Source organism: Cohnella rhizosphaerae, from assembly GCF_029525575.1.
In the GTDB taxonomy this organism is placed as follows: Bacteria; Bacillota; Bacilli; order Paenibacillales; family Paenibacillaceae; genus Cohnella; species Cohnella rhizosphaerae.
Genome location: NZ_JAPDIA010000008.1, coordinates 2,189,731 through 2,277,727, shown reverse-complemented (window position 1 = coordinate 2,277,727; position 87,997 = coordinate 2,189,731). Strand labels below are relative to the sequence as shown.

Sequence of the window (87,997 nt, the reverse complement as noted above, 5' to 3'; positions counted from 1 at the left end):
CAGAACTGGTCATGCTGATCGCGGCTTGTCTTTTTCTGGTCCCTTTCTTCTGAACGTGCTTCTTGCCAGCTTCAAGCCTTCAAGCGAAGTGTTCGACGCGCTCCATTTCCCTTCAAGCTGGGAGTTTCGCGCATTACGGGGCGATTTTGGGCGAGGGCCGATTTGCGCAGTCGTTGTTCAATACCGTCGTCATCACTTCATTAAGCCTGGGGCTCGTCGTACTCTTCACTCTCATGGCCGGATATGTCTATCGGGCGTTCAGGCAAGGGCTTCTCCAGATCGTGTTTTTGATTCCGATCTCGGGCATGATCATTCCGCTGCAATCCACGATCATCCCGATTTTAAGCTCGCGACCCGCGATTTCCTTAATCAATACGCGCACGCTCATGATTTTGCTGTATACGGCCGGCGCGATTCCGTTTGCCACCATCATCTACACGGGCTTCGTCAAAGGCATCCCTTCCGAGATGGAGGAGGCCGCCGCCATGGAAGGCTGCGGAAGACGCGAACCTTTTTTACGATTATTTTCCCGCTCCTGCTGCCTGCCACCGGCACCGTCATCGTGACGAACGTCTTTACGATCTGGAACGATTTTTCGGGACCGCTCATTTACTTGTACAGCCCCGGCAAACAAACGCTGATGACGCTCATTTATCAGTTCAAGCAGGAGCGGACGACCGATTGGGGACCGATTTTCGCCTTGAGCGTCATAGCTACGATTCCGCTGATTCTATTGTTTTTCTTCGTGCAGGATAAGTTCCTCAAAGGTCTGACGGCCGGCGCGGTCAAGGGTTGAGACAAGTGTACGGCATGCTGGGACAGAGACGATAAGCTGACGACAAGCTAAGGAGAAATGAAACGATGATCATCGAGCGCTCGGCCTATACGATCGAACTGGATTCGGCGAACGGATCTTTGCTGGCATTTACGGATAAGCGATCCGGGAAAAACATGATTCACGGCGGGAGCGCGGCCAGGCCGATCTTTACGCTCCGGCTGCGGGACGACGCCGGACAGGCGCTGGACGTTACGGCGCTGCAAGCGGCGTCCGTCACGCTGGAGCAGGCCTCGATATCGGCGGACGACGGCACGCAGCTCCGATTTAAATATACGAAGCTGAATAACCTGGATCTGGATGCCGTCGTCGAGGTCGACCTCCCGCAAGATTCCAAATTGACCGACTGGCGCATTTCCTTCGACAATCGGACGTCATACCTCGTGGAATGGGTCGACTTCCCGGACGTCGTCGTGCCGAACGATCTCGTCGCCGCGGGCGGGACTGCCCGGATTCTGTGGCCGGCCCATGAGGGCGTGCTGATCGAGGACATCGGCAGACGAGAGAACACTTGGCTGAAATACCAGGAAACCGGCTATCCCAGCAAAGGCTGGGACGGAACCTATCCCGGCCCCGCGCCGACGCAGTTCATGGCTTATTACGATGACGACTGCGGCCTCTACGTAGGCGCGCACGATGCGAGGCACCACGTCAAATCGATCGAATTTCTTCCGTTCGACGGGGCGTGAGGCTCCAGTATCGGATTTTCGTCGAGGGGGCCGGTCAAGGTTCCTATCGAATGAACTTTAATATGGTGCTGGGCGTCTTCCACGGCGATTGGCATCAGGCTGCCGAGCTGTACCGACGTTGGTTCGAACAGGGAAGCACGCCGCCGCGCATCGCGGACAATCCGGAGCTCCCCGCCTGGTACCGGGAATCGCCCGTCGTCGTGACGTATCCCGTGCGCGGCGTCAAGGATACGGGCAGCATGGACCCGAACGAATATTTTCCTTACGTCAATGCGATTCCGCATCTGGAGCGGCTGTCCGAGCGCTTCGATAGCAAGGTGATGGCGCTGCTTATGCACTGGGAAGGGTCGGCCCCCTGGGCGCCGCCTTACATCTGGCCCCCTTACGGGGAGAAGAAGGCATGCGGCAGTTCGCCGACGAGCTGCACGCGCGCGGCCATCTGCTCGGTCTGTACGCGAGCGGCATCGCCTGGACGCAGAGGAGTCTGCTCGACCCCGATTACAACCGGGAAGCGGACTTCGAACGTCTGGAGCTAGAGAAGGTCATGTGCGTGTCGCCGGAGGGCGAGCTGCCGTACTCCTTGATCTGCAACGGCGTGCAGCGCTGGGGATACGACATGTGTCCGTCAGAGCCATTTGTGACGGAGACGGTGCTCGAGGAGATCCGAGGCGTCGCGAACAGCGGCTGCGATTACATGCAGTATTTCGACCAGAATCTGGGCGGACTGTCGTACCTGTGCTACAGCAAGGAGCACGATCATCCGCCGGGGCCCGGGCGCTGGCAGACGGAAGCGATGAAGACGTTGTTCCGCAAGATTCGGCAGGAGTGGAAGGCGATGGGCAAAGACATCGTGCTCGGCTGCGAAGCGGCAGCCGCAGAGCCCTTCCTGGGCGAGCTTCCTTTTAACGACCTGCGCTTCAACATCGGCTTGTTCACCGGCGAGCCGGTGCCTGTCTATCAGTATGTATACCACGAATATATCAACAACTTCATGGGCAACCAGAACTCCAGCGGCCAGAGCATCGACCTGCTCAAGTCGCCGGACAATCTGCTCTGGCGGACCGCCTATTCCTTCGTGGCGGGAGATATGCTCACGGTCGTGCTCGGACGCGGCGGGGCGATCAACTGGGATTGGGGGACGGAATGGGATTACCCGGCGCCGGATCAACAGGCGATCGGCACCCTGATCCGCAATCTTAACGCCTGGCGCATTGGCGCGGGCAAGCCGTATCTCGCGACGGGCAGGATGCTCGCGCCGGAGCGGCTGACCGGCGTGTCCGCGCAAACGATTCACATGCGGGACGGCAGCGTGCTGAAGCAGCCTTCCATTCTTACGACGAAGTGGCAATCTTCGGAGGGGCGGGTCGCGCAGTTCCTGGTGAATTACACGACGGAGCCGCAAGCGTATGATTGGCAGCAGCCGTATGGCGGGGCAATCGGCGCTTTGCTGGCTTACAAGCAGCCGGATGGCGAGGGGCTCGAGCTCGCCTCGCAAACAGAAAGAGGGATGCACCGGGGAACGATCGAACCGTTATCCTGCATCATGCTGGCTTGGACGCCGCCGACGCAGGCGGCGGAGTGAGCAATCGGAAATGCGGCGGGAGAAGGCGTCAATCGTCTCCCGCCTGCCTTAGACCGCTTTAATCCAAAATCCTAAACAAGGGGGAAATGATCATGAAATGGATGGTTCGCAGCGCAGTCCTGTTCTTGCTTATGATCGCGTATGTCATGCTGTTAACGCCGGGCCGGCAAGCCGCCGCTTCCGACGGGGTACCCTATGGAACGCATACCGTGCCGGGAACCATCCAAGCGGAGGATTTTAATTCCGGCAGCATCCGCGACGCTTACTTCGCGCATGCTTCTTCTCAGGTCATTCGCGAAACCGCTTACAGAGACGTCGCGAACGTCGACCTGTATTCCGATGGAACGAATCGTTATGTCGTGAGCTCGAACGATCAGGCGGCAGGTTCGTCGACTGCCGGCTATATTAGCGAGTATTTGAAATACACGTTCACGGTCGGCGCGTCCGACGCGGGCTGGTACGACATCGTTTACAGCGCGAAGTCCGGGACCTCCGGGAAAAAAGGCAGCATAACGACCTTGATCGACAACGTGCAAAAAGGCGCGACGAACAAGATCGATTCGACCGCGCTCCAGACGTATTCGCTGCCCATGCCGGTTTATCTGGAAGCCGGAACCCACGTGCTGACGACGGAGTACAGCGGACCGGACCCGGGCACGTACGTAGACTGGATCCGCTTCGACAAGCGCGCATCCGCTCCGAGTTTTCCGGCTCCCCAGCGAATCGCGGACCTGATCGACAATAGCGAGACGGTCATTGCGAATGTCGTCGTGACGGCGGATACGACGGGCGTATCGGATGCGGCTGGCGCCATACAGTCCGCCTTGAATCTGGCGCGTCAAATGGGCGGAGGCGTCGTGTATTTGCCAAGCGGAACGTATCGCCTGGATTCGGGCCTGACCGTTCCCGCAAACGTCGTGCTTCGCGGCAATTGGGGCAATCCACTGCAGGAGACGCCGCAAAACGGCACGATTCTTGCTGTATATTCTACAACGGAAAGCGCCGTAACGTTGTCCGGCGCGAACGCGACCGTACGCGACCTGAGCTTCTGGTATCCGAACCAAGGCGCTTATTCGGCAGGCGGCTTCGCGCCGACGAGCTATCCGTACACCGTCTATTCCGAGGCCTCCTCGGTCAATGCCTACAGGCTTACGTTCTACAATTCGTTCCAAGGCATTTACTTCGACAAGGGCAGCGCGGTGAACATTCAGGACATCTACGGAACCTTCCTGTTCCAGGGGATTACGCTGGACGGCAATTATGAGTACTCCTACCTCACCAATCTGTTCATGGACAGCGAGATCTGGGCGAATGCGCCTTCCGCGGTTATCAATAAACCAAGCGCCGCCCAGCGCGAACAGATCGCCGGCTACACGAACAGCTACCTCTTCGGCATCAAGCTGTGGAAAAACGACGGCTTGACGATGTACGGCATCAGTATCAACGAGGCCAATAACGGCATCCTGATCGAGCAGGGACCGCCTTCCTCCAACGGCTCCTACGGCGCGATGGCCAAGATCAACGCGAATGTCCGGACGGATTTCGTGCGGGCGGAGGTCGGCGAGTTCATCAACACGGACAAAGTATGGCAGGCGCGTCCGTTGTTCTATGCCTTTGCGCCCGTGCGCAAACCGGCGAATGAAAGCAATCTGATCAATGTGAAAGACGCGCCTTACAACGCCAAGGGGAATGGCGTCGCGGACGACGGTCCGGCGATCCAGAGCGCCTTGACGGCAGCGGGAATTGCGGGAGGCGGTACGGTGTTCCTGCCGCCAGGCTCGTATAAAGTATCCGGATCGCTCCAGGTGCCGACGGGCGTGGAGTTGACGGGCAGCCACGGTTACGTTCACGCCCACAACAATTTGGATACGACCGTGCTGCTCGCCTACAGCGGCAAAGATACGACGGCGCCGGATTCCGCGACGGCCTTCCTGACGCTCAGCCAGGGCGCCGGAATCAAGGGCTTCAGCGTGTATTATCCGGAGCAAGGCTTCGCCGACGGCGCCGATCCGGGCGTCCCGGCCGACATCCGCTCGCGCTATCCGGTCAAGAAGTATCCGTATACCGTACGCGCCGCCGGAACGGATACCTGGGTCAAATACGTAGAGATCGAGAACGGCTACAACGGCATCGATTACGGGACGACGGCGGCGGACCGGTTCGTCGTGTCCGGAACGTGGATCAATGCCGCCAACGTGGCGGTCAACGTGGGCGCGAATACGAACGGAGGCTGGGTCGAACAAGTCGTCGTCACCTACGGAACCTTCTTTCAGTCGAAGCATGCCAACAGTCCGCATACCTACGGCTTCGACGCGGCGAAAAATTACACGCTCGCCCATACGGACGCTTTCGTCTTCGGCAACAGTACGAATGTCGCTTCGTTTGCCGCAGATGCGTTTGCCGTGAAAACGGGTCTCCATACCATAGCGCAATCGGGCGGGACGGGGCCTCAGAATCTGACGCTGTTCCTGCCTTCCGTCGATACGTCGTCCGGTCCCAACGTATTGATCGAAAAGGGCGGCAGCATCCACATGGTCGGCCTTCAGGCGGGGGTAATGCCGGGACAGCCTTACACAAAGACGGGCGCAGGCTTTACGGGAACGATGAACATATACGATTCGCTGCGCTGGGGAGATACGACGACGACCGTCCAGCAGCTTGGCGGAACCGTTAACGTCTATGACAAGGACGAGGGCGTGTATGCTGCCGTTCCGATCACGCAGGGGCGTACGGCTACGGCCAGCGCTTCCGCGGGAAGCAACGGACCCGAACGCGCGGTCGACGGCATGCGCACGTCCAAATGGGTGTCCACGACCGGAACGACCCATTGGCTGGCCGTCGATCTCGGCTCGGTGCAGAGCCTCACCCGCTGGGTGGTGAAGCATGCGTCTTACAATGGGGAGAGTCCGGCATACAATACCCGCGACTTCAAGCTGCAGAAGAGCGTGGACGGCGTGAACTGGACGGATCTGGAGAGCATCGCCGGAAATACGGCCGGCTTGACCGACCGCTCGATCTCTGCGGACGCCCGGTATGTGCGTCTGTATATTACCCAGGGCACGCAGATTGGCTCGGACGGGTATGCGCGCATTTACGATTTCGAAGTTTACGGCAGCACGAACATCAGCCTCAATCGCTGGGCTTCCGCCAATGCCTACAACCTGGCGAGCGAGACGCCGCAAAAGGCATTGGACGGCGATTTGGCGTCGAAATGGGTCGCGATCGCGAAGACGACGAACAACGATTATTGGCTGCAGGCGGATTTGTTCGCGCCGGTTACCGTCAAGCGCTGGGTCGTCATTCATCCGGGCGCCGTCTCGTCGAGCTATGACATTTACAATGCGCGGGCATACAAGCTTCAGGCGAGCGCGGACGGGACGACCTGGACCGACATCGACAGCGTCAGCGGCAATGCGAGCGCCATGACCGACCGCACGATCCCTGCCGTGACGGCCAGATATTTCAGACTTGTGATTACCGAAGGAACCCAGAGCGGATACGACGGCTATGCGCGTATTCAGGAATTTCAGCTTTACAATTAGAAGATTACGACGAAAAAGCGATCGCCCCGACGAGGGAGCGATCGCTTTCTCGATTTGGTAAAGATATTGCTAGAAAGGAAAGGTTATTTCTCTATTCGCATGCTCGCCCCCGAATCTAAAATGAGTTTGCAAGCGCATTCTTACTATAGGGGAGAGCGAGTTGAACGTGATGAAATTTCGACATTTGGCAGTTGCGCTATGTCTGGCCGTGCTTTTCGAAGGGATGACAGGCTTGTGGGCGGTCCGCGCCGCATCCGCCGATCCGCTTCCTTCGTCACCTACGGGCACGACGTATTATGTGAGCCAAACGAACGGAAACGACGGCTACGACGGATTGGCTCCCGAATGGGACGGCGTGCACGGACCCTGGAAGACGCTGGACAAAGCATCGGATCGGACGTATACGGAAGGAGACGCTATCAAGCTCAAAAGCGGCGACGCGTGGAACGAACAGTTGACGCTTCGCGGCAGCGGCAGCGCCGCCAATCCGATAACGATAACTTCCTACGGTACGGGCAATCGGCCTTACATCTACCGGAACGACGGCGTGGATGAAGAAGCGATCCGGATCGATAACGGCGACGGCTACCGGATCGCGGGTCTGGAGATCGGGCACGCGAGACGGGGATTGCGGATTATCGCCGACGGCAATACGAAGCCGAGATTCGAGTTTTACCGGATCGAAGACAATTATTTTCACGATATCGCGAATGCCGGCGGAAGCTTGCCCGGCGAGGAAGGTACGGCGATCGATCTGGTGACTGTGCCGGGCGTCAAGCCGACGTTCGCGAATATCGCGATTAAAAACAACATTTTCAGAAAAACGGAAATCAGCTACATCATGTGGAGCGACGGCGTCGGCCCAAGACAGGAAGACGTAACGATCGAGGGCTCCACTTTTATCGAAAACGGAAGAAATCAGGTGTTCCAGTGGAGCGGCAAAAACGTCGACGTGCTGAACAATCTGTTTTACTACAATTATCCCCGCAAATACTTCGGCGTCGGACTTACCTCGGTGTTGACCGAACATTTGTCCGGCGAGAGCGGCGTTTATAACGAAGTGGACGGCAATGAGTTCGGGTGGGCCGGCACTTACCCCGGCGATCATGACGGCACGGCCTACGATTTTGAGAAGTCCGGGGATTACATTCATTTTACCAATAACTTTATCCATGACGCCTACCGTTACGGCGCGATGTTCATGGGCGGACAGGTTTTCAACGAGCTGCTGTTCGCGGACAATACCTTCAAGGATAATGCGCTCGGTACCCAGGACTCGCCTTTCCATATTTGGCTGCGCGCCGACAATACCGGCTCCGGCGCCTTCGAAGGCAACCGGTTTTACGGTCCGGCAGGCATAGCCGGGTTCGATCAAAAACCGTCCAGCTTTACGTATGCCAACAATGCGGATCCTGCCGTTTCTCCCGGTTTTGCGGCGATGCCGCTCGTGACGGACATTCAGGCCAGCGCGCCCGACTCGCGAACGTATACGTTCCAAAGCGCGACCTGGGGCGCGCAGCTGCGGTACACGCTGGACGGCAGCGTGCCGACCGCGGGCAGCATGCTCTACGCCGAGCCGATTACGGTGACGGACAGGTCGACGGTCGTAAACGTCAAAGCTTTCGCGACTGGCATGAACCCCAGCAAAACGAACATGGTCCTCGCGGACTTTCGCGACGGGGCAGAAGGCGAGGGGCCGGCTCACTGGTGGAAGCTCGACGAAGCCGCAGGCGCTTCGGCTGCCGATGCTGCGGGCGGCGCCGACGGTACCGTGACGGCAGGGACATGGGGTCCGGGAATAATCGACGGCGCGCTGGACTTCGACGGCACGGGCGGAGGCGTCGACGTGAACGATGCTTCGCTCGCGGACATTTCGGACAACTTCACCCTGTCGTTCTGGGTCAAGCCCCGCGCCGAGATCGTATTGAAGCCTGAAGCCGAGGGCGGCATTACCGGCGATAACGGCCAGCATTATGCGATCGCTCCCGCCTACAGGGGCGGCGGCGCGGCTGCGAACCATGCGGGCGTCGGCGTCTCCGTCGGCACGAACGGCATTGCCGTCTTCGAGCATTCGGACGGCTACTTGCCCGCGCTGCTCGTGGACGGCGGCGCGAAGCCGGATCCGGACCAATGGACGCATATCGCCATCGTTTACAAGGACAAGCAGCCTTGGCTTTATGTCAACGGCATCTTCCGCAAAGCCGGCGCGACGAGCGCCAAAACGGTTCATCCCAGCGCGGACATCGGAGGCTCCGGTCTCGGGCGCCTGGACGGGTCGATCGACGATGTGCGCATCTACGATCGCCCGCTTGCCATTCAGGAGCTGCAGGTGCTGAGCCGTAGGGCGCATGCGCCGGAGCTGCCGGAATTCGCTTCGCAATGGAAGCTGTTCGACAGCCCCTTGACGCAAGCGACGCATCCGACGATCCCCGAGTCCGGCAGCGATGCCATCCTGTTCTCGGGAGACGGCTACTATACGATTACGGAGGGCGAAGTCGAGAGCGCCAACGGCGCCGTGCTCGATCGGGCCGTCGATGCCGGGCGGTTCTCCGTCGTACTCACGCCCAAGGCCATCGCCGGCGATTTGGCGCAAGGGGACGACTCATGGTTGGCCGTCGGTCTGCTGGACAGTCAGCGTTACTTTAACGTCTTGAAGCCCGAGCAGGCCCGCGGCATCGTGGTGCTGCTGCGGAGGTCGGGCGGCTTGCTGACGCTTGAGCCCTACAAGCTGGACGATACGGGCTTCCATGCCCAGACGCCGTCAACGCTTGGGACGGCCGCGATCGACCGCACCTACGAGCTGAAATTGGCAGAGACGTCCGGCGTATGGAGACTCATGGTGGACGACACGCAGCTTACGGGCGATTATACGGACATGGTGACCAGCGTATTGAACGAACACGCCTACGCGATGATCGGACTATCGGACAAAGCCGGCGGAACGAACCGCGTCGCGGTCCATTCGGTCAACGGCGAGGCGGCTTACGGCGTGCCGAGCAGGCCCGAATGGCAGGACGGATACTTGACGGTATCGGATGTCGAAGCGAACCGGGTCTTGCTGCACTGGGGCGGGGCGACCGACCGGGAAGGCGTTGCGTCTTATAAAATCTATCGGGATGGCACGGAGCTGGCAGCGGTAGACGGCAGCGTCGACAGCTACGCGGTCACCGGGTTGACGCCCGCCACGCGCTACAGCTTCAAGGTCGAGGCCGGCAATGCCGCCGGCCGCTGGAGCGACCGGGGACCGGCGGCGGAGACGACGACAGACTATGAAATTCCTGAAAATATGGACTTCGCCGCGGACTGGCAGCTGTATACCGGCAGGATCGGATCGGCGGAGGCGCCTACGGAAGCGCGTCTCGGCTCGAATGGAATCGTGTTCATGGGCTCCGCCTACTACACGGTCGCGAATGGCGCCGTAATCCCTGCGAATGGCGCCGTATTCAAAGAACCGGTAGACGTCGAACGATTTTTTGTCCGGTTTACGCCGGAACAGCTGTCGGGCAGCTTGTCCGGCGGCGACGATTCCTGGCTGGCGGTCAGTCTGCTCAGCAGCTCCGATTATTTTGACGTGCTGCGGCCCGAAGCCGGTCAGGGCATCGTCGTTCTGCTCCGCGATACGGCAGGTAAGCTCACCGTACAGCCGCACAAGCTGACGACCGCCGCCGGCTTCCAGCCGATGCCGAGCTTGACGCTGGATGCGGCCACGCTGCAGCAGCATGAACTGAAGCTGACGCAATCCGGCGGCGTATGGCGGCCTGCCATGGACGGGGTGCTGCTGGAAGGGGATTACTCGGATATCGTGAACGGCGTGCTTGAAGAGAAGGCCTACGTGCAGATCGGCTTGTCGGACAAGCAAAATAAACAGAACAGAATCCGCGTGCATACGGTGAACGACGCGGCGGCCTATATGCCGGATTGGGAAACGAGGGCGATGCAGCCGATCTGGCAGGGCAGCGTCGTCTACGACGAGCCGCTGCTGATGGTTTCCGCGAATCAAGCGCTGCCGGAAGCCGCGCTGCTGTTCGAGCCGACCCGGATCGTGTCCGTTCGAAACGCGCAAATGAACAAAACGTATGCGGAAGGCGTCGATTGGGCGTATAGCGACGGCAAAATCCGGCTGCTGCCCGGCTCCGCGATTCCTTTTATGACGGAAGAAGAGCTTTACCCCGCGACGGTTGTGCCGAACGAGAGCGTAGACCGGCGAGGGGGAGGCGGCGTCTTGTTGCGCGAAGGCTCTTTTTTTCATGACCGGCAAATCGTCGTCACTTACGAACACGCGGGCGGAGGCTGGGAGGGGCCGGTGCCGGCGCTGGAATCGGCTGCGCTGTCCCGGACGCTCGCCAAGCTGCAGGCGGGCGATCCGCTGAAGCTGCTCGTGTTGGGCGACAGCATCGCAGCCGGCGCCAATGCGAGCGGCGTTACGAACGCGCCTCCGTATTTGCCGGACTGGGCCACTTTGTTGAAGCGGCGGCTGGAGGCGCAGTACGATTCCGAGATTACGCTGATCAATCGCTCCGTGCCGGGCCAAACGGCCGTGTGGGGCATGGAGGAGGCGGAGCGGGCGGCGGATTTGCACCCGGATCTGGTCGTCGTCGCTTTTGGCATGAACGACGGCGTCGGCAGCGACGATCTGCATTCGCCCGCAATGTTCCGCGACCATATCGAGACGATCATGGACCATTTTCGGGACGCGAACAGCGATGCGGAGTTTATTCTGGTCGGTACCACGCTGGCCAATCCGGAAACGTATTTTGACGGCAAGCAGCCGCTTTATATCGCGGAGCTAAAAGCGTTGGCCGATGCGCAGACGGGCGTGGCGACAGCCGATCTGACCGGCGTCCATGCGGAGCTGCTGACGCACAAGGCGTTTGCCGATATGACCGGCAACAACGTGAATCACCCGAACGATTACCTGGTCCGCTGGTATGCCCAGACGCTTGCCGGCATGTTGATTCCCGGCGAGGCGGCGCCCGGCGGCGGCGAGGTTGAGCCCCCCTCAGGAGCCACAGCCGCAGGAGCCGCAATCGCCGCCCGATACGAATTCGCCGCCCCAGGTGCATGGGACTGCGGCCGAAGGGCTGAAGATCAGCCCGCTCGGCGAGGAGGCAGCCGCAAGTCTGATCGCGCGAAGAAGCGCCTATCCGGCTTCGGTCAGCGTGACCCTTGCCGGCGCCCTCGCGCAGGTGGAATTGCCGAACGCGAACGCAGAAGCGCGATCGGCCATATTGGAACTGGCGTACGACGCTGCTCAGGACGTCTCGGGTTTGGCTGGCCTCTATTACTGGAACGAACAACGGTCGCGCTGGGAATATGTCAGAAGCGCCAAGTCGGCTTCCGACGGCAAGCTTCGCGCCGTTATCCAAAGGAGCGGCATATACGGGGTGCTCGTCTACGATCGTTCCTATGTCGACGTGCCGGAGACGCATTGGGCCCGTCAAGCCATTCGATCGCTGTCCGCCGCACAGCTTGCGCAAGGCATGGAAGACACGCGGTACGGCCCGGATCGACAGCTGACGCGCGCCGAATTCACGGCCTTGTTGACCAGGACGCTCGGCCTCGGTCTCAAGGGGACCGGAACCGACGCTCCATTCTCAGATGTCACTGCGGACGCCTGGTACGCGCAAGCCGCAGCAGCAGGATATGAAGCGGGTCTGGTCGAAGGCAACGGGCGTCGGCAATTCGAGGCGGACAAGCCGGTAACGAGGCAGGAAATGGCGGTGATGCTGATGCGCGCTTGCGCGCTGGCGGATTGCGTCTCCATGCCCGGGCTTGGCGAGCGTTCGGAACCCTACTTGGATGAACGCGACATTGCGGCCTGGGCCAAGCAAGCTGTCGACCGATCGGCGGGACTCGGCCTGATGCAGGGATTGGCAGACGGGGGGATTCGCGCCGAACGCAACCGCGACGCGGGCGCAGGCCGCGACGGTGATCTGGCGGCTGTCCGGCCTTATCCCGCTGCCGTCCGAGCTCGCGGCGGCGTCGAAATAACAGAATTGGCGAACCTGTAAATATTGTTGCCCGAAGGTAAAGATCTTTGTCTTATGCCCCAAAACGTCCTGAATTAAGATAAAAAAAGAAGAAGCGGATGAAGCACAAAACATGGGGGGAACACAATGTCAAGCAGAAGAAAAGGCAAAGCGTGGCTGCTGTCCGCGTCTGCGGCCATGCTGATCACGACCGTCGCATGTTCGTCGAACGACGGTCCGAACGCCGCGACATCGACGGCCGCGCCGTCGTCCGGCGCCTCCGCCGTCGCACCCGAGGGCACCAAAGATACGCAAGCGGAGATCAATCTCAAGGCCTACCCGGAGCCGGTGACGGTGACGATCGGGGCGACCGTCGGAGCCGGCATCAACTATCCGGAAGGCGAAAGCGTCGACGACAACATTCATACCCGATTGAACAAGGAAATGCTGAATATCGAATACAAAAACAAGTTTGTCGTGGAAGCTTCGAAATTATCGGAAAAAATCAATCTCGCCATCGCGAGCGACGATCTGCCCGACGTACTGCTGGTCGGGACGGAGCAAATGCAAAAAATGGTCAAAAACGACCAACTCGCCGATTTGTCGCAAGTGTACGACCAGTATGCGTCCGCTGAATTAAAGCGCAACCTGGAATATCAGAACAAAGTCTCGTTCGTGCCGGCCGAGACGGACGGCAAGCTATACGGCATTCCGGCGCCCAAGGACTACGGCAATTCGATACCGGTCATGTACGTTCGCCAGGATTGGCTGGACGCGCTCGGACTTGAGCCTCCGAAAACGATGGATGAGCTGACCGCCGTAGCCAAAGCCTTCGTCGAGAAGGACCCGGACAAAAACGGTCAGAAGGACACGTTTGCGATCTCGCTGGAAAGCGGTATGAACACGCTTGCCATGGATGCGATCGCTTCGGCGTTCGGCGCGTATCCCAGCATCATGGTGAAGGATGCGAGCGGTCGGATCGTCTATGGCAGCACGCAGCCCGAGATGAAGGAAGCGCTCAAAAAAATGCAGGAGCTCTACAAGCTTGGCGCATTCGATCCGGAGTTCGGCATCAAGGATTATGCCGTTACGGTCGAGAAGATCATGGCCGGCAAGGTGGGCATTCTGTTCGGCGCCTTCTGGAACCCGCTGTATCCGCTCAAGCAAAATCTGGAGAACGATCCGAACGCCAAATGGAACGCCTACCCGATTCCGACGCTCGACGGCGGAACGCCCGTTCCCAAGGCGCTCCCGTTCACCAACGAATGGATCGTCGTTCGCAAGGCCTTCGCGCATCCCGAAGCGATCGTCAAGTCGATGAATCTGTGGACGGACATGTTCATCAGCTCGAAGCCGGAGCTGTTCCCCGAAGCCCAGAAGCGTTGGTACGAGGCGATCGGCAGTACGCACAAAGGCCTCGAAGCGCATAACTATGCCAGACCGTTTTTCTTCGACTCGCCGTTCGGCAATCTCGAGGTGGGCAGGGAACTGAGGGAGTATCATGCGAGCAACGACGAATCCAAGCTCGTATCGGCCAAAGCGAAGGACGTCTTCACGAACCAGATCAAGCCGGGCGGCCTGCAGGCCTGGGCGATGGAGAAAATGTATTACGAAGCGGAAGCGGTGCTCGACGGCTACAAGGAGCTCGTGTACCCGGCCTATGTCGGCGCCTCCACCCCGACGATGCTGTCCAAGGGGCCGACGCTCGGCAAGCTGGAGTCCGAAACGTTCGTCAACATCATTATGGGCGCGTCCCTCGACACCTTCGACGCCTTTGTCGAGAAGTACCATAAGCTTGGCGGAGACGACATTTTAAAGGAAATCAACGCGCAGAAATAGAGCGGAATACGGGGCTGTGCGCTTGCCGCTCAGCCTCGTGCCATTCCGGCGGTAGGAAGGAGAGCATGCTGTGTTTGGTTTCAGATTAAAGCCGATCAATTGGAAACGCCATTGGCCGCTGCATATGATGCTGCTGCCCGGAATGGCTTTGCTTGTTATCTTTCAGTACGTACCGATGGCGGGAATTGTCATCGCGTTCCAGGATTTTGTGCCGACCAAAGGTTTTTTCGGCTCCGAATGGGTGGGCTTGCAGCATTTCGCGTTTATGTTGAACCTGCCGGATACCGCAACCATTGTGACCAACACGTTGGTCATTGCGGTGATGAAAATCGTGCTAGGACTCCTCGTCCCGGTGCTGTTCGCCCTGCTGCTGAACGAAATCAGGCAGCATGGCGTGAAACGCACCGTGCAAACGATGGTTTATTTTCCCCACTTTCTGTCGTGGGTCATTCTGGGAGGCATCCTGGTGGACGTGCTGTCCATGAACGGCGGCGCGGTAAACCGAATACTGGGCTGGTTCGGAATCGGGCCATACTTTTTCTTGGGAGATCCCGGTTTGTTCAGAGGCGTCATCGTGGTCACCGACGTCTGGAAGGAGTTCGGCTTCTCCACCATCATTTATTTGGCCGCGCTCAGCGGGATTAATCCCGTGCTGTACGAGGCGGCGGTGATGGACGGCGCCAACCGCTGGAAGCAGGTGCGGCATGTGACGCTGCCGGGCATTGCCCCAATCGCGATCCTGATGGCCACGCTTAGCATCGGGGGCATCTTGAACGCGGGCTTCGACCAAATCTTCAATCTGTATAGTCCGCTCGTCTATCAAACCGGGGACATCATCGATACATGGGTATACCGTGCCGGTCTGCTGGATATGCAATACGGTCTGGCAACGGCCGTAGGGCTTTTCAAGTCCGTCGTCGGTCTGGTGCTCATCTCCGTATCCTATTGGGCAGCCTCCCGCTTCGCCAATTATCGCATATTCTCAGGAGGCTCGCCATGGATCGATACCATTCCAACGCCTACCGGCTCTTTTACCTGTTGAATATCGCCTTCGTCATCGGCGTCGCGGTCGTATGCGTGCTGCCGCTCGTACACCTGATGGCCGTATCGCTCAGCGAAAAAGGAGCCGCCAACGCCAATCTCGTCGGGTTATGGCCCGTCGGCTTCAACTTTTCCGCGTATCGCGAGGCGCTCGCCAACGAGAAGTTTTACGATGCCTTCGTGGTCACGATCAAGCGGCTGCTGCTGGGTACCTCGGTGAATATGCTGCTTACGTTTCTGATGGCCTATCCGCTGTCGAAGGAGGAACGGGCGTTTCCTTACCGCAATGTATACGTATGGCTGATCGTTTTCACCATGCTGTTCAGCGGCGGGCTCATTCCGGGTTATATGCTCGTATCTCAGCTGCATCTGATCGATTCGATCTGGGCGCTCGTGCTGCCGGCGGCCGTGCAGACGTTTCACATCATTTTGCTGCTCAACTTCTTCCGCCAGCTGCCCAAAGAGATGGAGGAGGCCTGCTATATCGATGGCGGCGGACATTTCACGGCCTTGTTCAAAATTTATCTCCCGCTGTCGATGCCGGCCGTGGCGACATTGATTTTGTTCAGCATGGTCATGCACTGGAACGAATGGTTCTCCGGACTGATCTATATGAACAAGGTCGATCTGTATCCGCTGCAGACGTATTTGCAGGCGCTGCTGGATCAGACGAAAAAAGCGATCACGATCGACGACGCCCGCAATGCGGCGGAAGCCTCGCGGCGCTCGCTCTATTCCGCGCAAATTTTTATGGCCATGGCACCGATTCTGGTCGTGTATCCTTTATTGCAAAAGCACTTCACAAAAGGTATCGTCATGGGATCCGTCAAAGAATAAGGCGAGGGTGAGACGAATTGAGCGCGCAGGCCGTTAACATCATTTTAGATACCGACATCGGACCCGATTGCGACGACGCAGGCGCCGTAGCCGTGCTCCATACGCTGGCCGACCTTGGAGAAGCCAGGATCGCGGGCATGATGCACTGCACTTCCAGCAGGTGGGGAGCCGGCTGTCTCGATGCGATCAACGCGTATTACGGACGCCCGGAGATTCCGATCGGCACCTTGCAGGAGCCCGGATTTCTGGACCACGACCGTTACGAGACGTACAACAAAGCGCTTGCGCTGCAATACGACAACCGATACCGCGGCGTTCAAGCCGCGCCGGATGCCATACAACTCTACCGCCGGCTGCTCGCCGAAGCGGCGGACGCTTCGATCGTCATTGCCGCAATCGGCCCTTTGCGCAATCTCGCCGGATTGCTGCAGTCGGAGCCGGATGCGATCAGTCCGCTATCGGGTATTGAGCTCGTCGAGCGCAAAGTAAAAGAAACGGTCGCGATGGGGGGACATTTCCCGTTCGGCCGGGAGTGGAATTTCGAGATGGCGCCTGACGCCGCCCGTCTTGTCGCGGCCGCGTGGCCTACGCCGATTATTTTCGCAGGCTACGAGATCGGGAGCGCGGTGCTGACAGGCCGAAGCCTGCTTGCGGATACGCCGTCGCAGCATCCCGTACGGCAAGCTTACGAGAGATTCGGCCTGGCGGACGGCGTTCGCCCAAGCTGGGATCTGATCGCGGTCATGGTCGCGGTACGGGGGCTGCGGGACGGCTGGCGATTGTCGGAATCGGGATGCGTCCTCATCGAGCCCGACGGCGCCAACCGTTGGATGCCGGGAGAGGGAAGCCATCGTTATTTGATTTTCGATACGGACCCTGCGCATATCGAGCATTTACTGGAGCGATGGCTGGTTGGTAAGATAAAGTCGAGGTGAAGTCAGCATGCGGATCAACCGGACGCGGCGCCCCGGCGTATTCATCAAGATCGTTATCGGCTTTCTCATTATGACGCTTCCGCTGCTTCTGTTCAGCATCATGACGATTCGAGCCGGCATGAACGCCGCGGTCGACCGTGCCGAGGTTTCGTCGCAGTCGCAAATGAACCTGTTTATGAAAACGATGGACGACGAGCTGCACAACATCGCACAAATGCTGATCGCGCTGAACAACGATCCCGACTTGCCGGCCTATTATTTGCAGCAGAACGAAGATTTCACCTTCAAGAATGTATCGCTGTACCAGAACCTGAAAACGAAGATGGGTCTCATCAGCTACTCCAACAATTATATCGCCGACGTTTTTTTGATTTACCCCGACCTGAACAAGACGATTTCGTTTCGCAACGGCGTCAGGCCGATCGATGCCAGAAAAGCTAAACTGATTGAAGAAGTGTCGCGGAGCGATACGACGTACAACCGTTATCTCGATCATGACTTTTTGACGTATACGACCGAATTTTCCGGACTCGGCGCGGATCCGCTGGCCGTATCCTATTACCTCGGCGTCGATATCTACAAGGAGCGCATCGTAGACGCCCTCAAATCGCTCGAGGAAGCCAACGTTTTTAAGGTGTTCCTGATCGAAACGCAGAGCAGCCGGCTTGTCGAGGGTTCCACGCCGAGGGAGCTTGACCGCGACATCTTTGCGGGAATGGGAAACGCGGTGCAAGCGAAGCCGGACCAATATCGTGTAAAATTGCAAAACGGCAGCTACGTGGTGCATACGCGAACGTCTACGGACCGGCTGTTCAGCATCGTTGCTTACGCGGACGAGCATGAATTGCTGAAGCCTATGCATGAGCTGCGGCGGTGGTCGGCGTTCCTCTGGATCATCACGGGCATCGTCGTGATGCTGTTCGCCTTTTTTTATTTATAAGCAAATTCATTCTCCGTTGCGGAAGCTTGTCGGATCGATGAGATCGGTCGAAAAGGGAGACTACGGCTCCCGCATCCTGCTCGAGCAAGGCGACGAATTCGGCTACGTCTATCGGCAATTCAACAGTATGGCCGAGCAATTGCAAATTCTCGTGCAAGAAGTGCTGCACAAAAAAATACAGCTGCAGGAGGCGCAGCTGAAAATGCTTCAGTCCCAGATCAACCCGCATTTCTTGTTTAACAGCCTGTATCAAGGCTACCGAATGGCTGTTTCCGGCGAAAACGAAAACGTCGCCCGGCTGTGCAAATATTTGGGGGACTATTTTCGCTTCGTTACCCGTCAAGGGCTGACGGAGCACGCGAGGCTCGCCGATGAAGTCAAATTTACGCGGACTTATCTTGAAATCCAAATGCTGAGATTTTCGAACAGGCTCGCTTATGAGCTCGAAGTCGAAGCGGGGCTTGAAGAGATGCTCGTTCCCGTGCTTATGCTTCAGCCGTTGGTCGAAAACGCCATTATTCACGGATTCGAATCCTTGGAGGGCGAGGGCCGCATTCGAATTGCGATAACCGGTACAAGCGGGGGGAGCGCTCGTGAGCGTATCGGATAACGGAGGCGGCATGAGCGAGGCGCGGAAGACCGAAGTTCTTCACTCCCTCCGGGATCCCGTCCATGACAAGGAGCATTGCGGTCTGTGGAACGTGCATCAGCGGCTTGCTGCGCAGCTTCGAAGGATCGGAAGGCTTGTGGATAGCAAGCGGCGCGCGCGGGACCAACGTTACTTTCGTAATTTCCAAGTCGATCCAAGCCGCTCCGGCCTCATACAACGAAGACAGGAAGATGGCGTGATATGTACAAACTGTTGATCGTGGATGACGAGCCTTCAATCGTAGAAGGACTCGCGCAGATGATCGCATCCAGCGAGCTGCCGCTTAAGGAGATCCGCTTCGCATACTCGGCCGTCGAGGCGCAGCAGCTGATGGTCCGCTCCTCGTACGACATCGTTCTGGCGGATATTCGCATGCCCCGGATTAGCGGGCTGGACTGGATCGAATCGGTGATCCAAGCGGGTTGGATGTGCAAGGTCATTTTTTTTGACGGGCTATTCGGATTTCGAATATACGAAACGAGCGCTTCGGCTGGGCGTCAGCGATTATTTGCTCAAGCCGGCGGACGACGAGGAAGTAATCGCCAGCTTGCGCAAGGCGATCGAAGAGCTCGATCGGCGATTGGAAGAAATGATGTCCATCGAAAAAGCCAGACAGAAGCTGCGGCAGTCCAACAGCGAATTAAAAAAATCAGATTATGCTGGACTATCTCAATCATCCCAGAGGGCAGGCCGGCGAAGCGCTGCAAGCGACCATCCGGCTGCTGGACGTGCCCTTCGACAGCGATCGTCCCGTGGACTTATTCATGATGCGTATCGACGATTGGGGGCGCAGGTTCACCGTGAACGACGGATCGTTGATCCGGTTTGCGGTCATGAACATGGCGGAGGAGTTGGTGAACCACGCCTACGCGGCGGCATCGTTCCGGATGGACCAGCGGATGTCCGGCATGCTGATGCAATCGGTGGCAACGATCGAAGGGGATCGTTCGCGCATCGCTTATGTGACGGAAAGCATACAAAATACGATTTTTCGGCTGCTGGGCGTGTCCATTTCGATTATATTTCGATCCAATGCCTTCCGCTGGGGCGACCTTGGGGCTTATTTCCGTTTGATGCGGGACGATCTGGAGAGGCGGCCGGGCCGAGGCTTGTTGATCGACATCGGGGACGGCCAAAAAAGGCGGCCATGCGGGCGAACCCGAAACGGGGGGCTCCGTACTGGTCGAACAGCTGAAAATGTACATTTCCAACCATTTAAGCGAGGACCTGTCGCTCGATCAGCTTTCTCGCCATTTCTATGTCAATCCGACGTATTTGTCCAGGTTGTTCAAGAAGCGAACGAACGAGGTCCTGAGCGTGTATATCGCCAAGGAAAAAATGAACGCCGCGCGTCTTCTCTTGCTGCAGGACGGGATGAAGATCAGCGAAGCCGCGAGGCAGGTGGGCTACAACAATTCGAATTATTTCGCCAAAGTATTCCGCAATACGTTCGGCGTGTCTCCGCAGGAATACAAGGCGCGCATGTTTCTGGAATGAGTCTGCTGGCGGCGCATATCCGTGCTTGGTCCGCGCGCAACGAACAAGCGATCGCCCTTCCGACCGGGCGATCGCTTGCTCCTTTTCACACGACGGCTTCCCGCTTCTTGAAAAACGTCTTCAGCGCGTTGTACACTTCGGCTTTCTCACGGATGACGTAATAAAGGAACTGCTGATGATCCAGATGCTTGTAAGCCGACATCAGCGTGCTCGAGCGGTTGTACTGGTTCACTTCGCCGTAGCCGAAAATGTTGGCGCGACCGAGCAGCTCCTTGATCAGGCGCACGCAGCGTTCGTTGTCGCTCGTCAGATTGTCGCCGTCCGAAAAGTGGAACGGGTAGATGTTGTAGCTCGACGACGGATATCGGCTGTCGAGAATTTCGAGCGCTTTGATATAGGCGGACGAGCAGATCGTGCCGCCGCTTTCCCCGCGCGTGAAGAACTCCTCCTCGGTCACTTCCTTCGCTTCGGTATGGTGCGCGATGAAGACGATCTCCACCTTCTCGTACTGCCGCCGCAGGAAGCGGGTCATCCAGAAGAAGAAGGAGCGCGCGCAGTATTTTTCGAAGGTGCCCATCGAGCCGGACGTATCCATCATGGCGATGATGACGGCGTTGTTCTGCGGTTTTACGATCTCCTCCCACGTCTTGAACCGGAGGTCGTCCGGCGAGATGCCGGCGATCTCGGCCCGCCCGTCGCGGGAATTGCGCCGCAGGTTCTCGAGGATCGTCCGCTTCTTGTCGATGTTGGACATGATGCCCTTGCGCCGCACGTCCGTGAACCGGATCTCGGTCGATTCGATGATCTCCTTGTCCTTGCGCTTCAGGTAGGGCAGCTCCAGCTCCTCGAACAGCATGTTCTCGAGCTCCGCGATCGAGATCTCGGCTTCGACGACGTCCTCGCCCGGCTCGCTTCCCGCGCCTTCGCCTTTGCCGCCTTTCGGCGCGGGATCGGTGCCGAGCACGTCGCCCACCTGGCTGTCGCCGTCCCCTTGGCCGACGTGTTTCTTCTTATTATGGTTGTAAACGATATGGTATTCGTCCATGCTGCGAATCGGAATTTTAATGATCTGCTTGCCGTTCGACATGACGATATTTTCTTCGGACAGCAGGTCGGGCAGATTTTGCTTGAGCGCCTCGCGCACTTTTTTCTGATGGCGCGACTGATCCTGGTAGCCTTTGCGGTGAAGCGACCAATCTTCTCGAGACAAAATAAAGGACGGCTTGTTCACGATTTTTCGCACCCCTTTTCGGCCTTTTGCTCCGGTATGCAATTAATATATTCGGCTTCGGCCATACGATGTGTGCGAATTGGAGCGGCGTCCGCGCGAGCGGTTTGATTTTTCGATTCTGGCGTGCATACAATGGGGTAATGGGATGAAAAAGAACATTTTGAATCATCATGAAAATGATGACAAGCGAAAAGGAGCGATGAGACCGGTGAAGGATACAATCGATAAAATGATCGCGCTGGGGTTGGGCGTCGTCGTCGCCAGCAAGGAACAGATCGAGAAGACGGTAGACGAGCTGGTGCGAAAAGGAGAGGTCGGCCGCGAGGAATCCAAAGGGCTGGTCGACGAGCTGATGCGCAAGGGCGCGGAGGCGCGGAGCAAGATCGAATCGATGGCGCAGGAGAAGGCAAGCGCCTTCCGCGGCGACGACCGGTTCGTCACCCGCGAGGAATTCGCGGCGATTCAGCTGAGGCTGGAGGCGCTGGAAGAGAAGATGCGCCAGGCCGAGACCCGCCCGTCAGAGATGTGAGCGCGGTATCCCTATGAGCGCGGGAAAAAGAATACGGCAGCTTCGGCGTTACCGGACGATCGCGGCGGCGCTCGCGCGCAACGGATTCGGCTACGTGTCCGACGAGCTCGGACTCGTCGACAAGCTGGCGATCTTCCGCGTGGCGGAGCGCAAGGATATCAAGGCGAAAAGCATCGGCGTCCGGCTTCGCCATATGCTCGAGGAGCTTGGCCCGACCTTCGTGAAGCTCGGGCAGCTCGCCAGTACGCGTCCCGACCTGATCCCCGTGCCGATCCTGAAGGAGCTTGAGCAGCTGCAGGATCAAGTGCCGCCTTTTGCATTCGCGGAGGCGGGCCGCATTATCGAGCGGGAGCTGGGCGCCCCCGTCGGCGCCCTGTTCGCGGAATTCGACGAGACGCCGATCGCGGCCGCTTCGATCGGACAAGTGTATCGCGCGGCTCTGCCCGACGGGACGCAGGTCGCGGTGAAGGTGCAGCGGCCGGGCATCGCGGCGCAGATGGAGACGGATCTCGAGATTTTGTCGGATCTGACCCGGCTTGCGGAGCATCGTCTCGATTGGGCGCGGCAGTACCGGCTGCGGGACATGGTCGAGGAGCTGGCGAGGGCGCTGCGGACCGAGCTGGACTACGGCGCCGAAGCGCGCAACGGAGAGCGGTTCGCCCGCATGAGCGAGAAGTGGGCCCATGTCGAAGTGCCGGATATTCATTGGGACTTCTGCTCGAAGCGCGTCCTGACGATGGATTACATAGAAGGGATCAAGCTGTCCGACCGGGCGCAGCTGGACGCGGCGGGGCTGCCTCGCCGCCTGCTCGCCGAACGCTATGCCGCGTCCATTTTCGAGCAGGCGCTCGTGGAGGGCTTTTTTTCACGGCGATCCCCACCCGGGCAACGTGCTCGCGCTCCCGGACGGCCGTCTCGCGCTGCTCGACTTCGGTATGGTCGGACGGCTGACGCCGACCGCCAAGCGCAACTTCGCAGCCTTCGTGATCGCGCTCAAAAACCAGAGCACGAAAGGCGTCGTCCGGGCGATCGGCAATATGGGCGTCATTCCCGAGTCCGCGGACGAGGAGCTTCTTTATGCCGACATCGACGAGATGAGAGAGAAATATTACAAGGTTCCGTTCGATCAAATCTCGATGGGCGAGGCCGTGCAGGATCTGTTCGCCGTCGCGTTCCGTCACCAGATTCGCGTGCCGACCGAGCTCACGCTGCTCGGCAAGTCGCTGCTCACGATGGAGGGCGTCGTATCCGCGCTCGAACCCGGCTTCAGCGTCTTCGACGTCGCCGAGCCGTTCGGCAAAAGGCTGCTTCGCGAGCAGTTGAATCCATCGCGCATCGCCAAAGCCTGGATCGAAGAAGCGCCGGAGTTCGTGGAGCTGATTCGCGACGTACCGGCGGGCCTTCGGCAATGGTCGTCGCTCGTCCACAAAGGCCGGGTGCGCGCGGAGGTCGAGATCGGGAACCTCGACGCGATGACGCGCAAGCTGAACAGGATCAGCAACAGGCTGTCGTTCAGCATCGTGCTGCTGGCGCTCAGCATCATCATGGCCGGACTTATCATCGGTGCCGCGCTCGGTCATGCGGAGACGTCGATCTGGCGATTCCCCATCATCGAGACGGGGTTCGTCATCGCCGCCCTCATGTTCGGCTGGCTCATCTATGCGATTATTCGCTCGGGGAGATTTTAGATTCGTTTAATACGATCGCGACGGCCGTGATGCCGATCGCGATTTTGTTTTGAGCGGCAAATCGGTTTTTCGAAAAATCTCCTGTTCAAAATCTTTCGTTATGGATATAATTCCATATCATACCATTCTATCAAGCGAGGAAAGCAGGAAGTCGACGATGTCCTTTGTGCCCGCAGATTATCGGGAGCCCGCCCATTCACCCTTGAAGCCGGAACTCTCCGGTCTGGGAGGCTGGCTGATCCTGATCCAGATCGGCCTTTATTTGACGCTGATTCAGCTCGTCATTCAAATCGTGCAGTTTACGATCCCATCGTTCGACAGCGAGATGTGGGACGCCCTCACGTCCAAAGAGGCCGATTTTTATCACGCGCTCTGGAAGCCCACGATCCTTTTGGAAGCCGTCTTCAATTTGGGCATGTTCGCCTTCACCGTCATCTGCCTGGCCATGATGTATATGCGCAATCGCCTGTTTCCCAAGCTTATGATCGTCTATTACAGCGTCAGCTTGCTGATCGGCATCGTCGATTACGCGCTGGTGCAGGCGATCTCGACGGATATGGAACTGGACCTTGACAATTCGCTTCGAGACACGTTCAGAGGCGTAGTGACCTGCGCGATCTGGATCCCTTACTTCCTGCGTTCGAAGCGCGTAGCCCATACGTTCGTGCGCTAGCGATCGCGGCTTTGTTTGATCCCGCGAGGCCCGGCTGTGGCGCAATCCGTCGCCTTCATGTTATCATTTGGATAGTAGCGCGAACGCGGCGAAGCACGCCCCCGGACGACGGTCCTCTGTCAGCCGGGGGTTCGTTTTGCGCATCGACAATCGCCATACGGGAGGGAGAGCGCCGTTGAAGACGCTGGTCATCGCCGAGAAGCCGGACATGGGCCGCAATATCGCCGCCGTCATCGAGCCGAAGGCCCAGAACAGACGCTCCTACCTGGAGGGAGAGCATTATATCATCACTTGGGCGATCGGGCATTTGATCGGTCTCGCCGAGCCGGATCTGTACGACGAAAAGTACAAGAAGTGGCGGCTCGGCGATCTGCCGATCATCCCCGAGCGGTTCAAGCTGCTGCCCAACCCGCGGACCAAGGACCAGCTCGAGACGATCCGCGAAGTGGCGAAGCGCTGCGACCGGCTGGTCAACGCGTGCGACGCCGGACGGGAGGGCCAGCATATTTTTTCGCTGATCCAGCGCCATCTCGGGCTGTCGCAGCCGGTCAAGCGACTGTGGATCTCGGACCTCACGGCCGAGACGATCCGCAGGGGCTTCGCCGAGCTGAAGGACGGCGCCGAATACGAGAACCTTACGCGAGCTGCCAGAGCCCGCAGCGAAGCGGACTGGCTCATCGGGATGAACGGCTCGCGCGCGTTTACGACGCGCCACAACGAGCTGCTGTCCGTCGGCAGGGTACAGACACCGGTGCTGGCGCTTATTTACGATCGCCAGATCCAGATCGAATCGTTCGATTCCCTCAAGTTCTTCGAGGTGTCGGCGCAGTTCGCGCAGGGCGAGACCGAATACCGCGGCTTGTGGCAGGGCGAGCGGATCTCGGACGGCGACAAGGCCAAAGCGATCGCGGACAAGGTGCGGGGCAAGGAGGGGCGGATCGCGAGCTATGAAGTCAAGGATACGAAGGAGTATCCCTGGCGGCTATACGATTTGACGCTTCTGCAGCGCGAGGCGAACGGCAAGCTCGGCTTTTCCGCCAAGAAGACGTTGGACGTCGCGCAGGCGCTGTACGAGAAACATAAAGTCATCACGTATCCGCGGACCAACTCCAACTACGTGAACAACGAAAACATTCCGGAGATGCACAAGGCGCTGGACGCGCTGCGCGGGACCGAGTTCGAAGCGATCGCGGCCGGCGGCAACAAGCGGCTTGTCCACACGGGGAACCGCGGCGTTTGCAACCCTTCCAAGGTCGAGGACCACCATGCGATCATGCCGACGGCGAAGAAGGCAGGCGCACTGTCGCCGGACGAGCGCAAGCTGTACGACATGATCGTGCGCCGGTTCGTCTCGCACTTTTATCCGCCTGCGGAGTTCAAGGTGCATACGGTGCTGACCGAGGTGTCCGGCGAGACGTTCAAGACGACGGTCAAGCAGATGATCGCCAAAGGCTGGAAGGTCGTCTACGAGGACGCGGGCGGTTCCGCGACGTCCGGCGGAGGCGCGAAGAAGGGGAAGTCGGATTCGGCCTCTTCCGGCAAGGACGACGACGCGGAGTCCGAGCGCGGCGAAGAGGTGGAAACGAGCGGGGACTTCTCGCTTCAGGCGGAGTCGCCGGTGCGATGCGTCGAAGCCGAAGCCAAGGAGAAGGAGACGCAGCCGCCGAAGCCGTACACCGAGGGGACGCTGCTCAAGGCGATGGAGAGCGCGGGCAAGCAGATCGAGGACGAAGAGCTGCGCGACGCGATGAAGGACTCGGGACTCGGCACGCCGGCGACGCGCGCGGCGACGATCGAGCGGCTGAAGCAGGTCGGCTACGTGGACATGCAGGGCAAGCGCATCGTCATCACGCCGAAGGGAAGGTCGGCGATCCGGCTGATCCGGGGCGCGGGCGTCGAGCTGCTCGCCTCGCCGGAGATGACCGGGCAGTGGGAGCGGCGTCTCGCCGAGATCTCGCGCGGACAAGCCTCGGCCGACGTCTTCATGGCCAACGTGCAGAAGTTCACGCGGCTTATCGTCGACAAGGTGCGCGTTCAGCCGCCGGCGACGAAGGAAGCGTTCGCGAAGCCGGAGCCGGCAGGGGGACGCGGTCGGGGCAAGGCCGCCGGCGAAGGCGAGGCGACTTCGCGCGCGCGCGGGCGCGGCAAGAGCGGCGAAGCCGGAGGCGGCGAGAGCGCAGGCGGCGGCACGTCGCGCGGCCGGGCCACGGGCGCGGGAAGCAAGCGCGCCGACGGAGGCGCGGTCGCGGCGGCGGTCGGCCGGGCCAATAGCGCGGGAAGCAAGCGCGACGACGGAGGCGCAGGTGCGGCGACGGCCGGCCGGGTCAATAGCGCGGGAAGCAAGCGCGACGACGGAGGCGCAGGTGCGGCGGCGGGCGGCCGGGTCAATAGCGCGGGAAGCAAGCGCGATGACGGAGGCGCAGGTGCGGCGGCGGCCGGCCGGGCCAATAGCGCGGGAAGCAAGCGCGACGACGGAGGCGCAGGTGCGGCGGCGGGCGGCCGGGTCAATAGCGCGGGAAGCAAGCACGACGACGGAGGGGCAGGTGCGGCGGCGGCCGGGCGTTCGACGCGCGCGAAGAGCGGAGCGGGAACGACCGCGACGAGCGCCATATCGCGCGATCCCGCTTCCGGCGTGGCATCGACTACAATCGACGCAGCTCCGGCCGCTAAAGGCGCGGTGTCGAACGCTTTGGCGACGCCAGGTCGAGCGGCCGAAACGTCGGCTCCGGCGGCTATCCGACCCGCCGTCATCGCCAAATGCCCCAGACCGGGCTGCGACGGCTCCATTTTCATGGGCCGCAAAGGCTACGGCTGCAGCGCGTACAAGTCCGGCTGCGGCTTCGTCGTCTGGCGCGACAGCTTCGGACTGACGCTGGACGACCGGCTCGCCGCCGAGCTGATCCGTAGCGGCCGCACGTCGTCCACGCTGCACGTCCGGGACGATGCCGGCTCGATGCGCGAAGCGCGAATCGTGCTGGCCGATCCGGCCACCGGAAGGCTCGAGCTCGAAGATTAATGCGAGCACGCAGAGAGATATGCGGAAAAATCGTGTATCTCCGTAGTCCCAGTCCCGCTTTGCTCAGCGATAGAGCCAAAAAGCGCTTATCGGCACCGTTCAGAGCGTTATGGAGTCGACGATAGTGCCCAAAAGCGCTTATCGGCACCGTTTCAAGCGTCACAGAGTCGGCGATAGTGTCCAAAAGCGCTTATCGGCACCGTTCAGAGCGTTACGGAGTCGGCGATAGTGTCCAAAAGCGCTTATCGGCACCGTTCAGAGCGTTATGGAGTCGACGATAGTGCCCAAAAGCGCTTATCGGCACCGTTCAGAGCGTTACGGAGTCGGCGATAGTGTCCAAAAGCGCTTATCGGCACCGTTCAGGAGCGTTACGGAGTCGGCGATAGTGTCCAAAAGCGCTTATCGGCACCGTTTCAAGCGTCACAGAGTCGGCGATAGTGTCCAAAAGCGCTTATCGGCACCGTTTCGAGCGTCACAGAGTCGGCGATAGTGTCCAAAAGCGCTTATCGGCACCGTTCAGAGCGTTATGGAGTCGACGATAGTGTCCAAAAGCGCTTATCGGCACCGCTCAGAGCGTCACAGAGTCGACGATAGTGCCCAAAAGCGCTTATCGGCACCGCTCAGAGCGTTACGGAGTCGGCGATAGTGTCCAAAAGCGCTTATCGACAGAGAGTTATAAGGTTTTCGCGTGTAACTCCGCACCGGTCGAGAGGTCCGGCTTGGCCGCGAGTTACACGGATGCTCCACGGTCTGCCAACTACTTTTCCAGCTAATCAATGGAGGTAAGAGCATGTTACTCAAAAAATATGCCGGCATCGGCGCCGTTGTCGCCGGCCTGGCGGTGGCGTTCGGCGCATTCGGCGCCCATTCGCTCAAGGAGACGCTTACGGAGCATGACCTGGAGGTGTTCGAGACGGGCGTGCGCTATCAAATGTACCACGGACTCGGACTGTTGATCGTGGCATTGCTGTCCGAGCGTTTTCCGTCGGCGGCGAAGCTGACGCGGTGGTCCGCGCGACTGCTGCTGATCGGTACCGTATTGTTTTCCGGCAGCCTGTACTTCTTGGCGCTCAGCGGCATCGATTGGCTCGGCGCGATTACGCCGCTCGGCGGCGTCGCTTTTCTGGCCGGATGGGCATGTCTGGCGGTCGCTGCGTTCAGAGGAGGACGGAGCGCGGGCTGAATCGCCGTAAATTCGCCTCTTTTCTGATAAAACGCACCTTTCCTCTATGGAATAATGCTGTACGATTGGTAAGTTTGCACTATAATGAAACCTATAGCTAGCTGCAAGCGGACGATCTTCCATAGGAAAAGAGGGGGGCGCATCATGGATCATTGGAGGGCAGTCGCGCTCGCTGCGGCCGTCATTGCGGCATTGCTGCTCGGCACAGTCGCCTTCTTGCTCGTGCGCCTTCGCAAGGAGCGGCTGCGCTCGCGAAAGATCGCAAGCGTCGTCGATTCCGAGTGGATCAATCTGCTGAAGGACAGTCCGATCTCGCTCACGATCATTAACAGCAAGGGCGTCGTCGAAAATATCAGCAGGCGGCTCCTTCCGATGCTGGGCACCTCCTCCGATCGCGTGTTCGGTCTTCATTTCCGGGATCTCATCCATAAGGATTCGGCCGGCCAAGCCGCCTCGATCTTCGCCCGCACGCTGCGCGGGGAGAAATGCGTCGAGGATGTCAAGCTGCTGCGTACGGACGGGGCTGCGATCGAGGCGCACGTTGAGACGAGCCCGTATATGCGCGAAGGCGAGATCGCGGGCATCGTTGTTTTCACCCAGGATCAAAGCGACCAAAAGCGTTCGATGGAACGGATTCGATACATGGCGTACTACGACGATATGACCGGTTTGCCGAATCGCCGTTTTTTCATGAACAGACTGACCGAGCGGCTGCACGCGGCAGTCCAGTCGGGCAGCCGCGTCGCCGTCTGGTATATGGACATCGACCGTTTCAAGCTGGTCAACGCTTCCTACGGACGGGATTACGGCGATATGCTGCTGCTTCAAGTCGCGGAGAGACTGACGCGCTGGTTTCCGGATTCGTCCAATATCGCACGGGTCGAGGGCGACGAGTTCGTCGGCATGTTCGCCGACTTCGAGCACGACGAGCAGGCGATGCGTCAGATCGAAGGGGTAATGAAGCAATTCGAAGCGCCCTTCGAGCTTGGCGGCGTCACGATTCACGTGACCGTGAGCGTAGGACTGGCAACCTGCAATACCGATTATCCGGATGCGAACGGACTTCTCAAGCGGGCCGACACGGCCCTGCACCGACTGAAGGAAAACGGACGCAACGGCTGCATGCTCTACGATCCGGCTTTCGAGCATACGGCAATCAACAAGCTGACGCTTCAGCACGAGCTGATGGAGGGGATGAGCCGCCGTCAATTCCAGCTGTACTATCAGCCTCAATACGATCTTCGAAGCGGGCGGCTCGTCGGCTTCGAAGCATTGATTCGATGGCGGCATCCCGAGCGGGGCATGGTCGCGCCGTCTCACTTCATACCCGCGGCCGAAGAGAGCGGGATCATCATGGCGCTCGGCGACTGGGTGCTTCTTGAGGCATGCAGGCAGAATCGCGCCTGGCAGCGCGCCGGCCTCCCTTCGTATCCGATCTCCGTCAATTTGTCGATCCGGCAATTCGCGCAGCCGAACCTGGTCGAGCGCATCGCCGAGATTTTGAATGAGACGGGACTGGCGGCTCCGTATTTAAAGCTCGAGATTACGGAGAGCATCGCCATGGACGTCGAGCGGGCGACCGCGATTCTAGAGTCGCTCAGCGATCTTGGCGTCGGCATCAGCGTAGACGATTTTGGAACGGGCTACAGCTCGTTCAGCTATCTCAAACGGCTGCCGATCGACTGCCTTAAGATCGATCGCTCGTTCGTACGCGATATTCATCAGGACCCGAACGACAGAGCGATCGTCGCGGCGATCATCGCCATGGCGCACAATCTGCAGATCGGCGTCATCGCCGAAGGCGTGGAGACAGAGGAGCAAGTGCTCTTCCTGCAGCAGCATGCGTGCGACGAGATGCAGGGGTATTATGGAAGTCCCCCCGCTTCCTGCCGAAGAAGCAGGCGCTATGCTCAATCGCGATCATGGCTTGTCGATCTCGGATCCGGAAAACAACAACGCCGCGGCCCTTTAAGGGTCGCGGCGTTTGTTCATGGTACGCGTAAAACGAATTTATTCGGCGAAGTCGTCGATCTCGTTCAAGTGGAAGGAGTAGACGCTTTTCTCATCGACATGGTATACCGTCAACAGCTCGTTGTCGGGATCGAAGTTCACGACCCTGCATGGGACGCTCAGTTTTTCGCCCTTGGCCCGGTTCACCGTGATCCGGATCAAGCGGGAAGTTTTAATGTAGTCGCGAATCCGCGCATCGAGCGAATCGGTCAGAACCTGATGCTTCGTCTTCGCCGCTTTGATTTCGCGTTGTATCGTCTCGCCGAGCACGATGCCTGTCTGAATGCGAAAGTCGGCGAAACCGCCCGCGTTCAAAGATCTAAGCAGCGTCTCCAGCGCTTCCCCGTTCGTTCCCGCCTTTACCAAGATATCTACCGAAAATAGATAGGAACGTTCTGGGTTGTCTGTAGCTTTAGTCATGCTTTGCCCCCTATCTAACAAACGGTATATATCTAAAGGATCAGGTATGCTAGGAATAATATATCATGAATGATGGACTCGACAAAGTATTATTTTGGGTACCGGCCTATAGCTGGATGGGTCTTAGGAAGCATATGCTGAGATGAGATTCGCCGCGTATTTTAACGTATCCGTTGGAGGTGAACGAATTTGATCAAACTCGTTCCGATCGTCATCGACGGCTATACCGCGCTCGGCGTCGAGGTGCTGCTCCCCAAAACGACGCTGCTCGCAATAACCGCCGGAAACGGTTACATTATGTGCGGCGCGCTTGACGTCGCCCTGCTCAACGACAAGCTGAGGGATAGAGGCATCCTCGCGGGCCGTGCGGTCGGCGTAAAGACGCTGGATCAATTGCTGGACGCGCCGCTGGAATCCGTCACCCATGAAGCCGAGCTCGCCGGCATCGTGCCCGGCATGCAAGGCCGGGAGGCGGTTGCCCGCATGGCTTCGATGTCCGTATGAACGGAACGGCCAAACGGATCGCAGGCAAATGCGGTTACTCGCCTAGTAACCGCATTTGGTCTTCCGCCTTTTGCTTTTATTGTTCGAAAAGCTTGCGGAGGCCCGCCTCGTAAGGGGCGGTGACGATGCCCTTTTCGGTGATGATCGCCGTCACCAACTCGCTTGGCGTAATGTCGAAGGCGGGGTTGTAAACTTTGACGCCTTCGGGCGCCGTCCGCTTGCCGAAGCCGAGGGTCACTTCGTCCGCGTGCCGCTCCTCGATCGGGATGCTCTCGCCCGTCGGCGTCGACAGGTCGATCGTCGACATCGGACAAGCGACGTAGAACGGAATGTTGTGCGCCTTGGCGAGCACCGCTACGCCGTACGTGCCGATCTTGTTGGCGACGTCGCCGTTCGCCGCCACCCGGTCGGTGCCGACGATGACCGCCTGCACCCAGCCTTTGGACATGACGTGCGCGGCCATATTGTCGGTGATCAGAGTCACGTCGACGCCCGCCTGCTGCAGCTCGAACGCCGTGAGGCGTGCGCCCTGCAATACCGGACGCGTTTCGTCCGCGTATACTTTAAGCGCGATGCCTTGCTCGAGCGCCAAGTAGAACGGAGCCAGCGCCGTGCCGTACTTGGACGTCGCCAGTCCGCCCGCGTTGCAGTGGGTGAGCACGCCCATGCCGTCCTTGAACAAATTGAGCGCATGTTCTCCGATCCGCCGGTTCGTCTCGATATCCTCCGCTTGAATCTGCTTCGCTTCGGCGAGCAGCGCGAGGACCGCCTCGTGCGTCGAGCCGACGGACGAGGCGAGCGCCTTCGCGCGCTCCTTCATGCGATCGAGCGCCCAGAACAGGTTGACGGCCGTCGGCCTGGACGTCGCGAGATGCGCCGCGTGGCGAAGCGCCTCGTCGGCCAGCGCCGTCGGAGGTCCCGGGAAGCGCTGCACGCCGAGCACGACGCCGAAAGCGGCGGCGATGCCGATCGCAGGCGCGCCCCGCACCGCCAGATTGCGAATGGCGTCCCAAACCTCCTGGACGGTATTCAGGTTCAAATCGACCGTTTGCTCCGGCAGCAGCCGCTGATCGAGCAATTCAAGCGTGCCTTCGTTCCAACGGATCGGCTCCAGCACGCCTTTGATCGGGGCAGCCTCGTGTTGATTGTCGCTCATCGATCGATCTCCTTACGCTAAGTTAGTCTTGTCGGTCTAGCTTCGGCTTCCGGCAGCCGTCTCCGCGATCCGGACGACGTCCTCGATGGAGGACGCGCTGCGATTGGATACGATCAGATTGCGCGCGATGGCAAGCGCCAGCCGCTGCGCCCGTTCGCGCGCTTCGCGGTCGGGGATCGTCGCGATATCGGCGACCTGCGCCAGGCCGTACACCCGTCTCAGCGCCTTGGCGCCGGCGAAGCCGATCGTATCCTGCAGCAGACGCTTCATATAATCGTCCTGATAGCCGGGAAGGTCAAAGCGCTTGTCGACGCCATGCGCGTCCCAAAGCGCGCGGAACTTGCGCTCGAACCGGGTCCAAAGCTCCGTGATCGTCGAGAGCAAATAAGCTCTGCGGTCGCGACGGTCTGCCTCGTTCGGGCTCCAGTGCTCCTGGCCCGCGTAGTTCAGCAGCAGGTTGGCGACGATCGCGCCGATATCGAAGCCCATCGGGCCGTAGTAGGCGAATTCGGGGTCGATGACCTTCGTCGACGCCGGCGTGACGAAAATGCTGCCCGTGTGCAGGTCGCCGTGAAGCAGCGCCTGGGCATGCGTAAGGAACTTCTCGCGCAGCTTGGCCGCTTCGAGCAGCAGCTCTTCATCGCGCCAGACCGCTTCCGCCGCGTCGCGCAGATAAGGCTCGATATTGTTGGATTCCGCATCGTAATAAGGGAAATTAAGGACGAAGTCTTCCGTAATCTTGCACAGATCGGGGTTGATGAAGCGTCCGAGCTGTACCTTCTTGTCCTGCTGGTTCATGCCGAGGTCCGAGGTGAAAAACAGCGTGCGCGACAGAAACTCGGCGAGGTGCTCGGCAAAATCGGGATAGACGCCGCCTTCGATCAGACCCTTGCGCATAATAACGTGATCGCTCAGGTCCTCCATGATCGTGAGGGCCATATCGGCGTCGGAACGGTATACGACCGGCACGAGTCCCGGCGCGAGCTCGCCCTGCTTGATCAGCGCTTCGCCTTCGATGCGCGCGCGGTCGAGGCTGAGCGGCCACGAATCGCCGATGATCTTGACGTAAGGGAGCGCCTGCTTGACGATCAGGCTGCGGCCGGTCGCCGGCTGCGTAATATGGAACACGAGATTCAGATTGCCGTCCCCGATCTCGCGGGAGACGAGTTCCTCGCCTGTCGGAAAAACTTCGGCGAAGGAACGGGCGATCTCGATGGCTTCCGCTTCGCTCAGCGGGTGATACTTGCTCATGAACAGGGCACCTCCGATAATGTACGCGGCTTGTCCGGCCAGGCGCGGACGATCTAAAAGACAGTATAGAACAATTCGCGCTGCATGGCGAATGCTGACGGTCTCGATCCGGTTACTATTATAATGGAAAAACAAGCGTGCGGAACAGCCGGATTCGCGGGCGGTTTGATGTCCGCCGACGCGGCATGTTAAGGTAAATCCGAAAGAAGATACCGGGAGGGATCAGGGATGAACGGTTCAAATCTCATCGTGCGTCTTGAAATGGATACGGACAGGGCCGTCTTCGGCGCGATCGCGACCGCGATCGGGACGGCCGGAGGCGATATCGTCGCCATCGACGTCATTCGGCCGGGGCAGAAGAGCATTCGCGACCTGACGATCCGCAGCGATTCCGGACAAGAGGCGATCGCCTCGGCGATCCGCGCCGTAGAGGGCGTACGGATCGTCAACATTTCGGACCAGACGCTGCTTATCCATCTCGGCGGCAAGCTCGAAGTGACGCCCCGCATCAAGATCCGCACGCGCGACGATCTCTCCCGCGTCTACACGCCGGGCGTGGCGAAGGTTTGCATGGCGATCCACGAGGATCCTTCGTCCGCCTTCTCGCTTACGATCAAGCGCAATACGGTCGCCGTCGTCAGCGACGGCAGCGCCGTGCTGGGTCTCGGCAATATCGGCCCCGCCGCCGCGATGCCCGTCATGGAAGGCAAGGCGATGCTGTTCAAAGAACTGGCCGGCGTCGACGCCTTCCCGATCTGCCTCGACACGCAAGACCCGGACGCCATCGTCGAGATCGTCCGCAGCCTCGCGCCGGGGTTCGGCGGCATCAACCTCGAGGACATCTCGTCGCCCCGTTGCTTCGAGATCGAGCGCCGGCTGCAGGAGCTGCTCGATATCCCGGTCTTCCATGACGACCAGCACGGTACGGCCGTCGTGCTGATCGCCTCGCTCATGAACGCGGCGAAGTGCGTCGGAAAGCGGATGGACACGCTGCGCGTCGTCGTCTGCGGGATCGGGGCGGCGGGCATGTCGATCGTCCGCATGCTGCATTCGGCCGGCGTGCCGTCGGTCGTCGCCGTCGACCGCGAAGGCATCCTGTCCGCCGACCGCGAGTATGCCAATCCGGCCTGGCAGTGGTGCGCGCAGCATACGAATCCGGAAGGCCGCACCGGCGGCCTGACCGAAGCGATCGCGGGCGCGGACGTCTTCATCGGCGTCTCCGGGCCGGGCGTGCTCAGCGTCGGTCAGGTCAAGTCGATGGCCCCCCGACCCGATCGTGTTCGCGATGGCCAATCCCGAGCCCGAGATCCGTCCGGACCTTATTCAGGGCATCGCCGCCGTCATCGGCACCGGGCGCAGCGACTATCCGAACCAGATCAACAACGTGCTTTGCTTCCCCGGCATTTTCCGCGGCGCGCTCGATTGCCGCGCGTCGCGCATTACCGAAGGCATGAAGCTGGCCGCGGCGAAGGCGATCGCCTCCGTCGTCACGGACGAGCAGCTTAGCAGCGAATACATCGTGCCGAGCGTGTTCAACGCCGCCGTCGTCGAGAACGTGAGAAAGGCCGTCATCGAAGCCGCGTACGCGGACAAGGTCGCCCGCAGGCAGGACAAGCGCAGCCACGGCGACGACGACAAGGCCGCGCATTCGGAGGCGGGAATTTGAAGCTGTTCATCCATCGCAAGGATTTGCGGACCTCGGACCTGCCGGCGCTGGATTACATGGCCGCCGGCGGAGAGCCGTGTCTGGCTGCGCTGTTTCTCGATCCGTTTCTCCTTCGGGGGAGACAGGTATCTGGAGCATAGCGGCGCCGGCTTTCTCCGCGCGGCGGGCCGGCTTGCGCGCGCTTACGAGGCGGCCGGGAGCAGGCTCAACGTATTTTACGGCGAGCCTGCGTCCCTGCTGGGACGGTTGCTCGACGCGCAGCCGGACATCCGCGAGGTCGTCGTGCACGAAGACTATACCCCTTATGCGATCAAGCGCGACCGCGAATTAAAGGAAGCGGCGCTGGCGCGCGGCGCCGCTTTTACCGCACTGCCCGATTTGTCGCTCGCGCCGCTGCGCGATTTTCACGAATGGACGGGCCGCCAGGCGCCCTACAAGGTGTTTACGCCTTTTTACCGGCAGTGGCGCGCCTTTCTCGCGCAGCGCCATACGACCGTTTATGCGAGCGCCGTCAGCGATCTGGTCACGGTCGACGCCGCGGACCTGCCAGACTGCGCATTGCCGGGGACGCTGAAGGCCGCCATGGACGACCAGGCCGGCCAGGCATTCGATCCGGAGCGGCGGCTGCGCGGCTTCCTGCAAGACGCGCTGGCCCGCTATACGGAAGCGAGAGATGCCTACGGGCAGGACGGCACGAGCCGTCTGTCGGCATCGCTGAACCGCGGAGAAATCACGGCCAGGCGCCTTTACGCCGCTGCCGGCGAGCTTGCCCCGCATCTGGCGGAGAGCTGGCTGCGCCAGCTGGCGTGGCGCGATTTTTACCTGTATCAATCCCGCATGGACAAGGACTACTATCATTACGAGAAAAAATTCGATCTGTCCGGCCTGGACGACCGCCACTTCGCCGCCTGGCGGGACGGAAAGACGGGCATTCCCGTGATCGACGCGGCCATGACGCAGCTGAACGAGACGGGCTGGATGCCGAACCGGCTGCGGATGATCGCGGCGATGTTTTTGACCAAAAACCTGCGCTGCCCGTTTATTTACGGCGAACGGTATTTTCGGCTGAAACTATCGGACTACGATAACGCGCTTAATAGAGGGGGGCTGGCTGTGGGCCTCGTCGCTCGGCTTCGATGCCGCGCCGTATTTTCGCATCATGAACCCCGTGACCCAGTCCAAAAAGTTCGATCCGGCCGGCGACTATTTGCGCGCCTGGCTTCCCCGCGCTACGATTGACGCCGCCGCATCCGTCCACGAGCCCGCGCCCGACGCCATCGTCGACCTCCGCCGCTCCCGGCTTGAGGCGATCGCCGTCTACAAGTCGATTTTGAATCCCGCGGACCGCGATCGCGACGACGCGAACGACGGTTGACGGCTTTTGCCGCGCGAGCGCGCCATCGCTTCGCCTTGGCTTCCCCGCCCCTCGTGTTATAATAAGGACAGCAGATTTCGACAGGAGGCATGACGCCGGTGGACAATCCGATAGCGCTGCGGGAGTGGGCGGTGGCGGTCAAGGCGCTTGAAGCGGGCAAGCAGATCATCGTGCTGCGCAAGGGCGGCATCGCGGAGGAGACCAAGGAGTTTCGGCTGGAGAGCCCCTCGTTTTTTCTTTTCCCTTCGTACGAGCATCAGCGGGAGCACTTGGTCAAGCCGGGGACGAGCCCGAGCGTGGCGGAAACGGTAGCGGCGTTCGAACGCGACCCGAATACGATTTTCGTCTCCTCTTACGCCGAGGTCGTCGAGGACATTGAAGTGACCGACGGCGAGACGCTGCGCAAGCTGGAGCCTTTTCATTTATGGACGGAGAACTACGCGGAAGAACGGCTGAAGTGGAAAAGAACGAAGCCGCTGCACGTGCTTCTGCTTCGCGTATACGTATGGGACCGGCCGGTGGCCATTCCGAACGACGAACGATACGGCGGCTGCAAGTCCTGGCTTAGCTTGGCGGTGCCGGTTGCTGTCCAGGATGCGCGTCCCGCGCTGGAAGACGAAGCCTTCGACAAAGCGGCGCGGGCGATTCGCGAAGCGCTTGCGGGCGACCGCTAGACGGCGTTCGGCGTCGCAGGAAGGATGGCCGGTTTGCAATTTTCATGACATTTTCATAAAATGGTGGTTGAGAATCACTGAGAATCACTTTAGAATAGTTATAAATAAGAAATGGATCTTAAGTGGCGACCGAAGGTTGCTTATAAAAGGGGTCAGCCCCACTTGGCGTCCGTATAACCTGGAGGGAAAACAATGTCCAACTTGTTCGAAATCAAGGGCTTGAAGTCGGAAATCGAAGGCAAAGAAATTTTGAAGGGCTTCGATCTGACGATCAAGGCCGGCGAAGTGCACGCGATCATGGGCCCGAACGGCACCGGCAAGAGCACCCTCGCCTCCTCGATCATGGGCCATCCTAAATATGAAGTAACGGAAGGTCAAGTATTCCTGAACGGCGAAGACGTGCTGGAAATGGGCGTCGACGAACGCGCGCTGGCGGGTCTGTTCCTCGCCATGCAGTATCCGAGCGAGATCACGGGCGTCACGAACGCGGACTTCCTTCGCAGCGCGATCAACGCGCGCCGCGGCGAAGGCAACGAGATCTCCCTGATCAAGTTCGTGCGTCAGATGGAAGCGAAAATGAAGGAGCTCGAGATGAATCCCGAGTTCATGCACCGTTACCTGAACGAGGGCTTTTCCGGCGGCGAGAAGAAGCGCAACGAGATACTCCAAATGATGCTGCTCGAGCCGAAGCTCGTCATTCTCGACGAGATCGACTCCGGCCTCGACATCGACGCGCTGAAGATCGTCGCCGCGGGCGTCAACGCGATGCGTTCCGAAGAGCGCAGCTTCCTGATCATCACCCACTACCAGCGCCTGCTGAATTATATTACGCCTGATCATGTCCACGTCATGATGCAGGGCCGTATCGTCAAGTCGGGCGGTCCCGAGCTGGCCGAGCGTCTCGAAGCCGAAGGCTATGAATGGGTCAAAGAAGAACTGGGCATCGTCGACGAGACGGTCGGCCAAGCCTAAGAGGATAAGGGAGGTCATACAACCATGAGTACGCCTACCGCCTCTTTTGGCCGCGATGCCGCATCGAGCATCGCCCGCAGCAAAAACGAACCCGCATGGCTCGTCGCCTGGCGCGAGAACGCCGGCGAGCTGGCCTCGACGCTCGAGCTTCCGAAGCCCGAGAAGACGCCGATCCAGCGCTGGCCGCTGGACCTGTACGGCACGGACCGCCCGGGCGCCAAGGCCGACTCCGCTTCGCAGCTGCCCGAAGCGCTCGCGAAGCTGCTGCCCGCCGAAGCCGGCGGCGCGCTGATCGTGCAGCACAACTCCTCGGTCGTCTATACGCATCTGTCCGACGAGCTGAAGGCGAAGGGCGTCGTACTGACGAGCCTCGAGGAGGCCGCGCGCAGCCACGAAGCGCTCGTTCGCCAGCATCTGATGACGGCGTATACGCCGGATGAACACAAGCTCGCGGCGCTGCACGCGGCGCTGTGGAACGGCGGCGTGTTCCTGTACGTGCCGCGCGGCGTAGAGATTGAAGAACCCGTGCAGGCGCTGCTGTTCGCGGACGACGCCGAAGCGACCTTCGTGCCGCACGTGCTGATCGTCGCCGAGGCGAACAGCCGCGTGACCGTCGTCGAGAACGCCAGCACGGCCGTCGGCGATGCCGCGCTCGTGTTGAACGGCGCCGTCGAAGTGTTCGCCAAGGCAGGCAGCCAGGTCCGCTACGCAGCCGTGCACAGCCTGGAGCGCGGCGCGATCGACGTCTCTTACCGCCGCGCCGTGCTGGAGCAGGACGCGCGCATCGAATGGATCGTCGGCGAGCTGCAGGACGGCAACATCCTGTCCGACACCAAGACGATCCTGAAGGGCAACGGATCGACGTCCGACGCCAAGATCATCACGGTCGGCGCCGGCAAGCAGCGCATGAGCCTGACGACGGGCGCCGTGCACTTCGGCCTCTCGACGGAGAGCGACATGATCACGCGCGCCGTCATGAAGGAAGAAGGCACCGCGGTCATCAACGGCGTGACCAAGATCGAGAAGGGCGCGACCCGCGCCAACGGCCAGCAGACCGAGAAGGTGCTCATGCTGAGCCCGAAGGCGCGCGGCGACGCGAACCCGATCCTGCTGATCGACGAAGACGACGTCAAAGCCGGCCACGCCGCGAGCGTAGGCCAGGTCAATGCTGAGCAGGTGCACTATCTGATGTCGCGGGGCATCTCGAAGACCGAAGCGGAGCGTCTGATCATTTACGGCTTCCTCGATCCGGTCGTGTCGGAGATTCCGCTCGAGAGCGTCCGCGAGCAGCTGCAGCGCATTTTAGAGAGGAAGTTGGGTTAAAATGGACGCTCGCGCACTAAGAAGCGAATTCCCGATCCTGGATCAGGAGATCAACGGTCATCCGCTCGTCTATCTGGACAACGCCGCGACCTCGCAGAAGCCGCGCAGCGTCATCGACGCTGTCAAGCGGTACTACGAGCTCGACAATGCCAACGTCCACCGCGGCGTGCATACGCTCGGTTCGCGCGCGACGGACGCCTACGAAGGCGCCCGCGAGAAGGTGGCCCGCTTCCTGAACGCCGCTTCTGCGCGCGAGATCATTTTCAACCGCGGCACGACGACCGGCCTCAATACGGTGGCCGGCGGGTACGCCCGCCAGCAGCTGCGCGAGGGCGACGAGATCGTCGTCACGCAGTCCGAACATCACAGCAACCTGATCCCCTGGCAGCAGGCCGCCAAGGCCACGGGCGCGACGCTGAAGTTTATTCCGCTCCAGGAGGACGGCAGCCTGAAGCTGTCGGACGTCGAAGAGACGATCACCGAGCGCACCAGGATCGTGTCGATCGCCTACGTGTCCAACGTGATGGGGACGGTCCATCCGGTCAAGGAGATTGCCGCCATCGCCCACAAGAACGGCGCGATTATGGTGGTGGACGGCGCTCAGAGCTCTCCCCACATGAAGGTCGACGTGCGTGATCTCGACGTTGATTTCTATGCGTTCTCGGGACACAAAATGTGCGGACCGACGGGGATCGGCGCCTTGTACGGCAAGACGGCGCTGCTCGAGAAGATGGAGCCGATCGAATTCGGCGGCGAGATGATCGATTTCGTCGAGCTTTACGATTCGAGCTGGAAGGAGCTGCCCTGGAAGTTCGAGGGCGGCACGCCGATCATCGCCGGCGCGGTTGGACTCGGCGCCGCGATCGACTTCCTGGAGTCGATCGGGCTGGACGAGATCGACCGTCACGGCAGAGAGCTGTCCCGGTACGCCTACGGCCGCCTGTCGGAGATCGAAGGCATCGCCATCTATGGGCCAAGCGGCAACCGTTCGGGGCTCGTCACGTTTAATCTCGGCGACGTGCATCCGCACGACGTCGCGACCGTGCTCGACACCGAGGGCATCGCCATCCGCGCCGGCCACCACTGCTGCCAGCCGCTCATGCGCTGGCTGAAGGTGAGCGCGACGGCGAGAGCGAGCTTTTACCTGTACAACACCGAAGAAGACGTCGACCGGCTGGTGGACGCGCTGGTCAAGACAAAGGAGTTTTTCCAGTTATGAGCCAGTTGGACGATTTATACCGCCGCGTCATCATGGATCACTATAAAAACCCGCGCAACCGCGGGACGATGGACGACGAATCCGTCACCGTCAACCTGAACAATCCGACGTGCGGCGACCGTATCTCGCTGCAGTTGCACATCGAGGACGGCATCGTGAAGAACGCCCGTTTCACCGGCGAAGGCTGCTCGATCAGCATGTCCTCGGCGTCGATGATGACGGACGCGGTCAAGGGCAAGACGACCGAAGAAGCGCTCGCGCTGGCCGGCAAGTTCTCGTCCCTGATGAAGGGCGAGCAGGTCGAATTCGACGAGTACGAGGACATTGACGCATTGTCGGGCGTCGGCAAGTTCCCGGCGCGCATCAAGTGCGCCACGCTCGCCTGGAACGCGCTGCGCAAAGGCGTCGAGCACGACGGTCAGGGCAAGGTCGAAGAAAACGTCGAGCAGTAAGCTTGATTTAGCGCATACAGCACGAACACTATGAAGGAGGGACAATCGTCATGGCGAAGCAAATGCCCGAAATGGAAGAGTACCAGTACGGTTTCCGCGACGAGCACAAGGCCGTATTCCAATCCGGCAAAGGCCTGACACCGGAGATCGTCCGCACGATCTCGGAGATGAAAGGCGAGCCGGAGTGGATGCTGAACTTCCGCCTCAAGTCGCTGGAGCAGTTCAACAAGATGGCGATGCCGCGTTGGGGCGGCGACATGGACGAACTGGATTTTAACGACATCCAGTACTACGTCAAGCCGTCGGAAAAGCAAGGCAAGACTTGGGAAGAAGTGCCGGAGGAGATCAAGGCGACGTTCGACAAGCTGGGCATCCCCGAAGCCGAGCAGAAGTTCCTGGCAGGCGTCTCGGCCCAATACGAGTCCGAGGTCGTGTACCACTCCATGCAAGCCGATCTCGAAGCCCAGGGCGTCATTTTCACCGACACCGACACGGCGCTGCGCGAGCATCCGGAGATTTTCAAGGAATACTTCTCCACCGTCGTTCCGGCAGCGGACAACAAGTTCGCCGCGCTGAACAGCGCAGTATGGTCCGGCGGCAGCTTCATCTACGTGCCGAAGGGCGTCAAGTGCGAGATCCCGCTGCAGGCCTACTTCCGCATCAACTCGGAGAATATGGGCCAGTTCGAGCGCACGCTCATCATCGCGGACGAAGGCAGCTTCGTACACTACGTCGAAGGCTGCACGGCGCCTGTGTACAGCACGAACTCGCTGCATAGCGCCGTCGTCGAGATCATCGTCAAGAAGGACGCGCGCGTTCGCTACACGACGATTCAGAACTGGGCGCCGAACATTTACAACCTCGTCACCAAGCGCGCCGTCGCCGAAGAGAACGCGACGATGGAGTGGGTCGACGGCAACATCGGCTCCAAGCTGACGATGAAGTACCCGGCCGTCATCCTGAAGGGCCGCGGCGCCCGCGGCATGGTGCTCTCGATCGCCGTCGCCGGCAAGGGCCAGCATCAGGACGCAGGCGCGAAGATGATCCACCTGGCGCCGGACACGACATCCACGATCGTCTCCAAGTCGATCTCCAAGCACGGCGGCAAGGTGACGTACCGCGGACTCGCTTCCTTCGGCCGCAACGCCGAAGGCGCCAAGGCGAACATCAAGTGCGATACGCTCATCCTCGACAACCAGTCGACGAGCGATACGATCCCGTACAACGAGATCTTCAACGACAACGTCACGCTCGAGCACGAGGCGACCGTCTCCAAGGTATCCGAAGACCAGCTCTTCTACCTAATGAGCCGCGGCCTGTCCGAAGCCGAAGCGACCCAGATGATCGTCATGGGCTTCATCGAGCCGTTCACCAAGGAGCTGCCGATGGAGTACGCGGTCGAGATGAATCGGCTCATCAAGTTCGAGATGGAAGGCAGTATCGGTTAACCGATACGCTCCGTTCCGGGTTCCTCCGGAAGCCTTAACCATAACGTTAGATCAAGAATCCGTAGCGTTTTCTACGGATTCTTTTTTTATATTTCAGAACGTATACAATTACGGCGAAGTCGCGGCTTCGCATGCTAACTTTACGGGACGAGGGGCGGAAGGGTAAGCAGGCAGAGCGTTGGGGTGTAAGCTGGACGATAATTGGGAAAGTAAGCGTGAAGATAGTCGGGAAGAGTCGGGGATGCAGTCGGGGAGGCAGTTGGGATGGTCGTCGGGGAGGTAGTCGGGGAGGCAGTGGGGAAGGTAGTCGGGAAGGTCGTCGGGGAGGTAAGTGGGAGTGTGAGCGTGTTGGTGCAACAGAGATCTGGTGGCAGCGGTTAAATGCCGGTCAGTCAGGCGCATCGGACCCAGGAGACTTTATTTCTAAAAAAACGGTCATCATTGCGATCGTTTCGGACTGGAGGGACGTTATGGATTCGGATCAAGGCTAAACAAGGCCGACAATCCAGGAATAAGGGCGGCTGTGTCCGAAAGCGGGCCGCAAATCGCCAAATGAACTAAAATAAGGCCCCCCGGTCCGTCCCGCTATGCGCGCTTATTATATGGACGGAGCTGTTTTTGGAGAAAAATAATAGCGCAAATTCTATACATCGTTGGGATGTGGGAGATAAGTGTTGAAAAGCAGTTAATCGGCATACTGACCGGGGCTTCGGAGGGAATAAGTGTTCAACCGCAATTATTTTGCCCAAAACCGGATCGAAACGTTCGAATGCGAGAAATTAATTGCGCTTCAACACTTATTTGCCCAAGGACGTCGCGATCGCGGAAAATAACTGCTTTTCAACCGTTATTTAATGGACTGTGTCGACCTACACCACCTCGCAGCCGGGGCCGCTCCTGAGCGTTACCGGTTGTTTGTCGTGCGCTCAGGCGGTCGGGGAGAGAATGGCCTTCCGCAGATCGTACACTAGACTGCTGCAATAGACCGTCAGGGCGTGCCTTCCCTGATGGTTTTCTAATGGCGGCAACTGGATTGCCGACAGCCGAATCAGCGAGCGTAGCGCCCGGATAGGAAAAGCGCCGCGAAGCTGGGGCCATGGCTCGAATATCATGCTACAAGCGAAGGAGGTGATACGTTGGACAGGCAGACGTTCTTTGGCATACTTGGGCCGCAAGCGCAGCGGGCGAGAAAGAAGGCTCGCCGCTTTTCCCAAGCGTCAGGCTCGCGCAAAACTTGCTCGAGACCGGCGGAAAAATCGGCGAGCACTATAATCTTGGCGGCATCAAAGCCGGCGACGGACTCCCTAACCAGTGGTGGCGCGGGGAGACGTATACGACGCCGACCTGGGAATACGTGAAGGGCAAGCGCGTTCAGACGACGGCGACATGGCGCTCTTATGACAGCGTGTACGCCTTTTACAAGGATCAGGATCAATGGCTCGGGAGCGCCCGCTATGCCCGCGTTCGCGCAGCCAAGACGGCTGAAGAGCAAGCGGAAGCGCTGCAGCTCAGCGGATACGCGACCGATCCGGCCTACAGCAACAAGCTTAGGCAACTGATCAATACGTATAGTCTGACGAAATATGACGAGATCGAAGGGGGAGGACGAACCGATGACGAAGGAGGAGCGGGAACAATTCGAAAGGCTTCGGCAACAGGTGGAAGCGCAGGTTGCGCAAATTCAAGCGCTCGCCGCCCGGCTGGCCGCAACCGAAAGCTTACAAACGATCCCCGAGCCGCCTGCATGGGCCGCCGCGGCCGTGCAAGCTGCCGTGGAAGCCAAGCTGATCGACACGCCGCTCGGCGGTAGTTACGACTTTTATCGGCTCCTGACCGTGCTGCATCGAAAAAAAGATCGTTTAATTGTATGTTCCACGGATTCGGATTCAAATTCGGCTATTGTCTTCCACCCTCGGAACGGCTTCTAAAATCGGCTTGCGCTTCCGACCTTCGGAATGGCTTCGAAAACCGGCTTGCGCTTCTGACCTTCGAAATGGCTTCGAAAATCGCCTGCGTGTCCGACCTTCGTTATGGCTTCGAGCCTTCGACTTGGCTTCGGTTTCGAGCCTTCGAACTTAGGCTTCGACTTTCGACCTTCTGCCCTCGGACCGACGCTCCTGCCGGCATAATTCGGCCCGCGTTCAACCATCCTAACGACAGGAAACCTAGACGGGACCTTCGGAGGGATGGTTAAGCATGCGTAATCGAATCTTGGCGAAGGCAGCTTGCGCGGGCATAGTCGCTTCCGCGCTGCTGACAAGCGCCGGATGCACGGACAACCCCGGCGATACGGCCGACCTGAGCCAGAGATACGCGCCGGTAAGGGTGAAGTCGGCGGAACAGACGAAAACAGATGAGATGTCCGAGAGCAGCGTCATCAAGCTGCGCAGCATCCATCGGACCGGCTACGTATCGCTGTCCGACGTGGCGAAGGCGGCGGGATATACGGGAAAGTGGCTGGCGGACGGGAGCTACGGTCTGGGCGATCACGATCCGAGGTGGACGTTCCGGACCGGCGATAGCACGGTGCATGCCGGCGGAAAGCAGACCAAGCTGCCGGCGCCGGCAGTAAAGGAAGCGGGCGGCTTGTACATTCCTGCCGCCGGTTTGCCTGCGTTGTTCGGAAACGAGCTCGCGATGCGAACCAACGGGGACAGCATCTCCCTGCTCCCAAGAGCCTTCGGCCAAGACGCGGGCCACGGCGGCATGCCCTTCGCCGACGCGGCGCCGGGCGGTGCGGGCCGCGGGAAGCTCCGGATCGCATCCGCGTCCAGCGACGCAGCCGATATTATTGCGCACGGGCAGAAGTTTCTTGGCGTAAAGTACGACTTTGGAACGGGCGACTACAGGCAGACGGGGAAGTTCGACTGCTCCTCGTTCGTTCAATTCCTGTTCGCCGATAAAGGCATTCAGCTGCCGCGCGTCGCGAGAGATCAGGCCGAACGAGGAACCTCCGTCTCGCGAAGCGAACTGCAGCCTGGCGATTTGATGTTTTTTTTACGTACCCGGCCGCTTTAAGACGGACAAGACGGTGGGCCATGTCGGCATCTACATGGGCGACCGCAAGATGCTCCATTCGAGTCCGGCGCCGGAGGACGGGGTGCAGATTACGGATATCGACAAAGCGTACTGGCAGGATACGTTCCTGTTCGCCAAGCGGCTGCTCTCAGGCAGCCTGTGGAGATGCATGAAGAAGCCCCGGCCGATACGGCCGGGGCTATCCGCATTCAAGTCGCATTCAAGTCGAGATCCGGTCGATCTCGAGCTCGCGCTCCACGGAGAGGTCGATGAACGCATCGTCGACGTGGACGAGCGGACGGAACGGATCGGTCGGATGCGTCATGATGATCGTCCCCCATCGTCCGTCGGACAGCTGCGCGCGTTTGCCGATGAAGTTCGGGATCATCCGGCTGATGAACGTCAGCGTCATCTCCGCATCGAGCTCGTCGAAGCTGAGCCGGTACAGCTCCTTCAGCACGCAGAGCAAATCCCGCTTCGCCTGATAGGCGCGGTCCGAGCTCATGGCGCTGTAAATGTCCGCGATCGCGATCACTCTGGACATCGGCATGATCGCTTCGTCCAGCAGCCGTTCGGGATACCCCGAGCCGTCGCGCCGCTCGTGGTGCTGAAGCGCGGCCAAGGCGATGCCGTCGTCCGAAAAGGAATCGGTCAAGATCCGATAGCTGTGCGACGGATGCTTTTTGATCTCCTCGAACTCGGCATCGCTCAGGCGCCCGCTCTTCTTCAGGATCTCATCGGGAATGCGGCTCTTGCCGATATCGTGCAAAAATCCCGCCATGCCGGCCCGAATCTGGTCTTCGACGCTCCAATCCAGCCAATTGGCCATATAGAAGCTGAGCATGCCGACCTGAACCGAGTGCTGGTACGTGTATTCGTCCTGCGTGTGCATGCTCAGCATGAGCGATACGACGTCCCGTTCCTCCTGGAAATGCTGGACGAGCGGCTGAAAGCTCTCCTTGGCGTCCGCTTCGGAAACTTTGCCTTCCGCGATCGCCTGCTTGAACAGCAGCTCGCAGCCCGCGACGGCATCTTCGAACTTGTGATGGAGCTCGGGCGGGAACAGATCGGCGGCGGTCTCGGAGGCTTCGAACGAAGGGGGAGACGCGCTGCTCGATATCGACGTAGTCGATCCGGTGCTGGTAAAGGCGGGACAGATCATGCTCGTTCAAGATCGCGCCGCTGGACAGCACATGCAGGCCGTAAGCGTTAAAAATATCTTGCGAGATCTGATCGCCAGCCTGCAAATCGGTAATGTGAATTCGCATCGCGCACCTCGCCGGTATGGTCTTCTGCGGCATCAACGTCGGATAACCGCTTTCAAACCATATGTTACCAAAGTCTAACGGTCGCTTGCAATTGATTTTTGTCGAAAGGAGTAGGACTACTCGCCGAGCAGCTCTGCGTACAGGCGTCTCGCGCGGACGGGATCGTCGGTGCCCGACACGAGCGCGCGGCCGTCGGGGAAGAGCGCGAAGGCGATGCCGTCTTCCCGCCGGAGCCGAAGCAAGTAGTCGCGCAGCTCGATGCGTCCGAGCGGCGCCCACCTGGAAGCGAGCAGCGGCAGATCGAGCGAAGCATCGGAACCCGCCGGAGATACCTGGACCGTCTGCCGGCCGCAGAGCGAAGCGGTCAGCGGCTCCGCCGCGTCGCCGTCCAGCCATTCGTGCCGGCGATCGTCGCCGCATACGGGGCAGTCGGCCCTGCGCGCGCCGGCGATATCGAGCTGCTGCCAGCCGGTATGCCACAGGTCCGTCTGCAGCAGCGCGCCGTGCAGCGCGTCTTCGCGGCCGCCGAGCAGCTTGATCGCTTCCATCGATTGAACGGAAGCGACGAGATCGACGATAGGCCCGAGCACGCCGGCCGTCTCGCAGGTGTCGAGCGCGCCGCCGCGCGGCGGCTGCGGGAAGATGCAGCGCAGGCAAGGGCCGCCCGAGCCCGGACGGATCGTCATCGTCATGCCGGAGGCGCCGACGGCCGCGCCGTAGATCCAGGGCTTGCCGTGCTTCGCGCTCCATTCGTTGAGCAGGTACCTCACGCCGAAGCTGTCCGTGCCGTCGACGACGAGGTCGGCATCCGCGAGCAGCGTCTCGACGTTGCCAGCGTTCAGATCGACCGCATACGGCTTGCAGGCGACGCCGCCGTTGATCGCGGACAGCCTCCGCGCGGCCGCGACGGCCTTCGGGATCCCTTCGGCGGCATCCGATTCGTCGTAGAGCAGCTGCCGCTGCAGATTGGTCGGCTCTACGACGTCGCGGTCGATCAGAATGAGGCGTCCGATGCCGGCGCGGGCCAGATGATTGGCCGAGACGCAGCCGAGCGCGCCAACCCCGACGATCGCGGCCGTAGCGGCCGACAGGCGCGCCTGGCCTTCGGGGCCGAACGGAGCGAAGCGGACCTGGCGCCCATAGCGGTCAGCGCCGCCCGCATGCGCCCCGGTCATGGCGCCTCGTCCGCCGGCGGCGCCAGCGGATTCCATGGCCCGGTCTGATGCCCCTTCCACTCCGACCCGTCCGCGTACACTTCGCGCTTCCAGATGGGCACCGTCTGCTTCAGCCGTTCGATCGCATAGCGGCTCGCCTCGTACGCCGGCGCGCGGTGCGGGGAGGAGACGGCGATGAGCACGCTCGTCTCGCCGATGCCGACCGTCCCGACGCGGTGGTGGATCGCGCACAGCGTGCCCGGCCATCGTTCGCCGATCTCGTCGCCGATCCGCCGGAGCGCCGCCAGCGCCATCGGCTCGTACGCCTCGTAGTCGAGCGTGACCGTGCGCTGCCCGCCCGTCAGCCCACGCGTCGTCCCCGCGAACAGGAGCGCCGCGCCGTGGTCGGGACGATGCACGAGCGAGAGCACATGCTCCGCCGACAGCGCCGATGCCGATATGGCGTAAGGCTCGGCGCTCGAAGCGACGGCTTCGTTGCCCGCGTCCAGCCCGGAGCCGCCGGACACCGGCGGCAGCAGCGCGAGCTCGTCGCCGTACCCGATCTCGGCCTCGTCCGGCGAGAACGACTGGTTGCGGGCGACGAAGGAGACCTCGATCAGGTCGGCTTGCGCCGGATAAGCGGCAGCGAGCCTGCGCTTCAGTTCGCCGGCGGCGAGCCGTTCCTCTGCGAATTCGGTCTCGAGCAGACGCGTGCCCAGACGCTCCGCAAGTCCCGCGAATAAATATATTTTCCATTTGTAAACCGTCATGAATTTGCCCTGCCTTCCATACGTTTCACAAGGGGGGGTGCCTTGTCCAAGCATACCATAATGCCCTTGAAAATGTTATGCTATAACCATGTCAGTTAGTGTAACAGGACGATGATTCACGCTTGCCGGAGGAGGCCCGCGCCATGACGGAACTGAAGGACCGATACGACCGCAAACATACGTACCTGCGCATCTCCGTCACGGACCGCTGCAATTTGCGCTGCTTGTACTGCATGCCCGAGGAGGGCATGACGTTCATGGACCAGGAAAGCCTGCTCACCTACGATCAGATCGCCGAGGTGGTGGATACCGCAGCGGGATTCGGCATATCCAAGCTTCGGATCACCGGAGGCGAGCCGCTCGTCCGTCCGGGTATCGCGGGTTTGATCGCGAAGCTGAAGTCGATCCGTGGCATCGAAGAGATCTCGCTCACGACGAACGGACTGCTGCTCGGACCGCAAGCCGCGGCGCTGAAGCTCGCCGGGCTCGACCGCGTCAATATCAGCCTGGACACGCTGGACAGCGCCCGTTTTCGCTTCATCGCGCGCAGGGGAAGGCTGGACAAGGTATTGGAAGGCATCGAAGCCGCGGCCGAGGCGGGCCTCGGGCCGATCAAGCTCAACTGCGTGCTGCTCAAAGGCGTGAACGAGGACGAGATCGGTCGCTTCCTTCGTCTCAGCGCCGAGAAGCCGCTTCACGTCCGCTTCATTGAATATATGCCGATCGGGCACGACGACGCGGGCTGGCGCGACCATTACCTGCCGCTGACGCGCATCGCCGAGGAGGCCGACCGCCTCGGACTGTCTTATGAGCCCCTGCCGGAAGGGCCGGCGGGCAACGGACCGTCGGAGAACTACAGGATCGTCGGCGGCGCCGGCTCCTTCGGGCTGATCCATCCGGTCAGCAATCACTTTTGCGCCAGTTGCAACCGGCTCCGCTTGACCGCGGAGGGCGACCTCAAGCCTTGCCTGTACTGGGTGGACGAGCTAAGCGTCCGGCCGGCGCTCGGCTCGCCGGAGGCGATGCGCGAGCTGTTCATGAAGGCGATGCGCATCAAGCCGGAAAACCATGAGATGGCGGCGCTGCTCGCCGGAGACGCCCAGTCGCATGTGCCGACGGGGCGCAGGATGTCTCAAATCGGGGGGGTAGGAGGCGAATAGTGGTGCATAGCGGCAAGCTGATCCTGCTTCATACGAACGATATCCACAGTCACTTCGAGGAGGCCGCCAGGGCGGCCGATTATATAAAGGAAGTTCGCCGGTCCGTGCCCGCGGACCGGCTCCTGCTCGTCGACTGCGGCGACCATCTGGACCGCGTGCGGATCGAGACGGAAGGGACCGACGCTGCCGTGAACCGGGAGCTGCTGACGCGGCTCGGCTACGACGCGGTGACGTTCGGCAACAACGAAGGGTTGACCTACACGCCGGAACAGCTGGACCGGTTATATGGAAACGCTTCGTTTCCGATCGTCTGCGCGAATTTGAGGCTGGCCGCTACGGGGCGGCCTCCCGCCTGGATGCGCCGCACGCTGACGCTTCAAAAGGCGGGGCTGACCGTCGGGATCTTCGGGCTTACGGTGCAGTTCCACGAATTTTACGAGCTGCTCGGCTGGGAAGCGACCGACCCGCTGGAAGAAGCGGCGGCTTGCGTCGCCGAGCTGCGGTCCGCCTGCGACGTCGTACTGGCGATCTCCCATCTGGGACTTCGCCAGGACGAACGGCTGGCGGCGGCCGTGCCCGGCATCGACGTCATCGTCGGCGCCCATACGCACCATCTGCTGGAGGTGCCGCTCCGGATCGGGGGCGCGGTCGTCTGCGCGGCCGGGAAGTTCGGCCGCTACGTCGGCACGGTCGAGATCGGGCGCGGACCGGACGGACGAGGCCTGGACATTGAAGGCCGCACCGTTCCGACCGAAGGCCGGCGGCCGGATCCCGAGACGGCGGATATCGTCGCCGCCGCGCTGCGGATGGCAAAAGCGACGATGGCGGAGCCCGTCGCGGAGCTGGCCGTCCCGCTGGCGGGAGAAGCCGCCGCCGAGAGTCCGCTCGGCACGCTGCTGGCCGGCGCGCTGCGCCGCAAGACCGGCGCCGAGATCGGGCTGACCAACGCAGGGCAGCTGCTGGACGGGCTCGCGGCCGGGCCGGTGACGCGCGAGCGGCTCCATGCCGTCTGTCCTTCCCCGATCAACCCGTGCCTGATCGAGCTGACCGGCGCGCAGCTCAGGCAGGCGTTCGAGGAGAGCCTGCTGCCGGAGTTCATCGGGCTGGAGTTTCACGGCTTCGGCTTCAGAGGCAAGGTGCTCGGCCGCTTGTGCACGGACGGCGCCGAGGTGGTGTTCGATCCCGCCGCGCCGCCTTACGGTCGCTTGGTTGGCGTCCTGGTCAACGGCGAGACGCTCGACGATGACCGCGTCTATACCGTCGGCACGCTGGATATGTTTACGTTCGGCATCGGATACGTCGGCTTGAAGCAGGGCCGCGTCGTTCGGTATTATCTGCCGGAGTTTATCCGCGACCTGCTCGCCGAGGCGCTGGGCGACGAGCGCGCCGTGTACGATTGCGTCCGGCCCCGCTGGCGGGAGGACGCGGCATCGGCGGCTCTTTAAGCGTCGCACGCACCCGCGCCCGTCGCTTTGAAGACAAAAAACGTCCGCCGAATCGTCGTTCACGACGAATTATGCGGACGTTTTTCTGTGGGATCGTTAGGGGTTTTGACGAATGCTGTCGACTTTTAGGAAGGAATATCTTGTCAATGGGCGTCAAATCTCTTACATTATCATAAGAGGATTCCGATGATATAGCCAGAGCCTTTTCTGCGGACGCGTACCGCCAAGGGGGGAGATAAAGGAATATGCGCTTGATGCCAGTGACAGCTTGCCTCCCCGGTATGAGGCTTGGTAAAAAAGATTTTCTCCGAAGATGGCGTCGTGCTGCTGGCTGAAGGCGTCGAACTGACCCAGGGACTGTTGAATCGCCTGAGCAGTATGGGCATTCATTATATTTATATTCAGGACCCGAAGACCGAGGGCATCGAGATTCCGGAGCTCATCAGCGAGGAGACGCAGCGTCGAGCGCTGCTGACGGTCAAGAACGTATTTCGCGAAATGGCGGACGGCTCCCGGCGGGGGGATATATCCCTACGTCGGCAAAGCCGTGCGCGATACGATGTCGACGATCCTCGACGATCTGTACAGCAATCGGGATGCCATGATCATGCTGTTGAACCTGCAAAGCGTGGATCACTATCTGTACATTCATTCGCTCAACGTCTGCGTGTACACGTCGCTGCTCGGCATCGCCCGCGGCTACAGCAGGGACGAGCTGATGACGCTCGGGCTCGGCTCGCTGCTGCACGACGTGGGCAAGTCGCGGATACCGCTGGACGTGCTGCTTAAGCCGGGCGCGCTGTCCAAGCAAGAATTCGAAGAGATGAAGCGCCATACCGAGCGCGGCTACCAGCTCTTGAAGGACGAGCCCAACCTGCCGCTTATCGTCGCGCACTGCGCGTTCCAGCACCACGAACGCCTGGACGGCTCCGGCTACCCGCGCGGCATTCGCGGGAGCGAGATTCACGATTATGCCAAGTGGATCGGCATCGTCGACTCGTACGACGCGATGACGAGCCACCGTATTTATCGCAACGCCATGCTGCCGCATCAGGCGGTCGAGCTGCTGTACGCGGGCAGCGAGACGTTGTACGATACCGAGATGCTGCGATTGTTCCGCGACAAGGTCGCCATCTACCCCGTCGGCATGACCGTGGAGCTGTCGAGCGGACAGAGCGGCGTCATCGTGGACGTGAACACGCTGACGATGCACCGGCCGATCGTGCGGATCCTGACCAACGAGGGCGGCGAAGAGCTGAAGACGCCCTACGACATGGACTTGTCCAAGCACCTGTCGATCATGATCTCGCGCGTCGTCACGAACGGTCCCGCGTTAGCCGAAGCATAGCGCGCATTCGAGCCCTTGGAGCGGCATGTCTCCGAGGGCTTTCGTTTGCGTTAGCCGGCGTTTACCCGGTACAATAGCATTACATTCGACAAGACAGGGAGTATGACCGATGATTGGCTCCGCCCAAGCCGGGACGGGCGCCCCTTTCGCGCCGCCGGCCGATCTCGCGCCGCTGTCGCCTGCGTACGATCCGTGGGATCCGATCCGTTCGCTGCAGGCGTACGGCAAGCACGCGCTCACGAGCGTTGAATTTACCGTCACTCATTTATGCAATATGCGATGCGAGCATTGCGCCGTCGGCGACAGCCTGACGATGGCCGAAGCCGAAGCGCTGCCGATCGAGCTCATGCTCCGCAGGCTCGACGAGGTCGAGCATCTGGAGACGATCAGCCTTACCGGCGGCGAGCCGACGTTCAGCATGAACACCGTCAACCGCGTGCTGATCCCGCTGCTCAAGTACGCGCGGTCGCGCGGCATCCGCACGCAGCTCAATTCGAACGTCACGCTGGATTACGGCCGGTACGAACTGATCGCGCCGCATCTGGACGTCATGCATATTTCCTTCAATTATACGGAGGCCGAGGATTTCCACCGCATCGGGTTCGCGCGCACCGGGCGGGAGGTCGGAGCGGTCGCCGCGGGACGCATGTACGAACGCATGATGGACAACGCCAGGCGGCTGGCCGACGGCGGTCTGTTCGTCTCGGCGGAGTCGATGATCAACTACCGGACGCACGGCAAAATGAAAGAAATCCATCGTCTCGTCGGCGAGATGGGCTGCAGCAGGCACGAGGTGCATCCGATGTACCCGAGCTCCTTCGCCTCCGGGCTGCCCGTCATCACCAAGCGGCAGATGCTCGAGGCCGTCGAGGAGCTGCTCGACGCGCGGCGCCGCGACATGTGGATGCTGTTCGGCACGCTGCCCTTTTACGCCTGCGGCGACGATCCGCTCGAGCGCCGTCTGCTGGGCAGGCTGGCCGCCGAACCGAACGTTACCGTCCGCAACGATCCGGACGGCCGCAACCGCGTCAACGTCAACCTGTTCAGCGGCGACGTATACGTGACCGATTTCGCGGCCGTCCCGCCGTTCGGCAACGTCAAGACCGAACGCCTGGACGACGTGTTCGATCGCTGGCAGGCGCATCCGATGCAGCGCGGCCTCAATTGCCACTGCCCGGCCGCGGGCTGCTGCGGTCCCAATCTTCTCGTGACCGACATGTACTACAAGGACGTCGACTTTACCCGTCGCAGCGCGATCGTTTGACGCGCGGCAGGCGGACGCGAGCGCGGTCCTTAAGCCGCCGCGCCGTACGAAAGGAAGCTGAAGCTGCTTGAACACGGAATTGTTGTGGGGCTCGATCGCCTGGCACGCCGTCCTCGTTCTCTTTCTCGTACTGCTGAACGGATTTTTCGTGGCCGCCGAATTCGCGCTCGTCAAAGTGCGCCAGTCGCGGCTTACGCAGTTAACGAACGAGGGCAACGTCAGGGCGAAGTACGCGCTCAAGGTCAATCGCAAGCTCGACGTCTATTTATCGGCCACGCAGCTCGGCATCACGCTTGCGTCGCTTGGACTCGGCTGGACGGGCGAGCCTGCCATCGCGGATTTGATCGTCATTCCGCTGCTCCACCAATACGGCGTGACGAACGAGACGACGATCCATACGATCTCCTACATCATCGCGTTCAGCGCGATTACCTTCCTCCATATCGTCCTGGGGGGAGCTCGCGCCGAAGTCGCTCGCGATCCAGAAGTCGGAGGGCGTGTCGCTCTGGCTGTCGCTTCCGCTGCTGCTTTTCTACAGACTGTTCCTGCCGGTCATCTGGCTTCTGAACAACGCGGCGAACCTGCTGCTGCGCATGATCGGCGTCAGGCCGGCCAGCGAGCACGACGCGGCGCATACCGAAGAAGAGATACGCATCCTCATGAACGAGAGCGCCAAGAGCGGCATTATCGACAAGGAAGAGATGACGCTGTTCGACAACGTGTTCGAGTTTTCGGATCGGGTGGCCAGGGAGGTCATGCTGCCGCGAACCGACATGGACTGCATGTTCGTCAACCTGCCGTTCGACGAGAACATGAAGCTCGCTTACCGCGTCAAGCATACCCGTTATCCGGTCGGCGTCGAGGACAAGGACCAGATCATCGGGTTCGTGCACATCACGGACGTGCTGACGGCAGATCCGGACGAGGTGCAGGATCTGCGCACCTTTTTGAGACCGATCTTAAGCGTGCCGGAGTCGATGGAGATCAGTCGCGTGCTCAAGCTCATGCAGCGCCACAAGTCGCAGCTGGCGATCGTCATCGACGAATACGGCGGCACGGCGGGCATGCTGACGGCCGAGATGATCCTCGAGGAGATCGTCGGCGAGCTGCAGGACGAGTTCGACGACGAGCCGCCGGCCGTCGAGCTGCAAGGCGACGTCTACTCGGTCGACGGCCGCATGCTGATCGAGGAGGTCGACGACCTGCTGGGCGTCGAGATCGAGGAGGAAGAGGTCGATTCGATCGGCGGCTGGCTGTTCAAGAGCCTGGACGGCAACGTCGCGGAAGGAAGCAAGATCATCGAGCAAGGCTATGTATTCGAGATCGCCGAAGTGGAACGTCTAAGAGTCCAGCGCGTACATATCTATCGTTATAAACAACCGGATGCGGACGATCGTACGGACCCGCCTTCCGGCTTGTAGACGATGCATACCGGCTTCGCCCTCATGGCGGCCGATCCTCGAAAGGTGTGAATGCATGCCGCTGCGCACAGTATTGTTGATGGTATTGGGACTTGGTTTTCTTTATTTGCTGTTTACGGTAGGCGCGCCCTTCCTGCTGGCTTTGATCGTCGTCATCTTTCTGGAACCGCTGACCAAGATCTTCATGACCAGGCTGAAGATGAACCGTCTCGCGGCGTCGACGGTCACGAGCACGCTTTTCACGGTCGTGCTGCTCGGGCTCATGGGATTGATCGGCATCAAGATTTTCGCCGAGCTGACTTCGTTCTGGAGCAATCTGCCCTCGTACCTGAAAAGCGCCAACAACTATATTCAGGACGCGCTCGAGAAAGCGAGCAGCTCGTACAACGGGCAGGGCGTCGACAACGAACTGCCGATCAAGCTGGAAAGCCTGACGAACAACCTGACCGACTGGCTGTCCGGACTCGCCACGTCCATCTCGAAGCCGCTCGTCGGCTTCGCTGCCGGCATCCCGAGCTTTTTCGTCGTCCTGATCGTGTTTTTCGTGGCCGTCTACCTGTTCAGCCTTAGCCTGCCGACGATGATGGCTTCGTTCCTGTCCATCTTCGCCGAGGAGTCCCGAAGCCAGGTCGCGCAAGTCATGGAGAATCTGCGCAAGTCGATCTTCGGCTTCCTGCGCGCCCAGTTCGTGCTGAGCCTGATGACGTACGTCATCTCGTTCGTCGGCCTGCTCGTCATCGGTACGGGCTACCCGCTCGCGATCGCGCTGCTCATCGTCGTCGTCGACATCCTGCCGATACTCGGCACGGGATCCGTGCTCGTGCCCTGGGCGGCCTATATGATGCTTACGGGGGATACATACACCGGGATCGGACTGATCCTGCTGTTTCTCGTCATCACCGTCGTTCGCCGGATCGTGGAGCCGAAGGTGCTGGGCGATGCCGTCGGCATCGGCGCGCTCCCCGCGCTTATCAGCCTGTACGTCGGATTCGAGCTGGTCGGTCTCGTCGGCGTCTTCCTGGGCCCCGTCGTCGTCATCGTATACATGGCCGCCCGCAAGGTCGGGTTGATTAATCTCAAGATCAAGCTCTAGCCGAATGCAAGCGATGCTGTCGAAGCCTTCCGCCTGACCCGCGGATGGCTTCTTTTTTTTGTAGACGGGCTTATCGAAAAATATCCGCCGATGTCGTTCGAACCGGGCCTTTGGGCGCATAGGCTAGAGCAGTACGCCGTACGGTTTAGCCGAAGGAGGAATCCGCGTGTACGACAACCAGTGGCGGGAGTGGCATCCCTACGTCAGCTCCGACGATCCGTGTCCGCCCGTGACGGTAAAGCGGTATATCGTGCCGCCGAACCAGTACATTTATTTTCAACCGTCCAACCTTCCCCAGTTTCCGCTGGACGAGGCCTTATGCAAGGGAACGCTGTGGCCTGCGCTGTATAGTCCCTATACGTCGCGCTGCAACCGTAAAGGAGGCTGATCGGCGTGTCCGACAGAGAAGAAGCCGCAAGCCGCAGCAATGAGCACGCCTATGCGCAGCAAGCGCCGCAGCGGGGAGGGGGAGGCTTACAAGCGGGATCTGCTGGAGATTCAGCGGGTCGACTTCGCGCTGGTGGAGCTGAACCTTTTTTTTGGACACCCATCCGGCAGACATGCAGGCGCTCCAGCAATTCAACCAGCTCGCGCAAATCCGCAAGCAGCTGATGGCGTCGTTCGAGCAAAAGTACGGTCCGCAGATGAACTTCGGCAACAGCTTCAGCCGTTATCCCTGGCAGTGGGTCGACACGCCGTGGCCTTGGCAAGTGTAGAAGAGGGGGGCGCGATATGTGGGTTTATGAAAAGAAGCTGCAGTATCCCGTCAAAGTCGGCAAATGCGATATCCGTATGGCGCGCTACTTGTCCGAGCAGTACGGCGGCGCCGACGGAGAGCTCTCGGCCGCGCTTCGATATCTGAACCAGCGCTATTCGATTCCCGACAAAGTCATCGGCTTGCTGACGGACATCGGGACGGAGGAATTCGCGCACCTCGAGATGATCGCCACGATGATCTACAAGCTGACCAAGGACGCCTCCGTGGAGCAGCTGGAAGCCGCCGGGCTCGGTCCGCACTTCGCGAACCACGACGGCGCGTTATTTTACGAAAATGCGGGGGGGCGTGCCTTGGACGGCGGCCTATATTGCGGCCAAGGGCGATCCGATCGCCGACCTGTACGAGGATATCGCGGCGGAGGAGAAGGCGAGAGCCACGTACCAGTGGCTGATCGACATGACGGACGACGTCGACATCCAGGACAGCCTCAAGTTTTTGCGCGAGCGGGAGATCATCCACTCGCTGCGGTTCCGCGAAGCGGTCGAGATCATCAAGGCGGATCGGGAGCAGAAGAAGGTGTATTGAGCATAGTGCACGCAAGACGATTATTTAGCTAGCCGATCCCCTTGAGGCGCCTTCGTCTTAAGGGGATCGTCGCACGTCGTTGCGGGCAGTTGCGGACGAATGGCAGCCGAAAATGGACAGTGAACGGAGGAGTAACGGACGAACAATAGATGGATATCGGACGTTTAATAGACGGGCTGCAAAAGTTGCCACATTTCCCCGGCTCCGGTATGATGGATGAAAAAAAGAGGAGCCGATTATGAAACCGTACGATTTGCCGGAAGCGATGCTTTTCGATCTGGACGGGACGCTGTTCCGTACCGAGACGCTGCTGGAGGAGGTGCACCGCCGCGTCTTCGCCACGCTGCGGGAGGAAGGTTTATATCTCTCGCCCGAACCGCCCGTCGAGCGCTTGCTAGGTTCGCTGGGCATGCTGCTGGAGCATATTTGGCAGAAGGTGATGCCTGACGGTTCGCAAGCCGCGCAGGACCGGGCGAACGAATTGCTCCTGCAGTACGAGCTGGAGGAGCTGGAGCGCGGGCGGGGCGAATTGTACGAAGGCGTGCCGGAGGTGCTGGGCGAGCTGAAGTCGCGCGGCGTGCGGCTGTTCGTGGCCAGCAACGGGCTGGAATCCTACGTCAAGGAAGTGCCACGCCTGCGAGGGATCGGCGAGCTGTTCGAAGGCTTCTACAGCGCCGGCGAATATGCCACGCCGTCCAAAGTGGAGCTGGTACGCCTGCTGCTCGAGAGAAGCGGCGCGAAGTCGGCGTGGATGGTCGGCGACCGGCATTCGGACGTCGAAGCCGGCAAAGGCAACGGCTTGTTTACCGTTGGCTGCGACTATGCGGGTTTCCGCCGCGAGGGCGAGCTGGACGAAGCGGACGTGCGGATCGGGCGCTTTTCGGAGCTGCTGAAGCTGGTGCGCTGAAGCAGGGGGGCATGAAAAAACAGAGTCGGCTCCAAGGGAGCGCCGACTCTGTTTTTTTGTTTGCGGCGATCGAGCAGGAACCAAGCCTGCAGAAAGCAAAACGATCGTTCGTAGGGGGGCGACTAAGGCAATGCTCCGTTGTATAGAAGCGATGACAATGATGTCGGGGCGAGGCGCTTCGATCAAAAGAGCGGACCGCCGCCGGCCGATTGGCCGGCGACTGACTGCGGCCAGTTGTCGAACCCGGCCTCGGCGGCGGCTCCCGCGCCCATGCCTGCGGACCCGGCACTGGCCGGGCCGGCGCTGGCCGGCAGGCGGCTTTTGCCGGTGCGCGAGAGCCGGCGCTGGCGATGGAGCCATACCGCGTACTCGATCGGGCGCGACAGCGCCGTCCGGTACACGTCGCGCTCGCCCGCCTGGATGAATACCTCGCGCGCGGGCTTCGGATTGACCTCGAGCAGCCATACGCGCCCCTCGCGGTCGATCGCCAGATCCAGCGCGAGCTCGCAGAGCGCGCCGTAGGTGCGCTCAAGATGGCGCGCTACGCCGATGCCGAGCGTCTCGGCGGTCTTGCGGACTTGGCCGATGCGCTCCTCGCTGCCGATCCATTCGCGCAGCAGCGTTTTCATAGGCACGGCCCTGCCGCCGCCATGCAGATTGCTCGTAATGCTGCGGGGCGGACCGACGCGACCGGCGCAGCCGGTCACGGTCCATTCGCCCTCGCCGTTTTTTTGCACAAGCATTCTGTAATCGTGCACCCGCCCGCTCGGCAGCCGGATATGGAGCCCTTGCTGCACGATATACCGGTCGCCATGCTTATCCCACGACCGCAGTACGCCGGCCAATTGCTCCTTGGACACCCGTCTTGGCGTTACGATGCGGCGGCCGTGGTCCCGGCCTTGCACCGCGAACGTCCCGTCTTTCATCCGCTCGACCCGCAGGATGCCGCGGCCGCCCGTACCGTTGATCGGCTTCACGTAGACGAGCGAATGCTTGCGCAGCATCGCCTGCACGTCGTCGGGCGAATCGTAGAACCGCGTCGAAGGCAGATGAGGCTCGAACGCGGCTACTTTGCCCAGCGTTCGGTGTACGGTCCACTTGTTGCGCAGCGGACGGTTCAGGAACGTCAAATGGCCGTATTTCCGCCTGAAAGCGAGCAGCCGCTGGAATCTCGCGCTGCGCTGGATCCGGCAGCGGTCGTAGATCAGCTGCGGAAACCGGACCCATCGGCGTTCCCACGTCCGCGATTCCGGAAGGTAGAACATCGCGTGGATGCGGTCGCCGGCGTCGTCGACGTCGTCCGGCGTGAAGACGAACACGGAGAGGCCGTGCTTGCGTCCGATCGCGGTCATCCGCGCATAGACGGGTTTTTCCTCCAGCAGCTTGCGGTCGTTCAAGTATAGCGTCAATATGCCAAGCGTCGGCTGCGCCGCCACGTTCGTCACCTCGGTTCGGAATCTGCCGCATGGGAGCGTCCGGTCTCATCGCCGGCGTCCCGCCTTACCTTCGTTCTTGCTGACGCCGCCGATGGATATATTGGCCGTACTGAAAAATACGCTCGAGCGATTTTTTGCGAATATGCGGCTCGTCGAATTTCATCGGTTTCGAGTTCGCCTCGAAAAACCACATATGCCCTTCCTCGTCGATTCCCAGGTCCATCGACATTTCGAACAGCCGGCTGCGGGCGGAACGCTCGATCCGGGAAGCCAGCACGATCACGGTCTGGCGGACCTTCGAGAAGACTTGCTGCGCCTTTTCGGGTCCGAATACGGCTGCGAGCAGCCGCTCCGGATCCTCGATCGAGCCGCCGCGCGGCACATGCGTCGTAATGCTCGACGAGCCCGCCATCCGCGCGCCGATGCCGGTCAGCTCCCAAAGGCCGTCCGCGTTTTTCTGAACGAGCGCGCGCAGGTCGAACGGTCGCCCGTTCACTTTCGCGAGCGAGATTCCCTGTTGGGCGATATAAGGCTCGGATTGGTTTTTCGCATTGGCGCGCACCCGCAGCCAGAGCCGGCTGAGCGTCGAGCAATGGTACGTGCTGCTGCCCTTTTCGTCCTGCACCTGCAGGCGGTAAGGCAAGTTTTTTTTGAGGAGAGATCTTGACCGTCATGATACCGACGCCGGCCTTGCCCATCACAGGCTTCAGATACACGAGCGGATGGCGGCGCAGCATGCCGGCCAGCACCGATTGTTCGGTCAGGCGCTTCGTCTCGGGGACGAATTCCCGCGTCGTTTTATACGCGCTCAGCCATTTGAACAACGACCATTTATTGAAAAACCGGCGGTTGAAAAAAGCCATGTCGGGTTGATTGGCGATTTTGGCCAGCTTTTTGCGCACCCAGGGCAGTCTCTCGTCCTCGCGCTGCGGAATGCGGTTGTACACGAGCGTCGGACGGGGGGAACCACGACTTGAGCCATAAATCTTTGGGCGCGTTGTAGGTGAAGCCCAACACGCGAGGCGCGGTGAGCTTCAGGTTGCGGACGGTCACGACGTACGTCAGGAACCCCTGTTCCTCGCCGGTTTGGAGCAGGTCGGCGAAGTTCTGGCGGTTGCCTCGGAACAGCTGCAGGTCGTCGTCGATCGTCAAGATCGCGAGCACGGGCTTCTCCTGCGCCTGCACGTTCGCGGTTCCGGGCGCCAAGGCGAGCGCGCCAGGTTCTGCTGCGGCTGGTCGTAGCATCAGGACTCATCCTTCCTGCGGAATTTGCTGAGATAGAGACAGTGGTCGAGGATATATTCGAGCGAGGCCTTGCCCTGCTCCTTGAGCGCGGGATGCTTAAAGATCGAGCGGCCCGGCTTCGCGTTCGCCTCGAACATCCAGATCTCCCCGTCTTTGTCGATGCCGATATCCAGGCCGAGCTCTCCGAGCGTATGCGTATAGTTGCGTTCGATCGCCTCGGACAGCTTGACGGCGACATCCTTGGCGTTTTGCAGCACCTCGGACGAGCGGTCGCCGAACGTCCGGCTAAGCGCCTGTTCCGGCGTCATAAGCTGACCGCCGTTTTTGACGTGGGTCGTCACGCTGCCGCGGCCCGCTTTTTTCGCGCCGATGCCGGCTACGACCCAACGGTTGTCGCCGTTTTTATGCATGTGGAAGCGGAAGTCGATCGGGCAGTGGTCGATCTCGATGAGCCGGATTCCCTGCTGCACGACATAGCCGGACAAGCGCGCGCCGTGGCGGGCTTTGAGCATCCGGACGAGGCTCGCGAAGGTGGTGAACCGCAGCAGAACGTTGCTCGCGCCTCTGCGGTAGCGGACGAAGTAACCTCGCTTCGGATGGTAGGTCAGGCGGTAGATGCCCATGCCCAGGCTGCCGCCGGTCGGCTTATAATAAAGGAAATGATGTTTTTCGAGCAGCTCTTTGATTTTTTTCGGACGTCGGGTTGTTGATCGATTCAGGGAGATGGGCAAGCGCCTCCGGGTCGTTGTCCAGCAGGCTGTACACGTCGGACTTGTTGAAGAAGCTCCAGTTGAAAATCGGGATGTGCCTGCGAACGAATTTTTCCCGCAGGGAGGTGATATAGCTGCCGGTCTCCGCGCGCCTGCTCGGGAGCCGGTTGTACACGACGTCGGGCAGCGGCACGACGCGCCGCACCCAGCCGCCGCCGCCGTCGAGGAACCAGCCGTGCACCGTCTCCTGCTGCCAGTTGATGTCCTTGGGGGTGAACGCGAAAAAATACGCCTTCTTCTGGCCGATCGCGAGCAATTGCTTGACGAAGCCGGTGCGGGCGCCGAACGGCGCGGTCTGCGAGCGGTCGCCGTCCGTCAGCACGCCGATGAGCGGTCCGAGCTGGATCTCGTCGCCGTTCGCGTCGGCCAGGTAGACGTTGCCCGACTTCGGAACGCGGACGGAGCGCCGGAGCCCGGCGGACAGGAAGACGTGATGTCCCTTGCGCTTCAAGGTTTTCAGGGCGGCGGGCACGACATCCCGGCCCAGCTTCACGTTAATCGTTCTGCGACCGTCCACCTTCAGCATTTTGGCGAGCGGGCTGGACAGCCATACGACCTTCTCCGCTTGCTGCGTGAAGTGAACGTTGCACAAGGTCAAACTCATGACATACCCTCCCAGATGATACAAGCAGGATGTAACGCGCATAGGCCAATGGGTTGTGAATCGCATCCGACATGGCCGCTTCTCCGGCTGCGGTCATGGACGCGCGTCCGGGCTTCGTGTTCGCTTCGAGAAACCAGATCCGGCCTTCGCGGTCGATGCCGTAATCGAGGCCGAGCTCCGCGAAGCGACCGTACAATTGCTCAAGGCGCAAGACGATGCCGTCCGAAGCCTTGCGAAGGCGCTCGAGCAGCCGCGACGTCTCCGGCTCGCCGAACAATCCGGCGAGATAAGGGCCTGCCGGCCGGGCGACCCCGCCGCCGTGAAGATTGGCGGTCACGGATTCGGGCGCGCCCGTTCGGACCGCGATCCCGGTCGTTCGCCAGGCGCCGCCGCCATCCTTCTGCATGAGCGCGCGCAGATCGAAGGGCTCTCCGTCCGGTCCGCGAAGCTTAAGCAGCGGCTGCATCACATACGGACGATGGCCGATCCGGGCGGCGACTTCGCGCAGCGCTTCCCGGCGAGGGAGCCTGCGCGCCCGCAGCAGGCCGCCGGAAGCGTCACGGCCGCTCAGCGTCCAGCCCCCCGCCCTGCGACTGCGCGAGGACCAGCGCGCCTTTTCCCTGCGAGCCGCCGGCGGGCTTGAGGAAGGCTGCGCCGCCCCTCGCATCGATCCAGTCGACGAGCGAGCGTTCGCCCCGGTAAGGGGCGGACGGCGGCAGCAGCGGGCGAATCTCGGGACAGCGGGACAGCGCCCGCAACACGGCGGTCTTGCCCGGCAGGCTGCCGTTCAGCAGCCTGAAGCCGCCGCGCTCCCGCATGATGCGCAGCGCGGCGAAGCTGCGTTCGCGGGACGCGCGGTCGTCCGGCCAGAGCCGGTCGTAGAGCAGGGAGGGCGCCTCCACGGCTTCCCTCTGCCATCCGCGATCGGTGGAGCGCCAGCCGGCGACGGCGTTCGTGCGGCTGTCCCACGACGCGGGATCGAACGCATACGCGACGAGCCCATGCCGGGGAGCGGCGGCCATCAGACGCCGGATGAAGTCCGCTTCGGCGAACGGCGCCGCCGCATCGCCGCGGACATATTCGCTTCGTTCGCTGACCAGAATGCCGATCGGGCGCAGCGCGTTCCCGTCGGCGGAGCGATCCTTCCGCGCACGGGCGCGCCGAACGCCGGACGCCGATCGCCGGGCGCCGCGGCCCGCGCCGTCAGAATCCTGCAAGGTAACGGGCATATTGAATCATCATCCGCACGGACGGGCGGATTTTCCCCTCGTTTAGTGGCGTGTTGTCGTTTTTGGAAGGCTTCGAATTCACTTCCAGCAACCATACCCGTCCCGACGTATCGAGCGCCAGATCGACGCCGAGCTCGCCGAAGTGAGCTGGGATGCGTTCGTCGACGCCTTTGGAAATATCGAGCGCCGCCTTATGCAGCCGCGCCGATACGTCCTTGCGCGCGCCAGGCGCCATGTTCGATCTGGCCACCGCCTCCCTCACCGTGGACAGCGTGCCGCCGCGAGCGAGGTTGGACACGTAATGCTGGCTGCCCGCGATTCGGCCGACGATCGAGGTGACGACCCACTTTCCCGAAGCGTTTTTTTGCGTCAGCGCCCGGAAGTCGACGGGCCGGCCGCCGATTTCGATGAGCGTCAAGCCTTGCTGAATCAAATACCGGACGGTTTTCATCTTGCCGCTGATCGCACCGAACAGCTTCATCAGGCTGGGATACATTTGCTTGCGCGTGCCCAGCGGGGTCGTGAACGAAGCCGTCCAGCCCTCCTGGCCCGCGCGGCTGAGCCGGATGATGCCTTTGCCTAGACTGCCGCGCACCGGCTTGAGAAAGACGGACGCGTATCTGGCGCACATGTTTTTGAGCGTCGCGTAGTTCTGAAGCGAATGGGATTCGGGCAAATAGCGCAGCACCGCCGCATCGCCTTTGAGCGCGTCGAACACTTCGGATTTGTCCAGGAACTTCTCGTTGAACACTTGGGCGCCATAGCGCTGCTTGATGTCGATCAGAAATTGCTGGACGCTGGATTTGTTCTCGAGCTTGCGCGAGGTCAGCCGGTTGTTCACGACGTCCGGCGCCGGAAGAACGGTCTGATGCCAGCCGCCCTGATACACCCAGCCCTCTACGCCGCCGCTCCGGGAACCGATGCCGCCGGGCGTAAAAAAGTAGACGAACGCGCCTTGGCTGCGGCAGGCGTCCACCAGCTCCCGGCAAAACATCGTGATGCTTCCGAACGGCTTGTCGGGCTGCGCCGGATAGTCCCGGCTGACCAGCACGCCGATGACGGGACCGAGCGACAGCGTGCGGGATCCCGGTCGGTACTGAATTCGCAGCGGCGTGCCCGTAGCGAGTCCCATGCGCCTGGCCAGAGCGTGCCCGACGCGAAGCCCGTCGTATCGGGGCACGGGGATCACGGTGACCGACTGGCGAAAGGAACCGAACTGCAGGATAAGCTGCTGCTGGGCCGGGATTTTGGCTGCCTTTATCACCGAATCCCCCCAGCATCAGGACGTCATCGGCCATTATGCCTGAGCTTACGACCTGGACGTCGACCTTTGGGGTAGGCATGTGGACGGCTCCTTCCAACTTGCTCGCAGTCCGCCCTCGAACGGCCAGGGATAGGCCGCTTTGCGGACGCAGGCGAGAATACACCATCATATGAGGACATCTACCCTTAGGTGATTGGCCGACGCCGCCTAAAAAACGCCCCCCGTCAGAGCGCCTTGGCGCTCTAATGGGGGCGTTTGGTTGCAGGACGAATCTCATGCGTTATTCAGCTTGCGTATGCTCGCCGAGGGCTTCCTCGACGGCTTCGCGCTCCGCCTGCTTGCGATGGGCGATCCGGCTGGCCGCGGACGCGGCGATGGCGCCGACGATATCGTCCAGGAACGTATGCACGTCCTTGCCGTTTTTCTCGTTCAGCTTTTTCAGCACGCCGGGCTTGAATTTGTCGACGTAACCGAAGTTCGTGAGGCCGATGCTGCCGTAAACGTTCACGATGCTGAGCGCGAGCACTTCGTCGCAGCCGTAGAGCCCCTCGTCGTGCCAGATCATGTTCTGGAGCGGAGGCAGCAGTTGGCCCTGCTCCGCGAGCATGTCGAGCTGGATGCCGGTCAGCACCGCGTTCTGGACTTCGCGCTTGGACAGCACGGCCTCGACGTTCGTCACGCACTCGTCGAGCGTCAGATCCTTGAAGTAATCCTTTTGCAGCAGCATGACCAGCTGGCCGATCTGTTCCTTCGAGACGCCGCGCTTGCCGAGCCAGTCCATGGTCGCCTGGGCGACTTCCTTGCTATTAAGCCGGTAGTTGGCCGGATTGGACATGATGCACACCTCTTTCCCGTTGCCGCTCCCGCTTGCGAGCGATCACGATCATTATATTCCTTGCAAGAGCCGGACAAACCGTACATATTTCTCCCGGGGGCTCGTATACATAGTACTACAATACGAGGGAAGCGATAAAGCGCGGCGCCCCTGCGGGAGGAATTGGCAAAGATGATACCTGTTCATTTTCGCAAACCGTTGTGGAAGCTGCTGGCCGCTGGAGGACTGGCCGTCGCGGTTACCGGCTGCGGCATCTCGGGCGTAGAAAAGACCGCCACAAGTCCGATCGACCCGCCCCCTTCCGCCGTCGAAAACCAGATGCTCCAGGCAGCCGACGACGCCATGGCGCCGATGGGAAGCTCCGCGATCGCGGACGGCTTGACCGTGTATCTGAAGGATAGCAGAGGCTACGTCGCGCCGATGACGCTCGACCGGTCCAAGCAGGAAGGCAAGGCGGGGAAAGACGCGCCGGAGATCGAAGCGCTGGCGTGGATGACCGCGGACGCCAAGCTGGCGGGGCAGTTGCCTCCGGGCTTCACGCCGGTGCTGCCCGAAGGTACGGTCGTGTCGAAGGTCGTTAAAAATCCCGAAGCCGGCTCGGTCACCGTCGACTTCGCGAAGCCGCTGTCCGGCATTCCGGCATCGGACGAGCGCAAGGCGCTGGAGGCGATCGTCTGGACGATGACGGAGCTGCCGGGCATCGACAAGGTGCATCTGACCGTCGCCGGTCAAGACATGGCGAAATTGCCGGCTTCCGGCCTCCCGGTTCCAGGCCTGCTCACGCGCAACATCGGCATTAATCTGGAGCGTTCCCCGCAGGTCAAAGTGAGCGACTCGATGGCCGTGACGCTTTATTTCTCCGCCAAGAACGAGCAGGGCGACGGCTATTTCGTGCCCGTGACCCGTCTTGTGGAGCGGCAGCAGGACCGCGCTCGCGCCGCGCTGGGCGAGCTGATCAAAGGGCCGCAGGACACGAACAGCCTCGAAGCCGTCATGCTCGCGAATACGAAGGTGGAGGAGCTCGCCCTGAAGTCGGATACCGTGCAGGTCAAGCTGCAGGAGCAGGACTGGGCCGCCGGGATGCCGATGCCGGCCGAGATGATGGAGGGCCTGGTGCTGACCCTGACCGAGGCGACGGGCGCTCCGAAGGTCGCGGTCGCCGTCAACGGCAGCACCAAGCTCACCGGCGCAGACAGCGCTACGTACGAGCAGCCGGTGGAGCGCCCGGCGCAGATTAACGCCTACACCGGCTAAGGTTGCCGAATCGGCGGTTGCGAACCCGCTAGCGAATCAGTCCGGATCCTTGAATCGATACGCTTGCGCGCACGTCGAACCGTATGTCCGGATAGAGACGTTTCCATTTTTCCCACCGGCCTTTCCCGTTATGGTGATCGGCCAGGTAGTGGAGACCGAAGCCGTACGGATCGACGCCGGCGTCGCGTATCTTGTAGAGCAGTTTCTCGGCTTCCTCCGAAAATCGCTTGCCCATTTTATGCTCCAGCCCTCTCCAGTCTTTCTCCAAAAGATGGGGAGGGCTTTGCTCGAGGAAGCCCTCGATGCGGATGTTGACGACGGCGACAGGATCCTCTCCGCCTGCGAGATTGATTTTTGAAGTCGTATGCGTCGCGGCGAGCACGATGTTAACGGGCTTGTCGGGGAGCGCGATGATCGTATTGTCTACGCCGAAGGCCGTCATATTAAACAAAAGCGTCTCGTCCGGATCGAGGAAGAGGCGCGTTTTTTGTTTGTCCAGCATCGCAGCGCGATCGATCCGGTAGGCGTCCCCGAACAGGCTCGCCACGGGCAGGACGGGATCGAGTCCTGTCTCGTACAACCTTCGGTACAAATCGAACAAATAGGTCGTTACCGTGTTCGCGGCTTCCGTTCCTTCATTGCCGAACGACAGGAACAAGGAGTTGCCGGGATAGCGTTCGGACTTGGGTTTCAAATTGACGACGGAATAGGCGTCGGGCTCGCCGATCATGACGTTCGAGACGCTTTGAATATCGCGGCGCCGCGACAGCCATTGCATGGAGTTGTCGATGCCGTCTTTCTCGATCAGCTTGCGTCCGAGTATGAATTCGCGGCAATGCCCGAATTCAAGCTCTTTGTCGACGGTCGACTTCAAATGCCGTACGGCTTCCGCGATCGACGCCGCGTCGACGGTCTGCACGACGGACATGGCGCCGCCCTCCTCGACTTTGGAGGAAGGGAGAGCCAGCCGCAGCGACACGCGATACGGCATGGCGGGATTGTCCGAATAGTCGAATCCGGCGGAGACGACGAAGTACCGTTTGTCGATGTCCTTCAACTGACAGCCGCCCAGCGCGGGGACCAAGGTCAGAATCAAGCAGAGGAGCAGCGCTTTTTTTAAGATCATCGGTTCGCACCGCCGCTCTGCGTGTTTCGCGGCTCGTCGATCCGCTTCATATGCCCTTTTTTCTTCATGAGGATGAAGACGAACAGGAGCACGATCAGTATGGATTCGACGATAAACCGGGAGACCAGCCAAATCTCGGCGGCCAAGCGGTTAAATATATCGTTCGTAAAATAAGCGTAAGCGAACGTCAGCCCCGCCAGCGCACCGCAGATCCACCAGTTGATGGCAGGCACGTCGACTTCGTCCGTATGCGGCTTGTACTTTTTTAAAGCAGGCTTTGAGAAACTCCATCCCCGTATGCCAGGTGTTCATGACGAAGAGGAGCGACAGGAACGTATAGAGCAGCAAAAACAGGTAGAGCACGCGCTGGATGAAGCCGTACTTCATCTGAAGGCTGTCGGTCGTCACGCTCCACACGTACAAATAGTTGCCGACGGCCTGCGTCCCGTGGAATCCGATCGGCACGAAAAAGGAAACGAGCAAAAAGAACGCGCCTACGAACGGAATGGTCCACCGGAGCCTGAACTTCAGGTCGCGCGGGTTGAGCCGGTTGAAAAGCGTAATGTTCATGTGACCGGAAAAAACGAAGGAGGAGGCGAAAAGGCAAATCATCGAAGGAGGCCGGCGTATGCCCGCGTCCGCGATAAGACGGATGGCGTCCCAGTCGAGCCAGTTGCTGAACAGCGCTTTGAACAGAATCCACAAAATGATCGGCGTACTGACGATGAGCAGCACCTCGTGCGTGAACTGGACCGAACGGGACGTGCGGGAGGCGGCCCACATCGAGGCGGCGGCCATGATCGCCAGGTTCAGGTAGGCGCTGGCCTCCGGATCGAAGAAGATGCCGATCGTGTTCGAGTAGGAGAACAGGACGATGATGCCTGCCACGCACCAGATGACGACGCCGACCAGGTTCAGGCAATTGGCGAGCCAGACCGGCAGGAAAAGCTTGTAGATCTCGGGCAGGCCAAGTCCCGGGAAACGTTGGAAAACGCTGGAGGTCACGTAGCTGTAGAGCGTACCGAGGGCGATGGCCAGCGGAAACGACGACACCGCCCCGTCGAACCGGTGGCTGATCAGCACGTACGGAACGAGCACCATGATATTCATCATGCCGACGTAAAAAATGTGATAGTAGTAGTAGCGGATCATAGGCCGCGCCTCCCTCCCGAACGTCTATTGGACTTTGTCGCTGGCTTTTCCGGCCTTGCTCTGGAACAGAGCGAAGTACGGCTCGCCGAAGCTACGCATGTTGCACAGGTACACGACGAGCATGAACAGGCCGACGACGACGCCGACAAGCCCCGCGAACACGGCTACGATAACGAACGCGTACTTCAAGATGCGAATGAAATAGCTGAAGGTCGAATTGGGGATGACGAAGTTGGAAATGGCCACGACGGACGTCACGATGATCATGATGCTGCTGACCAGACCCGCCTGCTGGGCGGCTTGCCCCAGGATCAGACCGCCGACCGTCGCGGCCGTCGAGCCGACCGAACGCGGCAAGCCGAAGGCTCGCCTCGATGAGCGCTTCGATCATGAACAGCATGAGCAGCACCTCGATGAACGAAGGATAAGGCACGGCCGCGCGGCTCCCGTCGATCGTGAAGGCGAGCTGGACTCTGAATACCTCGGGGTTGTACGAGACGATCGATATATACAGCGCCGGCAGCAGGAGCGTCAGGATCATCGAGATGTAGCGAAGTCCGATGAGAAAACGGCTCATCCATGAAGGCTCGTAATGGTCGTCCATCGCGTACATGAAGTCGAAGAAGTGGACGGGCAGCAGGATGGCGAACCGGCTGCCGTCCAGCAGGACGGCCAGTTTTCCTTTGTTCAGATGGATGCTGAGCCGGTCGGGCCGCTCGGTGAGCTGCGTAATCGGAAACAGGCGGTATTTGGTTTGAGAGAGCTGCTTGGCGAGCTGCCCCGCGGAGAGGAGCAGGCCTTTGTCCAGGTTTCGCAGCCGTTTGCGCACCTCATCCAGCGTCGTTGCGTTGCGCCTGGTGCGGTCGTACAGCAAGGCGATTTTGGATTTGGACTGGTTTTGCGGCTCGAAGTTTTCCACCGTCAGCTCGGGAACGTTGTACAGGTTGCGGATCAGCGTCAGATTGAGATCGAGGTTCTCGGTGAAGGCCGATTGCGGACCTTGAAGGGAGGCCTCCACCTGCGTCTGGTCGGGCTGGGTCTGCATTCTGCGGATGGCGCGGAATACGAAGACTTCCCCTTCGTATTCGAGAAGAATATAGCCTTTGAGCAAAAAATCGACCCATTGCGCTTCGGGCACGTCTTTCATGAACCCGATGCTGGTATGCAGCATTCTGCGGAATTCGTCAGGGTCGAACCGGTAGGAAAAGGGGATTACGATGCCGTCTTTGAGCTGGTCCATGTCGCACATGCCCGGAAAAAAGCAAATTTGCATTTTGGCGTAGCCGTTGTCCATCGTCTCTGCCGTAAAGTCGGCGGGCGTGCCGAGGGTTTCTTTGATTTTATCGAGCATGGCGGGACCTCCTTTCATTTCCATTCCCGGCTAGGATGCCCTGAATCGGGCGGCTCATTCGCAAGCGAGCCTTGGCGTTTCGGAGTAGTCAGAAGATGCTTTTGCCCGTGCACTCTGGTAAAATGGGATGGATTTGTCGGCGGGTGCTTGTCCCGCCGCTTTAGCTCAAGGAGGAATGGCAATCATGAGATCGGACGGAAGAGACCCCGGCGAGCTGAGACCGATGGCCGTCGTGCTGAATCCGAACAAATACGCCGAGGGCTCGGTGCAGATCGAGATGGGCGATACGAAGGTGCTCGTCACGGCTACCGTGGAGGAGCGCGTGCCGCCTTTCCTGAAGGGCCAGGGGGAAGGGTTGGGTTACCGCCGAATACGCGATGCTGCCGAGAGCGACGCACTCGCGGAATCAGCGGGAGTCGGTGAAAGGCAAACAGGTCGGACGCACGATGGAAATCCAGCGGTTGATCGGACGGGCGCTGCGTTCCGTCGTTAGTCTCGAGGCGCTCGGCGAGCGGACGATTACGCTGGACTGCGACGTGCTCCAGGCGGACGGGGGCACCCGCACGACCTCGATCACGGGCGCCTTCATCGCGCTGGCGCTCGCCGTACACAAGCTCGCGGGCACGAACGCGTTCGCGAAGTATCCGCTGACCGACTATTTGGCTTCGGTCAGCGTAGGCGTCCTGGGCGACGCCGCGCTGCTCGACCTGAACTATGCCGAAGACTCCAAGGCGAAGGTGGACATGAACGTCGTCATGACGGGCGCCGGCGCGTTCGTCGAGGTTCAGGGGACGGGCGAGGAGCAGCCGTTCTCGCGGGCCGAGCTGGACGGCATGCTGGCGCTCGCGGAGTCGGGCATCGCGAGGCTGATCGAGCTGCAGAAGCAAGCGCTCGGCGAAGCGGGCGCGCGGATCGGCACGGTGCGGACATGAAGCTCGCACAGGGAGATACGCTGCTCGTCGCGACGCGCAACAAAGGCAAGACGGCCGAATTCAGGGCGGCCTTCGCGGCGCTTGGCGTGAAGGTGGCCGATCTGACCGAATTCGAGGGCGGGCGGGACATTCCGGACATCGTGGAGGACGGCGATACGTTCGAGGCGAACGCCGCGATCAAGGCCAGGGCGGTCGCGCTCGCGACCGGCCTGCCCGCGCTTGCGGACGATTCGGGATTATGCGTCGATGCGCTGGGCGGCGCGCCGGGCGTCTATTCCGCGCGATACGCCGGCGAAGGCGCGACCGACGCGGACAACAACGCGAAGCTGATCCGCGAGCTGCGCGCGGCAGGCGCCTCCGTGCCGGCCGCGCTGGCGGACGGCGCGACGGATGCGCTGAGCGCGGCCCGCTTCGTCAGCTGCCTCGTGCTCTACAAGCCGGACGGCGACACGCTGAGCGCGGAAGGCGCGGTCGAAGGCATCGTCACCGGCGCGCCGCGCGGCTCGGGCGGATTCGGCTACGATCCGCTGTTCTGGCTTCCCGCGCACGGCCGTTCGATGGCGGAACTGAGCGTCGGCGAAAAAACGCGATCAGCCACCGCGGCCAGGCGCTGGCGAAGCTGCTGGAGCTCCTCGGAGGGACAGGGGCGGATCGCTGATCGCGCGGAAGGAAGTCTCGGATAGGACGATTCGGCCCGCCAACGGACCTGTGGCCGCAAGAAGTCTCGGCTAGGACGACTTCGGCCCGCCAATTCACCTGTGGCCGCAAGAAGTCTCGGCTAGGACGACTTCGGCCTGCCGATGCACCCGGGCCAGTAAGTAGTCTCGGTTAGGACGACCTCAGCTCGCCGACGCACTGTGGCCGCAAGAAGTCTTGATTAGGACTACATCAGCTCGCCGACGCACCTTGGCCCTTAAGAAGTCCCCATCAGAACTTCTTCGGCTCGCAAACACACTTGAACCCCGTAAAAAAGTCCCGGTTAGGACGACCTCAGCTCGCCGACGCACCTGTGGCCGCAAGAAGTCTTGATTAGGACTACATCAGCTCGCCGACGCACCCTGGCCCTTAAGAAGTCCCCATCAGAACTTCTTCGGCCCGGCCGGCAACCTGATAACAAACGATCGACACGCAAAAGGATGGCGCAGAGGATTCTGCGCCATCCTTTTTTGTCGTCTAAAAGCTAAACGAGCCGCACTTTGTATTCCCGCATCCAGTAGTCGACCTGCAGCAAATAGGCGAACAGCTGCGGACCGCTCATGAGCTGGCCGAACCAGGGCAGGTTCGTCGCGGCATCGGCGGTCTCGGCTATTTGGCGGACTTTCTTGCCGTCGATCAATTGCAGGAGCGGCGACGAGGCGTCGTCGAGGCGCTCGAGCAGGCGCGTTTTCACCGCGGACAGGTAATTCGGATTGTGCGTTTTCGGATACGGACTTTTTTTTGCGGTACAGCACGTCGTGAGGCAGCACGCCCTCGAGCGACTTGCGTAGAATTCCTTTTTCGCGGTCGCCCGCCTGCTTGATTTTCCAAGGGACGTTGAACACGTAATCGACCAGACGATGGTCGCAGTAAGGCACCCGGACTTCAAGTCCCGCGGCCATGCTCATCCGGTCCTTGCGGTCCAGCAAGGTCGGCATGAACCGGGTGATGTTCAGGTAAGACATACGGCGCATAAGCCGCTGTTCCTCGTTTTCGCCGGGCAGCGCCGGCACCTCGCTCACGGCCTGCGCGTAGCGATCCGCCACGTATTCCCGCGGGCGCACCGATTCGAGTACGCCGGGTGACAGGATGCTCTCCCGCAGATCCACGGACAGCGACCACGGGAACGTACCCGCTTCCAGCGCTTCCTTGCGGTGGAACCACGGATAGCCGCCGAACACTTCATCCGCGGCTTCGCCGGAGACCGCGACGGTCGCGCCTTTTTTAATTTCCCGGCAAAACAAGTACAAAGAAGCGTCGATATCCGCCATCCCGGGGTAATCCTTCGCGCGGACGGCGGCCTCGAGCGCTTCGACGAGCTCGGGCGTGTCGAACTGGATCGGATGATGGACCGTACGCAGATGCTCGACCATCCGCTCGATCCACGGCGCGTCCGCGTTCGGTTGGAAGGCATGCGCTTTAAAATGCTTATCGTTATCGACGTAATCGACCGAATACGTCTCGACGTTGCCCTGTCCCGTACGGTTGTAATAGTTAACCGCAAGGGCTGTCAGCGCGCTGGAATCCAGCCCGCCGGACAGCAGCGTGCACACGGGCACGTCGGAGGCGAGCTGGCGTTCGAGCGTGTCGGCGAGCAGCTCGCCGATGCGCGCCGCGGTCGCGTCTTCGCCGTCCTCGTGCTCCCGGCTTTCGAGCCGCCAGTACGTCCGGATGCGCAGTCCGTTGCGATCGAACGTCAGCGTCTGGCCGGGCTTCAGCTCGGACAGTCCGCGCCAGATGCCGTGGCCGGGCGTCCGCGCGGGGCCGAGGACGAACAGCTCCGCGAGGCCTTCGCCGTCGATCTCCGGCTCCACGTCGGGATGCGCCAATACGGCCTTCGGCTCCGAGCCGAACAGCAGCCGGCCATCGTCGTGCCGGTAGAAAAACGGCTTGACGCCAAGCCGGTCGCGCGCGGCGAACAGCGTCTGATCGAGCGAATGCCAGACGGCGAACGCGAAGATGCCGTTGAACCGCTCCACGCAGGCGGGGCCCCACTCGACGTATGCTTGCAGCAGCACTTCGGTGTCGCAGCTCGTCTTGAACGCATAGCCGAGAGAGAGCAGCTCCCTTTTGAGCTCCGGCGCGTTGTACAATTCTCCGTTATAAACGAGGACGCAGTCATGGTCCTCCGCTTCCTTCGACGGACGTACCATCGGCTGCGCGCCGTTCGCCGGATCCATGACGGACAAGCGCCGGTGTCCGAACGCGCAATGTCGGGAGAGCCACGTGCCCGAGGCGTCGGGGCCGCGCAGCTCCAGCGTTTCCGTCATGCGCTCGAGCACGTCGGCCTGTTGCGTCAAGTCCCGATTCCAATCGATCCAGCCTGTTATTCCGCACATGGCCTATCGCAACCTCCCCGCTGGTATCTGCCTGGCTGCCTAATGATGGGGCAGGACCAATCATAAGATGTGTATGCGGAATTCAGAGTAAAATGTCTGTCCTTGCGGAAAACATAAGAACGGGCGCCCGAAAGGAGAGGAACGCGGCCATGTTGACGGTTAGGCACGCCGCTTTTCGAAGAGTGCTGGCAAGGGGCAGGCAGCTGTACGGCGAGGTCGAGGTGCATACCGACCTTGCGCGCGCGCCGCGGCTGCTGGCTTACTTCCGCAAGGAAGACGACGGCAGACTTCAGCTCGTCCGCGTGATGAAGGAGGACTCCTATCTCGAGCCGGGCCTCCTGGGCGTCGCCGATCTTCCCGTCTACGCGGCGACCGAAGACGTGACGGAGCAGCTGTTCAGCGGACCCGACCATGCGGCGGGAGAAGACAGACACCTATTCGGCCGGCAGATCGTCGCGATCGGCGAGGTGAGGGAGGCGCTCGAGCAGGCGCTCTGAAGGACGGCAAGCCAGTTGATTCAACGAGAGGAGGGATCTGCATGCCCGGCAAAAGGAAAAAAAATAAAGGGAACAGCTACGCCGAGCGGGGCGAGGAATTCGCCGAAGCGGTGATCAAGTCGACGGAAGGCAACCATCCGGCGCAAAACGCGCCTGCCACGCCTCACAACCGATAAGCGTAAAATCGCGATGAAAGTCATGCAACTTGGCGGACGGTCGCCTCGTCTTATTTTCCAAACGGGAAGATAAGGGAGTTTTAACATATGTACGCGACCTCATTCGGACATCGAACAGCGCGGCGAGTCGCGATCGCCGCGCTGTTCGTCATGGCGCCGGCCTGGCTGAGTGCCTGCAGCGGCGACGGGGCTGTCCCGATCGGCTCGGCTCCATCGTCAGGCTCAACCGCACCCGGCTCGTCGTCGGCTGAGACAGCGTCCGATCGTACGACAGCTTCCGCCGCGAACGTATCGCGAACGGTGACCTTCGATGGCGAAACCGGAAAAGCGGCCGTCTCGCTGCCGCTAATTGGCGTGCCGACCGAATACGGCGTCGACGAGAGCGGCGAACCGCCTTCTTTATTGCCGGCGGCGGACTTGCCGTCCCAAGGATTTGTCGTGCCGGACAAGCTCGCGTCCAAGCTGGCCGTCTATTGGATGAATCTAGGCTATGACGACCGCGGATTCATGATGCTTGCGCCGAAGGGCTGGAAGGTCACGGGATCGGTCGGCGCAAACGGCTCGTTCGGCATGCACGGCGAAAATCCGGCGGATGCGGAACAGTTTCTGGATACGGTCGATACGGCGGGCAGCTGCCAGGGCTGCGCGATCGCCGATATCGGCGCCTACTTTCCGGAACTGGCAAAATGGGCGGAGGATCAGGGATTTCCTGCGGATAAGCCGAAGGCATACCTCTCATCGAAGCCGATCGGCGACCGGATGATCGAATTTACCGAAGCGCCGGGGAATGCGAACGGCAAATACGGCGTGCTCGGAGCGGCATACGAGGAGCATCAAGGAGGCAGCTTGTTCAGAACCGCCAGAACGGGACACGCGAAGGCGGATCAGGCTGTCGCCGAGACGATGATCGCTTTTTACGAATGGATGTACGGCGGCCGTTGAAGCGCCGGCTTACTTCAACGCCGTCAGAATAACCCCGATCGTGATCAGCCCGATGCCGATCCCGTTCAGCAGGGTTATTTTTTCTCCGAGAAACAGAAAAGCGAGCAGCGCCGCGATGACCACGCTGAGCTTGTCGACCGGTCCGACCTGCGCCACCTTGCCGTACTTAAGCGCAAGAAAATAAAACATCCAGGACACGGCGCCGGCCACGCCGCTGAGCGCCACGAAGCCCAGCGCCTTTTTTATGCCCCCAGATCGTGCCCAGCTCGCTCCATTTCCCCTGGACGACGACGACGCCGAGCATGAAGACGGCCATAATGACCGAGCGCACGGCGGTCGCCGCATTCGAATCGATGTTCTGCAGCCCGACCTTCCCGAAGACGGCGACGAGCGCGGCGGCCGCGGCGGACAGCAAGGCATAGATCAGCCATATTCCCATTTTCGCAAACCTCCATCGTCGCTGAGTGTTTCCCGAGCCCGCGCCGTCACCGCGGCGCGCGATCGGTGTTATAATAGTAGAAAGCGATTGAACGCTAGACCACGGCAGCATGGAGGCAAAAGGCTTGGCACACTTATACTTCAAGTATGGCACAATGAACAGCGGAAAATCGATCGAGATCATCAAAGTCGCGCACAATTACGAAGAGCAAGGAAAGCGCGTGCTTCTTTTTACCCCGGCCATCGACACGCGCATCGGCGCCAACCTTGTCGGATCGCGGACCGGCCTCACGCGCCCGGCGATTCCCGTGGAGGCCGGCACCGATCTGTTCGAGCTGGTACGGCGGGAGCAGAGCGGGAGCGGGCAGCGAATTTCGTGCGTGCTCGTGGACGAAGCCCAATTTCTGAATAAACGCCAGGTGCTGGAGCTCACATGGATCGTCGACGAGCTCGACATTCCCGTCATGGCGTTCGGCCTCAAAAACGATTTTCGCAACGAACTGTTCGAAGGCAGCTACAACCTGCTCGTCAATGCCGACAAGATCGAGGAGATCAAGACGATCTGCTGGCACTGCGACCGCAAGGCTACGATGGTCGTCCGATCAATCGACGGCGTGCCGGTGAACGAGGGCGATCAGATTATGATCGGCGGCAACGACGACTACAAGCCGGTCTGCCGGAGCTGCTACCGCAAAACGTTTCAGGGCGGACTTTAAGCCCAGAGCCAAAAAGAAGTCCCGCCGGCTGCCTGCCGTAGGGACTTCTTTTGCTTGCGGACCGTTGCGCGGTGTTGCGCGACGCACAGATCCGGACACTAGAGCGCCACTCAGAGGGAGTGTGCGCTGCGCCGCAAGGCGTCCGACGCGACCGACAATCCGGCATAGTCGCCGATCCGGTCGCCGAGCGCCGCGGGCAGGACGCTGCATGCGTCCAGCGCATGCGTCAGCGCCTCCCGTTGAAGCGCGGCCAGCATCGGCGGCTCGAGCAGGGAACGCAGCTTCGCGTAGACGCTGCCGATCACGATGCGCTCGGGATTCAGCAGGTCGACGATCAAGGCAAGGCCCCGCCCCAGCCGGTCGCCGCTGATGCGCAGCGCTTCCAGCGCGGTCTCGTCTCCGGCCAGCGCCGCCTCGCCGACGCGCTGCGCAGTGACCCCGCCGAGCTCGGAGACCGAGGCGCAATAGGAGGGCGCATGGCCGCGCTGGAACTGCTCGAGCGCCAGCGAAGCGGCAAGCTGGGCGATGCCGCCGCCGCTGCAGAAGCCTTCGAACGAGCCCTGCTTGCCGTAGCCGACCGGACCGAACGCGGACAGTCGCATATGTCCCGCTTCTCCGGCCATGCCGTTCGCGCCGGCATAAAGCCGGCCGTTCAGGATCAAGCCGGCGCCAAGGCCCGTGCCGAAGGTCAAGAAAACCATATGGTCCGTCCCCCGGCCCGCGCCCCATTGCCATTCCGCCAATGCGCCGGCGTTGGCGTCGTTCTCCAGCGCGACGGGCACGTCATGCCGCCGCCGGACGGCGCCGACGATGTCGACCAGGTCCCAGCCCGGCAGATTGGGCGGGGAAAGGATCAGGCCGCGGCCGGCGTCGAGCGGACCGCCGCAGCTGATGCCGACGGCGGCCGGTGCGGCGGCGCCGGCTGCGGCCAGCAGCGCGTCAAGCCCGTCCAGCAGGCTGCCGATCATGAAATCCGGCGTGCCGGCCGTAGGCAGCATATGCTTGCCGACGATCTCGATGCCGTCCATCGACGGTCGTCCCAGACTGACGGCGCACTTCGTGCCGCCGATATCGATGCCCGCAAGCAAACTCATGAGGCGAACAGCGCCTCCTCGATCGCGATGCACAAGGCGTGATAGACCGGCAGATGCCGCTCCTGAACGTCCGGCGTCGTATCGGCCGGGACGGCGATCGCAGCGTCGCACAGCGCAGCCAGCTTGCCGCCGGATCGGCCCGTAAAGCCGATGACCGGAATGCCGGCGGCTTTGGCGGCCTGGGCCGCGCGCACGACGTTGGCGGAGTTGCCCGACGTACTGATCGCGATCAGCGCATCGCCGCTTCCCGCGTAGCCGAGAACCTGCTGCGCATAGACAAGCTCGGCGTCCATATCGTTGGCGACGGCGGTGCACAGCGCCGCGTGCGCGGAGAGCGAGATCGCCGGGAGCGAAGCCTGCAGGCGCTCCGCGAGACGACGCCCTTCGCCGGGCAGCGCGGCTTCGAAGCGCGCGCATGCGTCGGCCGGCAGCGGCCGCTTTTTCATAAAGCCCTTCATTAACTCCCCGACGATGTGGTCGCAGTCCGCCGCGCTGCCGCCGTTGCCGCAGAGCAGAAGCTTGCCGCCGCCGCGATAGACGCCGAGGCAGATGCGCAGCGACGCGTCGAGCGCTTCTTCGAGCGTGCGCAGTTCCGGATAGCGTGCAAATAAGTGATGCCAGACATTCATAACGAGGCCTCCGCCGCAGATGGATGGAATAGATTCCTTCCGAGTGTAAGGGGGACGCCGGCGGCTGTTCTTGTCTTTTTTAGCCTGCAAATTGCACTTTTTTTCGGCAAATTACGGTTCATCGTCCAGGACCGGGCCTACGTCCGGCGCCAGGCCTTTGATCCGTTTGCGGGACGCGTTCGGGGATAGGCCGCGATATTGTTTGTACACCCGGATAAAGTAGGCGAGCGAACCGAAGCCCGCGCTGTAGGCGATCTCCGTGATGGGCAGCGAGGAGCCGGACAGCAGCCGATCCGCATAAGACACCCGCAGGCGCTGCACGTATGCGCTGAACGTCTCGCCCGTCCAATCTTTGAACTTCTCGCTGAAGTAGCCTGGAGACAGATGCAGCTGCGCCGCGGCCTCGGCGAGGCTGATCGGTTCCCGGTAGTGAAGGTGGATATATCGCAGGACGCGTCTGACTTCATGCTCCCGGGCGCTGCGTTGCGCGGTGCCGCTGCCGTCCTCGCTCCGACCGCATGCGCGCAGCAGGTCGATCACGATCCGGCCGAGCGTGTAGCGCATCGCGGCCGACCGGGCGAGCGCCGTCCGCTCCGTCTCACGGCGCAGCCGCGCCAGCTCGGCCTCGAGAAGCGCAGTCGCTGCCTCGCCGAGCTGCACGGCGAGCGGCCCGGGCGCTTCCAGGAGCAATTCGAGCAGCTCGTCGTCAAGCAACGCGCCAGAAAATTTGCAGTTCACGAGCCGAAGGCCGCTCCCCGGCGCTAACGTCACTTCATGGGCATCCGCCGGCGATAGCAGCGAAAAAGTGCCTCGCGAGAGCGTCATTGACTCCCCGTTGATACGCTGACTGCCGGCGCCCGCCAGCACGAGCTCCATCTCGTAAAAGTCGTGCGCATGAAGCTCCCAGCTGCGGACGATCTCGTACTCGGAGACGGCCGATACTTCGCCTTGGTTTAAATAGTCGGCTGCGCTGAGCCGTTCGAGCCACTTTCTGGACAAGGCTTTTTCCTCCTGCCTGCAAGCGTTTCCTGTCTCCACTATACTACGGCGCCGGCGCCCCGGCGCCCTTATCTCGGGCCGGGCCGAGCAATGGAAAAGAGCCGAAACCCCTTGGGAATGAAGGGTTTTCGACTCTTTTGGCTATATACAAAGCATTCGTTGTTTTTTTTAAAACTGGCGTCCCAAGAGGGATTCGAACCCCCCGACCGCACGCTTAGAAGGCGTGTGCTCTATCCAGCTGAGCTATTGGGACACAGCTTGATTATATTACCACAGGGACGGTGCCTCGCTCAAGTGCAAATTCAAAATTCGTCGGATCGTCCCGCAGGCGATGAAAGCGCCTTTCGCATATGCCTGTACGGATGGCCGTTGATCGAGATGCGTTTGTCCTCTGCGAACCCGAGCCGGGCATACAGGGCGCGAGCGCCGTCCTTTTCGATATCGACGTTCAGCCCGATGGCGGCGTATCCCCGCGCGACCGCCTCCAGCTCGGCATGCCGGATGAGCGCCTTGGCGAAGCCGCGGCCTTGATGCGACGGGAAGACGGCGACGGCATCGATGTAATATTCGTCTTCGTCCGCCTCGCGATCCTGCACGGCGTCTTCGCGGCCGGCCGCGCGCAGCGCCAGTGTGACGGGCGCGTAGAGCGCGTCCGCCTGATCGCCGCCGTAGCAGAGAATGGTACCGGCAGGTTCGCCTTCTTCGGCGACGAGCAGCGCATGGCGCTCGGCACTGAACCGGTTGCCCGGCTGCAGGTAGTACTCGGCCAGCTTGGCCAGAACGGCCGCCTCGGTACGTTCGCCTGTTAGCCTGTAGGCGATGTCTTCGATGGCCAGCAGCACCAGCCTGGATGCCGCCTCCGCATCCCCGGGGCCGGCCGATCTGATCAGCATCGCGCATCTCCTCCTTTGTTTTTTGGTAGACGGGAAACAAAAAAGCCTCTGCTTCAGCAGAGACTCGCCGTTATAAGATTTGGAGCGGGTGAAGGGAATCGAACCCTCGCCTCAAGCTTGGGAAGCTGGCGTTCTACCATTGAACTACACCCGCGTAGCAGTAGTATAATAGCATAGCTGGGCCGCGCTTCGCAATGCGCCGCTTTTTTTATTTGTTTCGCCTTCGTGATATAATTCGTGAATCGGACTGATCAAGCAAGCACTCGGACAGCGATGGAGGAAGGGGTCTCGGCGTGTCGGACTTCACCGGGGACAATCTGGTCTTGTTTCCCAAGACCTTGGACTACTATCAGATTCAATTGACGCGCATGCTCGAGACGGAGCGGTACGGGGAGGCCAAGGGCCTGCTGGACTTCCTGCTCCAGTGCGGAGGAGAGGCGGAGCGGCACCATACCGAGTGGCAGGCGCTGCTCGGCTGGCTGGAAGCGGCATTTCCCGAGGCCACGGCAACGGGACTGCCGGGAGAAGCGGCGGACGTCGCCGAGGAGGAAGAAGAGGACGCGGATGCGGTCCTCAGGCAGCGGGTGCTGGACCGGGCGGCGGAGGATCCCGCCTATTTGAAGCGGCTTATCTCCATTCTATTCGACGACGAGGATCCGGAGCAGCAGTTGCTGGCGTTGGGCCAAATGACGCATCTTCCCGGGCCCGAAGCCGAGGCGGCGTTGCGTCGCTGGCTGTCCGAGCGGGAACGCCATCCGCTGGTGCAATTCCGAGCGCTGCAGCTCCTTCGCAGGTTCGGGGCCGAGGGGACGGCGGTCATGCTGCGGGACGGCGAGGCATTGACGCTCGAGATCGACGAGACGCCGCTGTCGTTCGAGGAGTTCCCGCAGGCGGTGCTCGAGGTGCCGGAGCGGCTTAGCCGAATGGCCGAGGTATCGGATCCTGCGTTATCCTACTTCGCGGACGAGATGTGGCGGGAATGCGTGCAGGCCGCATACGGCTCCAACGTCTTCGAATGGATGATGGAAGCCGACGACGGCGCATCGGATCTATGGGCTGCGGCGCTTCACCAGCATTTGCAGGAGAAGCTCCACGGCCAGACGGGCGACGAGTGGACGCGAGAGCAGTACGGCATCACGGGCGAACTGCGGTTCCGTTACGAGCAGGCGCTGCGCTGGCTGAGGATGTACGGAGCGGATAAGGTCTGATCCGCGTCCGTTTTTGCCTTGAATTCGCTGCCAGTCTTGTTCTATAATAAAATGGTTTATGTCAATCGGCCGCATCTGGCGGCAAGACGTCTTCGGAGGGATTGAATATTATGCAAGCAAAATGGGAAAAAATAGAGAAGAACGTCGGCGTTCTGGAGGTCGAGATCGACGAGGCGAAGGTTGCCGAGGCGCTTGACAAAGCCTTCAAGAAAGTCGTTCAAAAAGTAAACGTGCCCGGTTTCCGCAAAGGCAAAGTGCCGCGCGGCATTTTCGAATCCCGCTTCGGCATCGAGAGCCTGTATCAGGACGCGATCGACATTCTGCTTCCCGGCGCATACAGCGAAGCCGTCGAACAGACCGGCATCGTGCCGGTAGACCGTCCGGACGTGGACGTCGAGCAATTCGGCAAGGGACAGCCCTTCATTTTCAAAGCTAAAGTCACCGTTAAGCCCGAAGTGACGCTCGGCGAGTACAAGGGCCTCGAGGCTCCTGCGGCGGATTCGGAAGTCAACGAAGAAGAAATCGCGGCAGAACTCGAACGCCTGCAAAACCGCCATGCCGAGCTCGTCGTCGTCGACGAAGGCCCTGCGCAAAACGGCGACACCACGATCATCGACTTCGAAGGCTTCCTGGACGGCGAGCCGTTCGAAGGCGGCAAGGGCGAGCGCTATTCGCTCGAGCTGGGCTCCGGCTCCTTCATCCCCGGCTTCGAAGAGCAGGTCGTCGGCCTGAACATCGCGGAGGACAAGGACATCAACGTTACGTTCCCTGAGAACTACCAAGCCGAGAACCTGGCCGGCAAGGACGTCGTGTTCAAGGTGAAGCTGCACGAGATCAAGCGCAAAAACCTGCCTGCCCTGGACGACGAGTTCGCGAAGGACGTCAGCGAGTTCGACACGTTCGACGAATACAAAGCGGACCTGACGAGCAAGCTGAAGGAGCGCAAGGAAAAAGAGGCCGAAGCCGCCAAGGAAAACGCCTTGATCGACAAGGCCGCAGAAGGCGCCGAGCTTGAGATCCCGGCTGCGATGATCGAGTCCGAGATCGACAGCATGCTGAAGGACTTCGAGAGCCGCCTGCGCATGCAAGGCATGACGCTGGATCTTTACTATCAGTTCAGCGGCCAGGACGAGGAAGCGCTCAAAGGCCAGATGCGCGTCGACGCCGAGAAGCGCGTCCGCAACAACCTGGTGCTCGAAGCGATTGCGAACGCGGAGAACCTCGAAATCTCCGAGGACGAGCTGTCCGCCGAGCTGGACAACCTCTCCAAGATGTACAACCGTTCCGCCGACGAGCTCCGCACGATCTTCGGCTCCAACGGCTACATCGACACGCTGAACGCCGACCTCAAGGTACGCAAGGCCGTCAAGTTCCTGATCGAGAACAGCAAGTCCGCATAATCGCCGAAGTTCCGACGTCGATACGTCGGCCTCCGGTTCATAATCATGGGGCACGTGATCATCGCGTGCCTCATTTTTAACCCTACATATGCTCGGAATATGCCCGAACCGCGCGCTTTTTTCGCCGACATGACATTCGGGTATGAACATGTTAGAATATTACCGAATCGCGAAGTCCATTTCAGAAAAGAGGTTGGCGCGTATGGCATTGGTCCCTATGGTCGTTGAACAGACTAACCGCGGAGAGCGGTCTTATGACATCTACTCGCGGTTGCTGAAGGACAGAATCATATTTCTAGGCAGTGCGATTGATGACGATGTCGCCAATCTCATCATGGCCCAGCTGTTGTTCCTCGCCGCAGAAGACCCGGAGAAGGACATCCATCTTTACATCAATTCCCCTGGCGGTTCGGTCACGGCCGGCATGGGTATTTACGATACGATGCAGTTTATCAAGCCTCCGGTGAGCACGATCTGCGTCGGCATGGCCGCGAGCATGGGATCTCTGCTGTTGACGGCGGGCGCTCCGGGCAAGCGCTTTGCGCTTCCGAACAGCGAGATCATGATCCATCAGCCGCTCGGCGGCGTGCGGGGTCAGGCTTCCGATATCAAGATTCACGCCGATTGGATCGTCAAGACCAAGGAGAAGCTGAACAAGATCTACGTGGACCGGACCGGACAGCCGTACGAGAAGATCGAGCGCGACACCGACCGCGACAACTTCATGAGCGCCGACGAAGCGCAGGCATACGGACTGATCGACAAGGTCATCTCTTCTCCGACCAACGTATAAGGAGTGATTCCATGTTTAAATTCAACGACGAGAAGGGCCAGCTGAAATGTTCCTTCTGCGGCAAGTCGCAGGATCAGGTTCGCAAGCTGGTAGCCGGACCGGGCGTCTATATATGCGACGAGTGTATAGAGCTGTGCACGGAGATCGTCGAGGAGGAGCTCGGGCACGAAGAAGAGCTCGATCTGAAGGATATTCCGAAGCCGATCGAGATCCGCAATATTCTCGACCAGTACGTCATCGGCCAGGAACAAGCGAAGAAGTCGCTGTCCGTCGCCGTTTACAACCATTATAAGCGGATCAACTCGCAGAGCAAGATCGAGGACGTCGAACTGCAGAAGAGCAACATTATGCTCGTAGGCCCTACGGGTTCGGGCAAGACGCTGCTTGCGCAGACGATGGCCAAGATTTTGAACGTGCCGTTCGCGATCGCCGACGCTACCTCCCTCACGGAAGCGGGCTACGTAGGCGAAGACGTCGAAAACATCTTGCTCAAGCTTATTCAAGCTGCGGACTATGACGTGGAAAAGGCCGAACGCGGCATCATCTACATCGACGAGATCGACAAAGTTGCCCGCAAGTCCGAAAATCCGTCGATCACCCGCGACGTATCCGGCGAAGGCGTGCAGCAGGCGCTGCTGAAGATTCTCGAGGGTACGGTCGCTTCCGTGCCTCCGCAGGGCGGACGCAAGCACCCGCATCAGGAGTTCATCCAGATCGACACGACGAACATCCTGTTCCTTTGCGGCGGCGCATTCGACGGTCTCGAGCAGATCATCAAACGCCGGATCGGCAAAAAGGTCATCGGCTTCAGCGCTGCGCTCGAAGGTCAGAAGGAGCTCAAGCCGGGCGAATATCTGTCTCTCGTGCAGCCGGAGGATCTGTTGAAGTTCGGCCTGATCCCCGAATTCGTCGGACGTCTGCCGGTTATCTCCTCGCTCGAGCCGCTTGACGAGGCCGCGCTGGTACGTATTTTGTCCGAACCGAAGAACGCGCTGGTCAAGCAATACCAGAAGCTGCTCGAGATGGACAACGTCAAGCTCGACTTCGAGCAAGGCGCGCTTGAAGAGATCGCCCGCGAAGCGATCAAGCGCAACACGGGCGCCCGCGGCCTGCGCGCCATCATCGAAGGCATTATGCTTGAGGTGATGTACGAGGTGCCGTCCCGCGACGACGTCAATACCTGCGTCATCACGGAGAAGGTCGTGCGCGACAAGATCGCGCCCGAGCTGACGAACAAGAAAACGAAGAAAAAAGAAGAGAGCGCTTAAGGCGCCTCTATTCCGCTCAAGCTCCACCCCGCCCCCCTCGCGATCGCCGTGCGGAGGCGGGGTGGACTTATGCCTTTACGAGGTGAACAGAACCATGTATTTGCGTACGGATACCGTGCCGGTCCGCGTCGGCAACCTGACGATCGGCGGCAACAATCAAGTCGTGCTGCAGAGCATGTGCACGACGAAGACGGCGGACGTCGCGGCCACGGTGGCCGAGATCAAGCGTCTCGAGGAAGCCGGCTGCCAGATCGTCCGCGTGACGGTGAACAACAAGGAAGCGGCCGCCGCCATCAAGGAGATCAAAAAGCAGATCGGCATTCCGCTCGTCGCCGACATTCACTTCGACTACAGGCTCGCGCTGCTCGCGATCGAGAACGGCATCGACAAAGTCCGGATCAACCCGGGCAATATCGGACGCCGGGAGAAGGTCGAAGCGGTCGTCAAGGCGTGCAAGGAGCGGGGAATCCCGATCCGGATCGGCGTCAACGCCGGCTCGCTCGAGAATCATTTGCTGGAGAAGTACGGCTATCCGACCCCCGAAGCGATGGTCGAGAGCGCGCTGTTTCATATCGGCATTCTCGAAGAGCTGGATTTTCACGATATTATCGTTTCTCTTAAGGCATCCGACGTTCCGATGGCGATCGAGGCGTATACGAAGGCGGCCCAGGTGATCAAATATCCGCTTCACCTCGGTATTACCGAGGCGGGCACGCTTTTCTCGGGGACCGTCAAGAGTGCGGCGGGGCTCGGCGTTCTGCTGAACGCCGGCATCGGCAACACGATGCGCATCTCGCTCAGCGCGGATCCGGTCGAAGAGATCAAGGTCGCGCGCGAGCTGCTGAAGACGTTCGGCCTCATCACCGACGCGCCGACGCTGATCTCTTGCCCGACCTGCGGCAGACTCGACATCGACCTGTTCTCCGTGGCCAACGAGGTCGAAGAATACTTGTCCAAGCTGAAGGTCCCGATCAAGGTATCCGTGCTTGGCTGCGCGGTCAACGGTCCGGGCGAAGCGCGGGAGGCCGATATCGGCATCGCGGGCGCCCGCGGCGAAGGGATGCTGTTCCGTTACGGCGAGATGATCCGCAAAGTTCCGGAAGCCGAACTCGTCGGCGAGCTGAAAAAGGAGATCGACCACATCGCGTCCGTGTACGCTGAGACGGGCGAGATTCCGGGCCGCAAGCAGCATGCGCCGAAGCCCGGCGTCGCGGCCGTCACCGGCACGATCTAAGCAATCGTTCGAACGCGCGCCGCCGCAAGCGGCATGAAGAAGTCCCGCTGTCCGCGGGGCTTTTTTTTGCATGCCCGCAATAGCGGTTCTGTCGATTGGGCGGTTACTGGGTATATAGAAGATGCAGAACCTTTTATTCAGTATCGAGAAGGAGGAATGCGGCATCATGAACGAGACGACG

70 protein-coding genes, 2 tRNA genes and 16 pseudogenes (1 of these 88 cut by a window edge) are annotated in these 87,997 nt (G+C 60.7%); 60 read left to right on the top strand and 28 right to left on the bottom strand.

Annotated elements, in window-relative coordinates:
* The first annotated feature begins 146 nt into the window (after positions 1 to 146).
* The 18 genes and pseudogenes from OMP40_RS34265 (at position 147) to OMP40_RS34190 (ending at position 20,355) form a co-directional block, all read left to right on the top strand.
* On the top strand, positions 147 to 566 hold the full coding sequence (locus OMP40_RS34265; RefSeq protein ID WP_277538228.1) for an ABC transporter permease family protein: 420 nt from the start codon (positions 147 to 149) through the stop codon (positions 564 to 566).
* Positions 494 to 796: an ABC transporter permease subunit gene (locus tag OMP40_RS34260; RefSeq protein WP_277538209.1), complete on the top strand. Its 303-nt coding sequence runs from the start codon at positions 494 to 496 to the stop codon at positions 794 to 796. Before OMP40_RS34265 ends, OMP40_RS34260 begins: the two co-directional genes overlap by 73 nt.
* 65 nt (positions 797 to 861) lie before the next feature.
* The gene (locus tag OMP40_RS34255) at positions 862 to 1,524 is read left to right on the top strand and encodes a hypothetical protein (RefSeq protein ID WP_277537975.1); all 663 of its coding nucleotides are present in this window, start codon (positions 862 to 864) and stop codon (positions 1,522 to 1,524) included.
* Positions 1,525 to 1,574: 50 nt separating this feature from the next.
* On the top strand, positions 1,575 to 2,060 hold the full coding sequence (locus OMP40_RS34250) for a DUF6259 domain-containing protein (protein WP_277537974.1): 486 nt from the start codon (positions 1,575 to 1,577) through the stop codon (positions 2,058 to 2,060).
* Positions 1,946 to 3,106 carry a DUF6259 domain-containing protein gene (locus OMP40_RS34245; protein ID WP_277538208.1) on the top strand — a complete coding sequence of 387 codons (1,161 nt, stop codon included), beginning with the start codon at positions 1,946 to 1,948 and terminating at the stop codon, positions 3,104 to 3,106. The genes OMP40_RS34250 and OMP40_RS34245 overlap by 115 nt, the downstream gene beginning before the upstream one ends.
* Positions 3,107 to 3,198: 92 nt before the next feature.
* Positions 3,199 to 6,648 carry a discoidin domain-containing protein gene (locus OMP40_RS34240; RefSeq protein ID WP_277537972.1) on the top strand — a complete coding sequence of 1,150 codons (3,450 nt, stop codon included), beginning with the start codon at positions 3,199 to 3,201 and terminating at the stop codon, positions 6,646 to 6,648.
* 169 nt (positions 6,649 to 6,817) lie between these two features.
* Positions 6,818 to 11,548 (top strand): annotated as a pseudogene (locus OMP40_RS34235) (LamG-like jellyroll fold domain-containing protein); the annotation flags it as partial.
* A gap of 157 nt (positions 11,549 to 11,705) precedes the next feature.
* A pseudogene (locus tag OMP40_RS42710) lies at positions 11,706 to 12,308 on the top strand (S-layer homology domain-containing protein); the annotation flags it as partial.
* 54 nt (positions 12,309 to 12,362) lie between these two features.
* Positions 12,363 to 12,659 (top strand): hypothetical protein, encoded by a 297-nt coding sequence (locus OMP40_RS34230; RefSeq protein WP_277537970.1) that lies wholly within the window; start codon positions 12,363 to 12,365, stop codon positions 12,657 to 12,659.
* Positions 12,660 to 12,764: 105 nt separating this feature from the next.
* Positions 12,765 to 14,456, top strand: coding sequence for an extracellular solute-binding protein (locus OMP40_RS34225; protein WP_277537968.1), 1,692 nt, complete (start codon positions 12,765 to 12,767; stop codon positions 14,454 to 14,456).
* 124 nt (positions 14,457 to 14,580) lie between these two features.
* The gene (locus tag OMP40_RS34220) at positions 14,581 to 15,498 is read left to right on the top strand and encodes an ABC transporter permease (protein ID WP_277538206.1); all 918 of its coding nucleotides are present in this window, start codon (positions 14,581 to 14,583) and stop codon (positions 15,496 to 15,498) included.
* Positions 15,453 to 16,334: a carbohydrate ABC transporter permease gene (locus OMP40_RS34215; RefSeq protein ID WP_277537966.1), complete on the top strand. Its 882-nt coding sequence runs from the start codon at positions 15,453 to 15,455 to the stop codon at positions 16,332 to 16,334. The genes OMP40_RS34220 and OMP40_RS34215 overlap by 46 nt, the downstream gene beginning before the upstream one ends.
* A 17-nt stretch (positions 16,335 to 16,351) precedes the next feature.
* Complete coding sequence (locus OMP40_RS34210) at positions 16,352 to 17,269, top strand: nucleoside hydrolase (protein WP_277537964.1); 918 nt, start codon at positions 16,352 to 16,354, stop codon at positions 17,267 to 17,269.
* 7 nt (positions 17,270 to 17,276) lie between these two features.
* Entirely contained in the window at positions 17,277 to 18,209 is a 933-nt protein-coding gene (locus OMP40_RS34205; RefSeq protein WP_277537962.1) for a hypothetical protein, read from the top strand.
* A 37-nt stretch (positions 18,210 to 18,246) separates the two neighbouring features.
* Entirely contained in the window at positions 18,247 to 18,819 is a 573-nt protein-coding gene (locus tag OMP40_RS34200; RefSeq protein WP_277537958.1) for a sensor histidine kinase, read from the top strand.
* Positions 18,820 to 19,059: 240 nt separating this feature from the next.
* Positions 19,060 to 19,290: pseudogene (locus OMP40_RS42705) on the top strand (response regulator); the annotation flags it as partial.
* 76 nt (positions 19,291 to 19,366) lie between these two features.
* The gene (locus OMP40_RS34195; RefSeq protein WP_277537957.1) at positions 19,367 to 20,053 is read left to right on the top strand and encodes a hypothetical protein; all 687 of its coding nucleotides are present in this window, start codon (positions 19,367 to 19,369) and stop codon (positions 20,051 to 20,053) included.
* A gap of 2 nt (positions 20,054 to 20,055) precedes the next feature.
* Complete coding sequence (locus tag OMP40_RS34190; protein ID WP_277537955.1) at positions 20,056 to 20,355, top strand: helix-turn-helix transcriptional regulator; 300 nt, start codon at positions 20,056 to 20,058, stop codon at positions 20,353 to 20,355.
* A gap of 85 nt (positions 20,356 to 20,440) precedes the next feature.
* Here the strand turns inward: OMP40_RS34190 and yhbH are convergent, their stop codons facing one another.
* The gene (gene yhbH / locus OMP40_RS34185) at positions 20,441 to 21,586 is read right to left on the bottom strand and encodes a sporulation protein YhbH (RefSeq protein WP_277537953.1); all 1,146 of its coding nucleotides are present in this window, start codon (positions 21,584 to 21,586) and stop codon (positions 20,441 to 20,443) included.
* 208 nt (positions 21,587 to 21,794) lie between these two features.
* On the opposite strand from yhbH, the gene OMP40_RS34180 reads away from it, so the two are divergent.
* From OMP40_RS34180 to OMP40_RS34150, 7 genes and pseudogenes are all read left to right on the top strand, one after another.
* Positions 21,795 to 22,115, top strand: coding sequence for a phasin family protein (locus OMP40_RS34180; RefSeq protein ID WP_277537951.1), 321 nt, complete (start codon positions 21,795 to 21,797; stop codon positions 22,113 to 22,115).
* Between the two features lie 13 nt (positions 22,116 to 22,128).
* A pseudogene (locus OMP40_RS34175) lies at positions 22,129 to 23,803 on the top strand (ABC1 kinase family protein).
* 202 nt (positions 23,804 to 24,005) lie between these two features.
* Positions 24,006 to 24,476, top strand: coding sequence for a DUF2569 domain-containing protein (locus OMP40_RS34170; protein WP_277537950.1), 471 nt, complete (start codon positions 24,006 to 24,008; stop codon positions 24,474 to 24,476).
* A 175-nt stretch (positions 24,477 to 24,651) separates the two neighbouring features.
* A pseudogene (locus OMP40_RS34165) lies at positions 24,652 to 26,637 on the top strand (DNA topoisomerase 3); the annotation flags it as partial.
* Between the two features lie 1,645 nt (positions 26,638 to 28,282).
* The gene (locus OMP40_RS34160; RefSeq protein WP_277537946.1) at positions 28,283 to 28,675 is read left to right on the top strand and encodes a DUF423 domain-containing protein; all 393 of its coding nucleotides are present in this window, start codon (positions 28,283 to 28,285) and stop codon (positions 28,673 to 28,675) included.
* 144 nt (positions 28,676 to 28,819) lie between these two features.
* Positions 28,820 to 31,069, top strand: a complete 2,250-nt coding sequence (locus OMP40_RS34155) for a putative bifunctional diguanylate cyclase/phosphodiesterase (protein WP_277537944.1) — start codon at positions 28,820 to 28,822, stop codon at positions 31,067 to 31,069.
* A gap of 225 nt (positions 31,070 to 31,294) precedes the next feature.
* Positions 31,295 to 31,609 (top strand): YunC family protein, encoded by a 315-nt coding sequence (locus tag OMP40_RS34150; protein ID WP_277537942.1) that lies wholly within the window; start codon positions 31,295 to 31,297, stop codon positions 31,607 to 31,609.
* Positions 31,610 to 31,685: 76 nt separating this feature from the next.
* Here the strand turns inward: OMP40_RS34150 and mtnA are convergent, their stop codons facing one another.
* Both mtnA and mtnK read right to left on the bottom strand, forming a co-directional pair.
* Positions 31,686 to 32,765 (bottom strand): S-methyl-5-thioribose-1-phosphate isomerase, encoded by a 1,080-nt coding sequence (gene mtnA, locus OMP40_RS34145; protein ID WP_277537940.1) that lies wholly within the window; start codon positions 32,763 to 32,765, stop codon positions 31,686 to 31,688.
* Positions 32,766 to 32,801: 36 nt separating this feature from the next.
* Positions 32,802 to 34,016 carry an S-methyl-5-thioribose kinase gene (gene mtnK, locus OMP40_RS34140; protein WP_277537939.1) on the bottom strand — a complete coding sequence of 405 codons (1,215 nt, stop codon included), beginning with the start codon at positions 34,014 to 34,016 and terminating at the stop codon, positions 32,802 to 32,804.
* A gap of 228 nt (positions 34,017 to 34,244) precedes the next feature.
* On the opposite strand from mtnK, the pseudogene OMP40_RS34135 reads away from it, so the two are divergent.
* From OMP40_RS34135 to OMP40_RS34080, 12 genes and pseudogenes are all read left to right on the top strand, one after another.
* Positions 34,245 to 35,682: pseudogene (locus tag OMP40_RS34135) on the top strand (malic enzyme-like NAD(P)-binding protein).
* A complete protein-coding gene (locus OMP40_RS34130) occupies positions 35,679 to 35,822 on the top strand; it encodes a hypothetical protein (RefSeq protein WP_277537938.1) in 144 nt (47 codons plus the stop codon). Before OMP40_RS34135 ends, OMP40_RS34130 begins: the two are co-directional and overlap by 4 nt.
* Positions 35,767 to 36,921, top strand: a complete 1,155-nt coding sequence (locus OMP40_RS34125; RefSeq protein WP_338131354.1) for an FAD-binding domain-containing protein — start codon at positions 35,767 to 35,769, stop codon at positions 36,919 to 36,921. Before OMP40_RS34130 ends, OMP40_RS34125 begins: the two co-directional genes overlap by 56 nt.
* A complete protein-coding gene (locus tag OMP40_RS34120) occupies positions 36,842 to 37,057 on the top strand; it encodes an FAD-binding domain-containing protein (RefSeq protein WP_277537937.1) in 216 nt (71 codons plus the stop codon). Before OMP40_RS34125 ends, OMP40_RS34120 begins: the two co-directional genes overlap by 80 nt.
* 89 nt (positions 37,058 to 37,146) lie before the next feature.
* Entirely contained in the window at positions 37,147 to 37,731 is a 585-nt protein-coding gene (locus tag OMP40_RS34115) for a DUF1802 family protein (RefSeq protein WP_420872072.1), read from the top strand.
* Between the two features lie 192 nt (positions 37,732 to 37,923).
* On the top strand, positions 37,924 to 38,703 hold the full coding sequence (gene sufC, locus OMP40_RS34110) for a Fe-S cluster assembly ATPase SufC (RefSeq protein ID WP_277537934.1): 780 nt from the start codon (positions 37,924 to 37,926) through the stop codon (positions 38,701 to 38,703).
* Positions 38,704 to 38,727: 24 nt separating this feature from the next.
* Complete coding sequence (gene sufD / locus OMP40_RS34105; RefSeq protein WP_277537931.1) at positions 38,728 to 40,026, top strand: Fe-S cluster assembly protein SufD; 1,299 nt, start codon at positions 38,728 to 38,730, stop codon at positions 40,024 to 40,026.
* Position 40,027: 1 nt separating this feature from the next.
* Positions 40,028 to 41,245 (top strand): cysteine desulfurase, encoded by a 1,218-nt coding sequence (locus OMP40_RS34100; protein WP_277537929.1) that lies wholly within the window; start codon positions 40,028 to 40,030, stop codon positions 41,243 to 41,245.
* A complete protein-coding gene (gene sufU / locus OMP40_RS34095; protein WP_277537927.1) occupies positions 41,242 to 41,697 on the top strand; it encodes a Fe-S cluster assembly sulfur transfer protein SufU in 456 nt (151 codons plus the stop codon). The genes OMP40_RS34100 and sufU overlap by 4 nt, the downstream gene beginning before the upstream one ends.
* Positions 41,698 to 41,747: 50 nt before the next feature.
* A complete protein-coding gene (gene sufB, locus OMP40_RS34090) occupies positions 41,748 to 43,145 on the top strand; it encodes a Fe-S cluster assembly protein SufB (protein WP_277537923.1) in 1,398 nt (465 codons plus the stop codon).
* 1,234 nt (positions 43,146 to 44,379) lie between these two features.
* Positions 44,380 to 44,955 carry a glycoside hydrolase family 73 protein gene (locus OMP40_RS34085; protein ID WP_277537921.1) on the top strand — a complete coding sequence of 192 codons (576 nt, stop codon included), beginning with the start codon at positions 44,380 to 44,382 and terminating at the stop codon, positions 44,953 to 44,955.
* Positions 44,956 to 45,341: 386 nt separating this feature from the next.
* Positions 45,342 to 46,163, top strand: coding sequence for a C40 family peptidase (locus tag OMP40_RS34080; protein ID WP_277537920.1), 822 nt, complete (start codon positions 45,342 to 45,344; stop codon positions 46,161 to 46,163).
* Between the two features lie 220 nt (positions 46,164 to 46,383).
* On the opposite strand, the gene OMP40_RS34075 is transcribed toward OMP40_RS34080, so the two are convergent.
* The 3 genes from OMP40_RS34075 to OMP40_RS34065 all read right to left on the bottom strand — a co-directional run bounded on the left by OMP40_RS34075 (position 46,384) and on the right by OMP40_RS34065 (position 49,355).
* Positions 46,384 to 47,325 (bottom strand): HD-GYP domain-containing protein, encoded by a 942-nt coding sequence (locus OMP40_RS34075; protein ID WP_277537918.1) that lies wholly within the window; start codon positions 47,323 to 47,325, stop codon positions 46,384 to 46,386.
* A gap of 222 nt (positions 47,326 to 47,547) precedes the next feature.
* The gene (locus tag OMP40_RS34070; RefSeq protein WP_277538204.1) at positions 47,548 to 48,606 is read right to left on the bottom strand and encodes a ThiF family adenylyltransferase; all 1,059 of its coding nucleotides are present in this window, start codon (positions 48,604 to 48,606) and stop codon (positions 47,548 to 47,550) included.
* Positions 48,603 to 49,355 carry a molybdenum cofactor biosynthesis protein gene (locus OMP40_RS34065; protein WP_277537917.1) on the bottom strand — a complete coding sequence of 251 codons (753 nt, stop codon included), beginning with the start codon at positions 49,353 to 49,355 and terminating at the stop codon, positions 48,603 to 48,605. Before OMP40_RS34065 ends, OMP40_RS34070 begins: the two co-directional genes overlap by 4 nt.
* A 143-nt stretch (positions 49,356 to 49,498) precedes the next feature.
* On the opposite strand from OMP40_RS34065, the gene moaA reads away from it, so the two are divergent.
* The 10 genes and pseudogenes from moaA to OMP40_RS34015 all read left to right on the top strand — a co-directional run bounded on the left by moaA (position 49,499) and on the right by OMP40_RS34015 (position 59,296).
* Positions 49,499 to 50,515, top strand: a complete 1,017-nt coding sequence (gene moaA, locus OMP40_RS34060; protein WP_277537915.1) for a GTP 3',8-cyclase MoaA — start codon at positions 49,499 to 49,501, stop codon at positions 50,513 to 50,515.
* A gap of 2 nt (positions 50,516 to 50,517) precedes the next feature.
* Complete coding sequence (locus OMP40_RS34055) at positions 50,518 to 51,960, top strand: bifunctional metallophosphatase/5'-nucleotidase (RefSeq protein ID WP_277537913.1); 1,443 nt, start codon at positions 50,518 to 50,520, stop codon at positions 51,958 to 51,960.
* A gap of 547 nt (positions 51,961 to 52,507) precedes the next feature.
* On the top strand, positions 52,508 to 53,308 hold the full coding sequence (locus OMP40_RS34050; RefSeq protein ID WP_338131317.1) for an HD-GYP domain-containing protein: 801 nt from the start codon (positions 52,508 to 52,510) through the stop codon (positions 53,306 to 53,308).
* A gap of 109 nt (positions 53,309 to 53,417) precedes the next feature.
* A complete protein-coding gene (gene yfkAB / locus OMP40_RS34045; RefSeq protein ID WP_277537911.1) occupies positions 53,418 to 54,572 on the top strand; it encodes a radical SAM/CxCxxxxC motif protein YfkAB in 1,155 nt (384 codons plus the stop codon).
* Between the two features lie 67 nt (positions 54,573 to 54,639).
* Positions 54,640 to 55,993: pseudogene (locus tag OMP40_RS34040) on the top strand (hemolysin family protein).
* A gap of 55 nt (positions 55,994 to 56,048) precedes the next feature.
* Complete coding sequence (gene ytvI, locus OMP40_RS34035; RefSeq protein WP_277537908.1) at positions 56,049 to 57,086, top strand: sporulation integral membrane protein YtvI; 1,038 nt, start codon at positions 56,049 to 56,051, stop codon at positions 57,084 to 57,086.
* Between the two features lie 166 nt (positions 57,087 to 57,252).
* A complete protein-coding gene (locus OMP40_RS34030; RefSeq protein WP_277537906.1) occupies positions 57,253 to 57,474 on the top strand; it encodes a spore coat associated protein CotJA in 222 nt (73 codons plus the stop codon).
* A gap of 51 nt (positions 57,475 to 57,525) precedes the next feature.
* Positions 57,526 to 57,802 (top strand): annotated as a pseudogene (locus OMP40_RS34025) (spore coat protein CotJB).
* 16 nt (positions 57,803 to 57,818) lie between these two features.
* A pseudogene (locus OMP40_RS34020) lies at positions 57,819 to 58,389 on the top strand (manganese catalase family protein).
* 238 nt (positions 58,390 to 58,627) lie between these two features.
* Complete coding sequence (locus OMP40_RS34015) at positions 58,628 to 59,296, top strand: HAD family hydrolase (RefSeq protein WP_277537904.1); 669 nt, start codon at positions 58,628 to 58,630, stop codon at positions 59,294 to 59,296.
* Positions 59,297 to 59,478: 182 nt separating this feature from the next.
* On the opposite strand, the gene OMP40_RS34010 is transcribed toward OMP40_RS34015, so the two are convergent.
* The 9 genes and pseudogenes from OMP40_RS34010 to OMP40_RS33980 all read right to left on the bottom strand — a co-directional run bounded on the left by OMP40_RS34010 (position 59,479) and on the right by OMP40_RS33980 (position 66,679).
* Positions 59,479 to 60,732 (bottom strand): YheC/YheD family endospore coat-associated protein, encoded by a 1,254-nt coding sequence (locus tag OMP40_RS34010; protein ID WP_277537902.1) that lies wholly within the window; start codon positions 60,730 to 60,732, stop codon positions 59,479 to 59,481.
* 64 nt (positions 60,733 to 60,796) lie between these two features.
* Positions 60,797 to 61,375, bottom strand: a complete 579-nt coding sequence (locus tag OMP40_RS40835; RefSeq protein WP_338131316.1) for a YheC/YheD family protein — start codon at positions 61,373 to 61,375, stop codon at positions 60,797 to 60,799.
* A 73-nt stretch (positions 61,376 to 61,448) separates the two neighbouring features.
* Positions 61,449 to 61,595: pseudogene (locus tag OMP40_RS40830) on the bottom strand (YheC/YheD family protein); the annotation flags it as partial.
* Complete coding sequence (locus OMP40_RS40825) at positions 61,564 to 61,977, bottom strand: hypothetical protein (protein WP_338131315.1); 414 nt, start codon at positions 61,975 to 61,977, stop codon at positions 61,564 to 61,566. The pseudogene OMP40_RS40830 and the gene OMP40_RS40825, both read right to left, overlap by 32 nt.
* A pseudogene (locus OMP40_RS34000) lies at positions 61,977 to 63,351 on the bottom strand (YheC/YheD family endospore coat-associated protein). The gene OMP40_RS40825 and the pseudogene OMP40_RS34000 overlap by 1 nt, the downstream one beginning before the upstream one ends.
* Positions 63,242 to 64,018 (bottom strand): YheC/YheD family protein, encoded by a 777-nt coding sequence (locus OMP40_RS33995; protein ID WP_277537901.1) that lies wholly within the window; start codon positions 64,016 to 64,018, stop codon positions 63,242 to 63,244. Before OMP40_RS33995 ends, OMP40_RS34000 begins: the two are co-directional and overlap by 110 nt.
* The gene (locus OMP40_RS33990; protein ID WP_277537899.1) at positions 63,909 to 64,580 is read right to left on the bottom strand and encodes a YheC/YheD family protein; all 672 of its coding nucleotides are present in this window, start codon (positions 64,578 to 64,580) and stop codon (positions 63,909 to 63,911) included. Before OMP40_RS33990 ends, OMP40_RS33995 begins: the two co-directional genes overlap by 110 nt.
* A pseudogene (locus tag OMP40_RS33985) lies at positions 64,555 to 65,923 on the bottom strand (YheC/YheD family endospore coat-associated protein). Before OMP40_RS33985 ends, OMP40_RS33990 begins: the two are co-directional and overlap by 26 nt.
* A 201-nt stretch (positions 65,924 to 66,124) precedes the next feature.
* Positions 66,125 to 66,679 (bottom strand): phosphatidylglycerophosphatase A family protein, encoded by a 555-nt coding sequence (locus OMP40_RS33980; protein ID WP_277537897.1) that lies wholly within the window; start codon positions 66,677 to 66,679, stop codon positions 66,125 to 66,127.
* A gap of 171 nt (positions 66,680 to 66,850) precedes the next feature.
* Here OMP40_RS33980 and OMP40_RS33975 point away from each other — a divergent pair, with 171 nt between their 5' ends.
* Positions 66,851 to 67,933, top strand: a complete 1,083-nt coding sequence (locus tag OMP40_RS33975) for a GerMN domain-containing protein (RefSeq protein ID WP_277538203.1) — start codon at positions 66,851 to 66,853, stop codon at positions 67,931 to 67,933.
* A gap of 28 nt (positions 67,934 to 67,961) precedes the next feature.
* Here OMP40_RS33975 and OMP40_RS33970 read toward each other — a convergent pair whose 3' ends face one another.
* The 5 genes and pseudogenes from OMP40_RS33970 to OMP40_RS33955 all read right to left on the bottom strand — a co-directional run.
* Complete coding sequence (locus OMP40_RS33970) at positions 67,962 to 69,059, bottom strand: Ger(x)C family spore germination protein (protein WP_277537895.1); 1,098 nt, start codon at positions 69,057 to 69,059, stop codon at positions 67,962 to 67,964.
* Positions 69,056 to 69,205 (bottom strand): hypothetical protein, encoded by a 150-nt coding sequence (locus tag OMP40_RS33965; RefSeq protein ID WP_277537892.1) that lies wholly within the window; start codon positions 69,203 to 69,205, stop codon positions 69,056 to 69,058. Before OMP40_RS33965 ends, OMP40_RS33970 begins: the two co-directional genes overlap by 4 nt.
* 4 nt (positions 69,206 to 69,209) lie before the next feature.
* Entirely contained in the window at positions 69,210 to 70,211 is a 1,002-nt protein-coding gene (locus OMP40_RS33960; protein WP_277537891.1) for a hypothetical protein, read from the bottom strand.
* A 24-nt stretch (positions 70,212 to 70,235) separates the two neighbouring features.
* Positions 70,236 to 70,568: a spore germination protein gene (locus OMP40_RS42700; protein ID WP_420872071.1), complete on the bottom strand. Its 333-nt coding sequence runs from the start codon at positions 70,566 to 70,568 to the stop codon at positions 70,236 to 70,238.
* 61 nt (positions 70,569 to 70,629) lie between these two features.
* Positions 70,630 to 71,505: pseudogene (locus OMP40_RS33955) on the bottom strand (spore germination protein); the annotation flags it as partial.
* Between the two features lie 241 nt (positions 71,506 to 71,746).
* Between OMP40_RS33955 and rph the strand changes: the two are divergent.
* Both rph and OMP40_RS33945 read left to right on the top strand, forming a co-directional pair.
* A pseudogene (gene rph / locus OMP40_RS33950) lies at positions 71,747 to 72,494 on the top strand (ribonuclease PH).
* Complete coding sequence (locus OMP40_RS33945; RefSeq protein ID WP_338131314.1) at positions 72,491 to 73,177, top strand: non-canonical purine NTP pyrophosphatase; 687 nt, start codon at positions 72,491 to 72,493, stop codon at positions 73,175 to 73,177. The pseudogene rph and the gene OMP40_RS33945 overlap by 4 nt, the downstream one beginning before the upstream one ends.
* A gap of 497 nt (positions 73,178 to 73,674) precedes the next feature.
* On the opposite strand, the pseudogene asnB reads toward OMP40_RS33945, so the two are convergent.
* A pseudogene (asnB, locus tag OMP40_RS33940) lies at positions 73,675 to 75,529 on the bottom strand (asparagine synthase (glutamine-hydrolyzing)).
* A gap of 149 nt (positions 75,530 to 75,678) precedes the next feature.
* Here asnB and OMP40_RS33935 point away from each other — a divergent pair.
* From OMP40_RS33935 to OMP40_RS33925, 3 genes are all read left to right on the top strand, one after another.
* Positions 75,679 to 76,026 (top strand): hypothetical protein, encoded by a 348-nt coding sequence (locus tag OMP40_RS33935; protein WP_277537889.1) that lies wholly within the window; start codon positions 75,679 to 75,681, stop codon positions 76,024 to 76,026.
* Positions 76,027 to 76,067: 41 nt separating this feature from the next.
* Positions 76,068 to 76,202 carry a hypothetical protein gene (locus OMP40_RS33930; RefSeq protein WP_256454846.1) on the top strand — a complete coding sequence of 45 codons (135 nt, stop codon included), beginning with the start codon at positions 76,068 to 76,070 and terminating at the stop codon, positions 76,200 to 76,202.
* 87 nt (positions 76,203 to 76,289) lie between these two features.
* Positions 76,290 to 77,144, top strand: coding sequence for a DUF4850 domain-containing protein (locus OMP40_RS33925; protein WP_277537888.1), 855 nt, complete (start codon positions 76,290 to 76,292; stop codon positions 77,142 to 77,144).
* Positions 77,145 to 77,153: 9 nt separating this feature from the next.
* Here the strand turns inward: OMP40_RS33925 and OMP40_RS33920 are convergent.
* Positions 77,154 to 77,583 (bottom strand): annotated as a pseudogene (locus OMP40_RS33920) (EamA family transporter).
* A 124-nt stretch (positions 77,584 to 77,707) separates the two neighbouring features.
* Here OMP40_RS33920 and OMP40_RS33915 point away from each other — a divergent pair.
* A complete protein-coding gene (locus OMP40_RS33915; protein ID WP_277537887.1) occupies positions 77,708 to 78,298 on the top strand; it encodes a thymidine kinase in 591 nt (196 codons plus the stop codon).
* Between the two features lie 110 nt (positions 78,299 to 78,408).
* Here the strand turns inward: OMP40_RS33915 and OMP40_RS33910 are convergent, their stop codons facing one another.
* The 6 genes from OMP40_RS33910 to OMP40_RS33885 all read right to left on the bottom strand — a co-directional run bounded on the left by OMP40_RS33910 (position 78,409) and on the right by OMP40_RS33885 (position 82,067).
* Positions 78,409 to 79,392, bottom strand: coding sequence for an ROK family protein (locus OMP40_RS33910; protein ID WP_277537886.1), 984 nt, complete (start codon positions 79,390 to 79,392; stop codon positions 78,409 to 78,411).
* Positions 79,389 to 80,021, bottom strand: coding sequence for a D-sedoheptulose-7-phosphate isomerase (locus OMP40_RS33905; protein ID WP_277537884.1), 633 nt, complete (start codon positions 80,019 to 80,021; stop codon positions 79,389 to 79,391). The genes OMP40_RS33910 and OMP40_RS33905 overlap by 4 nt, the downstream gene beginning before the upstream one ends.
* A gap of 111 nt (positions 80,022 to 80,132) precedes the next feature.
* Positions 80,133 to 81,020, bottom strand: a complete 888-nt coding sequence (locus OMP40_RS33900; protein ID WP_277537882.1) for an AraC family transcriptional regulator — start codon at positions 81,018 to 81,020, stop codon at positions 80,133 to 80,135.
* Between the two features lie 175 nt (positions 81,021 to 81,195).
* Positions 81,196 to 81,273, bottom strand: a tRNA-Arg gene (locus tag OMP40_RS33895).
* A gap of 49 nt (positions 81,274 to 81,322) precedes the next feature.
* On the bottom strand, positions 81,323 to 81,913 hold the full coding sequence (locus tag OMP40_RS33890) for a GNAT family N-acetyltransferase (RefSeq protein WP_277537880.1): 591 nt from the start codon (positions 81,911 to 81,913) through the stop codon (positions 81,323 to 81,325).
* Positions 81,914 to 81,993: 80 nt separating this feature from the next.
* Positions 81,994 to 82,067: transfer RNA gene (locus OMP40_RS33885), tRNA-Gly, on the bottom strand.
* Between the two features lie 139 nt (positions 82,068 to 82,206).
* Here OMP40_RS33885 and OMP40_RS33880 point away from each other — a divergent pair.
* The 6 genes from OMP40_RS33880 to OMP40_RS33855 all read left to right on the top strand — a co-directional run.
* On the top strand, positions 82,207 to 83,121 hold the full coding sequence (locus OMP40_RS33880; protein ID WP_277537879.1) for a HEAT repeat domain-containing protein: 915 nt from the start codon (positions 82,207 to 82,209) through the stop codon (positions 83,119 to 83,121).
* Between the two features lie 110 nt (positions 83,122 to 83,231).
* Positions 83,232 to 84,521: a trigger factor gene (gene tig, locus OMP40_RS33875; protein WP_277537877.1), complete on the top strand. Its 1,290-nt coding sequence runs from the start codon at positions 83,232 to 83,234 to the stop codon at positions 84,519 to 84,521.
* A gap of 202 nt (positions 84,522 to 84,723) precedes the next feature.
* The gene (gene clpP, locus OMP40_RS33870) at positions 84,724 to 85,314 is read left to right on the top strand and encodes an ATP-dependent Clp endopeptidase proteolytic subunit ClpP (RefSeq protein ID WP_277537875.1); all 591 of its coding nucleotides are present in this window, start codon (positions 84,724 to 84,726) and stop codon (positions 85,312 to 85,314) included.
* Positions 85,315 to 85,325: 11 nt separating this feature from the next.
* The gene (gene clpX, locus OMP40_RS33865) at positions 85,326 to 86,582 is read left to right on the top strand and encodes an ATP-dependent protease ATP-binding subunit ClpX (protein WP_277537872.1); all 1,257 of its coding nucleotides are present in this window, start codon (positions 85,326 to 85,328) and stop codon (positions 86,580 to 86,582) included.
* 94 nt (positions 86,583 to 86,676) lie between these two features.
* Positions 86,677 to 87,816 carry a flavodoxin-dependent (E)-4-hydroxy-3-methylbut-2-enyl-diphosphate synthase gene (gene ispG, locus OMP40_RS33860; protein WP_277537871.1) on the top strand — a complete coding sequence of 380 codons (1,140 nt, stop codon included), beginning with the start codon at positions 86,677 to 86,679 and terminating at the stop codon, positions 87,814 to 87,816.
* Positions 87,817 to 87,982: 166 nt separating this feature from the next.
* Positions 87,983 to 87,997, top strand: partial view of a four-helix bundle copper-binding protein gene (locus OMP40_RS33855; protein WP_277537869.1) — the 5' portion only. 390 nt of this gene lie beyond the right edge of the window; only the first 15 of its 405 coding nucleotides appear in the window; it begins with the start codon at positions 87,983 to 87,985; its stop codon lies off the right edge, out of view.

Bases quoted from the DNA above. Each gene is read 5' to 3' on its own strand.
- OMP40_RS34255 (WP_277537975.1), top strand. From the start codon at position 862: ATGATCATCGAGCGCTCGGCCTATACGATCGAACTGGATTCGGCGAAC.
- OMP40_RS34250 (WP_277537974.1), top strand. From the start codon at position 1,575: ATGAACTTTAATATGGTGCTGGGCGTCTTCCACGGCGATTGGCATCAG.
- OMP40_RS34240 (WP_277537972.1), top strand. From the start codon at position 3,199: ATGAAATGGATGGTTCGCAGCGCAGTCCTGTTCTTGCTTATGATCGCG.
- OMP40_RS34230 (WP_277537970.1), top strand. From the start codon at position 12,363: ATGGCGGTGATGCTGATGCGCGCTTGCGCGCTGGCGGATTGCGTCTCC.
- OMP40_RS34225 (WP_277537968.1), top strand. From the start codon at position 12,765: ATGTCAAGCAGAAGAAAAGGCAAAGCGTGGCTGCTGTCCGCGTCTGCG.
- OMP40_RS34220 (WP_277538206.1), top strand. From the start codon at position 14,581: ATGATGCTGCTGCCCGGAATGGCTTTGCTTGTTATCTTTCAGTACGTA.
- OMP40_RS34215 (WP_277537966.1), top strand. From the start codon at position 15,453: ATGGATCGATACCATTCCAACGCCTACCGGCTCTTTTACCTGTTGAAT.
- OMP40_RS34205 (WP_277537962.1), top strand. From the start codon at position 17,277: ATGCGGATCAACCGGACGCGGCGCCCCGGCGTATTCATCAAGATCGTT.
- OMP40_RS34200 (WP_277537958.1), top strand. From the start codon at position 18,247: ATGAGATCGGTCGAAAAGGGAGACTACGGCTCCCGCATCCTGCTCGAG.
- OMP40_RS34190 (WP_277537955.1), top strand. From the start codon at position 20,056: ATGTACATTTCCAACCATTTAAGCGAGGACCTGTCGCTCGATCAGCTT.
- OMP40_RS34160 (WP_277537946.1), top strand. From the start codon at position 28,283: ATGTTACTCAAAAAATATGCCGGCATCGGCGCCGTTGTCGCCGGCCTG.
- OMP40_RS34155 (WP_277537944.1), top strand. From the start codon at position 28,820: ATGGATCATTGGAGGGCAGTCGCGCTCGCTGCGGCCGTCATTGCGGCA.
- mtnA (WP_277537940.1), bottom strand. From the start codon at position 32,765: ATGAGCGACAATCAACACGAGGCTGCCCCGATCAAAGGCGTGCTGGAG.
- mtnK (WP_277537939.1), bottom strand. From the start codon at position 34,016: ATGAGCAAGTATCACCCGCTGAGCGAAGCGGAAGCCATCGAGATCGCC.
- OMP40_RS34120 (WP_277537937.1), top strand. From the start codon at position 36,842: ATGAACCCCGTGACCCAGTCCAAAAAGTTCGATCCGGCCGGCGACTAT.
- OMP40_RS34115 (WP_420872072.1), top strand. From the start codon at position 37,147: ATGACGCCGGTGGACAATCCGATAGCGCTGCGGGAGTGGGCGGTGGCG.
- sufC (WP_277537934.1), top strand. From the start codon at position 37,924: ATGTCCAACTTGTTCGAAATCAAGGGCTTGAAGTCGGAAATCGAAGGC.
- sufD (WP_277537931.1), top strand. From the start codon at position 38,728: ATGAGTACGCCTACCGCCTCTTTTGGCCGCGATGCCGCATCGAGCATC.
- OMP40_RS34100 (WP_277537929.1), top strand. From the start codon at position 40,028: ATGGACGCTCGCGCACTAAGAAGCGAATTCCCGATCCTGGATCAGGAG.
- sufU (WP_277537927.1), top strand. From the start codon at position 41,242: ATGAGCCAGTTGGACGATTTATACCGCCGCGTCATCATGGATCACTAT.
- sufB (WP_277537923.1), top strand. From the start codon at position 41,748: ATGGCGAAGCAAATGCCCGAAATGGAAGAGTACCAGTACGGTTTCCGC.
- OMP40_RS34080 (WP_277537920.1), top strand. From the start codon at position 45,342: ATGCGTAATCGAATCTTGGCGAAGGCAGCTTGCGCGGGCATAGTCGCT.
- OMP40_RS34075 (WP_277537918.1), bottom strand. From the start codon at position 47,325: ATGATCTGTCCCGCCTTTACCAGCACCGGATCGACTACGTCGATATCG.
- OMP40_RS34070 (WP_277538204.1), bottom strand. From the start codon at position 48,606: ATGACCGGGGCGCATGCGGGCGGCGCTGACCGCTATGGGCGCCAGGTC.
- OMP40_RS34065 (WP_277537917.1), bottom strand. From the start codon at position 49,355: ATGACGGTTTACAAATGGAAAATATATTTATTCGCGGGACTTGCGGAG.
- moaA (WP_277537915.1), top strand. From the start codon at position 49,499: ATGACGGAACTGAAGGACCGATACGACCGCAAACATACGTACCTGCGC.
- yfkAB (WP_277537911.1), top strand. From the start codon at position 53,418: ATGATTGGCTCCGCCCAAGCCGGGACGGGCGCCCCTTTCGCGCCGCCG.
- ytvI (WP_277537908.1), top strand. From the start codon at position 56,049: ATGCCGCTGCGCACAGTATTGTTGATGGTATTGGGACTTGGTTTTCTT.
- OMP40_RS34015 (WP_277537904.1), top strand. From the start codon at position 58,628: ATGAAACCGTACGATTTGCCGGAAGCGATGCTTTTCGATCTGGACGGG.
- OMP40_RS40825 (WP_338131315.1), bottom strand. From the start codon at position 61,977: ATGCTACGACCAGCCGCAGCAGAACCTGGCGCGCTCGCCTTGGCGCCC.
- OMP40_RS33995 (WP_277537901.1), bottom strand. From the start codon at position 64,018: ATGCGAGGGGCGGCGCAGCCTTCCTCAAGCCCGCCGGCGGCTCGCAGG.
- OMP40_RS33990 (WP_277537899.1), bottom strand. From the start codon at position 64,580: ATGCCCGTTACCTTGCAGGATTCTGACGGCGCGGGCCGCGGCGCCCGG.
- OMP40_RS33980 (WP_277537897.1), bottom strand. From the start codon at position 66,679: ATGTCCAATCCGGCCAACTACCGGCTTAATAGCAAGGAAGTCGCCCAG.
- OMP40_RS33975 (WP_277538203.1), top strand. From the start codon at position 66,851: ATGATACCTGTTCATTTTCGCAAACCGTTGTGGAAGCTGCTGGCCGCT.
- OMP40_RS33970 (WP_277537895.1), bottom strand. From the start codon at position 69,059: ATGATCTTAAAAAAAGCGCTGCTCCTCTGCTTGATTCTGACCTTGGTC.
- OMP40_RS33960 (WP_277537891.1), bottom strand. From the start codon at position 70,211: ATGATCCGCTACTACTACTATCACATTTTTTACGTCGGCATGATGAAT.
- OMP40_RS33945 (WP_338131314.1), top strand. From the start codon at position 72,491: ATGAAGCTCGCACAGGGAGATACGCTGCTCGTCGCGACGCGCAACAAA.
- OMP40_RS33935 (WP_277537889.1), top strand. From the start codon at position 75,679: ATGTTGACGGTTAGGCACGCCGCTTTTCGAAGAGTGCTGGCAAGGGGC.
- OMP40_RS33930 (WP_256454846.1), top strand. From the start codon at position 76,068: ATGCCCGGCAAAAGGAAAAAAAATAAAGGGAACAGCTACGCCGAGCGG.
- OMP40_RS33925 (WP_277537888.1), top strand. From the start codon at position 76,290: ATGTACGCGACCTCATTCGGACATCGAACAGCGCGGCGAGTCGCGATC.
- OMP40_RS33910 (WP_277537886.1), bottom strand. From the start codon at position 79,392: ATGAGTTTGCTTGCGGGCATCGATATCGGCGGCACGAAGTGCGCCGTC.
- OMP40_RS33905 (WP_277537884.1), bottom strand. From the start codon at position 80,021: ATGAATGTCTGGCATCACTTATTTGCACGCTATCCGGAACTGCGCACG.
- OMP40_RS33890 (WP_277537880.1), bottom strand. From the start codon at position 81,913: ATGCTGATCAGATCGGCCGGCCCCGGGGATGCGGAGGCGGCATCCAGG.
- tig (WP_277537877.1), top strand. From the start codon at position 83,232: ATGCAAGCAAAATGGGAAAAAATAGAGAAGAACGTCGGCGTTCTGGAG.
- clpP (WP_277537875.1), top strand. From the start codon at position 84,724: ATGGCATTGGTCCCTATGGTCGTTGAACAGACTAACCGCGGAGAGCGG.
- clpX (WP_277537872.1), top strand. From the start codon at position 85,326: ATGTTTAAATTCAACGACGAGAAGGGCCAGCTGAAATGTTCCTTCTGC.
- ispG (WP_277537871.1), top strand. From the start codon at position 86,677: ATGTATTTGCGTACGGATACCGTGCCGGTCCGCGTCGGCAACCTGACG.